Genomic DNA, 113614 nt, shown 5'->3' on the forward strand with positions numbered 1-113614 from the left:
ATCGGTGCACAATGAAAAGCGTTCCCCTCACGCACTTTCCGGACCCGATCCGTCATGACTCAACGCCTGAACTATTTCCAGGCCTCGCCCGAGGCCGCTCGCAAATACAGTGAATTCAGCCAGCTGCTGCATGCCAATCCCTTCCTGGCGGAAATCAGTCATCTGGTCACCCTGCGCGCTTCGCAGATCAACGGCTGCGCATTCTGCGTGGACATGCATGTAAAGGAAGCCAAGATCGCCGGCGAACGCGAACTGCGCCTGCATCACGTTGCGGTGTGGCGCGAATCGCCCCTGTTCACGGACAAGGAAAAAGCCATTCTGGAATGGACCGAGGCCCTGACGCGGCTGGCGCCCGATGGCGTGTCCGACGAACTCTTCCAGCGCGTGCGCGAGCACCTGTCGGAAAAGGAGCTCGCCGACCTGAGCTTCCTGGTCGTGGGCATCAACGGCTGGAACCGCCTGGGGGTCGCCTTCCGGTCCGTGCCCGGTTCGGCCGATGCCATGTATGGGCTGGACAAGGCCGGCCTGAAGTAAGCGCGGCCTCCGCCGCCGGGCAGGGTCCGCGCCTGCCTGCGTGCATGGGCCCGGACCCGGGTCCGGTGCCTGCTCAGGCGGGTTCCCGGACCGACTGCGATCGTTCCAGGGCCTGGGCCAGGTCGGCCTTGAGGTCGTCCACGTGCTCCACCCCGACCGACATGCGGATGAAGTTCGGCTCGATGCCGGCGGCCTGCATGTCGGCCTCGGTCATCGAGCTGGCCCACATGGACGCGGTGTGCACCGCCAGTGTCTCGACGCCGCCCAGGCTGACTGCCTGGGTGGCCAGCTTCAGCGAGGTCACGAAGCGCTGGGTGGCGGCGTAGCCGCCCTTGATCGAATAGGCCACCACGGCGCCGAAACCGCGCATCTGGCGGGCCGCCAGGTCATGCTGCGGGTGGCTTTCCAGGCCGGGGTAGAAGACCTGCTCGATCTCGGGGCGGGTTTCCAGCCACCGGGCCAGCGCCAGGGCATTGGCATTGATGCGCTCCATGCGCAGCGACAGCGTGCGCAGGCCGCGCAGCAGCAGCCAGGCGTCCATCGGCGACAGGACCGCGCCCAGGGTGACGTGCATCTTCCAGATGGTTTCGGCCAGCGCGTCGCTGCAGCAGATGGCGCCCGCCATCAGGTCGTGGTGGCCGCCCAGGTACTTGGTGGCGCTGTGCACCACGATGTCGATGCCCAGATCGTGCGGGCGCTGGTTCAGCGGCGAAGCGAAAGTGTTGTCGGCCACGGTCAGGATGCCGCGCTGCCGGGCGATGTCGGCCACCGCCGCCAGGTCCGTGATGGACAGGCTGGGGTTCACCGGCGTTTCCACCATGATCAGTTTCGTGTCGGGGCGCAGGACGGCGCGCAGGCTGTCCAGGTCCGTCTGGTCGAAGAAGCTGACGTGCACGCCGTAGCGGGTGAGCACTTCCGAGAACAGCTTGGACGTGCTCATGTAATGGCGTTGCTGGGCCACGACGTGGTCGCCAGCCTTCAGCAGCGCCAGGATGGTGGTGCAGATGGCGCCCATGCCCGATCCCGTCAGCAGCGCGCTTTCCGTGCCTTCCAGGCCCGCCAGGATGGCCTCGACACGCTTGTTCACCGGGTTGCCGTGGCGCGTGTAGAAGGTGGCCGGCCGCACGGTGGTGGCCATTTCCGAGAACTGTTCGGCGGTTTCGGCGCGGAAGGTGGCGCTGTAGTGGATCGGCGAGACCACGTCGGCTCCGTGGCCGCAGGCGGCATCGCCGTGCAGCACCAGGGTCTGTTCGCGCCAGGGCGCGTCTGGGGAATCGGGCCGGATGGAAGGCATGGGTCGGGCTCCTGCGCGAAAAAGGGGACAGGCGCCATCATACGCCCGGGGCGTTCCGGCGCGGATTGCGGGCGGCCCGGGCAGGCGCGGGGCCTAGAGGTACGGGCTGGCCAGCCAGATGATCCGGTTGCGCAGCCGTTTCAGGTAGGGCATGGCGTTCAGGGTTTCCAGGGTCACGCGCTCGGATTGCTCGATGGCCGCGTCGATGCGCCGCCCGATCCGGCCCGCCAGGTCCCGGTCGTAGATTTCCATGTCCAGCTCGAAATTCAGCCGCAGGCTGCGGGGGTCCAGGTTCGACGAGCCCACGTAGGTCCAGGCATCGTCGATGGTAAGCAGCTTGGAGTGATCGAAATTTCCCCGGTAGCGCCAGACGCGGCAGCCGCCATCCAGGACCTGGCTCAGCTGGGCGGTCATGGCGTAGTTCACCAGGCGCAGGTTGTTGCGGCCGGGGATCACGATGTCCACCTGGATGCCGCGCCGCGCCGCCGTGTTCAGCGCGCCGATCAGCACCTGGTCGGGCAGAAAGTAGGGCGACTGGATGCGCACGTGGCGCTGGGCCACGGCCAGCGCGCCCAGCAGGACGCGGTGCGTGGCCGCCATGAAGCGGTCGGGGCCGCTGCGGATGCAGCGCGCCGGGACCCGGGGCTGGGGCGCGAGCGGGCTGACCCGGACCCAGTCCTCGATGCGCAGGCGTTCGCCGGTGGCGAATTCCCAGTCGTTGGCGAAGACGGCGAACAGCTGGGTGGCCAGCGGACCCTCGATGCGGAAGTGCGTGTCGCGGTCGGCCCGCTTGCCCGCGAGCGATTCCATGAAGCTTTCGCGGATGTTCATGCCGCCCATGAAGCCCAGGTGGCCGTCGACGAACAGGATCTTGCGGTGGCTGCGCAGGTTGGCGTAGGCCGAGCGCAGTCCCAGCGGATTGGTCATGAAGCGGTCGGCCCGGATGCCGTTGCGTTCCAGCAGGCGCAGGATGGGAGGGTGGGAATAGCGCGCGCCGACGGCATCGATCAGGACCCGGATCTCGACGCCGCGCTCCTGGGCCTGCCGCAGGGCATCGGCAAAGCGCAGCCCGATGCGGTCGTGGTCGAAGATGTAGCTCTGCAGCGCGATGCAGTGGCGGGCCTCGTCGATCGCCTGCAGCATGGCCGGATAGGCCTGGTCGCCGCCATCGAGCAGGACGACGTGGTTGCCGCCCTGCAGGGGAAAGCGGCTGATCTGGTCGCACAGGACCCGCAGCGATGCGAACTGCGGTCCCGATACCGGCCCGACGTCGCCGAAGGTGGGGTATGCGCTGTTGACGTAGTCCTTGATCAGGCGGCTGCGCTGGGTGGACATCTGGTCGTGGCGGATGCGGTTGATGCCGGCGACCAGGTACAGGAAAGCGCCCACGAACGGCGACATCAGGATGACGCCGACCCAGGCGATCGCCGCGCGCACGTCGTTCTTCTGCATGGCGGCCTGGGCGGCGACCACCAGGCTGAAGGCCAGCGACAGCAGGGCCGCCAGGTGCGGCCAGTATTCGTGCAGGAACTCGGTGAGGACGCTCATGGGCTGGATGCGGGGCCGGAGCCGGCTGGCGGCGGGAGGGCATCGGGGGTATCCGCCGTGCCTGGGCGGCGGCGCAGGGATTCGAGCCAGTCCGGGTTGGGATGGCCGGCACCGGCGTATTGCTGATTGCGGGAATTCGAACGCCAGACGCCGCCGCCGATGCCGGGCACGGGTTCGGTGCGATACCAGTACCAGCGCCCGTCCGCGTCCTGCGCGGACCAGTTCCAGCCTTCGGGGGCCAGGGACCAGTCGGGAGCCTGGAGGACCGGGGGGGCTTCGGGAGGTGTCGTCATGCGGCGTTCCGGGACCGGGCCCGGGTGCGATGGCGGGCTGTCAGTCGGTGGTGATCAGATTCTGACGAATCTTGTCATACCCCAGGTTGAAAAGAAAGCCGTAGGGCAGGTAGAACAGCACGAAGCCGATGTCCAGCAACAGGGCCTGCCAGACCGAGATGTCCAGCCACCAGGCCACGAAGGGGATGGCGATTAGGATCAGGCCGCCCTCGAAGCCGAAAGCGTGCGCGACCCGGATGCCGTAGGTGCGGTCGAAGCCGATGCGCGCCTGCAGGCGGTCGAACAGCCAGTTGTAGAGCATGTTCCAGGCGACGGCGATCGTGGCGATGACTGCCGTGAGCACGCCCATGTCGAAGACGCTGCGCCCGGTGATCCAGGCGGCCAGGGGGGCGGAGATGCCAATGGCGAGGATTTCGAACGCCAGCGCGTGGAAGACGCGTTCGGACAACGGGCGGTCGTGGATATGCATGGAACTGCGATTCGCTGCGGCGGTGTCGTCACCGCGTGGATGCGATCGGGCGGGGTCGTCCCCGCCAGCCCGGGAATCCGGGAAGAAATGCCCCACGCCGCGCCGTGTAGCGCCCCGAAAGGCGCTTTCGGATCAGGCAGCCTAGCGGCAGAAACCTGGGGTGACCGATGGGGCTCGAACCCACGACAACCGGAATCACAATCCGGGACTCTACCAACTGAGCTACGGTCACCACTCAAAGAACGGGAATTCTAGCATGTCTGAAATCCTTTTGCAGGCGCCACCCCGGCCCTTGATCGCCACTGCGTTTTAGGTCATGTTATCGGCTACGGATTCGATTTCAGCGGTTCACCGGGGCCGTCCGGGAGTCGGCCCTTCGGCGGGGCCGGATCCGGGGGCGGCCGGACCTCTACCATAAGGAACGCTCATGGCACAGATCTTCGTCGTCCATCCCGAAAACCCGCAATCCAGGCTGCTCCAGCAGGCTGGCGACCTGCTGGCCCAGGGTGGGCTTGTGGCCGTTCCCACCGACTCCAGCTACGCCGTCGTGGCACGCCTGGACGACAAGGATGCCGCCGAGCGTCTGCGTCGGCTGCGCGGCCTGGACGAGCGCCACCACCTGACGCTGCTGTGCCGCGACCTGGCGGAAATCAGCCATTTCGCCAAGGTCGACAATCCCCAGTACCGGTTGCTGAAGCTGGCCACGCCGGGCCCCTGGACCTTCATCCTCGAAGCCACCAAGGAAGTTCCCCGCCGCGTCTCCCATCCCTCGCGCAAGACGATCGGCATCCGCGTGCCCGACCATCGCGTGGCGCTGGCCCTGATCGACGCGGCCGGCTCGCCGCTGCTGTCGACCACGCTGATCCCCCGGGATGAAACCCTGCCCCTGAACGATGCCCAGGAAATCGTCGCCCGCTACCAGCACGACCTGGCCGCCATCGTCGATGGCGGATCCTGCCCCTTCGAGCCCACCACCGTCATCGACCTGACGGCGGAAGCGCCCCAGGTCGTGCGGGTGGGGCGCGGCGACCCGGCCGAGCTGGGATTGTCGTGACTGCGCGCCGGGCCGCATCCGGCGGGCCCGGACGCACGCCCGTGCGGCGCTAGCGGTTATGCTTACGGGGTTTGCCGGCCGCCGGCCGGCGCTTCGCTCGCCCGAGATCCTGTGGACAATCTGATCCAGACCATCGCGGTCTACGCCCTGCCGGTCCTGTTCGCCATCACCTTGCACGAGGCCGCGCACGGTTACGTGGCGCGCTATTTCGGCGACCCCACGGCGGCGCAGGCCGGCCGCATCAGCCTCAATCCCTTGCGGCACATCGACCCGATGGGCACCATCGTCGTGCCGCTGGTGCTGCTGTTCGCCACCAAGCTCATGGGGGGCGGGCTGCTGTTCGGCTGGGCCAAGCCCGTGCCGGTCAACTGGAGCCGCCTGCGCCGGCCCAAGCGCGACATGCTCTGGGTGGCGCTGGCGGGGCCGGCCTCCAATCTTCTGATGGCCATCGGCTGGGTGCTGTTCCTGCGTGCCCTCCTGATGCTGGACCTGATCAGCGGCCCCCAGGATTTCTGGGCCCTGATGGCCAGCGCGGGGGTCCAGGTCAACCTGATCCTGATGGCGCTGAACCTGCTGCCGCTGCCGCCGCTGGACGGGGGGCGGATCGTCTTCAGCCTGCTGCCTCCGCGCCTGGCCTGGCGCTACGGCCGCATCGAGCCCTACGGGCTGGTGATCCTGGTCGTGCTGATGATGCTCGGCTGGCTCTGGCCCCTGATGCTGCCGCTCCTGAAACTGGGGCAGTGGGTCGTCGGTGGATTTTTGTAGATCGGCGGTCCGAATCCGGTAAACTTGGCTTTTTGTTTCGCCCGGGTGTTTTTCCCGGGCGTCTTGCGGAGGCATTCCTCATCATGGCCGGCTCGGATTCATCGACCCCAGTCTTTCAGGGCAGCATGGTTGCCCTGGTCACGCCCATGCACCCCGATGGGCAACTGGACCTGGAAGCCTTCCGAAAACTGATCGACTGGCACGTCGACCAGGGTACCGACGCCCTGGTGGTGGTCGGCACGTCCGGCGAATCCCCCACGGTCACCGTCCAGGAACAAGCCGAGCTCATCGAGCTGGCCGTGCGCCACGCCAACGGCCGCATTCCCGTGATCGCGGGCACGGGTGGCAATTCCACGGCCGAGGCCATCGAACTGCAGCGCCACGCCTATGCCGCAGGCGCGGCCGCCGGCCTGACCGTCGTGCCCTACTACAACAAGCCCACCCAGGAAGGCCTCTACCAGCATTTCCGCGCCATCGCCGAATCCGGCGACCTGCCCAGCATCCTGTACAACGTGCCGGGCCGCACGGTGGCCGACATGTCCAACGAGACCATCCTGCGGCTGGCCCAGGTGCCCGGCATCATCGGCGTCAAGGACGCCACCGGCAACATCGCCCGGGGCGCCCAGCTGATCGCGGCGGCGCCCGAAGGCTTCCAGGTCTTCAGCGGCGACGACCCGACCGCCGCGGCGCTCATCCTGCTGGGCGGCCGGGGCAATATCTCCGTCACCGCCAACGTCGCGCCGCGCCTGATGCACGAACTCTGCGCCGCCGCGCTGCGCGGCGACGTCCCCGAGACCCGTCGCCTGAACAACCTTCTGGCGACCCTGAACCGTGTGCTGTTCCTTGAAGCCAACCCCATCCCCGTCAAGTGGGCTGTGGCCGAAATGGGCCTGACCCAGCTGGGCTACCGCCTGCCGCTGACGCCTTTGTCCGACTCGTTACGCACCGTTGTGCGCCAAGCCCTGATTGAGGCAGGTTCCCTGTGATGATGAAACGCATGCCGCTTACCCGGACCAGCCTGGTGCTGGCGGGTCTGCTGTCCCTGTCTGCCTGCTCGACCATCGGTCAGCTCACCGGCCAGACCGAATCCATCGAATACAAGAGTACCGTCACGGGCGATCCGCTCTCGATCCCCCCCGACCTGACGCAGGCCAACAAGAACGCCCACTACGTGGCGCCCGAAGGCGTCGCCCGCCTGAGCGACTACCAGGCCAGCCAGGGTGTGCAGAGCGCGAATCCGGCCGACCGTGTGCTGCCCAGGGCGCCCGGCATCGAAGTCATGCGCGACGGCACGCTGCGCTGGCTGGTCGTCAGCGAGGCGGCCGAAAACCTGTACCCCAAGGTCATCGAATTCTGGGGCGAACAGGGCTTCACCATCCATTCCCAGAACCCGCAGGCGGGCCTGATCGAGACCGACTGGGCCGAAAACCGCGCCAAGATCCCCGAAGGCTGGCTGCGCAGCGCCCTGGGCAGCGTGCTGGACCAGGTCTTCGACAGCGGCGAGCGCGATCGCTTCACCACGCGCCTGGAACGCGTGAACGGCAAGACCGAGGTCTACATCAGCCACCAGCACATGGAAGAAACCCCCACGGGCGACGGCACCGCGTTCAAGTGGGTCTTCGGCAAGGAAGACCCGGGCCTGAACGCCGCCATGCTGGCCCGCCTGATGGTCTACCTGGGCACCGACCAGCAGCAGGCCGCGCAGCAGGTCAAGGCCGCCGAATCGGGCGCCGGCGCAGCCACCGACACCCAGCTGGCCCAGGACCAGACTTCCCTGACCGTGGGCGAAACCTTCGACCGTGCCTGGCGTCGCGTGGGCGTGGCCATCGATTCGGCCCGCTTCACCGTCGAGGATCGCAACCGCGAGCAGGGCGACTACTACATCCGCTACCTGGATACCGATTCGGGCGAAAAGATCGAGCAGCAGACCGCGTTCGGGCGGCTCTTCGGCACGCGCAATACTGCCGAGCCCCAGAAGCTGCGCATCCACCTGGCCCAGCAGGGCGGCAGCACGCAGGTCAGCGTGCGCGACGAGGCCGGCCAGCCCAAGACCGACGCCACGGCGCGCCGCATTCTGTCGGTGCTGGCGAAGAACCTGAAAGAGGCCCAGTAGGGCCATATGCCGGCGGCGCCGCGCCGCCGGCGCCCGCCGCCGGGCGAAACACCACTCAGGCCGCAGTCTGCTGCGGTTCGGCGGGCTGCCCGGCAGCCGCCGTGTGCAGTGTTTCGCCGAACCAGGCCAGGTCCATGCCCAGGGCGGCAGTCTCGCCGACGATGATCAGGGCGGGCGACCGGATGGCATGGCGGCGGGCTTCTTCCGCAACCGAGCCCAGCGTGGCGTGCAGCGTGCGCTGTTCCGGCCGCGAGCCATTTTCCACCAGCGCGCAGGGCAGGCCAGGCGCATGGCCTTCGGCCAGCAGACGGGCCCTGAGCTCGGGCAGACGCTCCACCCCCATGTAGTACACCCGGGTCCGGTCATCGGCGCCGTCCCGCATGGCGCCGGGTCGGCCTGGCCCCGATGCGTCCGCGCGGCGATGCGCGGTGGACAGGGTCAGGGATTGGGCATGGTCGCGGTGCGTCAGCGGGATGCCGGCGTAGGCGCCGCAGGCCAGGGCGGCCGTGATGCCGGGCACGACTTCGTAGGCGATGCCGTGGCGCTTCAGGTGCTGCAGTTCTTCGCCGCCGCGCCCGAAGACCATCGGGTCCCCGCCCTTCAGCCGCACCACGCAACGCCCCTGTCGGGCATGCGACACCATCAGTGCATGGATGCGGGCCTGCGTGGATTCATGTGGCCCGCCGGGTGCCTTGCCGACGTCGATCACCTGCGCATCGCGCCTTGCCATGGCCAGGATGGCGGGGCTGACCAGGCGGTCGGCCAGGATCACGTCTGCTTCGTTCAGGGCGCGCAGGCCGCGCAGGGTCAGCAGGCCCGGATCGCCCGGGCCTGCGCCGACCAGCAGCACCTTGCCTTCCGGGGGCGGGGTGCGGGTGGACAGGGCGCGTCCCAGCAGGGATTCCGCCTCGGCGGCGCGGCCGCGCCGCAGGGCACCCAGGACGGGGCCGTCCAGCAGCCAGTCATAGAAGGCCCGCCGCGCCCGCAATTGCGGCAGCGCCTGGCGGATGGCCGGGCGCTTGCGCTGCGCCAGCGCGGCCAGGGCGCCCAGGGCCGGATCGAACAGCGATTCGATGCGTTCGCGCAGCCTGCGGGCGATCACGGGTGCCGCGCCGCCCGAGGAAATGGCGATGGTGATCGGCGCCCGGTCCACGATGGCCGGCACCTGGACGCTGGACAGTTCGGGGTCGTCCACCACATTGCAGAACAGGCGCCGCATCCCGGCGGCGGCGGCCACGCGCCGGTTCTGCTCGCGATCGCTGGTGGCCGCGACGACCAGCCAGGCTTCGTCCAGCAGCGCGGGATCGAAGTCGCCCAGGCGCAGATCGATCTCGCCGGCCTGGGCGCGCGCCAGCACCTGGGGGTGGGCCGCCCGGGCGCTCACGACCACCCGGGCGCCCGCCGCGCGCAGCAGCACGATCTTGCGTTCCGCCACCAGCCCCGCGCCGACCACGACGGCGGTGCGGCCCTTCAGGTCGGCAAACAGCGGAAAGTGATTCATGCCGCGCTCGCCTTGCGATCGGGAACCGCGGTGTGCGGGTTGCGCGGATCCGCCTGGATCACGCCGGTGCGCACCAGGAAGTCGCCGAAACCTTCCTCCGCGACGCGTTCGCGCGCATATTGGCCGAACAAGGCGTCCAGGCTGGACAGGATTTCCGCCTCGGTGATGTTTTCCCGGTACAGGACGTTCAGGCGCTCGCCGATGAAGTCGGCCCCCAGGCGCAGGTCGTAGCGCCCCAGGGCGCGGCCCACCAGGGCGATCTCGCCCAGGTAGGGGCGGGAACAGCCGTTGGGGCAACCCGAGAGGCGCAGCAGGATCGGCGCGTCGCGCAGGCCGTGCGTGTCCAGCAGGGCTTCCAGCTTGGGCAGCAGGATGGGCGCGTAGCGCTCGCTTTCGGCCATGGCCAGCCCGCAGGTGGGCAGCGCGACGCAGGCGATGTGGTGGCGGCGGATGCCGCTCTGTTCCTTGTAGCCGTCCAGTCCGTATTCCCCGACCAGCGCGTCGATGGCGGCGCGGTCGGATTCGTCGACGTTGGCGATCACCAGATTCTGGTTGCACGTCAGGCGGAATTCGCCTTTCAGCACCTTGGCGATCTCGCGCATGCCGGTCTGCAGGCGCAGGCCGTCGCGGTCCCACAGGCGGCCGGAAGCGATGTACAGCCCCAGGTGCCAGCGGCCGTCCTCGCCGCGGGCCCAGCCATAGCGGTCGCCGTTGCGCTCGAAACGGTAGGGGCGCAGCGGTTCCAGGGGCGTGCCGCTGCGCAGGCCGACCTGTTCGCGGAACCAGTCCACGCCCAGTCGGTCCACAGTGTATTTCAGGCGCGCGTGCTGGCGTTCGCTGCGGTTGCCGTGGTCGCGCTGCAGGGTGACCACGGCTTCGGCCACGGCCACCACGTTCTCCGGCCGGGTGAAGCCGATCAGCGTGCCCAGCCGGGGATAGGTGGTCGGGTCGCCCGCCGTGGCGCCCATGCCGCCGCCCACGGCCACGTTGAAGCCCTGCAGTTGGCCGTTCTCGATGATGGCGACCAGCCCCAGGTCATTGGCGAAGACGTCGCAGTCGTTGGTCGGCGGAATGGCGATGCCGATCTTGAACTTGCGCGGCAGGTAGGCGGAGTCGTTGCCGTAGATGGGTTCCTCGTCGACGGCCTCGCCGACCTGTTCGCCGCCCAGCCAGATCTCGGCATAGGCGCTGGTGTGCGGCAGGAAATGGTCGGACAGGCGCTGCACCCATTCCTGCGTCAGTGCGTGCTGGCTCGACAGGTGCGGGTTGACCGAACTGATCACCTGGCGGTTCACGTCGCCGCAGGCGGCGATCGTGGTGGCCCGGGCGTCGTGGATGCCCTGCATGAAGGCGCGCAGGTTGCGTTTCAGGATGCCGTGCCACTGGAAGGTCTGACGCGTGGTGATGCGCAGGCCGCGCGTGGCGTATTTCTGTGCCAGTTCGTCCAGCGCCAGCCACTGGTCGGGGCTGATCACGCCGCCCGGCAGGCGCGCACGCACCATGAAGGCGTAGGCGGGTTCCAGCTTCTGCTTGCGCCGTTCGTCGCGGATGTCGCGGTCGTCCTGCATGTAGCTGCCGTGGAATTTCAGCAGCTTGGTGTCGGCTTCGGGAATGGCGCCGGTGACCGGATTGTCCAGTTCCCGGGCAATGGTGCCGCGCAGGAAGCGGCTGCCGGTCTTGATGTCTTCCAGGGGGGACAGGGGGGAAATGCTCATGTCGGGATTCGTGGTCGAAAGAGGGGGCGGCCCATCGGGCCGGGCCATGGAAATCGGGTCGGCCGGGCGCAAAACCCGGCCGGGCGATGCCGCATGCGGCGGCGGGTTCAGTAGACGTCGCGCGCGTAGCGGCCCTGCGCGGCCAGGTCGTCCAGCCACTGGCGGGCGCCTTCCTCGTCCAGGCCGCCATGGTCGCGGGCGATCTCGAGCAGGGCGGCATGCACGTCGCGGGCCATGCGGTCGGCGTCTCCGCAGACGTAGACGTGGGCGCCCGCCTGGATCCAGTCGTACACGTCGGCACCCTGGGCCAGCAGTTTGTGCTGGACGTAGATCTTTTCTGCCTGGTCGCGCGAGAACGCCAGGTCGATGCGGTCCAGGTGGCCGTCTTTCAGCGCCTGCTGCCATTCGACCTGGTAGAGGAAGTCGCTGGTGAAGTGCGGGTTGCCGAAGAACAGCCAGTTGCGGCCCGGGGCGTCCGCCTCGGCGCGCGCCTGGACGAAGGCGCGGAACGGCGCCACGCCGGTGCCGGCGCCGATCATGATGATGTCGCGGGCCGCATCGGCCGGCAGGCGAAAGCGCGAATTTTCCTCGATGAAGACTGGCACCGTGTCGCCTTCGGCCCGTTCCGCCAGGAAATGCGAGGCCACGCCCCAGCGGGATTCGCCCTCTGTCTCGAAGGCGAGATGGCTCAGCGTCAGGTGGACTTCGTCTTCGGCCACTGCCGCGCAGGACGCGATGGAATACAGGCGCGGCGTCAGCGGGCGCAAGGCCGCCACCAGCTCCGGCCCGGTCCAATGGGCCGGCCATTGGCGCAAGGCGTCGATCAACTGGTGCGTGCCCAGGTAGGACGCCAGCCGGTCGCGGGCGCCGGGCTCCAGCAGAGCTGTCAGGTCGTCCTGCTTCGCGCGCTCGGCCAGAGCCGCCAGGAAGGGGCGGGTCAGCACGGTCAGCTCACGGTAGCGGCCCAGCCATTCGCCCAGGGGGCGCGAAGTGCCCTGGTGCTCGACGGCATCGGCGGCGTTCAGGCCGGTGGCCGCCAGCACGCGGGCGACCAGGGTGTCGTCCTGCACGGGCCAGACACCCAGGGCATCGCCGGGTTCGTATTGCAGCTTGCTGCCGTCCAGCGACAGTTCGATGTGGCGGATGTCCTTGTCGCTGTCGCGGCCCGTGATGGGCTGGTTCAGCAGGACTTCGGCCTGGAAAGGGCGGTCGCGGGTGAATTTCTCGGCCTGGGGGCGCAGCGGCGTGACGGTGGCCTGGTGGGCCGCCGCGGGCGCGGCGGATTTCAGCGCCTCGCGCGCCTGTTCCAGGGCCCGGTCCTGCCAGGGGGTGGCGACCGTCTCGATGTCCAGGTCCGCCGTGCCCGGATCCTGCAGGCGTTGGGCGCCCAATTCGGCCAGGCGGGCGTCGATCTTTTGCGAAATGCCGCAGAACGAGGGGTAGCTGGAATCGCCCAGTCCCAGCACGGCATATTTCAGCCGGGGCAGCTTCGGCGCGCGCTTGCCCAGCAGAAATTCGACCCAGGCGATGGAATCGTCCGGCGGATCGCCGTCGCCCTGGGTGCTCATGACCACGTAGAGCAGCTGCTCGTCCTTCAGTTCCTTGGTCTTGTACTGGTCGGCCCGCACCAGGCGCGCCTCCAGGCCCTGGGCCAGCACTTTTTCGTACAGGCCGGTCGCGATGCGCTTGGCATTGCCCGTCTGGCTGCCGTAAAGAATGGTCAGCCGCTGGGCGGTGTCGGGCGCGGCGACGGCGGCCACGGTGAGCGGGGGCGCGGCTTCCCGCGCGGGCTGGCGCGCCTGGGCGACACCCGCGAAATAGCCGGATAGCCAGTGCAGGCTGGACGATTCCAGGTTGTCGGCCAGTTCGGCGATCAGGGCATGATGGGCTTCGGGCAGGTAGTTCGGCGCGAGCATGGCACGGTCTTGTCGAAATGAGGGAAGCGTCCATTCTGGGACGCTTCCTTCATGCCGTGAACGAACCGATGCTTATGTTTTTATGCGGATATAAGTAAATTGCCCGACATGATGGCGCAACCGGGCCGGTGTCCCGGCCCGCGGCGCGGCTTCAGTCTTCCCAGTGCAGCCAGCCTTCCGACAGCCATTCGTCGAGGACCGCCAGGGTCTCGGGGGGCAGTTGGCCGACCGTGCCGGCGTCCAGCATGCGCTGGTCGGCGAGCGCTTCCAGGCCGGGGTTGGCCGCCAGGGGCGCGACCTCGCCGTTGATGAAGACCTGCTGGCCGCAGTACATCAGCCGGGTGCAGCGGTCCAGCGTCAGGCGGCCCGAGGCGGGCACCCCGGCGCTCAGCGACAGAGGTTCGTCGGCCGGGTCGAACAGGGCGCTATCGGGCAGGGACGTCAGCCATTGCCCCAGGAACCGGGCCGCCACGGCACGGTCCAGGCGCACCTTGGACAGGGTGTCCAGCGTGGCCTGCACCAGCGAATCGGGCAGCGCGGCCGGCGTGCGCGTGGCGGGCTCGCCGGCATCGGTGTACAGCGCGGCCAGGTCGGGGCCCGGCAGGCAGGGGTGGCCGTACAGGCCCGGGTCGCCCAGGTGTTGCGCCGAGATCTGGTCGGCGGCTGCCTCGAGCAGGCCGCGGGCCAGGGTGGCCTGGCTGGGCACGCGAAAGCCGATGGACAGCGTCATGCAGTCATTGCCGATCGCCACCCCGTCGTGGCAGACGTGCGGGGGCAGGTACAGCATGTCGCCCGGTTCCAGGATGTCGTCCGCCTCCGGCTGGAAGTCGGCCAGGATCTTCAGCGGCAGCCCCGGCACCAGGGCCCGGTCGGCCTGCCGGCTGGTGCGCCAGCGGCGCCGCCCGTGGCCTTGCAGCAGGAACACGTCGTAGCTGTCGAAGTGGGGGCCGACGCCGCCGCCGTCGGTGGCGATGCTGATCATCAGGTCGTCGAGCCGGGCGTCGGAAATGAAACGGAACTGCCGCATCAGCGCAGCCGAGGCATCGTCGTGCAGATCCACGCTTTGCACCAGCAGCGTCCAGTTCGGCTGCGTGGCGGGCGGCAGCCGGCGGAACGGGCCGTGCTTCAGGGACCAGCCCCGCTCGCCATGGGTGATCAGGCGGGATTCGACTTCCTCGCGGCGGGCCAGCGTCTGCACGTCGCGGATCGTGACGGGCGGCTGAAAGCCGGGAATCGCCTGGCGCACCAGCAGGGGTTTCTTCTGCCAGTAGTCGCGCATGAATTCCCTGGGGGTCAGCCCGCCCAGCAGGGGCGTGGGCCGGTCGAGGTCGGGGATCGGAGTGTGCATGACGTGTGTCCTGTGGTGTGGGCCGGCGCCTGCGCGCAGCGGGGTGGTCCGGCCCGAGGCCCGGGCCGCCCCAGGTCAGAGAAAGTCGCGGCGCAGCTGGTAGATCAGTTCCAGCGCTTCGCGCGGGCTGAGGCTGTCGGGATCCAGCGCCTGCAGGGCGGCGCGCAGGGGCGCATCCGGGTCGCCGCCGGATTCTTCCTCGGCCTGCTGCACGAACAGCGCCAGCTGGGATTCCGACCGGTTGCGGGCTTCCAGTTCGGCCAGTTCCTTGCGCGCATGGCGGATCACCACCGGCGGAATGCCTGCGCGCTGGGCCACATGCAGGCCGTAGCTCTGGCTGGCCGGGCCGGGCCGGACTTCGTGCAGGAAGACCACGCCATCGGGGGCGTCGGCCGCCGCCAGGTGGACGTTGACCACGCCATGGGTCTTTTCCGGCAGTCGGGTCATCTCGAAATAGTGCGTGGCGAACAGCGTCATGGCGCGGTTGTGCGTCAACAGCCGGTGGGCGATCGCCCAGGCCAGCGCCAGGCCGTCGTAGGTGGACGTGCCTCGGCCGATCTCGTCCATCAGGACCAGGCTGCGCGGCGTGGCCGCGCCCAGGATCACCCCGGCCTCCATCATTTCCATCATGAAGGTCGAGCGCCCGCCCGCCAGATCGTCGGCGGCGCCGATGCGCGTGAAGATGCGGTCGAGCGGGCCGATGCGCGCCCGCGAGGCGGGCACGTAGCTGCCGGCCCGCGCCAGCAGCGCGATCAGCGCCACCTGGCGCATGTAGGTCGACTTGCCACCCATGTTCGGCCCCGTGATCAGCAGCATGCGGCGTTCTTCGTCCATGCGGCAGTCGTTCGGGGTGAAGGACTCGATGCTGTGTTCCACCACCGGGTGGCGGCCGGCCTCGATGTCCAGGCAGATGTCGTCGGTCAGCTCCGGTGCGACCCAGCCGTGGGCGCGCGCATGGTGGGCCAGTCCGGCCAGCGCATCGATGCGCGCCAGGGCTGCGGCGCTGCGCGCCAGGGCTGCGGCGTGCTCGGCGGCCTGAGCCAGGATCTGCTCGTACAGCAGCTTTTCGCGGGCCAGGCCGCGGTCCCGGGCCGAAAGAACCTTGTCTTCCCAGGCTTTCAGCTCGGGCGTGATGTAGCGTTCCACGTTCTTCAGCGTCTGGCGGCGGCGGTAGTCGTCGGGCACCTTGTCGGTCTGGCCGCGCGTGACCTCGATGAAGAAGCCGTGGACGCGGTTGTATTCCACGCGCAGGTTGGCGATGCCGGTGCGTTCCCGTTCGCGGGCCTCGACTTCCAGCAGGAAGGCGCCGTTGTCGCCCGCCAGCTGGCGCAGTTCGTCCAGTTCGGCGTCGTAGCCGGGTGCGATCACGCCGCCGTCGCGCACCATCGGGGCGGGCTCGGCGGCAATGCCACGGGCCAGCAACGCATGCAGCGCCGGATCCACCGGTACGTCTTTCAGGCAATCGGCCAGCAGCCCCCGGGCATCGAAAGCGGATGCGGTGGCCTGCGCCAGCGTGTCCAGGCCGGCCAGCGCTTCGCGCAGGCTGGCCAGCTCGCGCGGGCGGATTGTGCCCAGCGCCAGGCGGGTCGCCATGCGTTCCAGGTCAGGCAGCGGCCGCAATGCGTCCCGCAAGGCGCGCAGCGCGCCGTCGGCGTCCGGCGCCTGCAGGAACTGCGTGATCGCATCCTGGCGGGCGCGGGCCTGCGGATTGTCGCGCAGCGGCGCCTGCAGCCAGCGGCGCAGCTGGCGGCTGCCCATGGGCGTGCGGGCATGATCCAGCGTGCTGAACAGCGTCGGCCCGTCGCCGCCATTGAGCGTATCGGTGATTTCCAGGTTGCGCCGGGTGGCCGGATCCAGAACCACGTAGTCGCCGCCGGCATCCACCGACAGGCTGTGCACATGGTTCAGTGCCTGGGCTTGCGTGGAGCCGACGTAGCGCAACAATGCCCCAGCCGCGCGCATCGCCAGCGGCAGGTGATCCAGGCCGAAGGCCCCCACGTCGTTCACGCCGAAATGGCGCAGCAGCGTGTCGCGCGCGCCATCGGCCTCGAAGTGCCAGTCCGGCACCCGGCTGATCGCCGTTTCCAGGCCCGTGGCCTCGAGCGCCCGGGTGTCCGCCTGCTCCGCGCAGACCAGTTCGGCGGGCGCGATGCGGCCCAGTTCCGCATCCAGCAGCTCCGCCGTCGATTCGCAGGCCTTGAAGTCGCCGTTGGCCAGGTTCATCCAGGCCAGCCCCACGGTCTCGCGCCCGTGGCCGCGTCCCATGATCCAGGCCGCGATCCGGCGGTCGTCGTTGGCCGGCAGCAGCGCGTCGTCGGTCAGCGTGCCGGGCGTGACCACGCGCACGATCCTGCGTTCGACCGGCCCCTTGCTGGCGCCCGGATCGCCGATCTGCTCGCAGATGGCGATGGATTCACCCAGCGCCACCAACCGCGCCAGGTAGCTTTCCATGGCATGGTGCGGCACGCCCGCCATCGGGATCGGCGCCCCGTTGGATGTGCCGCGCTTGGTCAGCGTCAGGTTCAGCAGGCGTGCTCCCCGCTCTGCATCGTCGTAGAACATCTCGTAGAAGTCGCCCATGCGATAGAACAGCAGATGCGACCCGGCCTGGGCCTTCAGCTGAAGGTACTGCTGCATCATCGGCGTGTGACCGGAAAGATCGGAGGTGGACATGGCTGTGGTGCTGGCGGGGGGTGAAACGGGGAGGTACGTATTATCGGTCAATGAGGCGGGTAGTGTCTGTCGGACGGTGCCGACAGGAGGCTGTTACTACGCTTGTTCCTGTGTTACATAAAGATTCATGGATGACATCGCGGTCTCCGATCTGAAAACGATCCTGCATTCCAAGCGGGCGAATATCTATTACCTGGAACATTGCCGAGTGCTGGCCAATGGTGGTCGCGTCGAATACGTGACCGATGCAGGCAAGCGGTCACTGTACTGGAATATCCCGATCGCCAATACCACCAGCATTCTGCTGGGAACAGGTACTTCCATTACACAGGCGGCAATGCGGGCGTTGGCCAAGGCCGGCGTACTGGTGGGGTTTTGCGGTGGGGGTGGAACACCTCTGTTTTCCGCCATGCGAGGCGATGATGAACAGCAGTTTCGCCGCAACTGCATCGAAGCCCTGACGCGCAGTGAGTCGCTGGATTTCATGATCGATACGGTCAAGGAAATCGCCATGGCGGCTTCCGGCTCAGGGGTCATTCCGCCTTCGGATCAAGAAGGTGGTGCATGAATGTCCTGCTGGTTTCCCAGTGCAGCAAGCGTGCCCTGACGGAAACGCGGCGGATCCTGGATCAGTTCGCCGAACGGCGCGGGGATAGGACATGGCAGACCGCAATTACCCGGGCCGGGCTCGAGGAGGCCGTCCACGCTATTCCAGATAGCGTCGAAGAGCAGCCCGATTTGCCTTATGTGCAATTGCGCAGCGCTAGCACCGGGCAGCGGTTTTGCCTGTTCCTGGCTCTGGGAGACCCGCAGCCAGAGGCGGTATCCGGGGTATTCAATACCTACGGTTTGAGCAGTACGGCGACACTTCCCTGGTTCTGACCCTTTTCTACGAGGCCCTTGTGGGCCCCTTATGAATCAATGGGTTATTGACTGATCAAGAATTTGGGCAGTGTGGGCATGTTGGTTGAAGATCTTTAAAAAATCAGTAAGTTGAGTGTTTGTTTGTCTAGTTCGCTGCCGCGTAGGCAGCTGAGAAAAGCAGTAGGGTGCGGGCGTCGATCATGCGGCCGTTCGCTGCCGCGTAGGCAGCTGAGAAATACGCACGTTGGGATGCCGACCCACTGAAGCACGTTCGCTGCCGCGCAGGCAGTTGAGAAAATCGAAACGGGCGGCAATCCCTTCGCTCATGCAACAGAGAAACATCCCGTCGCCGCGCCGTGACGAATCCCCGAGGATGGATCACAATGCGCGGTTCATATCGTCTATTTCACAAACGCTTGCAAGGATCTCCGCCATGCCCGAGCCACACGCATCGCTGAAAGAACTCACTCTGCGGGGTGCGGTTCTGGGCGCCCTGATCACCCTGATATTCACCGCTTCCAATGTCTACCTGGGCCTGAAGGTGGGCCTGACCTTCGCCTCCTCGATCCCGGCGGCGGTGATTTCCATGGCGGTGCTGCGGGCCTTCCGCGATTCCAACATACTGGAAAACAATATCGTCCAGACGCAGGCGTCCGCGGCGGGCACCTTGTCCGCCGTGATCTTCGTGCTGCCGGCGCTGCTGATGATGGGGTACTGGACAGGCTTTCCCCTGTTGCAGACCGCCATGATCTGCGCCTGCGGCGGGATCCTGGGCGTGGTGTTCACCGTGCCGCTGCGGCGCGCGCTGGTGGTCAACAGCGATCTGCCGTATCCGGAAGGCGTGGCAGCGGCCGAGATCCTCAAGGTCGGGCAGCATCCTGGCGACGGCACGGGGGCCCGGCAGGCCGGTGGATTGCGTGACATCGTGGCCGGCGGTGTGCTGGCGGGCGGTTTCAGCTTGCTGACCGGCGGCCTGCGCGTGGCCGGCGACAGCGTGGGTTACTGGTTCAGCGTCGGGCGCGCTGTATTCCAGCTGCCCCTGGGTTTGTCCTTCGCACTGGTCGGCGCGGGGTATCTGGTCGGCATCGTCGGCGGCGTGGCGATGCTGCTGGGCGTGGTGCTGTCCTGGGGGGTCGCCGTCCCCTGGCTGACCTCGCTCGCACCCATGCCCGATGGTGCCAGCCTGGCGGATTTTGCCACCGGCATCTGGGTCTCCAAGGTGCGGCTGATCGGTGCCGGCATGATTGCCGTGGCCGCCGTCTGGACGTTGCTGACGCTGATCAAGCCCATGGTCGAGGGCATGCGGATTTCGCTGGCGGTGTTCAAGCGCGGGCGAAGCGGTGCGGGGATGGAGCGCACCGACGCCGACCTGCCGCCCGGGGTGCTGCTGAAGCTGACCCTGCTCATGATCCTGCTGCTGGGCGCGACTTTCCAGTCCTTCGTGGCCGACTCCGGCCTGCCTGTGCTGGCCGCCTGGACCCTGGTGGTGGCCGGCGTCGTGCTGGCCTTCGTGTTCGGCTTCCTGGTGGCTGCCGCCTGCGGCTACATGGCAGGCCTGGTGGGTTCGTCGGCCAGCCCGATCTCCGGCATCGCCGTGATCGCCATCCTGGCCTCGTCCATGATCTTCATCGGCATCGGCCAGGCGCAGGATCTGCTGGGCAAGCCTGAATCCGTGCGCTTCATGACGGCACTGGCGTTGTTCTGCACCTCGGTCGTCGTGGCCGTGGCGGCGATTTCCAATGACAATCTGCAGGACCTGAAAACGGGCTGGCTGGTGCATGCGACTCCGTGGCGGCAGCAGACGGCGCTGATCATCGGTTGCGTGATCGGCGCAGTCACGATTCCGCCGGTGCTGGAACTGCTCTACGAGGCCTATGGCTTCATCGGCAGCCTGCCGCGTCAGGGCATGGATCCTGCGCAGGCGCTGGCCGCGCCGCAGGCATCGCTCATGATCACCATCGCGCAGGGCCTGTTCAGCCATACGCTCGACTGGACATACATCCGCATCGGCGTGCTGGTGGGTGCGGCCCTGATCGTGCTCGACGCAGCCCTCGGCAGGTTCACCCGGTTTCGCGTGCCGCCGCTGGCCGTGGCCATGGGCGTCTACTTGCCGCCCACGGTGGCTACGGCACTGTTCGTGGGCGCCCTGATCTCATGGTTCGTCCGGCGCCGCGTCGATACCCGGGCGGTGCCCGACGGCGTGGAGCGCGAGCGGCTCGTCCAGGCAAGCGAGCGCACGGGCACGCTGTTCGCTTCGGGGCTGATCGTGGGCGAGAGCCTGGTGGGTGTGGTGCTGGCCATCCTGATCGTGGGATCCATGGCCTCCGGCGGCGGGGATGCCCCCCTGGCCGTGGCGGGCCCCGGGTTCGCGCCGGCCGCCACAGTCATCGGGCTGCTGGCCTTTGCCTTCATGTGCGTCGTGTTCGCACGGCGCGTGCTTGCGGCGGCACGGACGGCCGGAAAAGGCTGATGCGATCGGGCTGGTCCTGAGCCCGGGCGCCGCCCCGGACCTTGTACCATTACGCCAACGCAAAATACGGAGATTCACATGCAGATCGGCATGGTAGGTTTGGGGCGCATGGGCGCCGGGATGGCGCGCCGGCTGATGGGCAGGAACATCGGCTGCGTCGCCTACGATCCCCAGGCGGATGCCGTGGCCCGGCTGGCCGCGGATGGCGCCGTCGGGGCGGATTCCCTGGCCGACCTGGTCGACCGGCTTCCGCGCCCCAGGACCGTCTGGCTGATGGTGCCGGCGGGCCTGGTCGATGGCTTGCTGGACCAGATCGTGCCGTTGCTCGACGCGGACGATATCGTCATCGATGGCGGCAATTCCTGCTATCACGACGATATCCGGCGGGCGGATGCGCTGGCGGAACGGGGCATCCATTACCTGGATGTCGGCACTAGCGGGGGCGTGCACGGCCAGGCCAGGGGCTATTGCCTGATGATCGGTGGTGACGCCGCCGCGGTTGCGCGGCTGGACCCGGTCTTTGCGGCGCTGGCGCCGGGGCTTGATGCCGCTTCGCGCACGCCGGGCCGGCGGGCCGGCGGCACGGCGGAACAGGGCTACTTGCACTGCGGGCCGGCCGGGGCGGGACATTTCGTGAAGATGGTGCACAACGGCATCGAATACGGAATCATGCAGGCCTATGCCGAAGGCTTCAACCTGCTGCGTCATGCGAATGTGGGCAAGCGCGATCATGCGGCCGATGCCGAGACGGCACCGATGCGCGACCCGCGGCACTACCAGTACGACATGGACCTGCCTGAGATTGCCGAGCTCTGGCGACGGGGCAGCGTGATCGGGTCGTGGCTGCTGGACCTGACGGCGCAGGCGTTTCAGGCCGATCCGGGGCTGGACGGTTTCACGGGCCGGGTGTCCGATTCCGGCGAGGGACGCTGGACGCTGCATGCCGCTGTCGACGAAGGTGTGCCGGTGCCGGTGCTCGGCGCGGCGCTGTTCGAGCGGTTCCAGTCGCGCGGCAACGCGGAATTCGCCAATAAGGTCCTGTCGGCGATGCGCAAGGGCTTTGGCGGGCACCAGGAACCCGGAGCGGAAACCAACCACCCATCGTAAGCCTTTGTCCCGCCATCGGAATCGGGAAAAGCCCAGGGTTTGTCCATGGGTTTGTCCACAGATGAGGTGGATAATTCTGCGCGGCCGGCGCGTGTCATGCGCCGGTCATTTTTCCGCCTGCTGCGGCATCCCATTGATTTGAAAGCAGGAAATCAAGTCCCCCAGGACTTGTCCATGGGATTGTCCACAATCGAAGTGGATAAAGCCGTCATCCCCAGCCGGAACACGGTCAGGGAGTCCTTCACTTCGTCGGCCAGGCGCTCCTGCAGGCTGGTGGCGCTGGCGGACTGACGCACGAGCCGGGCATTGTGTTGCGTGACCGAATCGATCTGGGCCATGGCCTGGTGGATCTGCTCGATGCCGGCAGATTGCTCCACGGTGGCGGCGGTGATTTCGCTCATGATGCCCGAAACCTTCTGCACCGACCCGACGATTTCCCGCATGGTCCGGCCCGCCTGCCGCATGCGCGCCGCGCCGTCTTCGATGCGCAGGGTCGACTGCTCGATCAGCGCCCGGATTTCCCCCGCTGCGGCGGCGCTGCGCTGCGCCAGGGCTCGCACCTCCGAGGCCACCACCGCAAAGCCACGGCCTTCCTCGCCGGCGCGGGCCGCCTCGACGGCGGCGTTCAGGGCCAGGATGTTGGTCTGGAAGGCGATGCCGTCGATGACGCCGACGATCTCGCCGATCCGCTGGGCGCTGTCGGAAATGCCTCCCATGGTCTGAATCAGGTCGTCCATGGTGCGCCCGCCGTCCGTGGCCACGGATGATGCCTCTCCTGCCAGCTGGTTGGCCTGCCGGGCATTGTCCGCATTCTGGCGGGTGGTGCAGGCCAGTTGCTCGATGCTGGCCGCGGTCTGCTGCAGGGCAGCCGCCTGCTGTTCCGTGCGCGCGTTCAGGTCCTGGTTGCCGGCCGCGATTTCGCGCGAGCCGTGGATCATGCGGGCGGTGCGTTCCAGCACCATGGCGATCATCGTCCTCAGACTGTTCTGGGTGTCCCTCAGGCCCTGGAACAGTTGCCCGATTTCATCCCGGGTCCAGACCTCGATGGAGGCGGTCAGGTCTCCTGCGGCAATCCGGCGCAGCAGCTGGCCGCTGTCCAGCAGGGGGTTCAGGACCATGCGCAGCAGGACCTGGTAGACCAGCCAGGCCAGCAGGGCGGCTGCCAGGGCGAGCCCGATCAGGCCGCCGCGCAGGGCATCCGGCAGCGGCCCCGCCAGCGCAAGCACGAACGTGACGGCGAGCAGGGTGGGCAGGAACAGTCCCAGGACGCATAGCGCCAGGCGGACGCGCAGCGAGAGCGTCAGGAAGAAGTGCTTCATGTGTGTCTCCATCGCGCGGCGCCCTGGCCGGCGCGTTTCATGTGTGTTCTTCGGCGCTCGCTGCGGCGACGGGCGATGGGCCTGGGGGGGCGATGCGCCAGGCCACTATATCGATCCTCCGGGCGGGTGGACATTCCATGGAATCAATACCCATCATCACGCGGCATGAAGGAAGGCGCCGCGCCGGGCGATTTCCTACCGCTGCAGCTAAACCCTTGAGGCACAGGGGAAACCCGCGGATGCAGTGGGCTTATCCATGGATTTGTCCACAATCCGCGTGGATAAAACAGTCAGCGTGGGTCCGGAAAGACGAGCGCCGGGCGCCGGGACCGACGTAAAATCGCCTTCCCTTCGTTTCATTCCCGGAGATTCCCGCCATGGAACAGCTTCAGGCTTTCTGGTCCAGCATCCCCGACCCGAGCGGCATCGTGATCCACCTGGGCGTCACCCTGGCCATCCTGGTGGTCGGCTGGGCCGTATCCAATCTGCTGGGCCGCTGGATGCGCCATATCGCAGACCGTTCGCCCCGGATCGACCCGACCATCGTGCCCATGGTGCGCAGCGTCACCGTCTGGGCGGTGCGCATCGTGGTGCTGCTGGCCGTGCTGGCCCGCCTGGGCGTGCAGACCGCCAGCCTGGTCGCCATGCTGGGCGCTTCCGCCCTGGCCATCGGCCTGGCCTTGCAGGGCACGCTGCAGAATTTCGCGGCCGGCATCATGCTGCTGGTGCTGCGGCCGGTGCGTGCGGGCGAATTCGTCGCCATCGGCAGCCAGGGCTCGGGCACGGTGGACGAGATCGGCCTGTTCATGACGCGGTTCGTGCAGGCCGACGGCATCCAGATCCTGCTGCCCAACACGCTGGTCTGGGGCAGCCCGATCACCAACTACAGCCGCAACAAGACCCGCCGCCTGGACATGATGCTGGGGGTGCGCTACGACGACGACCTGGAATCCGCCCTGGCCACCCTGAAAGCGCTGGTGGATCGCCATGACGGCATCCTGGGCGATCCGGCGCCCCAGGTCATGGTGATGGAATACCGGGAAAGCACCATCATGGTGAACATCCGCGTATGGACGCCGGCGGAGAAATACTGGGACGTGTATTTCGACCTGCATCGCCGCGCGCCCCAGGAATTGCGCCAGGCGGGCCTGCGTTCGCCCATTCCCCTGCGCGAAGTCCAGTCGATTCCGGCCCCTGCGCCGGAAAACGGCGCCGCCAACGGCTGATTTCGAGCCTGGGTCCCGGCCGGTCCTTTCCTATTCCACCATCCGGTTCAGCCGTTCCGCGTCGAGCGGGTGCTGGCCGTTTTCGATGCGCTGGCCCAGGTCTTCAAGGGCCGAGCACAGGCGCTGGATGCGTGCATCCTGCTGTGCCGTGTGGTTGATCAGTTCGTGCAGCACCTTGACCAGCGGGTCGTCGTCCGCGCGGCTGACGCCGTAGGGGGCGAAATCTTCCTGCGAGGCCGTGCCGTCCGCGGAGGCGGATTCCTGCCGGCCGCGCTGCAGCAGTTCCTGCAGGGGCCGGGCCGCCCATTCGGATTGCGAGGGCGGGGCGCCTTCCTCGCAGGGCGACGGGGTGGCGCGCCTGGCCGCCGTGGCAGGCGTTGCATCCGGCTGCCGGGCACCGGCCCCGTCTCCGGCGTCCCGGGTCGCTGCCGTGCCCTGGGCATCGCCGGCTGCCGGTGCGGGCGCCGTGTGGTCTTCCGGCAGGATCACCCGCGCCGGATTGCCCACGGCGGTTGCGCCGGCGGGTACAGGCTTGATCACCACCGCGTTGGAGCCGATCCGCGCGTGGGCGCCCACGGTGAAGCCGCCCAGGATCTGGGCGCCCGCGCCCACGACCACGCCTTCCTCGAGCGTGGGGTGGCGCTTTTCCCCCTTGTACAGACGGGTGCCGCCCAGGGTGACGCCCTGGTAGATGGTGCAGTCGTCGCCGATCTCGGCGGTCTCGCCGATCACCACGCCGAAGCCGTGATCGATGAATACGCGCCGTCCGATGCGCGCGCCGGGGTGGATCTCGATGCCGGTGAGCAGGCGCCCCAGGTGGGATACGAAGCGCCCCGCCCAGTACCAGCCGCGCCGCCACAGGCCGTGCGCCAGGCGGTGGACCAGGATGGCATGCAGTCCGGGGTAACAGGTCAGGATTTCGATGCGGCTGCGGGCGGCCGGATCGCGTTCATGGATGCAGGCGATGTCTTCGCGTAGCTGGTCAAACATGTCGGTCGGGGCTCAAGGCGTGTTCATGTTCATCGGAGAGGCCGGTCGGGGCGGTCCGCGCGGCGCCGGCCGTGGCGTGCCCCGCGCTGCGGATCATGGCGGTGCACATGCCGCGCACCATGTCCACTTCGTCGGTGCTCAGCCGGTTTCGGGTCCACATCTGCCGCATGCGCGGCAACAGTTTCTTCGGATGCCGCGGATCGAGGAATCTCACGGCCACCAGGGCCTGCTCGAAGTGGTCGAGCATGGCCTGGACGCGTTCGCTGCTGGCCGGGTCCGTGCCCGGATCGTGCCGGGCATGGGTGTCGGGCAGGCGCGCCTCGCCGGCCAGCGGCAGCAGGGCGTAGCGCATTTCCCAGGCAGCGAGTTGCAGCGCCTGGGACACGTTCAGTGAACTGTACGCCGGATTGGCGGGAATGTGGCAGACCCGCTGGCACAGCGTGATGTCTTCGTTGGAAAGACCGGTGCGCTCCGTGCCCAGCACGATGGCGATGCGCGTGTCCGGCCGGGCCAGTTCGGTGGCCGATTGCGCGGCGGCCTCGCGGATGTCGCAGGGCGGGGGGCCCATGGCACGGGCCCGCGCCGTCAGGGCAAAGGCCAGGGTCGCCGGCCCCAGCGCATCGGCCAGGGTGGCGTGCGTGCGGGCCTGGTCCAGGATGTCGCCGGCCCCGCTTGCCAGCGCGATGGCCTCGGGCTGGCGCAGGATGTCCGGGTCGGCGGGGGCCACCAGATGCAGGTCGTGAAAGCCCATGGTCTTGATCGCGCGGGCCGCCGAGCCGACATTGCCGGGATGGGTCGGGTTGACCATGACGAAGCGCACCCGGGCAAAAATATCCGGGCCGCGGGCGGGCGTATCGGAGGAAACTGGCGGAGTCATTTAAAATAGAAGCTATTACCCGTGATCTTTGGAAACCTATGCACCCGATGCTCAACACCGCCATCAAGGCGGCACGCCGTGCCGGCGCCATCATCAACCGCGCCAGCCTCGACCTGGAACGCCTGAACGTGGCGCGCAAGGGGCCGAAGGACTACGTCACGGAAATCGATCGGGCCGCCGAGGAATCCATCATCGACATTTTACGCACAGCCTATCCCGACCACGGCATCCTGGCCGAGGAATCGGGCCGCCACCAGGCGGCGGGCGACCAGGTCGGCGCCGAATTCCAATGGGTGGTCGATCCGCTGGACGGCACCACGAACTTCATCCACGGCTTTGCGCACTATGCCGTGTCCATCGCGCTGATGCATCGCGGCCAGGCCGCGCATGCCGTGATCTACGATCCCACGCGCAATGAAATGTTCACCGCCAGCCGGGGCAGCGGCGCCTTCCTGAACGACCGCCGGGTGCGGGTGTCCACCTGCGTGCGCTACCACGATGCCCTGCTGGCTTCGCATATTCCCCAGTCCACGGCGCTGCCGGCGAACTCGCCCTTCGTTCCCCTGCTGGCCGAAAGCGCGGCGGCGCGGCGCACGGGTTCCACGGTCCTCGACCTGGCCTGGGTCGCCAGCGGCCGGCTGGACGGTTTCTGCGGCGTCGGGCTCAAGCCCTGGGATATGGCGGCCGGCAGCCTGCTGGTCCTCGAAGCCGGTGGCCTGATGGCCGATTTCCAGGGCGAACAGGGCTGGATGGAATCGGGCAATGTGCTGGCCGCGCCGCCCAAGATATTTGCGCAGATGATGGCGCATCTGCACGCCTGACGGGACAAGACTATGGAATGGTTGCTGGATCCGGCAGCCTGGGTGGGCCTGTTCACCCTGATCGTCCTGGAAATCGTCCTGGGCATCGACAACCTGGTATTCATCGCCATCCTGGTCGACAAGCTGCCGCCCAAGCAGCGTGACCGGGCCCGTGTCCTGGGCCTGAGCCTGGCGCTCATCATGCGCCTGTTCCTGCTGACGCTGATGTCCTGGCTGGTGAAGCTCACCGAGCCGCTGGTGCAACTGGGCGGCTTTTCATTTTCGGGCCGCGACCTGATCCTGATCACGGGCGGCTTCTTCCTGCTGTTCAAGGGCACGTTCGAACTGCACGACCGCATCGAAGGCCGCACCCAGCACGCTTCCGGTTCGCGCCTGCATGCCGGTTTCTGGGTGATCGTCACGCAGATCGTCATCCTGGATGCGGTGTTCTCCGTCGATTCGGTGATCACGGCGGTGGGCATGGTCGATCACCTGGTCATCATGATGGCGGCGGTCGTCATCGCCATGGCCATCATGCTGGTGGCATCCAAGCCGCTGACGGCCTTCGTCAACGCCCACCAGACCGTGGTGATCCTGTGCCTGGGCTTCCTGCTCACGATCGGCTTCTCGCTGGTGGCCGACGGCTTCAGCTTCCACGTCCCCAAGGGCTACCTGTACGCCGCCATCGTGTTCTCGGTGATGATCGAGACGCTCAATCAGTGGGCGCGGCGCAATGTACGCCGGGCCGAGATGCGCCGGCCGCTGCGCGAGCGCACCGCCGAGGCCGTCCTGCTGATGCTGGGCCGCAAGCCCCTGGACTATCCCGAGCCCGATGACGACGACCAGGATGCGCCCAAGCCGGTGCAGCCCTTTGGCGACGAGGAACGCAACATGGTCAGCGGCGTGCTGACCCTCAGCGACCGCAACGTGCATTCCGTGATGACGCCGCGCACCGACGTGTCCTGGATCAACCTGGACGCGCCGGCCGAAGACCTGCGCGCCCAGCTGATCCGCGAACCGCACAGCTTTTTCCCGGTGTGCCGCGGCACCCTGGACGAGGTCGTGGGCGTGGGCCGGGCCAAGGACCTGCTGCTCGATCTCCTGGAACACGGCGGCATCCGGGAAACCCGGCTGCGCGAGCCCATCATCGTGCACGAGACCATCCCCATCCTGCAGCTCATGGAAACGCTCAAGCGTTCGCACGGGCTGCTGGTCCTGGTGGCCGACGAATTCGGCTCGATCGTCGGCGTGGTGACGCCGATCGACATCTTCGAGGCCATCGCGGGCGAGTTTCCCGACGAGGACGAGGCGCCCGACATCATCGACCAGGGCGACGGCCGCTGGCGCGTCGATGGCGCCGCCGACCTGCACCACCTGGAACAAATCCTGCATACTGACGGCCTGGTGGACGAGCACGAGGAATATTCCACCATCGCGGGCTATCTGCTGAGCCGATTCGGGCGCCTGCCCGATGTCGGCGATCATTGCGAGCTGGTGCGCGGCTACGGCGGCTTCCGCTTTACCGTGGCCGCCCTGGAAGGCCGCCGCATTGCCGCCGTCCAGATCGACAGCCTCGATCCGTTCGACCCCGAGGCCGAAACCCAGGCCGATTGACGGGGCGCGGCCCGGGGCCGTCCCGCCGTTTCCTACAGGCGTTGCAGGCGGATGCCGGCCGCGTCGATCTCGATCCATCCGCCCCGATGGGGCGCGTCCTGGTCGAATTCCCAGTCGGGCAGCACGAAGCGCCGCGCCGCGCGTCCGTCCAGTTCCAGGTCGTGGATGGCGGGCCGGTGCGTATGGCCGTGGATCAGCGTGCTGCATCCGGCGGCGCGCAGGGCCTGGGCCACGGCGGCCGGGTTCACATCCATGATCGCCATGGATTTGGCCCGCCGGGCCAGCCGGCTGCGGGCGCGGGCACGGGCGGCGATCGCGCGCCGCAGGCCCAGCGGCAGGGCCAGGAACACATGCTGGACCCAGGGGGTGCGGACGATGCGGCGGAAGCGCTGGTAGGCCAGATCGTCGGTGCAGAATTCGTCGCCGTGGGCCAGCAGGATCGGCCCGGCGTCCGTGTCCAGGATGGCGGGCGCGTCCAGCAGCCGGGCGCCCAGCGCATCGGCCAGGGCGCGGCCCATCAGGAAATCACGGTTGCCGCGCGCCAGCCACAGGGGGATGGCACGGGCGGTGGCGGCCAGTTCGCCCAGGGCGGCGGCAAGCCAGGCGGGCGGATGGCGCAGGGCGTGGTCATCGCCGATCCAGGCGTCGAAGAGATCGCCGCACAGGACCAGGGCGTCGGCCTGCTGCCGGGCCCGGTCCAGGAAATCGTAGAAGGCGCGGGCCGTCTGCGGGACGGCCTCGCCCAGGTGGATGTCCGAGGCGACCCAGACGGCGCCCCGCAGGGCCAGTTTATTCAACCAGCGTGGCGCTTTCGATGACGACGTCTTCGACGGGCACGTCCTGGTGGAAGCCCTTGCTGCCGGTCTTGACCTTCTTGATTTCATCGACGACCTCGGTGCCTTCGATGACGCGGCCGAACACGGCGTAGCCCCAGCCGTTGGACGTGGGCGCGGTGAAATTCAGGAAGTCGTTGTCGGCCACGTTGATGAAGAACTGGGCCGTGGCCGAATGCGGATCGGCGGTGCGCGCCATGGCGAGCGTGTAGCGGTCGTTCTTCAGGCCGTTGTTGGCTTCGTTCTCGACGGCGGCGTGGGTCTGCTTCTGCTTCATGCCGGGCTCGAAGCCGCCGCCCTGGATCATGAAGTTGTTGATGACGCGGTGGAAGATGGTGCCGTCGTAGAAGCCTTCCTTCACGTAGGTCAGGAAGTTCTCGACCGTCTTGGGGGCTTTTTCGGCGTCCAGTTCGATCAGCAGATCGCCCTTGTTGGTGTGCATTCTGACGTGCGGATGAGTGCTCATGGCTGTGCTTTGGGTAGAGGGGTTGGAATCGGCCTGTGCGGCGGCGGCGCCGCCCGCCAGGACCAGGGCGCAGCCCAGGCTGCAGGCCCGCGCCCAGGGCAGGGCGCGGGAAAGGAATGACGAATGGGACATGGGAAGCGTCCGGGGCAAAAGGCCTATTGTGCCTTAGGCGCGGTGATTTTGTCGTCCGCGGGCGAGACGGCCGCGGCAGGCGAGGCGCCCGCGGCCCGGGCGCGGGCAAAGGATTCCTGCGCCAGGCGCATCTGCACGTGGCCCAGGTTTTCCAGGGCCGCGGCGAAGGACGGGTCCGACACCAGCGCCATGTCCAGCGCGTCGCGAGCCAATTGAAGCTGTCCGCGGCGGGCGTATTCGATCGCCAGCGCGTTCCAGGGTTCGGGCAGTTCGGGGTAGTCGGTGGTCATCTGGCGCCAGACGGCCATGGCATCGTCGTGGCGGCCCAGCGCCACCAGGGCGCGGCCCTGCTGGTAGCGCAACTGGACGTCGGTGCCGGGCGTGGCGATCTCGTCGCGCGCGGCCTGCTGCTTGGCGATGATGTCCAGGGCTTCGTCGGCGCGGCCCGCATCGATCAGTGCCGCCACGTGTTCCGCGATCTGGGCGGGCGTCAGCGGAATGGCCGTATTCACCGATGGTTCGGCCTTTTTCAGCAGGTCGGCAAAGGCCTGCCAGCCGCGCTCGGGCGGCGGCGCTTCGGTGAACTCCCCGGTCGCGGGGTCGTAGTTCAGGCTCGGCAAGCCCGTGTCGGTGCCGGCACCCGTGGATGCCGCGAAGGCCGGGCCCGCCGCCAGGCAGGCGCTCAGGGCCAGAACAGGAAGAAAAGGGCGGGTCACGTCTCGGGGCGCCTATGGATGGGGTTCTGGGATTGGACTAAGGGACGGTATACTTGTCAGTCCATTTTACATCCCCGCACGCTGCCCGCATGGTCCGGAGCGGCGGGTCTGCTCGTCTCATCCGGTCCGACATGCTCCATATCCACGACACCCTGACTCGCCAGAAAATCCCGTTGCGGACGGTGGAGCCGGGGGTGGTGCGCATGTATGTCTGCGGCATGACGGTCTACGATTTCTGCCACCTGGGCCATGCGCGGATGCTGGTCGGGTTCGACGTGGTGCAGCGCTGGCTGCGGGCGTCGGGCTACCGGGTGCGCTACGTGCGCAACATCACCGACATCGACGACAAGATCATCCGCCGCGCCGTCGAGCGCGGCGTCACGATCCGCGAACTCACGGAATTCTTCATCGACGCCATGCGCGCCGACGAGCGCGCACTCGGGGTCCAGCCGCCCGACGACGAGCCGCGCGCCACGGAACACGTGGCCGGCATGCTCGACATCATCCGTACGCTCGAATCCAGGGGCCTGGCCTACCAGGGCGCGGACGGCGACGTCAATTTTCCGGTGCGCAAGTTCCCGGGCTACGGCAAGCTGTCGGGCAAATCGCTCGACGACCTGCGCGCGGGCGAACGCGTCGCCGTTTCGGCCGGCAAGCAGGATCCGCTCGATTTCGTGCTGTGGAAATCCGCCAAGCCCGAAGAGCCCGCCGATACCCGCTGGGATTCCCCCTATGGCCCGGGGCGCCCGGGCTGGCACATCGAATGCTCGGCCATGAGCCATGCGCTGCTGGGCATGCCGCTGGACATCCATGGCGGCGGCCCGGACCTGAAATTTCCCCACCACGAAAACGAGATCGCCCAGAGCGAAGGCGCCTTTGGCGGCACGCTGGCCACCACCTGGATGCACTGCGGCCCGATGATGGTGGACGCCGAAAAGATGTCCAAGTCCCTGGGCAATTTCCGGCGCATCCGCGACACGGTGGCGCTGGATGCCGCCGACGACCGCGCGGATTACGCCGTCAACCCGCGCGAAGCCGAGATGCTGCGCTTCTTCCTGGTGCGCAGCCACTACCGCAGCGCCCAGAACTACGCGCCCGATAATCTCCAGGACGCCCAGAACGCGCTGGACCGGCTCTACCAGGCGCTCGCCAGCGTGCCGCCCGCGGATGTCATCGTGGATTGGGACGATCCGGCCGCCCAGGCCTTCCGCGCCGCCATGGACGACGACTTCAACACGGCGGGCGCCGTGGCCGTGCTGTTCGACCTGGCGGGGCGGGCCAACCGCGAAGCCAGCGCCCAGGCCAGCGGCCTGATGCGCGCCCTGGGCGGCATCCTGGGCATTTTGCAGACCGACCCCGACACCTACCTGAAATCGCCCACGCGGTTCCTGGCCGGCGGCACGCGGGCCGACACGCTGTCCCCCGATGCCATCGAAGCCCTGATCGCCGAGCGCACCCAGGCCAAGGCCGCGCGCGATTTCGCGCGGGCCGATGCCATCCGCGCGCAGCTGCGCGAGCAGGGCGTCGAGCTGGCCGACGTGGCCGGCGGCGCCACCCACTGGCGGCGGGTGTAGCCATGGACATGCAGCATTACGCTTCCGCCGCGCTGCGGCCCGTCTACTGGACCCAGGCCTGCGAGCATCTGATGCAGCGTGACCGCATCCTGCGCAAGCTGATCCCGGTCTACGGCCACGAATCCATCCAGGCGCGCCACAGCCCGTTCCAGACCCTGATCCGCATCATCGTCGGCCAGCAGATTTCCCTGGCCCTCGGGCGCAAGCTCTGGGCCGGGCTGGTCCAGGCCTGCGGCAACGACATGCAGCCCGGCTGCATCGCCCGGCTGTCCGAAACCGAACTGCGCGGGCTTGGCCTGTCGCTGCGCAAGGCACAATACTTGCGCGATGCGGCCGAGTTCTTTTCCCAGCCCGGCCGCCTGGATCCGGCCTGGTGGGAATCCCGCGACGATGCCGCCGTGATGGCGCTGCTGTGCGACATCCGCGGCGTGGGCCGCTGGACGGCGGAAATGTTCCTGATCTTCTTCCTTGGGCGGCCCGACGTCCTGCCGCTGGACGACACCGCGCTGCTCAAGGCCATTTCCCATCATTACTTCAGCGGCGAACCCGTATCGCGCTTCGAGGCCCGTGAAGTCTCCCAGGCCTGGGCGCCCTGGCGCACGGTCGCCAGCTGGTACCTGTGGCGCAGCATGGATGCTGCCGCCGTCGAGTACTGAAGTACTGACCGGATCCCGAAATTCCACCCTGGAAATCCTGCTCCCATGCGAAATACATTTCTTGAATTCGAACAGCCTCTGGCCGAGCTCGACCAAAAGATCGAAGAACTGCGCTACGTGCAGACCGATTCCGCCGTCGATATCTCCGAAGAGGTCAACCGCCTGCAGCAGAAGAGCCAGTCCCTGGCCAAGAGCATCTACGCCAAGCTCACCCCCTGGCAGACCGCGCTGGTGGCCCGCCACCCCCAGCGGCCCTACACCATGGACTACGTCCAGGCGCTGTTCACGGATTTCCATGAACTGCACGGCGATCGCATGTACGCCGACGACCAGTCCATCGTGGGCGGGCTGGCGCGCTTCAACGGCACGCCCTGCATGGTCATCGGCCATCAGAAGGGCCGCGACACCAAGGAACGCGCCCTGCGCAATTTCGGCATGCCGCTGCCCGAAGGCTACCGCAAGGCCCTGCGCCTGATGAAGCTGGCCGAGAAATTCCGCCTGCCGGTGTTCACCTTCGTCGACACCCCGGGCGCCTATCCCGGCGTCGGTGCCGAGGAACGCGGCCAATCCGAAGCCATCGGCCACAACCTGTACGCCATGGCCGGCCTCAGGGTGCCCATCATCGTCACCATCATCGGCGAAGGCGGTTCGGGCGGCGCGCTGGCGATCGCCGTGGGCGACACGGTGATGATGCTGCAATACGCCACCTATGCCGTCATCTCGCCCGAAGGCTGCGCTTCCATCCTGTGGCGCAGCGCCGACAAGGCTTCCGTCGCGGCCGAGGCGCTGGCCATCACCGCGCCGCGCCTGAAGGAACTGGGGCTGATCGACCGCGTGGTCAACGAGCCCGTGGGTGGCGCCCACCGCGATCCGGCCACCATGGCCCGCCAGCTCCAGCGCGCCCTGGCCGACGCCCTGCGCGAGCTGTCCGGCATGGAAGTGGACGAACTGCTGCGCCGCCGCCTGGAACGCGTCTCCGCGTATGGGCGCTTCCAGGAAGCCCGCTAGCCGCATGACGCGCGCCGGCGGGGCGGGGCGGCCGGACAAGGCCTCACCCCGCCATTCTCCGCGGCCCCGCGCCGCGTCCGGCGAACACCCCGATCCCTGGCTCCAGGCGCTGGATCCGGCCCTGCTGCGGGCAGTCGACGCCGCCCTGGCGGGGCAGCCCGCGGGCGCGGCCATCGGCGTGGCCCTGAGCGCCGGGGCCGACTCGGCCATGCTGGCCGCGCATGTGGCCGGCGTGGCCCGGCGGCGTGGCCTGCGCCTGCATTGCTTCCATATCCACCACGGCCTGCAGGCCGAAGCCGACGACTGGCAGGCCCGTGCACATCGGCTGGCAGATCTTCTGGATGCCGGCTGCCACAGCAGGCGGGTGGCCGTCGATGTCGACGGGCGGGGCATGGAAGCCGCCGCCCGGGACGCCCGCTACGCCGCCCTGGCCGAACTGGCTGTCCATGCCGGTGTCGGGCATGTGCTGCTGGCGCATCACCAGGACGACCAGGCGGAAACCGTGCTGCTGCGCCTGCTGCGCGGCACCGGGCCGTCGGGCCTGGCGGCCATGCGGCCCGTGACGGAGCGCAATGGCCTGGTTTGGATCCGGCCCTGGCTTGACCAGCCGCGGTCCGCCATCCTGGATTGCGCGCGGCGCTTCGAGACGCTGACCGGCTGGCGGCCGGCGGACGACCCCAGCAATGCCGACGGCCGCTATGCCCGTGGCGCCTTGCGCGCCCGGCTGGCGCCGGTGCTGGACGAGCGCTGGCCCGCCTGGCGCCGCAACCTCGCCCGCCATGCCGCCCAGGCCGGGGAACTGTCGGATTGGGTGGAAGCGGCCGCGCAGGACGACTGGCTGGGACTGGATCCTTCGCCCGACGGGCGGGACTTCTCGCTCGCCGCCTGGCGCGCGCTGCCGGCGCCGCGCCAGGTCCAGGTGCTGCGCCATTGGCTGGGTATCCTGGGCTTGCGCATGCCCACCGAAGCCCGCCTGCGGGCCTGGTTGCGCCAGCTGCGCGAAGTCCACGCGCTGGGTCATGATCGGAGCGTGCAACTGCGCCACGAAGGCGTCTGGATCGTGGTGCGGCGCGGCCGTGTCTGCTGCCTATGGAAAACCCGGGTAGAATAATTCGTTTTGCTGGTTCCCCGGGCTTCACTCTTCGTCAAGGCAACATGCTAATCGTCCAGAAATACGGCGGCACCTCGATGGGCTCCGTCGAACGCATTCAGAACGTCGCGCGGCGGGTCGCCAAATGGCACGCCGCCGGCCACCAGGTCGTCGTCGTGCCCTCGGCCATGGCGGGCGAAACCAATCGCCTGCTGGGCCTGGCCAAGGAAATCTCTCCTCAGCCCGATCTGCGCGAACTCGACATGCTGGCCGCCACCGGCGAGCAGGCCAGCAGCGCGCTGCTGGCCATCGCCCTGATGCGCCAGGGCGTGGCCGCCCGCAGCTACGCCGGCTGGCAGGTGCCGGTGCGCACCGACAGCGCCTACACCAAGGCGCGCATCCGCTCCATCGACGATACCCGCATCCGCACCGACCTCGATGCGGGCCGCGTGGTGATCGTCACCGGCTTCCAGGGCATCGACGACGAAGGACACATCACGACCCTGGGGCGGGGCGGCTCGGATACTTCGGCCGTGGCAGTCGCCGCCGCGATGGGCGCCGACGAATGCCTCATCTTCACGGATGTGGATGGCGTCTACACCACCGATCCGCGCGTCGTTCCCGAAGCCCGCCGCATGAACGTCATTTCCTTCGAGGAAATGCTGGAAATGGCTTCGCTCGGCTCCAAGGTCCTGCAGATCCGTTCCGTCGAATTCGCCGGCAAATACCAGGTGCCGCTGCGGGTCCTGTCCTCGCTGACCGATCCCATGATCCCGGTCGACGAGGAAATGCACTCGGGCACGCTCATCACTTTCGAGGAAGACCAGAAAATGGAAACCGCCGTTGTATCCGGCATCGCCTTCAGCCGCGACGAAGCCAAAGTCACCCTGCGCAACGTGCCCGATACCCCGGGCGTGGCCTATTCGATCCTGGGCCCCGTGGCCGCGGCCAACATCGACGTGGACATGATCCTGCAGAACATCTCCCAGCAGGGCATGACCGACTTCTCCTTCACGGTCAACCGCAACGACTTCGCGCGCACCCTGGATCTGCTGAAGAACCAGGTCGGCCCGGCCGTGGGCGCCGGCGAAGTCGTCTCCGACGACAAGGTCGCCAAGGTCTCCATCGTCGGCATCGGCATGCGCAGCCACGTCGGCGTGGCCAGCCTGATGTTCCGCACCCTGGCCGAAGAAGGCATCAACATCCAGATGATCAGCACCTCGGAAATCAAGACTTCCGTGCTGATCAACGACAAGTACATGGAACTGGCCGTGCGCGCCCTGCACAAGGCCTTCGAACTGGACCAGGAAGCCATCCAGGCCGAAGCCTGACGAGCGTGCCGGGACATGGGCCGTGCCTTGCCAGCGCGTGCCGTGTCCTGTGCTAGAATTCCGGTTTTGCTGGAGACGTGGCCGAGAGGTTGAAGGTACTCCCCTGCTAAGGGAGCATGCGGCTTATACCCGCATCGAGGGTTCGAATCCCTCCGTCTCCGCCAGCAAGATTCCGGCGCCTGCGCGCCGGGCTCCCGAAACCCGCCGAACCCCCGGTTCTGCGGGTTTTTCTTTGGCCGATCGGTTTTGCCCTGATCGCGTCTTCCAGCGAGCCCGGCATCAAGGCCGGGGCGCGGGCAAGAACTGGCGGCGGCCCGTGCCGGGCATGCGATCCGGCGAGGTGGGGATGTTCCTCATTAATTATACAGAATGGTATGTATAATTAACTGTCATCCAACCCAGGGGCTTCCATCATGGCGCGACCAGCCGGTGCCGTTTCAATCGCCCGTTCACGCATCCTGTCCTGCGCGTCGGACCTGTTCTATCGCAAGGGCATCACGCATGTGGGCGTCAACGAAATCATCGAGGCCAGCGGCGTGGCCCGGATGACGCTCTATCATCACTTCAAGTCCAAGAACGACATCATCAGCGCGGTGCTCGACCAGCGCAGGGAGCGGCGTCTCGAAGGCATCCGGGCCGCCATGCAGGAGGCCGGTACGCCGCGCGGTCGGATCCTGGCCGTGTTCGACTATCTTGATCGCATCGCCGGCGATCCCGGGTTTCGCGGTTGCGCGTTCATCAATGCGGCGGTCGAACTGGCCGACCCGGCGCATCCCGGCTTCGCGCTCGCCCTGCGGCACAAGCGGCGCATGATCGAGGAGTTCGAACGGATCGCGGCGCAGGCGGGGTGGCGCGAGCCCCGGCAGTTCGCTGTGCAATGCCAGCTGCTGTGGGACGGCGCCATCGCCGCCGCCCAGATCGGCTACAGCGACGCGCCTGTGCGGGCGGCCCGCGCCGCCCTCGAAACGCTGATCGATGCGGCCGAGTCCGGCACGGCACGGCGCTGCGGGGGGCAACCATGAGGCCGGCCGCCCTTGCCTGGGCGCTGTCCGGCGGGTCGGCGGTCGCCGTGGGCTTCGCGCGCTTCGGCTACGCGCTGATCCTGCCGGCGATGCGGGCGGACCTGCAGCTGAACTACGCGCAGGCGGGCTGGCTCAATACCGTGAACGCGCTCGGCTATCTGCTGGGCGCCGTGCTGACGATCCACTTTGTCGCGCGGCTGGGAAACCGGCGCCTGTTCATGGGGGGCATGGCGCTGACGACGTTTTCGGTGCTGGCCAGCGGACTGACGCATGATTTCTTCTGGCTGGGCGTCTTCCGGTTCGCGGCCGGATTCGGCGGAGCGGGTGCCTTCATCTGCGGGGGCGTGCTGGCGGGGGTGCTCGGCACGCGCGCCATCGTGATCTTCTTCAGCGGCGGCGGGCTGGGCATGCTGCTGACGGGCGCGGCATTGCCATGGCTTTTTGAATGGCAAGGGGCGGGCGCCTGGCCGGCGGCGTGGATCGCCATGGGAATCATCTGCCTGCCGTGTGCCATCGCCGCGATCCGCGCTGCTGCGGACATTGCGGAACCCTCGTCCGTGCGCGCCAGCGCCCGGTGGCCATGGCGGTTCTGCATGCCGATACTGAGCGCGTATTTCATTTTCGGGCTGGGCTACATCGCCTACATGACCTTCATGGTGGCCTGGGTGCGCCATCACACCGCCGACGCGACTCTCCTGGCCATGACCACTTCCGTGATGTGGGGGCTGCTGGGTGTGGCGACCTTGCTGGCTCCGGTGCTCTGGGCGCGGCTGTTCAACGGGCGCCGGGACGGCATGCCCATGGGGGCCGCCCTGTTCGTGCTGACGGCGGGCGCGGCGCTGCCCTTGGTCCTGCCCAACCTGGCGGGCATCTGGTTGTCCGCGATGCTGGTGGGCGGCAGCGTCTTCATGGTGCCTTCCGCGGTGACCGGCTTCGTCAAGGGCAATTTGGCGCGGCCGGCCTGGGGCAATGCCATGGCGGTCGCCACCAGCCTGTTCGCCATTGGCCAGACGATCGGCCCGGCCGCTTGCGGATGGATCAGCGATCGGGCTGGCTCGCTGTCCTTCGGGCTGGCCGTATCGGCCGCCATGCTGCTGCTGTCCGGTGTGCTGGCCATGTGGCAGAAACCGCTGGCCTGAGCCCGCGCGGGATCGGGCCGCCAGGGCCTCAGAACCTTGGGAACATCAGTTCCTTGTCGAACATCGGGTCGGGCCCCGGGTGGAATTTCGTCACCCGGTCGCCCTGCGGGCCCATGAAGACATACATCAGTGAATTCCAGACGTGGTCCTGCTTGTAGCGGTAGCTCCAGACGACCTGGCGCACGTTGGGCAGGCCTGCCGTGTCGATGATCGCCGGCGGGCCGAACTCGCAGCGCACCTGGTCCGCCGTCCATTCGCCCTGCTTCAGGATCTGGAAGTGCTCGTCGGTCAGGATGGGCTCGACGCCCTGGACCCGGCCCTGGGCATCCACCGTGGCGCCCCAGGCGTACTGGCCCAGGGGCTGCCGCGACCAGACCACGCGGTCGCGGCCCTGGCGGTCCACGCATTGCAGCGTGGGTGCGCCGAACTGCGCCGTCACCTGGGCCAGAGGCGTGCCGGGCGGGGTGGCGGCGATATTGGCGCAGCCCGCCAGCCAAAGGCCCGCGCCGGCTGCCAGGATGCTTCGGGCCAAAGGCCGCATGCGTGGGCAAGAAAACATGAAACGCCTCCATGTGCGGTTTTCATCCCCCGATCGGGCATCTTTGGCGGCGATCTCCTACAATCGGGAAAATCTGCCGGCGGACTCGGGAATCCGCCGGCGCGGCTGGCGGGACGAACACCGCCCATGCAGGGGGAGGAATATGCATTCTAGCTTCATGGATGCCGTGCGTGCGCGCAGCGATCAAGCCATTGCGTCGGGCGACTTGCAGCCTATCCTGGCCGAGCAGGTCGTGATCGAGGACCAGGGCCTGCCGTTCATCGTCCGCTGGGTGGCTGCCCTGGCCGCCAAGGACGCCGCCAGGGATGGCGCCAGCCGGCCGCAAGCCGCGCAAGGCCAGCCCACGATCCTGCCGGGCGGGCCGCGCGATCCCGATTTCAATCCTTTCCTGAAACCCGATCCGGCCTTGCTCGTCGGTCCGGTGGGGGAACACCACGTCGCCATCCTGAACAAGTTTCCCGTGTGTCTCCACCACCTGGTGCTGGCGCGCCGGGCATTTGCCGAGCAGCTCTCGCCGCTGGAGGAAATCGACTTCCAGGCACTGGCTTTCATCCTGTCGAAAGAAGGCGGCCTGGGGTTCTACAACGGCGGTGCCGCCGCGGGCGCCAGCCAGCGGCACAAGCACGTGCAGTGGATTCCCGATGCGCCCGGCAACGCGTCGCTGCGCGCCCTGGGGGCCGGCCTGCCGGCGGATCAGGCACAGGGTGCGATCGTCCGCCACCCCGCGCTCGACATGGCGCATTGCTTCGTGCGCGTGGATGCGGGGCTGGGCGCCGATGCAGGGGCCAGCGCCCGGGCGATGCTGATCGCGTTCGGCCAGGCCTGCGCTGCGCTCGACCTGCGGCCCGGCGCAGACGGCCTGCTGCCGCCCTGCAACATGCTGGTGGGCGATGGCTGGATGCTGGTGCTGCCGCGCAGCCAGGAACACTTCCAGGGTGTGTCCCTGAATGCCCTGTCTTTCGGCGGCACGATCTATGTGCGCGATCCCGCCCAGATCGGCGCCATCCGCGCCGCGGGTCCGCTGCGGGCGCTGGCCAGCGTGGGTGTGCCGGGGCAGGTCTACGCGAAAAACCAGTAGCACACCCCGATCGAGGCCAGCACGCCGGCCAGGTCCGCCAGCAGGGCGCAGCCCACGGCGTGGCGCGCGCGCTGGATGCCGACCGCCCCGAAATACACCGCCAGCACGTAGAAAGTCGTCTCGGTGCTGCCCTGTACCGTGGCGGCCAGCAGGGCGGGGAAGCTGTCCGGCCCGCTGTGCTGCATGGTTTCGATCATCAGCGCGCGCGCCGCGCTGCCGGAAAACGGCTTGACCAGGGCGGTGGGCAGCGCATCGACGAAGCGCGTGTCCAGCCCGCCCGTATGCACCAGCCAGCGGATGCCGTCCAGCAGCACGTCCAGCGCCCCCGAAGCGCGCAGCACGCCCACCGCGCACAGCATGGCCACCAGGTAGGGCAGCAGCCCCTTGCAGACGTCGAAGCCGTCCCTGGCGCCTTCGATGAAGCGCTCGTAGACCGGGATGCGTTTCCAGGCGCCGGCGGCGAGGAAGACGATCAGGATTCCGAACAGCACCAGATTGCCCAGCAGCGACGACAGGGCGGCCACGGCGGCCGCGCTCATCGATGCCAGCAGCGCCATGAATCCGCCCAGCAGCAGCGCGCCGCTGCCCAGCCAGGCCAGCACCACGGGGTCGTGCAGCCGCAGGCGCTGCATGAAGGCCACCGACAGCAGCCCCACCAGCGTCGAGGCCGACGTCGCCAGCAGGATCGGCAGGAACACCAGTGTCGGATCGGCCGCGCCCTGCTGTGCCCGGTACATGAAGATCGTCACCGGCAACAGCGTCAGCGACGACGAATTCAGCACCAGGAACAGGATCTGCGCATTGCTGGCTGCCTTGGGTTCCGGGTTCAGCGTCTGCAGCGCGTGCATGGCCCGCAGGCCGATCGGTGTGGCGGCGTTGTCCAGCCCCAGCGCATTGGCGGCGAAGTTCAGCGTGATCAGTCCCAGGGCCGGGTGCCCGGCCGGCACTTCCGGCATCAGGCGCCGGAACAGCGGCCCCAGCAGCCTGGCCAGCCCGGCCACCAGCCCGGCCGATTCCGCGATCTTCAGAAAGCCCATCCACAGCGTCAGCGTGCCGAACAGCAGCAGCATCAGCTTGACCGACAGGTCCGCCATGTCGAACAGGCTGGCGATCAGGCGGGCGAACACGTCCGCATCGCCCAGGACGAGCCACCGGAACAGCGCGGCCGCCGCCGCGATCAGGAAGAATCCGAGCCAGAGGATGTTCAGCATGCGGCTTCTGGGTTCACCAGCACGCGGCGATCCACGTCCTGGACCCGTGTGCGGCCGCAGAAGGCCATGGTCACGTCCAGCTCGTTGGCCATCAGTTCCAGGCAGCGCAGCACGCCGGCCTCGCCGTAGGCGGCCAGGGCATACAGGAACGCCCGGCCGATCAGCACGCCGCGCGCGCCCAGCGCCAGGGCGCGCAGCGTATCCTGGCCGCTGCGCACGCCGCCGTCCATCCAGACCTCGATGCGGTCGCCCACGGCCTGCGCGATGCCCGGCAGGGCGGCGATCGACGAAGGCGCGCCGTCCAGCTGGCGCCCGCCGTGGTTCGACACCACCAGCGCGTCCGCGCCCGCGTCCACCGCATGGCGGGCATCCTGTTCGTCCATGATGCCCTTCACGATCAGCTTGCCGCCCCAGCGCTCCTTGATCCAGGCCAGATCGTCCCAGTTCAGCGCGGCGTCGAATTGCTCCGCGGTCCAGGACGCCAGCGAGCGCATGTCCGCCACGCCCTTGGCATGCCCGACGATGTTGCCGAACGCGCGCCGGGGCGTGCGCAGCATTTCCAGGCACCACTGCGGCTTGAGCGCCAGGTTCGCCAGGTTGGCCAGCGTGGGGCGGGGCGGGGTGGACAGGCCGTTCTTGATGTCCTTGTGCCGCTGGCCCATCACCTGCAGGTCCAGCGTCACCATCAGGGCCGAGCAGCGCGCCGCGCGGGCGCGGTCGATCAGCCGCCCGATGAAATCCCGGTCGCGCATCACGTACAACTGGAACCAGAACGGCCGGCTGGTGCGGGCCGCCACGTCTTCGATCGAGCAGATGCTCATGGTCGACAGCGTGAACGGCACGCCGAAGCGCTCCGCCGCCCGGGCGGCCAGGATCTCGCCGTCGGCGCGCTGCATGCCCGTCAGCCCCGTCGGCGCCAGGGCCAGCGGCATGGCGACGTCCTCGCCCAGCAGGCGCGTCCGCAGGCTGCGCCGGGCGATGTCCACCGCCACCCGCTGCCGGAACTTCAGCGCCTGCAGATCGGATTCATTGGCGCGGTAGGTGGACTCGGTCCAGGACCCTGAATCCATGTAGTCGTAGAACATGCGCGGCACGCGGCGCCTTGCGACGCGGCGGAAATCCTCGACGCAGGTGATCTTGTTCAGGGCGGGCAAGGGGAATCTCCGGAGGACAGGGATTGCGGCGATGCAGGCGATGATACGCTGCGGGTGCAGGCATCGGAAGACAGATCCGGATACAACATCAGGGTAATCCCCGATCGGGGGTCGGGTCGGTCCGATCGTTGTTGTGAACTTGCAACGGCTTCCTGGGAAACTGGCCGTTTTGTCCCGCCCAACATGGCGTTTGTCCCGGATTTTTGATGCAATACCTACAACTTCCCATCGCGGAGTTGGAAGAGCAGCAGCAAGGATGTTGTTGGCCTGCTCTGATTCACACAAATCTACGGAGATTTCTTACATGAAAAAGACTCTGCTCGCTGCTGCTCTGCTGGCCGGCTTTGCCACCGCTGGCGTTGCTCAAGCAGAAACGTCCGTGACGCTGTACGGTATCCTGGATACCGGCTACGGCTACCAAAGCTACAAGTACGACCGTGGTGGTATTGACGCCACCTCCAAGTCTTCCGGTCTGCGCAGCGGCACCGTCAACGGTAACCGTTTCGGCCTGAAGGGCTCCGAAGACCTGGGCGACGGCCTGCGCGCCATCTTCCAACTGGAACAAGGTTTCGACCTGGGTAACGGTCAGGGTTCCTCCAGCCGCCAGTTCCACCGCCAAGCCTTCGTCGGTCTGTCCAGCGACAGCTGGGGTACCTTCACCATGGGTCGCCAGTACAGCGCCGGCGTTGAAGTCGGTAACCTGATCGTCAACGGCTGGAATCTCGGTGACGTGGATAAGGTATTCGGCGGCACGGGTTATGGCAACCGTATCGACAACTCCTTCAAGTACGTGACGCCTGATTTCGCGGGTTTCAAGTTCGTTGCTCTGTATGGCTCCGAAGGCTCTGATGCGATTGATCGTGTCAATGGCCAAGGCTGGGCTGCTGTCCCGTCCATTTGGGATGGTTCTGAGATTACCGACGCCGAACCGGCTTCCCGTGAGCGTACCTCCCGTACGTCCGTGGGTCTGATGTACGCCAATGGCCCGATCAGCGCTGGTGCCAGCTATGATCGTAGCGGCCAGACGAAGAACGAAAAGGCTATTACCAGCTGGAACCTCAATGCCGCCTATGACTTCGAGGTTGTGAAGCTGGGTCTGGCCTACGGTCAAGACCGCAATGGCAAGCTGGGTTGGGCCTCGGGTGTCGACGGTCTGGATAGTGCGCCGAGCGTTGCATTCACTGACTTCAAGTCGAACAACTACCACGTTGGTCTGAGCGCCCCCATCGGTGGCGGCACCCTGTACGCTGGCTGGAGCTACTCCACTTCCAACCTGGACGACAGCGACAAGCTGGGCGACGATGCTGGCAACATCAGCACCTATCAGATCAACTACTTCTACCCCCTGTCCAAGCGCACCGGTGTCTACACGTACGCTTCGTACGGCAAGAACCTGGGTTACGTGCGTGACCTGAAGGGTACCGAAGCCGGTATCGGCCTGAACCACAAGTTCTAATCGTTTCGCGTGGCTGGTCCACGCTGGCGATGCGGCCCGGTTCGCCGGGCCGTCACGAACTGCGGGGACTTCGGTCCCCGATGCAAAAAACCACCCCTCGGGGTGGTTTTTTGCATTCTGGGCCATGACGGATGAATGCCGCCTCTTGTGACACCCGATTATCAACAAAAATGGAAAAATGAATTAGCTTCAGCCCTGTTTATCCCAGTACAGCAAAAGCGCACACTGTTTCCATCAGAGCAGGACATGACTCGCCAAATGTGAAACCGGCGAATCCTGTTCTTTCACAAACACCTGTACTGAAGGAAACCATCATGAAAGTCGCCACTGCTGCCTCCATCGCCCTGCTGTCCCTGGGCCTTGCTTCTGCCGGCATCGCCCGGGCCGATCAGGCCAACTATCCGGAAATCGTGACGCCCAGCACGCAATCCCGTGCGGATATCGTCCAGGCGCTGCGCATGGCCCAATCCCAAGGCCTGGTCGTCGTGGGCGAGCAAACCAGCTATCCCGGATCGCAGGCCGGTGATCAGGCACTGACCCGCGCCCAGGTCCTGAACGAGCTGAACCAGGCCAAGAGCGCCGGCCTGCTGACCATCGGTGACAACGGCCAGTATCCCCGCACACTGTAATACCGTGGTCTCACGCTGGAAGACAGCGAGAGTCCATCTGGTCGAAAAGCCTGCCGCGCATTTGCGCGGCAGGCTTTTTTTGCAGAGTGCGCCTGCTTCGTCCTGCGCAGGAGTGCCCGCGCCGTCCTTCGGTCTGCACGAAGACACGTGCATTTTCAGGTGCTTGAAAGGCATCCCGTGATCTTCTGAAATTCTTGATCTCGAATATGTTTCCACCCCGGGTTTTCCCGGCGATCGGGCTTGTCGAAATGCTACAATCCCACAGTTTGATCTTCTGGAACAGGGGCTGCTCATGAATCTGGCACAGTACTTTCCCGTGCTGCTTTTCATCATCGTCGCCACGCTGATCGGCGCGGCCCTGCTGGGCGCGGGCCGTCTGCTGGGCAGGAACGTGCCAGACGCCGAAAAGCTCTCGGCCTACGAATGCGGTTTCGAGGCCTTCGGCGATTCGCGTATGAAGTTCGACGTGCGCTACTACCTGGTGGCCATCCTGTTCATCATGTTCGACCTGGAAATCGCCTTCCTCTTCCCCTGGGCCATGGCCAATGGCGTGGTGGGCATGGTGGGTTTCTGGACGGTCGCCATCTTCCTCGGCGTGCTGACGGTCGGCTTCATCTACGAATGGCGGCGCGGCGCGCTGGATTGGGAATAAACGGGGGTTCATCATGGCTATCGAAGGTGTCATGGACAAAGGCTTCATCACCACCAGCGCGGACAAGTTCCTGAACTGGGCAAAGACGGGCTCGCTGTGGCCCATGACGTTCGGCCTGGCCTGTTGCGCGGTCGAGATGATGCACGCCGGCGCGGCGCGCTACGACCTGGATCAGTTCGGCATCATTTTCCGCCCCAGCCCGCGCCAGTCCGACCTGATGATCGTGGCCGGCACGCTGTGCAACAAAATGGCCCCGGCCCTGCGCAAGGTCTACGACCAGATGCCCGAACCCCGCTGGGTGGTGTCCATGGGGTCCTGTGCCAATGGCGGCGGCTATTACCACTACTCCTACTCCGTCGTGCGCGGCTGCGACCGCATCGTGCCGGTGGACGTCTACGTGCCGGGCTGCCCGCCCACGGCCGAAGCTCTGGTCTACGGCTTGCTGCAGATGCAGAACAAGATCCGCCTGACCAACACCATCGCCCGCTAGGCACCGCCCGGCGCCGTCCAACACCGCTGATACAACGCTATGACACGGCTACAGACTTTAGACACGAATCTGCGCGCGGTCCTGGGGGCCTCGGCCGATCTGACCGAGGACCGGGGCGAACTGACGCTGCAGGTGCCCGCCGACGCCTGGGTGGAAACCTGCCGCGTGCTGCGCGACCACGCCAGTCTGCGCTTCGAAACCTGCATCGACCTCTGCGGGGTCGACTTTTCCGCCTGGAAGGCGCCCACCTACGACGCGTCCCATGCCCGGCATCCCCAGCGCTTCGCCGTGGTGATCCACCTGCTGTCGGTGACGCACAACTGGCGCCTGCGGGTGCGGGCATACACGCCCGACGACGACTTTCCGGTGATTGCCTCGCTGGTCGACATCTGGCCCGCGGTCAACTGGTACGAGCGCGAAGCCTTCGACCTTTTCGGCATCGTCTTCGAAGGCCATCCCGACCTGCGCCGCATCCTGACGGACTATGGCTTCATCGGCCATCCGTTCCGCAAGGATTTCCCGATTTTCGGCCACGTGGAAATGCGCTACGACCCCGAACAGAAGCGCGTCATTTATCAACCGGTCACGATCGAGCCGCGCGAGATCACCCCGCGCGTCGTGCGCGAGGATCACTACGGAATAGAGCGGTACTGATATGGCAGAGATCCAGAATTACAACCTGAACTTCGGCCCGCAGCACCCGGCCGCGCACGGGGTGTTGCGCCTGGTGCTCGAACTCGACGGCGAAGTCGTCCAGCGGGCCGACCCGCACATCGGACTGCTGCACCGGGCCACCGAAAAACTGGCCGAAACCCGCACGTTCCTGCAGACGCTGCCCTACATGGACCGTCTGGACTACGTGTCCATGATGTGCAACGAGCACGCCTACTGCATGGCCGTGGAAAAGCTGCTGGGTATCGAAATCCCGTTGCGCGCGCAGTACATCCGCGTCATGTTCGACGAGATCACGCGCATCCTGAACCACCTGATGTCGCTCGGTTCGCACGCGCTGGATGTGGGCGCCATGGCGGTGTTCCTGTACGCCTTCCGCGAACGCGAGGACCTGATGGACTGCTACGAGGCGGTTTCGGGCGCGCGCATGCACGCGGCCTACTACCGTCCGGGCGGTGTGTACCGCGACCTGCCCGACACCATGCCGCAGTACAAGGGCTCCAAGTACCGTTCCGACAAGGAACTGCGCGCCATGAACGAATCGCGTTCGGGTTCGCTGCTGGATTTCATCGAAGACTTCACCAACCGCTTCCCGGCCTGTGTCGACGAATACGAAGTCCTGCTGACGGACAATCGCATCTGGAAGCAGCGCCTGGTCGATGTCGGCGTGGTCTCGCCTGAACGCGCCCTGGCGCTGGGTTTCACGGGCCCCATGCTGCGCGGCTCCGGCGTCGAATGGGACCTGCGCAAGAAGCAGCCCTACGAAGTCTACGACCGCCTGGAATTCGACATTCCCGTGGGCAAGAACGGCGACTGCTACGACCGCTATCTGTGCCGCATCGCGGAAATGCGTGAATCCAACCGCATCATCCGCCAGTGCGTGGAATGGCTGCGCAACAACCCCGGCCCGGTCATCACCGACAACCACAAGGTCGCCCCGCCCAAGCGCGAACGCATGAAGACGGGCATGGAAGACCTGATCCACCACTTCAAGCTCTTCACCGAGGGCATGCACGTTCCCGAAGGCGAAGCCTACGCCGCCGTGGAACACCCCAAGGGCGAATTCGGCATCTACCTGGTGTCCGACGGGGCCAACAAGCCCTACCGCCTGAAGATCCGCGCGCCGGGCTTTGCCCACCTGCAATCGCTCGAGGAAATGTCCAAGGGCCACATGATCGCCGACGTGGTCACCATCATCGGGACCCAGGACATCGTGTTCGGCGAAATCGATCGCTAGCCGGACATCAAAGGGAATCTGATTATGCTGCTTTCCGAACAAGCCTACCGGGACATCGACCGGGAAATCGCCAAGTATCCGGCGGACCAGAAGCAGTCCGCCGTGATGGCGGCGCTGACGATCGCCCAGGGCGAGAAGGGCTGGGTGTCTCCGGACGTGATCCGCGACGTGGCCGCCTATCTGGGCATGCCGCCGGTCGCCGTCCAGGAAGTCGCGACCTTCTACAACATGTACAACACCAAGCCGGTGGGCCGCTACACGCTGACCATCTGCACCAATCTGCCCTGTGCGCTCCAGGGCGCCACGCAGGCGGCCGAACACCTCAAGCGCAAGCTGGGCATCGATTTCCACGAAACCACGCCGGACGGCCTGTTCACCCTGGTCGAGGGCGAATGCATGGGCGCGTGCGGCGACGCGCCGGTGATGCTGGCCAACGGCACGCACATGTGCTGCCGGATGCAGCCGGAAAAGATCGATGCCCTGATTGGTGAACTGAAGGAATCCGCATGAGCGCTCTGGACGTACTGCAGAAATTTTCCACGGACGCGCTGTCGCCCGACCTCGGAGGCGATCCCTCCCGCAGCATGATTTTCCACGGCCGCCACATCCAGCCGCAGATCCTGGCGGACCTGGACGGCAACAACTGGGGCATCCGCGACTACATGGCGCGCGGCGGCTACGAAGCCCTGAAGAAAGTCCTGTCGGGCATGACGGCCGACGACGTGATCGCCGAGCTCAAGGCCTCGAACCTGCGCGGCCGCGGCGGCGCGGGCTTCCCGACGGGCCTGAAATGGTCCTTCATGCCGCGCAACATTCCCGGCCAGAAATACGTCGTCTGCAATTCCGACGAAGGCGAGCCCGGTACCTTCAAGGACCGCGACATCCTGCGCTACAACCCGCACGCCGTGATCGAAGGCATGATCATCGGCGGCTTCGCGATGGGCGCGTCGGTGGGCTACAACTACATCCACGGCGAGATCTTCCAGATCCACCAGCGCTTCGAGCAGGCCCTGGAAGAAGCCCGCGAGGCAGGCTTCCTGGGTGAAAACATCCTGGGTTCGGGCTTCAGCTTCCAGCTGCACTCGCACCATGGCTTCGGCGCCTACATCTGCGGCGAGGAAACCGCGCTGCTGGAATCCCTGGAAGGCAAAAAGGGCCAGCCGCGCTTCAAGCCGCCGTTCCCGGCCAGCTTCGGCCTGTACGGCAAGCCCACCACGATCAACAACACCGAGACCTTCGCGGCCGTGCCGTGGGTGATCCGCATGGGCGCCCAGGCCTACGCCGATCTCGGCATCGAAAAGGCGGGCGGCACCAAGATCTTCTCGGTCTCGGGCGACGTCGAACGCCCCGGCAACTACGAAATCCCGCTGGGCACGCCGTTTTCCAAGCTGCTCGAACTGGCGGGCGGGGTGCGCGGCGGGCGCAAGCTCAAGGCCGTGATCCCCGGGGGGTCTTCGGCCCCGGTGCTGCCGGCCGACATCATGATGCAGACCAACATGGACTACGACTCGATCGCCAAGGCCGGCTCCATGCTGGGCTCGGGCGCGGTGATCGTCATGGACGAGACCCGCTGCATGGTCAAGTCGCTGATGCGCCTGTCGTATTTCTACTTCGAGGAATCCTGCGGCCAGTGCACGCCCTGCCGCGAGGGCACCGGCTGGCTGTACCGCATGATGAACCGCATGGAACACGGCCAGGGCACGATGGAAGACATCGAAACCCTGGACTCCGTGGCGCACAACATGATGGGGCGCACGATCTGCGCCCTGGCCGATGCGGCCGCCATGCCCGTGCGCAGCTTCATCAAGCATTTCCGCGACGAATTCGTGCACCACGTGGACCACAAGGACTGCGTGGTTGCCAAGTATCTGTAGGGTCAGGACACGCCATGGTAGAACTCACCATCGACGGGCTTAAGGTCGAAGCCGCAGAAGGCAGCATGGTCATCCAGGCTGCCCATGCGGCGGGCCTGTACATCCCCCATTTCTGCTATCACAAGAAGCTCAGCATTGCCGCCAACTGCCGCATGTGCCTGGTCGAGGTCGAAAAGGCCCCCAAGGCCCTGCCGGCCTGTGCCACGCCCGTCACCAACGGCATGGTGGTGCACACCCGCTCGCCCAAGGCCATCGACGCCCAGCGCGCGGTGATGGAATTCCTGCTGATCAATCACCCGCTGGATTGCCCGGTCTGCGACCAGGGCGGCGAATGCCAGCTGCAGGATCTGGCCGTGGGCTACGGCGAATCGGCCTCGCGCTACAAGGAACCCAAGCGCGTGGTCTTCCACAAGTCCATGGGGCCGCTGATCTCGGCCGAGCAGATGCAGCGCTGCATCCACTGCACCCGCTGCGTCCGCGTGGGCCAGGAAATCGGCGGTTACATGGAAATCGGCATGCTGAACCGGGGCGAGTTCTCCGAGATCACCACTTTCGTGGGCGAGGCCGTGGAATCCGAGCTGTCGGGCAACATGATCGACGTCTGCCCGGTGGGCGCGCTGCTGTCCAAGCCCTTCAGCATGAGCGCCCGCACCTGGGAACTGGCGCGCCGCCGCTCGGTCAGCCCGCACGACAGCGTGGGCGCCAACCTGGTGGTGCAGACCAAGATGGACCGCGTGCTGCGCGTGGTGCCCTTTGAAAACGAGCCGGTCAACGAATGCTGGATCAGTGACCGCGACCGCTTTTCCTACGCCGGCCTGTATGTCGAGGACCGCCTGCAGCACCCGATGGTGCGCGGCTGCGACGGCCAGTGGCACGAAGCCTCCTGGTCCGACGCGCTGCAGTCGGTGGTCACCGGCCTCAAGCAGGTGCGCGAGGATGGCGGCGGCGCCCAGATCGGCGCGCTGGCCACCGAAACCGCCACGCTCGAAGAACTGGCATTGCTGGCGCGCCTGACGCGCGCCCTGGGTTCGGACAACATCGACTTCCGCCTGCGCGGCGACGGTGCGGCCTTTGATGCCGTGCGCACGGGCGCGCCCTGGCTGGGCATGCCGATCGCCGACCTGAACGCCCTGGACCGCACCCTGGTGGTCGGCTCCTTCCTGCGCAAGGATCATCCGCTGCTGGCGCAGCGCCTGCGCCAGGCCGCCAAGCGGGGCATGCAGCTGTCCCTGGTGGACAGTGTCGCGGCCGACCCCCTGGTGCCGGTCACCGGCCGCATCACGGTCAAACCGTCGGCCCTGGCATCCGCCCTGGCCGAAATCGCCGTCGCCCTGGCCGAAATCAAATCCCAGCCCGTGCCCGAGGGCCTGTCCGGCGTCCAGCCGGGTGAATCCGCGCGCGCCATCGCCGCCAGCCTCGCCTCCGGCGAGCAGGTCGCGGTGCTGATGGGCAACCTGGCCCTGTCCGACGACCAGGCCGCGCAGCTGGCAGCCAACGCCCAGGCGATTGCCCAGCTGGCAGGTGGCCGCTTCGGCTTCCTGACTCCCGGCGGCAATACCGTGGGGGGTTACCTGGCGGGGGCCGTGCCGGCCAACGGCGGCCTGGATGCCCGCCGCATGCTGGGCGGCGAGCCGCTCAAGGCCTATCTGGTGCTGCATGCCGAACCGCGCCTGGACAGCGAGCTGGGCGAGCGCGCCGTGCGCGCGCTGCAGGGTTCCGCCATGGCGGTGGCCTTCACGGCCTTCCGTTCGGCGGCCGAGGACTGGGCCGACGTGATGCTGCCGATTGCGCCCTTCACCGAAACGTCCGGCACCTTCGTCAATGCCGAGGGCCGCGTGCAGAGCTTCAAGGGCGTGGCCGCCCCGGTGGGCGACACCCGCCCGGCCTGGAAGGTCCTGCGCGTCCTGGGCAACCTGATGGATCTGCAGGGATTCGACGACGAGACCTCGGAATCGGTGCGCGATACCGTGATGGTGGGCGGCCTGGATGGCCGCCTCTCCAACGAGATCCGCCTGGCGCCGGCCGCGCCGGCGCCGGCCGCCGGCCTGGAACGCGTGGCCGAGCTGCCCATCTACCGCACCGACGCGCTGGTGCGCCGTTCGCAGCCGCTGCAGGAGCACATCAATTCCGCGCCGCCGAGGGCGGCAATGAATGCCGCCACGCTGCAGGCGCAGGGCCTGGCGGCCGGGGACACCGTGCGCGTGTCCACGGCCCACGGCTCCGCCGAGCTGGAAGCCGTCCTGGACGATACGGTGGCCGACGGGGCCGTGCGCATCGCCGGGGCCTTTGAACAGACCGCCGCCCTGGGCATCGGCTCGGGCGCAATCCAGGTGGAGCGTTGCTAATGGACTGGCTGAACACCCTCAACGCCTTCGGCGCCGGCCTGATCGGCGAGACCCCCTGGCTGGTGGTCTGGACGCTGGTGAAGATCGTCGTCATCGCCGTGCCCATCATCCTGTGCGTGGCCTACCTGACGTACTGGGAACGCAAGATGATCGGCGCCATGCACGTGCGCCTGGGGCCCACCCGCGTGGGCTACCGCGGCCTGCTGCAGCCCTTCGCCGACGTGTTCAAGCTGCTGACCAAGGAACTGATCGTTCCGTCCAAGGCCAACCGCGTGCTGTACATCCTGGCCCCCGTGGTCACGCTGATGCCGGCGCTGGCGGCCTGGGCCGTGATCCCCTTCCAGCCGGAAGTGGTCCTGGCCGACGTCAATGCGGGCCTGCTGTTCATCCTGGCCATCACCTCGATCGAGGTCTACGGCATCATCATGGCCGGCTGGGCGTCGAACTCGAAGTACGCGCTGCTGGGGGCGCTGCGCGCTTCGGCGCAGATGGTGTCCTACGAACTGGGCATCGGCTTCGTCATGGTCACGGTGCTGCTGGTGTCGGGCACGCTCAACCTGTCGGGCATCGTCGAGGGCCAGGGCGTCGGCTATTTCGCCGGCATGGGCCTGAACTTCCTGTCCTGGAACTGGCTGCCGCTGCTGCCGCTGTTCGTGATCTACGTCGTGTCCTCGGTGGCCGAGACCAACCGCCACCCCTTCGACGTGGTGGAAGGCGAATCGGAAATCGTGGCGGGCCACATGGTGGAATATTCCGGCATGGGCTTCGCGCTGTTCTTCCTGGGCGAATACGCCAACATGATCCTGCTGTCCGCGATGGCTTCGATCATGTTCCTGGGCGGCTGGGCCGCGCCGCTGGACTTCGCGCCCTTCACCTGGGTGCCGGGCTGGCTGTGGCTGGGTCTGAAGACTTTCGTGGTGGTGTCCATGTTCATCTGGTTCCGCGCAACGTTCCCGCGCTACCGCTATGACCAGATCATGCGCCTGGGCTGGAAGGTCTTCATTCCCCTGACGGGGATCTGGCTGGTGGTGGTGGCGATCTGGATGCAGACGCCCTGGAACATCTGGCAGTAAGGGGTACGAGATGGAAGCGATCAAGGATTTCTTCGGCAGCCTGATGCTGAAGGAAATGCTCGAAGGCATGCGGCTGACGGGCAAATACTTCTTCAAGCGCAAGATCACGCTGCGCTACCCGATGGAGAAGACGCCGGCCTCGCCGCGGTTCCGCGGCCTGCATGCGCAGCGCCGCTACGCCAACGGCGAGGAACGCTGCATTGCCTGCAAGCTGTGCGAAGCCGTCTGCCCGGCCCTGGCCATCACGATCGAGTCGCACCAGCGTGAAGACGGCACGCGCCGCACCACGCGCTACGACATCGACCTGGCCAAGTGCATCTTCTGCGGCTTCTGCGAAGAAGCCTGTCCCACGGACGCCATCGTGGAAACGCACCTGCATGAATACCATGGCGAGAAGCGCGGCGACCTGTACTACACCAAGGACATGCTGCTGGCCGTGGGCGACCGCTACGAGTCGGAAATCGCGGCCCGCCGCGCCGCCGACGCGCCCTACCGTTGATGCCGGGATACCGACCATGAGTTTCGATACCGTTCTGTTCTACCTGCTGGCCATCGTGCTGGTCGTGGCGGCGTTCCGCGTCATCACGGCCACCAGCCCCGTGACCGGCGTGCTGCACCTGATCCTCACCTTCTTCACCGCGTCCATGATGTGGATGCTGATCCAGGCGGAATTCCTGGCGCTGGTGCTGGTGATCGTCTATGTCGGCGCCGTGATGGTGCTGTTCCTGTTCGTCGTCATGATGCTGGACATGCGCACCGAGGGCCTCAAGCAGGGCCTCAAGGTCTACCTGCCGCTGGGCCTGACCATCGGCGGGATCATGGTGCTGGAAATGGCTTTCGTGCTGCTGCGTTCCTGGGGCGACGCCCCGGCGCTGCCCGTGCCGGCCGATGATTTCGACAACACCCTGGCGCTGGGCACGGCGATGTACACCCAGTATGCCTACGCCGTCGAGATCGGCGGGGTGGTGCTGCTGGTGGGCATGATCTGCGCCATTGCGCTGACCCTGCGCAAGCGCGGCGACTACAAGCGGACCGATCCCGGCAAGCAGGTGCGCGTGCGCGCCGCCGACCGGGTGCGGCTGGTGAGCATGCCTGCGCAGGTCGAGACGGCCGATGCGCAATCCGAAGGAGCCCAAAAATGACCATAGGCCTGAGCCATTACCTGATCGTCGGGGCGATCCTGTTCGCCATGGGCGTGTTCGGCTTCTTCCTGAACCGCCGCAACCTGATCGTGCTGCTGATGTCGATCGAGCTGATCCTGCTGGCGGCCAACATGAACTTCGTCGCCTTTTCCATCGGGTCGGGCGACCCCGCCGGGCAGATCTTCGTGTTCTTCGTGCTGACCGTGGCCGCCGCCGAAGCCGCCATCGGGCTGGCGATCCTGGTGCTCCTGTTCCGTAATCTCAGCACCATCAACGTCGACAAGCTCGACCAGCTGAAGGGGTAGTCAAGCCATGTCCGCACAGAATCTGTATCTCTTGATCGCGCTGGCGCCGCTGGCCACCGCCGTGGTCGCCGGCCTCTTCGGCACGGGCTTCCTGGGGTCGTGGCTGGGGCGCCGCGGCTCCCACATGCTGACCATCCTGGGGGTGGCGGTTTCCTTTGCCGGCTCGCTGCTGGTCCTGCAGCAGGTGCTCGACGGCCAGACCTTCGAAGGCACGGTCTACACCTGGTCCCTGATCGGTTCGGTCAAGTTCGAGATCGGTTTCCTGATCGATCCGCTGACGGCGCTGATGATGGTGGTGGTGACCTCGGTGTCGCTGATGGTGCACGTCTACACCATCGGCTACATGTCCGATGATCCGGGCTACCAGCGCTTCTTCTCGTACATCTCGCTGTTCACGTTCTCCATGCTCATGCTGGTGATGTCGAACAACATGCTGCAGCTGTTCTTCGGCTGGGAAGCCGTGGGCCTGGTGTCCTACCTGCTGATCGGCTTCTACTACGGCCGCCCGTCCGCGGTGTTCGCCAACCTCAAGGCCTTCATGGTGAACCGGGTGGGCGACTTCGGCTTCGTGCTGGGGATCGGCCTGCTGTACGCCTACACCGGCAGCCTGAACTACGCGGAAGTCTTCGCCCAGGTCGAACGTCTTTCCGGCCTGCTGTTCCCGGGCACCGAGTGGCACCTGCTGACCGTGACCTGCCTGGCGCTGTTCGTGGGCGCCATGGGCAAGTCCGCCCAGGCGCCGCTGCACGTCTGGCTGCCCGATTCCATGGAAGGCCCGACGCCGATTTCCGCCCTGATCCACGCCGCCACGATGGTGACGGCCGGGATCTTCATGGTGGCCCGCTTTTCGCCCGTGTTCGAGATGTCGCCCACGGCGCTGTCCGTGATCATCGTGATCGGCGCCATCGGCGCGCTGTTCCTGGGCATCCTGGGCGTGGTGCAGAACGACATCAAGCGCGTGGTGGCCTATTCCACGCTGTCGCAGCTGGGCTACATGACGGTGGCGCTGGGCGCGTCGGCCTACCCGGTGGCCATCTTCCACCTGATGACGCACGCCTTCTTCAAGGCGCTGCTGTTCCTGGGCGCGGGCTCGGTGATCCTGGGCATGCACCATGACCAGGACATGCGCCACATGGGCGGCCTGCGCAAGTACATGCCGGTCACCTGGATCACCATGCTGATCGGCACGCTGGCCCTGGTGGGCACGCCGTTCTTCTCGGGCTTCTATTCCAAGGAACACATCATCGAGGCCGCTGGCGCCGCCAATGTCTGGGGGGCAAGTTTCGCCTACTACGCCACGCTGTGCGGCGTGTTCGTGACCTCGCTGTATTCCTTCCGCCTGTACTTCCTGGTCTTCCACGGCAAGGAACGCTTCGACACCGTGCATGGGCCGGCCCACGTCCACCACGACGAAGGCCGCACCCTGGCGGCCCATGGGCACGACGCGCACGGCGATCACGGCCACGACGATCATCATGGCGGCGGCCTGCCCAAGGAATCCCCCTGGGTGGTGACGCTGCCGCTGGCGCTGCTGGCGGTGATGTCGGTGGTCGCGGGGGTGTGGTTCATCGACCCGCTGCTGTTCGACGGCTACTTCGGCCAGGCCATCACGGTGGCGTCCCACCATCCGGCCATGGCCGAGCTGGCCCACGAATGGCACGGCTGGGTGGCCTTCGCGCTGCACGGCTTCACTTCGGTGCCGTTCCTGCTGCTGCTGGCCGGCTTCGTGGTCGCCTGGTACTGCTGGCTGGTGAACCCGTCGGTGCCCGCCGCGCTGGCGCGCAGCCTGGCGCCGGTCTACCGCCTGCTGGACAACAAGTACTACTTCGACTGGTTCAATGAGAACGTCATCGCCCGCTTTGCCCGCGCCCTGGGACGCGGCCTGTGGCAGGGCGGCGACCGTGGCCTGATCGACGGGCTGATCATCAACGGCAGTGCGCGCCTGGTGGGGGCTGCGGCTTCCGCGGCCCGCCTGCTGCAGTCCGGCTACATCTATCACTACGCCTTCGCCATGATCATCGGCATCATGGTGTTTCTCACTTTCTTCGTCTTGATGGTTCACTGATGGCTAGCGAAATGGCGTCCTCTACACTCCCCTGGCTGACCCTCTCGATCTTCGTCCCGATCTTCTTCGGGCTGCTGGTGCTGCTGATCGGCCGGGACGACAATCCGGGTCCGGCCCGGGTGTTGTCGCTGGTCGGCTCCATCGCCGGGCTGCTGGTGACCATCCCCCTGTACACCGGTTTCGATCCCGGCACGGCCGACATGCAGTTCGTCGAAAAGGCGCCGTGGATCGAGGCCTTCAACCTCAACTACCACCTGGGGATCGACGGCATCTCGGTGTGGTTCGTGCTGCTGACGGCCTTCATCACCATCATCGTGGTGCTGGCCGGCTGGGAAGTCATCAAGTCGCGCGTGGCCCAGTACATGGCCGCCTTCCTGATCCTGTCGGGCCTGATGGTCGGGGTGTTCTGCGCCCTGGACGGCATGCTGTTCTACGTGTTCTTCGAGGCGACCCTGATCCCGATGTACATCATCATCGGCGCCTGGGGCGGACCGAACCGCGTGTACGCCGCCTTCAAGTTCTTCCTCTACACCCTGATGGGTTCGCTGCTGACCCTGATCGCCTTCATCTACCTGTGGCACGCCTCGGGCGGGTCCTTCGATGTGGCGACCTGGCACAAGCTGCCCCTGAGCTACACCGAGCAGGTCTTCATCTTCGTGGCGCTGCTGGCCGCCTTCGCGGTCAAGGTGCCGATGTGGCCGGTGCACACCTGGCTGCCGGACGCCCACGTCGAGGCGCCCACGGGCGGCTCCATCGTGCTGGCGGCGATCATGCTGAAGCTGGGCGCCTACGGCTTCCTGCGTTTCTCGCTGCCGATCGCGCCCGACGCTTCGCACAGCCTGGCGGGCCTGATGATCGCACTGTCGCTGATCGCGGTGATCTACATCGGCCTGGTCGCCATCGTCCAGGACGACATGAAGAAGCTGGTGGCGTATTCGTCCGTGGCGCACATGGGCTTCGTCACCCTGGGCTTCTTCCTGTTCAACGTCACCGGCATGGAAGGCGCCATCATCCAGATGATCTCGCACGGCTTCGTGTCGGGCGCCATGTTCATGTGCATCGGCGTCATGTACGACCGCCTGCACACGCGCCGCATCGACGCCTATGGCGGGGTGGTGCACCGCATGCCGCGCTTCGTCACGTACTTCGTGCTGTTTTCCATGGCCAACGCGGGCCTGCCGGGCACCAGCGGCTTCATCGGCGAATTCACGGTGATCCTGGGCGCGGTGCAGTACGACTTCTGGATCGGCCTGCTGGCCGCCACGGCGCTGATCTGGGGCGCGGGCTATTCCCTGTGGATGGTCAAGCGCGTGGCCTTCGGGCCCGTGGCCAACGAGCAGGTCGACGGCATGTCCGATCTGTGCAGCCGCGAGTTCCTGATCCTGGGCCTGCTGGCCATCCTGACGCTGTTCATGGGCATCTATCCCAAGCCCTTCACGGACCTGATGCATCCTTCGGTGCAAGCCTTGCTGCAGCACGTGTCCATCTCGAAACTGTAGGCCGGAAACACTATGCATAATCTTTTCGACTTCGCGCTGGCGACTCCCGAGATCGTTCTGCTGGTGCTGACCGGGGCCGTGCTGCTGATCGACGCCTTCGGCAACGAGCCCACGCGGCGCATGACCTTCATGCTGACCATGGGCACGCTGCTGGTCGTCATCCTGGTGTCCTGGGGGCAGTGGGGCGAGGCCACGCAGGGCCGCACCTTCAGCAGCCTGTACGTGGCGGATTCGCTGGGCCATTTCCTGAAGATCCTGTCGGCGATCGCCATGGGCGTGACGCTGATCTACGGCCGCGCCTATGCCGAGAAGCGCGACATGGTGGCCCGCGGCGGCGAGCTGTATTCCCTGGCGTTGCTGACCCTGCTGGGCGGATTCGTCATGATCTCGGCCGGCAGCATGCTGACGGTGTACCTGGGCGTTGAACTGATGTCCTTCGCCCTGTATGGCCTGGTGGCGCTGCGCCGCGATCACCTGACCTCCACCGAGGCCGCGATGAAGTACTACGTGCTGGGCTGCCTGGCTTCCGGCATCTTGCTCTACGGCATGTCCATGATCTATGGCGCCACCGGCCAGCTGGGCCTCGCCGAGATCGCCCAGGTGATCCGCGACGGCGGCGCCGACCGCATGCCGCTGGTGTTCGGCGTGGTGTTCATCGTCTCGGGCCTGGCCTTCAAGATGACCGCCGCCCCCTTCCACATGTGGACGCCCGACGTCTACCAGGGAGCGCCGACCACGGTCACGCTGCTGGTGGGCTCGGCGCCCAAGTTCGCCGCCTTCGCCATCACGCTGCGCCTGCTGATCGAAGCCCTGCACGGCATCGCGGTGGACTGGCAGCCGATGCTGCTGATCCTGGCCGTGCTGTCGCTGGCCGTCGGCAACATCGTCGCCATCGCCCAGACCAACTTCAAGCGCATGCTGGCCTATTCCACCATCGGCCAGATGGGCTTCGTGTTCCTGGGGCTGCTGTCGGGCGTGTACGAAGGCCAGGCGGGCGCCAGTGCCGCAGCCTACGGTTCCTCGCTGTTCTACGTGGTCATCTACGTGCTGACCACGCTGTCCACCTTCGGCCTGATCCTGCTGCTGTCGCGCCAGGGTTTCGAGTGCGAGGAAATCTCCGACCTCAAGGGCCTGAACCGCCGCAATCCGCTGCTGGCCGGCGTGCTGCTGCTGTCCATGTTCTCGCTGGCGGGCATTCCGCCGCTGTCGGGCTTCTATGCCAAGCTGGTGGTGCTGCAGGCCGTGGTCGGCGCCGGCCATGTCTGGCTGGCCGTGTTCGCCGTGCTATGCTCGCTGATCGGCGCCTTCTACTACCTGCGCGTGGTCAAGGTGGCCTATTTCGACGAACCCCAGGACAGCGTCACGCTGGGCTCCGGCACGCTGGCCACGCGCGGCGTGATGTCCCTGAACGGTCTGCTGGTGATCGGCCTGGGGATCCTGCCGGGCGGCCTGATGTCCCTGTGCGTGGACGTCATCCGCCAGTCGCTGGCCTTCTGACCGGGCGCCTGACTTCATGTCCCTGACGGCGGCGGTCTGGACCGTCATCTTCTGCGCCCTGGTCATGGCCAACCTGCCGTTCCTGATGGAACGGCGGCTGGCGCCCTGGCCCTGGTCCTGGGGCGGCAATCTGCCCGGCCTGGTGCGCTGGAGCCTGGGCCTGGCCTTTCTGGCCGGGCTGGCCCTGTGGTCCTGGGGCACCCTGAAACTGCTCGGCGGCACCTACGTCGGCGGCGGAGCGGAACTGGGGCTGTTCCTGCTGAAACTGCTGGCGAGCCTGCTGCTGGCGGGGCTGCTCCTGGCGCTGCCGGGCCGTTCCGGCAACCCGCAGCCCGCCGCCGGCGGGTCCAAGTCGTTTTTCGATCGCCTGCTGGAGGTCCTGGTGGGCTACGTGCTGGTCGGCACGCTGGGCTTTGCCCTGGAACTGAACCTGGGCAATGCCTTTCCGCAGCGCTGGGAATTCTACGCAGTGACCCTGGCCCTGTTCCTGGTGCTGGGCTACCCGGGCTTCGTCTGGCGCTACATGCTGCGCCGCCGCTCACGCTGAGGCGGCCTTGCGGGCCGGCGGACATCCGGCCCGGCGCTTCTGCCGCCTGCTACGCCGCCTGACCCGGCACCCATAGCACGCCCGGGCCGATATCCCCCAGCGTGCGGCAGCCCGTCAGGGCCATCGCCACTTCCAGTTCCCCACGCAGCACCTGGACCAGGTGCGCCAGTGCCGGTGCGCCGCCCGCCGCCAGTGCGTGCAGGACGGGCCGGCCGATCAGCACACCCCGGGCGCCCAGCGCCAGCGCCTTGAGGATGTCCGTGCCGCGCCGGATGCCGCCATCCACCAGCAGGGGAATGCGGCCTGCCACGGCCTGCGCCACGGCGGGCAGGGCATCGCAGGTGGCGGGCAGGGTGTCCAGGCAGCGGCCGCCGTGATTGGAGACGATCAGGCCGTCGACGCCGTGTGCCAGCGCCAGGAGCGCGTCTTCCGGGTCCAGGATGCCCTTGAGCCACAGCGGCGTGCCGGCGGGCAGCCGGTCGCGCAGCCATGCCACGTCGTCCCAGGTAGGCGCGGACTCGAGCAATCCGCTGCCGAACAGCGGGCTGCCGCCCGGGGGCGCCGGCCGCGCGGCGGGCGGCGAAAGGCCGTCCAGGTGCACGGAGCGGATCGTATCGGGCACGCGGAAGCCGCTGCGCTGTTCGGCGTTGCGCACGCCGTTGACGGGTGCGTCCACCGTCAGGACCAGGGCGCGTGCGCCGGCCTGCAAGGCGCGGGTCGCCAGGGCCAGGGTGTCCTCGCGGCGGCGCTGGGCATACAGCTGGAACCAGAGCAGGGGCGGTTCCGGCAGCGCGGCCAGGGTCTCGATGGCGGTGCCGGATTGCGCGCTCAGGATGTAGGGCGTGCCGGTTGCGGCGGCGGCCAGGGACGTGGCGGTTTCGCCGTCGGGGTGGACCAGGCCATGCCAGGCTGTGGGCGCGATCAGGATCGGATGCGCCAGGGCCTGGCCGTTCAGTTCCAGGCGGGTATGGGCGCCGGCCAACGGCCGCAGTGCGCGGCCGCGCAGCTGCAGGGCCGGCCAGGCATCGATATTGGCGCGAGCCGTGCGCTCATCCGCGCCGCCGGATTCCAGCCAGGCCCAGATTGCCGGATCCAGGCGTGCGCGGGCCAGTTCGGCGTAATCCTGGGCGCAGAGCGGAGCGGTCATGGGCGGGGCATCAGTGTCGTGAGTGAAGCATGAAGGATGCCACAGAGTCGCTGACGGCGGGGCTCGAGGCCGTGCTCTGAATTCGAGGCGGGTGACGGTGCGAGGCGCGATGCGGACTGACGGTAAAATGGCCGCGCTGAATCCCGAGGACTTTCCACATGGCACACATCATCCTGCAGGCCCCGAGCCTGATGGCTGCGGACATCGAACGGCTTGCCGCCGTCGCCTGCGCAGGCGGAGTCCAGGAACTGGGCCCCACCGCCGTACGCCTGCTGGATGTGGATCCGGACAGCAGGGACGAGGCCCTGGCGCAGGCCGCTGCCGCCCGCATGGATGCGGCCTGGCTGGACACGGTGCATCGTCTCGGTGATTGCCGGGTGCTGGCCATGGACATGGATTCCACCCTGGTCAACATCGAGTGCATCGACGAGATCGCCGATGCGGTGGGACGCAAGGCCGAAGTCGCCGCCATCACCGAAGCCGCCATGCGCGGCGAGATCAGGGATTTTGCCGAAAGCCTGCGCCGTCGCGTGGCCCTGCTGCGCGGCGTGCCGGAAACCGCGCTGGAACAGGTTTTCGCCGAGCGCCTGCGGTTGAATCCGGGCGCCGAGCGCCTGATCGAAGTGGCGCGCGCCCATGGCCTGAAGACGATCCTGGTGTCCGGCGGATTCACCTTTTTCACCGAGCGGCTGCGCCGGGGGCTGGCGCTGGACGAGGCCCATGCGAATACCCTGGAAGTCGTGGACGGCGTGCTCACGGGCCGGGTGCTGGGCGACATCGTCGACGGCGCGGCCAAGGCGCGGCACGTGCGTGAACTGGCCGAATCCACGGGCGCGGCGCCGGAGCAGATCATCGTGCTGGGCGATGGATCGAACGACCTGCCGATGATGTCGCAGGCGTATTATTCCGTGGCCTACCGGGCCAAGCCCGTGGTGCGCGCCCAGGCCCGCTTCGCCCTGGACTACAGCCCGCTGGACGCGGTGCTGAACTGGTTCAGGCTACGGCATTAGGACCAGTCTTCCGAGATCAGGCGAGGAACGCGCTGGAATTCGCGGGTATTGTGTGTGATGAGCGTACATGCCTGCGAGAGCGCGTGTCCGGCGATGGCTGCGTCGTTGTGGCCAATCGGGATACCCTTTTCTTCCAGATACCGGCGGATTTGCGCGGTTTCATCGACGGCGGCGGCGTCCCAGGGCAGGATGGCGTCGAGCCGCTGCACGAAGGCGTCCACCATGGGAGTGATCCTGGGAGATGCCTTGGCGCTGCTGGCACAGAAACGCAGCTCCGCATAGGTGATTGCAGATACCACGATGCGATGCTGCAGCGTGCTGGCCTGTTCCAGTTGCCGCAGCACGGTTTCCGGGCGCTGGCGCATGATGTAGGAACAGATATTGGTATCCAGCATGTAGGTCGTGCGGTTCATCTGTCTTCACCGAAGGGGTCGTTCTCCTCGATGATATCCGGGCGGTGTGCCAGGAAGTCGCCGTCCGTCGCGGAAACATCCCGCAGCGAGGTCCAGGACGGCCGGCAGGGACGCAGCAGCAGCGCGTTGCCCTGCTGGATGATTTCCACTTCGGACACGCCCTGGAATTCCAGGTCGCGCGGGATTCGGACGGCCTGGTTCTTGTTGTTGCGGAAGATGGATGCGGTGCGCATGGTGACCCCCTGACTCGAAACCGTCTTCATCACATAGCATATGCCTGGCATATGTTATGGGTCAAGCAATCAGGTGCGACCCCATGACATGCCCTACAGCTCGGACCACATGCGCAGCAGGTTGTGATACACGCCGGTCAGTTGCGCGACGATTTCGGCGTCGGCGCCAGACTGGATCAGGCGCTGGATGGCGATGTCCTGGTCCAGCAGCAGGGCGCGGCGGCCGTCGTCGCGCACCAGGCTCTGGGTCCAGAAGAACGAGCCGTAGCGCACGCCCCGGGTGACGGGATCGACGCGGTGCAGGCTGGTGCCGGGGTAGACCACGGCGTGGCCGGCGGGCAGCTTGACACGCTGTTCGCCATAGGTGTCCTGGATGACCAATTCACCGCCTTCATATTCGTCCGGATTGCTGAAGAACACCGTGGTGGACACGTCGCTGCGGATGCGCGCGGGTTCTCCGGGCACCTGGAAGATCGCGTTGTCGATGTGGAAGCCGTAGTGCTCGCCGCCTTCGTAGCGGTTGAACCGGGGTGGCAGGATGCGCGCGGGAAGCGCGGCGGACATGAACAGGGGATTGCGGCCCAGGGCATCCACGATCAGTGCGCCGATCCGCGCGCCGGCCGGGTCGTCCAGCGCCAGCTGGCGGTTGGACTTGACGTGGGCCGCCACATGGCCGGCGGTCAGGCCGCCATCCGTCCAGCGGGCCGCTTCGAGTTCGGCGCGGCATTGCCGGACCACGTCGGGCGGCAGCAGATCGGGAATGGTGATGAGCATGGCGGAAGCGTGCCCCTTGAGGCGGATTAGGGCTTGCGGATGATGTCTTCGGGGATTCTACCCTGCCGCATTGCGCGGCACGCCCCCGGCGCGGCGGGGGCGTGCAAGAGGCCATCCTGGTTCTGGATCAGTACTTCAGGTTGGCGGTCAGGATGACCTGGCGGCCGGGTCCGAAGTCGGCGTGGTGATTGCCGTTGTTGTGGGCGTAGTACACCTTGTCGGTCAGGTTCAGGGCATTCAGCTGCAGGCTGAAGTGCTTGTTGACCTGGTAGGCAGCCATGGCGTCGAAGCGCCAGTAGGCGGGCATGTAGGTGCCGGAGGCGCCGCCGCCTGCCGTGCCCTGGCCCGAGCCGCCGTAGGTCTTGCCGACATAGTAGGCACCCGCGCCCACGGTGAGCGGCGGCAGAGCCTTGTAGGTGGTCCACAGGCTGAAGCTGTGCTTGGGCGTGTTGGTCAGGGGGTCGCCTTCGTTGACGTTGCTGTAGGCCCCCTTCACCAGCTTGCTGTCCAGGTACGCATAGCCGCCATAGACCGCCCACTTCGGCGTGATCTTGCCGTTGATGCCGAGTTCCAGGCCTCGCACGCGGGTCTTGCCTGCCTGGGCGAAAACACCCGGATCGACCTCGATCTGCGCATCGCGTCGTTCGTTATCGAAGATGGCGGCGGTCAGACCCAGCCGATCATCCAGCAGATTCCATTTGGTGCCCAGCTCGATGGTGCGGCTTTTTTCCGGTTTGAGATCCCCCACCTTGGTCGGATTGTTACGGCCCATCGACAGGCTGTCCTGATCGCCGCCTGACATCGAGGGCGGGGTGGATGCCGTCGCGTAGCTGACGTAGATGCTGCCGTTGGGGGCCGGTTTGTAGACCAGGCCCAACTGGTAGTTGAACATGTTCCAGGAACCTTCGGAGTAGTCGTCGCCGCTGGTTCCGGAAATCTTGTATCGGTCGTAGCGCAGGCCCGCATTGATCGAGAACTGCTCGTTCAATTCGATGCTGTCGAAGAAGTAGGCCGCCTGCGTGGTGGACTTGGCATCCAGGCTCAGCGGGCCGCGTGTGATGCTGCCCGACCAGGGATCGTTGGGATTGGGGTTGAAGAGGGGGGTGCAATCCATCTTGCCGGCAAATACTGCAGGGCAGGCCGAGCCGGTGGTGGTGCTGACGTTGTAGCTGGCGTTCTTCGTTGTCTCCCGGGACAATTCGATCCCGGTGTTGAAGCTGTGCTTCAGGCTGCCGGTTTCGAATGCGCCCGTCAGTTCGGTGACATTGGCCAGGGTGGTGCTTTTCTGCCAGCGGGATTTCAGGCCCCGCAGCAGCCAGTACTGGTTCGTGCCCGGGTCGTATTTCACCTGCCCGTCGCCCGGATTGGTCAGGACGTAATCGTTCAGGGTTTCGCCGTAGCGGGTGGCGTTGCGCACCGTCAGGCGATCGGTGATGTCGTGCTCGATCTCGATGGTGCCGATGTCCGCCTGCGTCTTGCGGTAGTCCCGGTCGTAGACGCCATAGAAGGTGTCGCGATCCACGTCCAGAATACCGTCGTCGGTCATGTAGGGGAAGTTGCGTGTCGCTGTCTGGCGGATCACCGGCACCCCGTAATCCGGCATCCCGTCGGTCTGGTAGTGGTAGTAGCTGATCGAGGCGCGCGTGGGCGTGCCCAGGCCGAAGGAAATCGTGGGGGCCACGCCCCAGTTCTTGTAGTCCACCGCGCTGCGGCCGGGCATGTCGCCCGACGCGCCCATGACGTTCAGGCGGAAGGCCGAGGTGTCGTTGAATTGCCAGTTGCCGTCGGCGGTGGCGCGGAAATATTTGTCGGTGCCGATGCCCAGGCTGGCGCTGGCGGCATCGCCCAGGTGGGCGTGCTTGCTGGTCAGGTTGATGCTGCCGCCGCCCGTGCCGCGGCCGCCCAGGGCGGAATCGGCGCCGCGGATGACTTCCACGCTCTCCAGGTTGAAGATCTCGCGCGTCTGGCCGCCGGCGTCGCGCACGCCGTCGACGTAGATGTTGCTGGCCGAGGATGCGCCGCGGATGAACGGCCGGTCGGCCAGCGGCTGGCCGCCTTCACCGGCGCCGAAGGTGATGCCCGGCGAGTTGCGCAGCACGTCTTCCAGCGAGGTGGCGTTGGTGTCCTGGATGATGGCCTGGGGAATGATCTGGACGGATTTGGGTGTGTCCAGCAGCGGTGCGGTGAACTTGGCCTGGGAGGCCTCGTCGGTCTTGTAGCTGTCGCCCCGATCGCCCTGGACCGTCACGGGGCTCAAGGTGGCGGGTTTGTCCGCGGTCTGCGCCTGGGCGCCTGTGGGCAGAAGGGTTCCCGGAGCGGCGAGTGCCAGGGCCAGGGACGAACCTAACAGGGTCCGGGAGGCGGAAGGGTGCGATGCCAAGAGCTTCTCCAGTGAAAAATTATAAGAACGTTAATAAGAATGAGTCGCATTTTATTTGAAAATGATCGAAATGTGAAGGAATCGTGGAGGGCGGGTGCGAGCGGGTCCGATCCCTATGCCTGGATGGCGCTCATTCCGCCAGCCTTTGCAGCAGCCCGCGCAGTTTCTGCACGCGGCCGGGCACGTCGACGGTGCCGCCGAAGGTGATCTTCAGGCGGTCGGGGCCGTGCAGCCGGACCTGGCGGTCCTGCTGGACCAGCTCGATGATGCGGATCGGATCGACATTGGGTTGGGCGGCGAACTGGATCGAGGCCTGGGTTTCGCCGGCGTCGATCTTGATCACGCCCAGCGGCTCGGCCAGCAGCCGCAGGCGGTGCAGCGACAGCAGGGTCTGGCCGGCCTCGGGCAGCTTGCCGTAGCGGTCGATCAGCTCTTCCTGCAGCAGGGCGAGCGTGTCTGCATCGGCGGCGTGCGCCAGGCGTTTGTACAGGCCCAGCCGGGCCTGGACATCGGTGCAGTAGTCCGACGGCAGTAGCGCCGGGGCATGCAGGTTGACCTCGCACTGGCTGCCGAACGGGGATTCCAGGTCGGGTTCTTCGCCCGATTTCAGGGCGCGCACGGCGGCGGCCAGCATGTCGTTGTACAGGCTGTAGCCGATTTCCTGGATGTTGCCGGACTGCGATTCGCCCAGCACTTCGCCGCTGCCGCGGATCTCCAGATCGTGCATGGCGAGGAAGAAGCCGGCGCCCAGTTCTTCCATGGACTGGATGGCCTCCAGGCGTTTCCTGGCGTTGGAAGTGATGGCGTCCTCGCCCGGGGTCAGCAGGTAGGCGTAGGCCTGGTGGTGGGATCGGCCCACCCGGCCGCGCAGCTGGTGCAGCTGCGCCAGGCCGAGCTTGTCGGCGCGATGGATGATGATGGTGTTGGCCGACGGCACATCGATGCCGGTCTCGATGATGGTGGTGCACAGCAGCACGTTGAAGCGCTGCTGGTAGAAGCCTTTCATGACTTCCTCGAGCTCGCGCTCGGCCATCTGTCCATGGGCGACGGCGATGCGGGCCTCGGGAACGAGCTCTTCCAGCCGTGCGCGGCGGTTGTGGATGGTCTCGACCTCGTTGTGCAGGAAATAGACCTGCCCGCCGCGCTTGAGTTCGCGCAGGATGGCCTCGCGGATCGTGCTGCCGTCCTCGCGCCGCACGAAGGTCTTGATCGCCAGGCGCTTCTGCGGGGCGGTGGCGATGACGGAAAAGTCGCGGATGCCTTCCAGGGACATGCCCAGGGTGCGGGGGATCGGCGTGGCGGTCAGGGTCAGCACGTCGACTTCGGCGCGCAGGGCCTTCAGGGCTTCCTTCTGGCGCACGCCGAAGCGGTGCTCTTCGTCGATGATGACCAGGCCCAGCTGCTTGTAGCGTACGTCCTTGGACAGGATCTTGTGCGTGCCGATGACGATGTCCACCGAGCCCTCGGCCAGGCCTTCGATGGCCTTGGCCGTTTCCTTGCCGGTACGGAAGCGCGAGAGCTCGGCGATGCGCACCGGCCAGTCGGCGAAGCGGGTGGCGAAGTTCTGGGCGTGCTGTTCGGCCAGCAGGGTGGTGGGGCACAGCAGCGCCACCTGGCGACCGTTCATCACGGCCAGGAATGCGGCGCGCAGGGCGACTTCGGTCTTGCCGAAGCCCACGTCGCCGCAGACCAGGCGGTCCATGGGGCGGCCGGAAGTCATGTCCTGGATCACCGCCGTGATGGCGGCGGCCTGGTCGGGCGTTTCCTCGAAGCCGAATCCTTCGGCGAAGGCCTGGTAGTCGCGGGTGGGGAACTTGAACCGCAGTCCTTCGCGGGCGGCCCGCTTGGCGTACAGGGCCAGCAGTTCGGCGGCCGTGTCGCGGGCCTGGCGGGCGGCCTTGCGGCGGGCTTTTTCCCATTGACCCGAGCCCAGGGGATGCAGCGGCGCCTGGTCGGGATCGGCCCCGCTGTAGCGGGCGATCAGGTGCAGCTGCGAGACCGGCACGTACAGCGTGGCGTCCCGGGCGTATTCCAGGTGCAGGAGTTCGATGGGGCCTTCGCCCAGGTCCATGCTGACCAGGCCGCGATAGCGGCCGATGCCGTGCTGCACGTGCACCACCGGATCGCCGATGTGCAGTTCGGCCAGGTCGCGCACCATGGCGTCGACGTCGCTGCTGCGCTCGTGGCGGCGGCGCGTGCGGGCCGGGCGGCCGGCCTGGGCGGGATACAGGTCGTTTTCCGTGAGCACCGCCAGCCCGGCGGGCGGCGCCAGGAAGCCCCCGGAGAGCGGGGCGACGACCAGGGAAAAATGGCCTTGGTGCTGCGGTTCGCCCTGCAGCCAGTCCTGCCAGGTGTCGAAGATGGCGTCGGGCTTCAGGCGGTAGTCGGCCAGCAGTTCGGCGATGGTCTCCCGGCGGCCCGCGGAATCCACGCACAGCGCCGTGCGCAATGCAGAGGTATCCAGGTGGCGGCGCAGGTCGGCCAGCGGATCGTCGGCGCGGCGGTTGACGGCGGCGGCCGGGCAGGAGGCGAAGTCCGGATGGATGCCCTCGTCGGTCAGGGCCAGGCGGGCCAGGTCGCGCAGGCGGGCGTGGAAAGCCTCGTCGTCCAGGAACAGGGCGTCGGGCGGCAGCACCGGGCGTTCGGGATCGGATTTCAGGAATTGCCAGCGGTTGTGCGCGTCCTGGGAGAACCGCGCGATGGCCGCCGCGGCGTCGCCCAGCGTGATCGCCATGGTGTCGGGCGGCAGGTAGTCGAACAGCGTGGCCGTCTGCTCGAAGAACAGCGGCAGGTAGTATTCGATGCCGGCGAACGCGATGCCGTTGCCGATGTCCTTGTAGGGCAGGGCGCGCGAGGGATCGCCTTCGAAGACTTCGCGAAAGCGCGCCCGGAAGCGGTTGCGCGCGGCCTCGTCCATGGGGAATTCGCGGCCGGGCAGCAGCTCGATCTCGCGCACCGGATACAGGCTGCGCTGGGTGTCGCCGTCGAAGCTGCGGATGGACTCGATTTCCCGGTCGAACAGGTCGATGCGGTAGGGCAGGGCCGAGCCCATGGGAAACAGGTCGATCAGGCCGCCGCGGATGCAGAATTCACCGGGCGCACCGACCTGGGTGACGTGGCTGTAGTTGGCCAGGGTCAGCTGGGTGCGCAGGCGGTCCTCGTCCAGGGTGTCGCCCTGGCGGAAGTGGAAGGTGTAGGCCGCCAGGAAGGCGGGCGGCGCCAGCCGGACCAGGGCGGTGGTGACGGGCACCACCAGGATGTCCACGGCGTCCTGGCTCAGGGCGTGCAGTGTGCGCAGGCGTTCGGAGATCAGGTCCTGGTGCGGGGAAAAGCCATCGTAGGGCAGGGTTTCCCAATCGGGCAGGAAACGCACGCGCAGGTCGGAATCGAACAGGGCGATTTCGTCGGCCAGGCGCCGGGCGGCCAGCGGATCGGCGCAGAAGGTGGCCAGGGTGTGCCGGGCCTCGCGGGCCAGGGTGGCCAGCAGCAATGCGTCGCCGGAACCCGGCGGGCGGGGCAGGGCATAGCGCTGGCCGGGCCTCAGGGCGGCCAGGGTCGGGCCGATCGAAGGCAGTGACAGGGGGGTGATCGATGAATCCATGCGGTGTTCGGGAGTTACGGCCGGCGCTTGCCGATCAGGCTTTTCTTGGTTTTCTCGAGTACCCGGCTGGCCTGGTCGCCGCGCCGCAGGGCCACGCCCAGGGCCAGCACGTCGATGATCGCCAGGTGCGCCAGCCGCGAGATCATGGGGCTGTAGAGCGCGGTGTCTTCCTGGGTGTCGGCGCGCAGGTGCAGCGTGGCCGCCTCGGCCAGGGGCGTGCCGGAGGCGGTGATGGCGATGATGGGGCAGCCGTTGGCCCGCGCCAGTCCGACCGCTTCGAGCAGCTCGCGCGAACGGCCGGAATGCGAGATGGCGGTCAGCACGTCGTCGGGGCCCAGCAGCGAAGCGGCCATGGCCTGGACGTGGCTGTCGGAATAGGCTGCGACCGGCAGGTCGAAGCGGAAGAACTTGTGCTGCGCATCGGCGGCGACGATGCCGGAGTTGCCCACGCCGTAGAACTCGATGCGGCGAGCCCGGGCCAGCAGGCCGATGGCCGATTCGACCGCTGCGGGATCGAGCCCGTCGCGCACGCGCAGCAGCGCCGAGACGGCGTTGTCGAAGACTTTGCCGGCAAGGCCGGCCACGCTTTCGTCGGGTTTCAGCGAGGAATGCACGTAGGGCACCCCGCCGGCCATCAGGCTGGCGGCCAGCCGGACCTTGAAGTCGGGCCATCCCGCCAGGCCCAGCGCGCGGCAGAAGCGGATGACCGTGGGCTCGCTGACTTCGGCTGCCCGGGCGATTTCGCCGATGGTCATGCGCGCGACATCGCCGGGATGGGCGATGGCCAGGCGCGCGACGCGAGCGGCGGCACGGCTCAGGCTGGGCAGGCGGGCGCGCAGCTCGGGCAGGATGGATGTATTCATGAGTGCATCAGTATAAAGGCGGGCGCCGGCGTCGTGCGTGGCGGCCCGTGAGTGCCGGAACCGATAAGTAGTGGAATTACATAATAACCATCAACAAGATTATTATTGCCTAAAAATGTAGTTCCACTAAAAAATAGGCCTATACTGTACGCGTGATCCGCCCATTTCCTCTGCCGGAGACAGCCGTGACCCTTCATCCCGTTGTCCAGTCCGTGACTGCGCGCATCCTGGCCCGCAGTGCCGCCACCCGCGAACGCTACCTGGCGCGCAGCCGTGCCGCCTATGGCAGAAAGACACAGCGCGCCGGGCTGGCATGCGCCAACCTGGCCCACGCCCTGGCGGCCGAGCCCGCGCAGGCCAAGGCGAGGCTGGCACAATCCGAACGGCCCAACCTGGCCATCGTGTCCGCCTACAACGACATGCTCTCGGCGCACCAGCCGCTGGGGCGGTATCCGGTCTGGATCAAGCAGGCCGCGTTTGCCGCCGGCGGCAGCGCACAGTTCGCCGGCGGGGTTCCCGCGATGTGCGACGGCATCACACAGGGCCAGGCGGGCATGGAGCTGAGCCTGTTTTCCCGCGACGTGATCGCCATGTCCACGGCGATCGCGCTCAGCCATCAGATGTTCGATGCGGCGGTCTGCCTCGGGGTATGCGACAAGATCGTCCCCGGCATGCTGATCGGCGCGCTTTCCTTCGGCCACCTGCCGGTGGTCTTCGTGCCGGCCGGACCGATGCCGTCGGGCATCTCGAACGAGGAAAAATCCCGGGTGCGGCAGCTGCACGCGCAGGGCGAAGTGGGCCGCGATGCCTTGCTGGCTTCGGAAATGGGGGCCTACCACGCGCCCGGCACCTGTACTTTCTACGGCACGGCCAATTCCAACCAGATGCTGATGGAAATCATGGGCCTGCATTTGCCCGGGGCCTCGTTCGTGCCGCCTGGCACGGCGCTGCGCGAGGCCCTGACGCGCGAAGCCGCGCGCCATGCGCTGGGACTGGCCGCGGGCGGCGGGCGCTTCACGCCGGTGGCCGAAATCGTCGACGAGCGCGCCCTGGTCAATGGCATGGTCGGCCTGCTGGCCACCGGCGGGTCCACGAACCACACCATGCACCTGGTGGCCGTTGCCCGCGCCGCCGGCATCGCCATCGACTGGGACGACTTTTCCGACCTGTCGTCCGTGGTGCCGCTGCTGGCGCGCGTCTATCCGAACGGCGGCGCCGATGTGAACCAGTTCCAGACGGCGGGCGGCATGGCTTTCCTGATCCGCAGCCTGCGCGAAGCCGGATTGCTGCACGAGGAAGTGAACACCATCATGGGCCGCGGGCTGGAAGCCTATACGCGTCAGCCGGTGCTGCGTGACGGCGCCTTGTCCTGGGAAGACGGCCCGCGCGTTTCGGCGGACGCGTCGGTGCTGCGCGCGGCGGATGCGCCCTTCAGTCCGGACGGCGGGCTCAAGCTGTTGCGCGGCAACCTGGGGCGCGCGGTGATCAAGGTGTCGGCCGTCGCGCCGGAGCATCGCGTGGTCGAGGCCCCCGCCAGGATCTTCGAGACACAGGCGGCGCTGCTCGAGGCTTTCGGCTGCGGCGAACTGGATCGGGACATGGTGGCGGTGCTGCGCTTCCAGGGGCCGCGTGCCAACGGCATGCCCGAACTGCATCAGCTGACGCCCGCATTGTCCGTGCTCCAGTCCAGGGGGTACCGGGTGGCGCTGGTCACCGACGGCAGGATGTCGGGCGCTTCGGGCAAGGTGCCTGCCGCGATCCACGTCACCCCCGAGGCCTGCGCGGGCGGACCGCTGGCGCGCCTGCGCGACGGGGATGTCGTGCGGCTGGACGCGGTCGCTGGAACGCTGGCGGTGCGGGGAGACGAGGACTGGCTGGCCCGCGAGCCGGCCGGCTTCGATCCCGGGGCATCCGCGCAGGGGATCGGCCGGGATCTTTTCGGCGTGGCGCGCGCCCATGCGGACGGGGCCGAGCAGGGCGCTTCTTTCTTCCAGTGGCCGCAATGGGAACAGCGCTGAGCCGCTGTCCGTCCGCTGGATACAATGAGGCATCCCGTTCGCGCGCGCCGCGCGAATCTTCCGACTCTTTCCATCCATGAGCAATCATCCGCCGCGCAGCACGATCGCCGACGTGGCCCGCCACGCCGGGGTTTCCAAGGCCACTGTGTCACGGTTCCTCAATCACCGCGAGACCCTGCTGTCGCCGGAAATCGCCCGGCGGGTCGAGGCCGCGATCGAGGCCCTGTCCTATACGCCCAGCCCGATGGCCCGGGCGCTCAAGCGCGGCCGTTCGCGGCTCATCGGCCTGGTGGTGGCCGACATCACGAATCCCTATTCCGTGGCCGTGCTCAGCGGAGCCGAGCAGGCCTGCCGCCAGGCGGGCTACCTGATGATGCTGTTCAACCTGGGCAACGAGCGCGAGCGCGAAAGCGTGGGGCTGCAGGTGTTGTCCACCTACCAGGTCGAAGGCTTCATCCTGAACACCATGGGACTGGAACAGGGGTCGGTGCTGACGCCGGCACTGCGCGGCCGGCCCGTGGTGCTGGTCGATCGCCTGCACCAGGGCCTGGAAGTCGATTTCGTGTCGCTGGACAACGTCCTGGTCGTCGATGCCTGCCTCGATCACCTGATGGCGGCGGGCTATCGGGATTTCCTGTTCGTCAGCGAACTGCTGGGCGCGGTCAGCTCCCGCATCGAGCGTATCCGCGCCTACGAAGAACGGCTTGCGGCCCTGGGGCCGCAAGTGGCGGGCCGCTGGATCGAGACGAGCCTGGATGATGCCGACGGCCTGGCGCGCGCCCTGCAGGATCTGCGCGCCGGGGCGCGCCGGCCCCCGGCGGTGATCGCGGGCAACGGGGTCGTCACCATGCGCATCGTGGCTGCGGTGGCGGCGCTGGGCTGGCGCCTGGGGCCGGACATCGGTCTGATCGGCATCGACGATACGCCCTGGGCGCCATATGTCGGGCCGGGCATCAGCGCGGTGGCGCAACCCACCGATGCCCTGGGCAGCCTGGCGGCCCGGTGCCTGATCGAGCGCATCGGCGGGCTGTCCGTGCCGCCGCGCAAGATCCGCCTGCCCGGGACGCTGATTCCCCGGGGGTCGACGCGCATGCTGCCGGGCCACTGACGGTCCCCGGCGGGCCGCCGGTCACCTGCAGGGTTAGCACCGATTTTCAAAATCGATGGGCTTCAGTACAATGAAACCGGTTTCATCGATGCGGACTTCTCTGCGGCCCCCATGAATTACACCTTTCAGTTCGGTCCGGTATTCCAGGCGTGGCCGCTGCTGCTGCATGGTACCTGGATGACGATCCAGCTGTCCGGCCTGGCGATGCTGTTCGGCCTGATGGTGGCCGTGCTGTGCGCCTGGGGCAAGACGTCCGGGCCGGCTCCGGTACGGGCGCTGATCCAGGTCTACATCGAACTCATCCGCAATACCCCGTTCCTGGTCCAGCTGTTCTTTTTCTTCTTTGCCTTGCCGGCGGTCGGCGTGCGCTGGTCGCCCTACACGGCGGCACTGGTCGCCATGACGGTCAACCTGGGCGCCTATGCCACGGAAATCGTGCGCGCCGGGATCGAGGCCATCCCCCGGGGCCAGATCGAGGCTGGCCTGGCCCTGAACCTGACGCGGGTGGAGATCTTCCGCTTCGTGGTGCTGAAGCCCGCGCTGCGCGCCATCTATCCGGCGCTCACCAGCCAGTTCATCCTGCTGATGCTGGCTTCCAGCGTGGTATCGGTGATCTCGGCCGACGATCTGACCTCGGTGGCCGCCACCCTGCAATCCGAGACCTTCCGCAGCTTCGAGATCTACATCGTCATCACGCTGATCTACCTGGCGCTGACGCTGTGCTTTTCCTACGTTTTCCGCCGGATCCACGACCGGTATCTCAGCTATCCGGACGGCCGCTCATGAGAACTTTCGGATCTTCCGATTTCTGGTACATCCTGCAGGCCGTCCAATGGACCGTGCTGCTGTCCATCATCGCCTTCATCGGCGGCGGGGTGGTGGGGCTGGCCGTGGCGCTGGCGCGCACGGGCTCCAGCCGCGCCGCCCGGGTGCTGGCCACGGGATTCATCAAGATATTCCAGGGTACGCCGCTGCTGCTGCAGCTGTTCCTGGTGTTCTTCGGCGCGCCGGTGATCGGCTTCGAAGTCGACCCCTGGACCGCGGCCGCCGTGGCGCTCACACTGAACGCGGGCTCCTTCCTGGGCGAGATCTGGCGCGGCTGTATCGAAGCAGTGCCGCGCGGCCAATGGGAAGCCGCCGCCGCGCTGGGGCTGAAATACCGCGACCGCCTGCGCGACGTGATCCTGCCGCAGGCGCTGAAGATCGCCGTGCCGCCCACGGTCGGCTACCTGGTGCAGGTCATCAAGGGCACGTCGCTGGCGGCCATCATCGGTTTCACCGAGCTGACCCGCGCGGGCCAGATCGTGAACAACGCCACGTTCGAGCCCATGGTGGTGTTTTCCATCGTGGCGGCCTTGTATTTCCTGCTGTGCTGGCCGCTGTCGCTGCTGGCGGGCAGGATGGAACGGCGTCTGGCGATTGCCCAGGCGCGCGGATAGGCGGACAAGGTTCCGGGGTGCGTCCGGCCCCATTTCAGCGTCAACAGGCCCCCGGGCCGACAACTTCACGGAGACGTACTATGTTCAAGAACCACACCTTGCGTGGCATGCTGGGCGGCGCCCTGCTGGCCGCCTGCACCACCCTGGCCCTGGGCATGGCGCCCGCGGCCTCGGCGGAAACCATCGACCAGGTCAAGCAAAAGGGCGAGCTGACGGTCGGCATGCTGGTTGATTTTCCGCCCTACGGCATCATGAACACCGAGAACCAGCCCGACGGCTACGACGCCGATGTGGCCAAGCTCCTGGCCAAGGACCTGGGCGTGAAGGTGAAGATCGTGCCGGTGACCGGCCCCAACCGCATCCCCTACCTGCTGACCGACAAGGTCGACGTGCTGGTGGCCTCGCTGGCGATCACGCCGGAACGCGCCAAGCAGGTGCAGTTCTCGCATCCGTATTCGGCCGCGCAGATCGTGGTGTTCGGTGGCAAGGACCTGAAGATCTCCGGCCCGGAAGGCCTGTCTGGCAAGCGCATCGGCGTGGCACGCGCCAGCACCCAGGACATCGCGGTCAGCAAGATCGCGCCGAAGGACGCCGACGTCCGCCGCTTCGACGACGACGCCTCGGCCATGCAGGCCCTGCTGTCGGGCCAGGTCGATGCGATCGGCTGCTCGACCACGGTGGCCGCGGGCATCGCCAAGCGTGCGCCGGACCGCTTCGACAGCAAGTTCGTGCTGCTGCAGCAGGAAATGGCGGTGGCCATGCGCCCGGGCCAGCCGGAAACGCTCAAGGCCGTCAATGAGCTGATCGACCGCAACATCCAGAACGGCGAATTCAGCAAGCTCTACCAGAAATGGCTGGGCACGCCGCTGCCCCAGCTGAAGCAATCCTGATCGACTCCCGACCCGCTCCCATGACTGCGACCCCGACCCGAAGCGCGCCTTCCGGCGCTCCGATCATCCAGATCGAAAAGATCAACAAATGGTATGGGCAGTTCCATGCCTTGACCGACGTCGACCTGACGGTGGCGCCTGGCGAGCGCATCGTGATCTGCGGACCTTCGGGTTCGGGCAAGTCCACCCTGATCCGCTGCATCAACGGCCTGGAGACCATCCGGGACGGGCGCATCGTGGTGGACGGCATCGCCCTGGACGCCGATGGGCGCGGGATCGACGCCGTGCGACAGGAAGTCGGCATGGTGTTCCAGCAGTTCAATCTGTTCCCGCACATGACGGTACTGCGCAACTGCATGCTGGCGCCGATGCGTTCGCGCGGGCTGAAGGCCGACCAGGCCGAGGCCCTGGCGATGGAATACCTGTCGCGCGTGCGGATTGCCGAGCAGGCGCACAAATATCCGAGCCAGCTTTCCGGAGGCCAGCAGCAGCGCGTGGCCATCGCCCGCGCCCTGTGCATGACCCCCAAGGTCATGCTGTTCGACGAACCCACGTCCGCGCTCGACCCGGAAATGGTCAAGGAAGTCCTGGACACCATGATCGGTCTGGCGCGCGACGGCATGACCATGCTGTGCGTGACCCACGAGATGGGGTTCGCGCGCAGCGTGGCCGACCGGGTGATCTTCATGGCTGACGGCCGCATCATCGAGCAGGCGCCGCCGGACCAGTTCTTCGAGGCGCCGCGTCACGAAAAGACGCGCAGCTTCCTCGGCCAGATCCTGAACCACTGAGGATCCGGCTTCCATGCATATTCCTGTTCCGGCGCGTGGCGCGCTGGTTTCACTCACGGCGTTCGGCGCGGACGAAGTCCGGCGCCACGGCCAGGCCTGGTTCGCGCACCTGGCAATGGCATCCGGCGCCGATGGCTTCGAAGTGCGCGGCGAGCTGCTGGGCGAGGACGCCGACGGCGAGCTCGATGCGCTGGCGGCACTGGCGTCCGCCAGCGGGCTGGCCCGTGTCTATTCCAGCCCGCACGGCATGTGGGACGGCACCGGCCGCCTCGATGAGGCGGCCGTTCGTGAAGGCCTGGACCGCGCGATCCGGCTGGGTGCCGGCTGGCTGAAGATGTCGATCGGTGCCTTCGCTCCGGGTGCGGCGGCCGGGCTGCCCTCCTTGCGGGCCCTGCTGGATGGCCACCCGGTCGAACTGCTGGTGGAGAACGACCAGACGGAATCGGCGGGCACCATCCCGGCACTGTCGGCCTTTTTCCGCTCGGCCGACGCGGCCGGCTTGCCGCTGGGCATGACTTTCGACATGGGCAACTGGCATTGGGTGGGCGAGTGTCCCTTGCGGGCGGCCGACGCGTTCGCCGCGCGGGTCCGCTACGTGCATTGCAAGGGGGTGCTGCGGCGGCCCGACCGCTGGGTGGCGGTGCCCCTGGAATCATCCGCCGCGCCCTGGCGCGCGGTGCTGCGGGCGCTGCCCGCCGCGCCCCGGGCCATCGAATATCCGCTGACCGGTGCCGATCTCGCCCGGGTCACGGGCCAGGCGCTGGATGCCCTGCGCCGACTGGAGCAATCTACCCATGACAATGCATGAACCGCTCGACGTCGTCACGCTGGGCGAGGCGATGGTGATGCTGGTGGCCGGGCAGCCCGGGCCGCTGGAGCGCGTGGAAACCTTTCACAAATGCACGGCGGGCGCCGAGACCAACGTGGCCATCGGGCTGGCCCGCCTGGGCCTGCGGGTGGGCTGGGGCAGCCGGCTGGGACAGGATTCCCTGGGGCGCTACCTGCTCGAGAGCCTGCGTGGAGAAGGCGTGGACTGCTCGCGCGTGGCCCTGGTGCCGGGCGAGCGGACCGGCTTGCTGTTCAAGAATCGTGTCACGGACGGCAGCGATCCCCTGGTCGAATACCACCGCGCGGGGTCGGCGGCCAGCCGCATGCGTCCGGACGATGTGGACCGGGACTGGCTGCTGTCTGCCCGGCACCTGCATGCCACCGGCGTGTTCGCGGCGGTGTCGGCCGACAGCTTCGAGGTATCGCGCCAGACCATGCGCCTGATGCGCGAAGCCGGCAGGACCGTGTCCTTCGACACTAACCTCAGGCCCTCGCTGTGGGCCTCGACCGAGGCCATGCGCGCCGGCATCAACGAGCTGGCCGGCCTGGCGGACTGGGTGCTGCCGGGGCTGGAAGAAGGCCGCCTGCTGACCGGCGAGCGCAAGCCCGAGGCGATCGCACGCTTCTATCTCGAGCGGGGGGCGGGGCTGGTGGTGGTCAAGCTTGGCCCCGACGGCGCGTATTACGATGACGGCGCGCGCAGCGGCCGCGTGCCGGCCCACCCCGTGGATCGTGTCGTCGATACGGTGGGCGCCGGCGATGGCTTTGCCGTGGGCGTGATCAGCGGCCTGCTCGAAGGCCTGCCCCTGGAACGCGCCGCGGTGCGCGGGGCCTGGATCGGTGCCCGCGCGGTGCAGGTGCCGGGCGATACCGAAGGCCTGCCCACGCGCACTTTGCTGCAGCTGGCCGGGCTGTAGCCGGCCGGATCGTCTTCACACGGAGTTTCCCCATGCCACGCCAGACCGTCCTCGTCTATCGCGACCTGCCCGAGCCCCAGCTGGAGCGGATCCGGGCCGAGCACGAGGTCATCCGGGCCGATCCCCGGCGCGAGGACCAGCGCGAGGCGTTCTTCCAGGCGCTGGGCCGGGTCCAGGGCATGATCGGTTCCAGCTTCCGGCTGGACGCGGCGATGCTGGACCGGGCGCCATCCCTGCGCGTGGTGTCCAGCATCTCGGTGGGCGTCGACGCCTATCCGCTGGCCGCGCTGCGCGAGCGCGGCATCGTGCTGTGCCATACCCCGGGCGTGCTGACGGAGTCGGTGGCGGATCTGCTGTTCGGCATGGTGCTGGCCACCAGCCGCCGGCTGTGCGACATGGCCGGCATGGTGCGCGAAGGCCGGTGGGTGCGCAATGTCGGTCCCGAAGAGTACGGCTGGGACGTGCACGGCAAGACCTTGGGCATCGTCGGCTATGGCCGCATCGGCCAGGCGCTGGCCCGCAGGGCGGCCCTGGGTTTCGGCATGCCGGTCGTCTATCATGCCCGCCGCCCGGTCGAGAGCGGCCTGCCGCCCGGCAAGGCGCGCGCCGCCGGACTGGACGAACTGCTCGAAGTTTCCGATTTCGTCGTGCTGGTCCTGCCGCTGACCGAAGCCACGCGCGGCCTGATCGGGCCGCAGGCCTTCGCACGGATGAAGCCTGGCGCGATCCTGATCAACGGCGCGCGCGGCCCCATCGTCCAGGAGCAGGCGCTGCTCGAGGTGCTGGAGAGCGGGCGTCTGCGGGCGGCCGGGCTGGACGTGTTCGACGTCGAGCCGCTGCCGCTGGATTCGCCGCTGCGCGGCCATCCGCGCATCCTCGCGTTGCCGCACATCGGCTCGGCCACGCATGAGACGCGGACCGCCATGGCGGCCATGGCGGTCGACAATCTCCTGCAGGTGCTGCGCGGCGAGGCGCCCCCGGCCGCCTATCCGCTGGCCTGATGCGGCGGTCTTGCTGATGCGGTGTTGCTGATGCGGCTCAGCCTGCGGCGAGCGCGCAGGCCTCTCGGGCGAGGGCAGTGATGGCATCCCATTGGCGGGCCTCGACGGCGGACGCGGGCGTCAGCCAGGATCCGCCCACGCAGCCGACGTTGGGCAGGGCCAGGTAGCGGGCCGCGTTGCCTGCGTGGATGCCTCCCGTGGGGCAGAAGATCAGGTCGGGCAGGGGGCCTTGCCATGCCTTGAGCAGGGCCTCGCCACCCACGGCTTCGGCCGGAAACAGCTTCTGCACCCGGAATCCCAGTTCGGCCGCGCGCATGGCCTCGGAAGCCGTGGCGACTCCCGGCAGGAACGGGATGCCGGTGGCCTGCGCGGCATGGGCCAGGTCGTCGGTCAGGCCGGGGCTGATGCCGAAGCGGGCGCCAGCCCGCAGGGCGTCGTCCAGCTGCTGCGGCGTGCGCACGGTGCCCGCGCCGACCACGGCCTCGGGAACCTGGTCCTGGATGGCGGCGATCGCGTCCAGCGCGGCAGCCGAGCGCAGCGTGATTTCCAGCGTGCGGATGCCGCCGGCGACCAGCGCGCGCGCCAGGTCCACGGCCGTGTCCGGATCCCGGATCACGATGACCGGCATGACGGGGCTGAGTTCGATCAGTTCAAGGGCATTCATGGGCATTCGGGCCTGGGGCCGTATGAGTGGATGTAGTCATTCTACATGCGAAAGAGAAATTGGCCCGTGTTTTTACGATTGCGATAATCCGACTACTTTTCGGGATGCATGGAATGCGAGGGCCGCAGTGCACGCTGGGCTAAAATCGCTTCCCATGAACGCATTCTTCCGCCTGCCCGGTGCGCCATGGGCTGCGATCCCGGACGGCACGGACGGGAGCCCTTCCCGATGAGCGCATCCCTGACCGCGCTGGTGCCGGCCGCCGGGGCCGGCGTGCGTGCCGGCAGCCCGGACGGGCTGCCGAAGCAGTACCGCGACCTGGGGGGCGAGCCCATGCTGCGCCATGCCGTGCGCGCGCTGCTTGCCGATTCCCGCATTGCCCAGGTACGAGTGGCCGTGGCCCCTGGCGATTCATGGGCGGATGCGGCCCTGGCCGGCTTGCCGCGCACGGTGCTGCGCCGCTGCGGTGGCCCCACGCGTGCCGAGACCGTGCGTGCCGCCCTGCGGGATGCGGACCTGGCCGCCGGGGCCTGGGTGCTGGTGCACGATGCCGCCCGGCCGGGGCTGCCGGCCGACGCCCTGGCGCGCCTGATCGATGCCTGCCTGGCGCAGGACAGGGGCGGGCTGCTGGCCTTGCCGGTGGCCGACACGGTCAAGCAGGCCGGGGAAGCGTCCTGCGGCCCCGCATGGGTGGATCGCACGCTGCCGCGTGATGGCCTGTGGCTGGCGCAGACGCCGCAGATGTTCCGGGCCGGGGAATTGCAGGCGGCGCTGGACGCGCGCGCCGGCGATCCCAGGGTGACCGACGAGGCCTCGGCGGTGGAGCTGGCCTGCCCGCCCGGCCGCGCCCCGTTGCTGGTGCGCGGCGCCCGGGCCAACGACAAGCTGACCTGGCCGGAAGATTTCGACTGGTTCGAGGGCCTGCTCGCGGCGCGCCGCGAGCCGCGTTCCCGCTGAACGGCACACACTGGAGCACGCATACCATCATGACGCCCTCTTTTCCTTTCCGCGTCGGCCAGGGCCACGATCTGCACGTTCTGGCGCAGGGACGGCCGCTGATCATAGGCGGCGTGCACATTCCCTATGAACGGGGGCTGGTCGGCCATTCGGATGCAGACGTGCTGCTGCACGCAGTGACCGACGCCGTGCTGGGGGCCGCCGGGCTGGGAGACATCGGCCGACATTTCTCGGACCGTGATCCGCGCTGGGCCGGGGCCGACAGCCGGCTTTTCCTGCGCGAGGCCGCCCGCCTGGCCCGCGAGGCAGGCTGGTTCGTCGTCAATGTGGACGCCACGGTGCATGCCCAGGCGCCGAAGATCGCGCCGCACGCGCCCGCCATGGTTGCCTGCATCGCCAGCGACCTGGGGATCGAGGCATCGGCGGTCAATGTCAAGGCCAAGACCAACGAGGGCCTGGGCTACCTGGGGCGGGGCGAGGGCATCGCGGCCAGCGCGGTGGCGCTGCTGGCGCGAGCCTAGGAACCTAGAGCGTGCTGCCGCCGATGGGGCGGTTGCATGCGCACAGACCGTCGGTCAGCAGCGCGTCCAGGACGCGCAGGGTTTCTTCGGGGCTGCGGCCCACGTTGAAATTGTTGACCGACACGTGCTGGATGATGTTGTCCGGATCGACGATGAAGGTGGCGCGCAGTGCGACGCCTTCGGACTTTTCGCGGATGCCCAGCGGATCGACCAGCGCACCCGCCGTATCGCTGAACTGGTAGTGGTTGAGCTTGCCCAGTTCTGGGCTGTCGCGCCGCCAGGCAAGCTTGACGTATTCGTTGTCTGTCGAGCCGCCCATGAGCACGGCGCCGCGCGCCTCGAATTCGTCGGCCAGCGCGTTGAAGCCGATGATCTCGGTGGGGCAGACCTGGGTGAAGTCCTTGGGGTAGAAATAGATCACCTTCCATTTCCCGGGGAAGGACGATTCCGTGATGTCCTCGAAGGCCGAGACGCCGTTTTCCTCGTGCTGGTTGAAGCCGGGCTTGACGCCGGTGACGCGGAAGGCCTCGAGCTTGTCGCCTATGGTTTTCATCGGGGCTCCTGAGTTGATGTGCGGCCATCGGGGCCGCTGCCCCATTCTACGCCATGGGCCAGGCTGCCGTGCCGGCCGCGGGCGCCCGCCGGGGCACGCGGATGCTCTGGATCAAGCTTTGCCCTGGGGCTTGGCCTTGGGGATTTCGATGCGCGCCAGCAGGCCGTGGGGTGTGTTGGGCGCCAGGGTGAATTTCCCGCCCACCTGGCCCAGCAGGCGCTCGACGATGGACAGGCCCAGGCCTGCGCCGCTGACGCCGGTGCGGGCCGATTCGCCGCGCGCGAAAGGCCGCAGCAGCCGCTGGATGTCGGTCTGTGGAATGCCCATGCCCTGGTCGCGCACTTCGATGGTCAGCTGGTTGCCGGTCTGGAAGGCGATCAGGCTGATGTGGGCGCGGTCGTCGCCGGCGCTGCGACCGTAGCGGCGGGCGTTCTCGATCAGGTTGCTGACAATGCGCTTGAGGTCGTTGGCGCTGATCCGCGCCTGCAGGTCCGGCTGGATGGATGCGCTCAGCTCGCCGCCCAGGGATTCGGTGTGGCTGCGTTCGCGTTCGAATAGGTCCTTCAGCACGCGGGATACGTCGATGCCGGCCTCGGGCACCTGCCCGGCCGGTCGCGCGTATTCCATCAACTGGCCGATGCTGTGGTTGATCTGGGCCAGATCTTCGTCGATGGCCTGGCGGGCCTCGTCGGTCATGTGGCTCATCTCGATTTCCAGCCGGATCCGCGCCAGGGGGGTGCGCAGGTCGTGGGAAATCCCCGCCAGCATGATTTCGCGGTCGGCCTCGTTCTGCCTCAGGTCGCGCGCCATGCGGTTGAAGGCGATGTTCATGTCGCGGATCTCGACCGGCCCCTTTTCCGGCAGGGGCGTGGGGGTCTCGCCGCGCGCGAGCTGCTGGGCCACCTTGGCCAGCTGGGCCAGGGGCTGGTTGATGAAACGCACGCTGATGGCCGCCCCCAGCAGCGCCAGCATCAGCGATGCCCCCACCCAGCCCAGCCATTCGCGGCCGGTGGTCAGGCGCAGCTGGTCGCGGTCGAAGACCAGCCAGTACAGGTCGTCGTTGATGTTGAAGCTGATCCAGATGCCGGGAACCTGGTTCACGGACCACATGATGGCGGTCTGGCTGCCCAGCCGGTTCCGGATCTCGCCGGATACGTTGTTCCAGTAGTCGGTCTGGGGCAGGGGCTCGAGCACGTCGGAGCGGTCGCGGGGCTGGACGCGCAGGCTTTCCTGGGTTGCCAGGTCCAGCAGCAGGGAAGGGCGCACGGGCGGCGGCGCGTAGACCAGGGCCGAGCGCGTGATGCTGACCGTGGTGGCGATCCGCTGCGCCAGCTGGGCGGCCCGGGGGCCTTCCTCGATGTTGAAGACGATCTGCAGCCATGCCCCGAGGCTGACCAGCATCAGGCAGGCAATCAGCAGGAAGGATCGGCTGAATAACCCCAGCCGCAGCCGGGGGCGGATGCCGTGCCGGAGCCGCCTCAGGAGAGTCATGGGAAGGTGATGGACGGTGGATGTGCGGGACATGCGCCCGCACGGGGTTTCTTATTGGCCGCCGTCTGGCACGAAGACGTAGCCCAGGCCCCAGACCGTCTGGATGAAGACCGGCTTGGAGGGGTTGGGTTCGATCAGCTTGCGCAGGCGCGAGATCTGCACGTCCAGGCTGCGGTCGAAGGCCTCGTATTCGCGCCCCCGTGCCAGTTCCATGAGCTTGTCGCGCGACAGCGGGACCTTGGGGTGGCGGGCGAAGACCTTGAGCACGGAGAATTCGCCGGTGGTGATCGGCACGGCTTCGCCGTTGCGCGTCAGGGTGCGCGTGGACAGGTTCAGCACATAAGGGCCGAATTCGACGGATTCGTTTTCCTGGCTGGGCGCGCCGGGGTGTTCTTCGGTGCCGCGGCGGCGCAGGATGGCGTTGACCCGGGCCAGCAGTTCGCGGGGGTTGAAGGGCTTGGTGAGGTAGTCGTCGGCGCCCATTTCCAGGCCGACGATGCGGTCGATTTCCTCGGCCTTGGCAGTCAGCATGATGATGGGGGTGTTGTCGTGGCTGCCGCGCAGGCGGCGGCAGATGGACAGGCCGTCCTCGCCGGGCAGCATCAGGTCCAGGACCAGGAGATCGAAATGTTCCCGCTGCCAGAGCTTGGCCATTTCCTTGGCGTCCTCGGCGACGTAGACATTGAAGCCCTGTTCGGACAGGTAACGGCGCAGCAGATCGCGCAGCCTGGGATCATCGTCTACGATGAGGATCTTGCGGGTGAGGGTCTGTGTTTGCGTGTTCATGCGGAAAATGTAACAGGGTCGGGAAAGGGGCACCAGCGCTTATCACAAGAAATTACACAATAAGCGTTTGGTCGTCGTTTCGAGCATAAGGCGGACCTGCCGGCGTCTCCTTTAAAATGGCCTAGCCATGGACGATTTTCACATTCTCGCGTTTGAAACATCAAGCACTTTGTGCGGCGTCGCGCTGCTGTCCCACGCGGACGGCCGGACGCGGCTGAGCACGGCCGCGCACGAAGGCCGCGGCGAGCATGCCGAGCGCATCCTGCCCATGGCACAGGGCCTTCTGGACCAGGCCGGCCTGGCGCGCCGCGACCTGTCCGCGATCGCCTTCGGCCAGGGACCTGGCGGGTTTACCGGCCTGCGCGTGGCCTGCGGGGTCGCCCAGGGCCTGGCCGTGGCGCTGGACATTCCCGTGCTGCCGGTCGATTCCCTGTGCGCCGTGGCGTTGCAGGGGGCTGGCGAGGATCCCGCCGGAGTCCACGTCGTGCTGCAGGATGCGCGCATGAACGAGGTCTACGCAGCCGCCTATCGCGCCTCCGGCGTGGATTGGGCCACGCTGCAGGCGCCGGCCCTGCTGGCACGCGCCGACGTGGCCGCCTGGGCCGCGTGCGAGTCGGCCGGCTGGGGCATGAGGGCAGGGGGCGGCTGGACGATGCATGGCGATGCGCTCGACGTCTTTCCCGGCCTGGCCCGCGAACTCGAGAGCCTGGGCGCGCAGCGCGCGCCCACGACATCGGACGGCGCACACGCCCAGGCCGGGACCATTGCCCGGCTGGCGGCGCAGGCCTGGCGGGAAGGGCGGGCGGTGGATGCCGCCCTTGCCTCGCCCGCCTATGTGCGCGACAAGGTCGCCTACACCACGGTAGAACGCGCCGGCGGGCTGGGGGGCAATCCCCTGGTCGATGCCGCCACCCTGACCCTGCACGACATGACGGCCACCGACGTCGACGAGGCCGCCGCCATCGAGGGCCGGGTCCAGTCCTTTCCCTGGACCCGCAAGAATTTCGCCGACGGCCTGGCCGCCGGCTACCGCGGCTGGGTCGTGCGCCGCATGGGGGCGATGCTGGGCTTTGCCCTGGTCATGGATGCGCCGGACATGGCGCACCTGCTGGTGATCGGGGTGCGCCCCGACGCCCAGCGCCAGGGCGTGGGCACACGGCTGCTGCGCCGCTGCATCGACCATTGCCGGCAGTCCGGGCTCCCGGCCCTGACACTGGAAGTCCGCCCCAGCAATGAACGCGCAATCGCTTTCTATCGCCGGCACGGCTTCGAGCAGGCCGGGTTGCGGCGGGGCTATTATCCGGCGGCCCGGGGCCGCGAGGACGCCTGGATCATGACCCTGAACCTTGCGGCGGACGCTGCATGAAACCGCGCGCGCTGCTGCGGCCGGGCCAGCTGGCCTGGCTGGCCGAGATCGGCCTGGACACCCATTGGCTTGCCGAACGCCCGGCGTCCGATGGCGCCTGCGTTTCACCAGCCGCCCGTGCGGAATCCGGCGATCCTGCCGGACCCGCCCCGGGGCTGGTTCGCGTGCGCGCGCCGGCCGGGCTCGTTGCGCCGCAAGCGCCGGCGCCGGCGCCGGGTGCCGGCGCTCCGGCGGATTGTCCCGACCTGCAGGCGCTCGGCCAGGCGGTGTCGGCCTGCAGCCGATGCGAGCGGCATGCGCATCGCGCCCTGGCGGTGTCCGGGAGCGGCACGGCCGGGCAGCCCTACTACCTGATCGTCGGCGAGCAGCCCGGGATCGAGGACGACGCCAGCGGGCAGCCGTTCCAGGGTGACCAGGGCCGCCTGCTGGCCGCCATGCTGGCGGCGGCGCGTCTGCCGCATGCCGACTCCGCCTACCTGACGTATGCCGTGAAATGCCGTGCCGTGGGCGGCCGGGAACCGCCGCCCGCCGACGTCGCGGCCTGCCTGCCCTGGCTGCGGCAGCAGATCGCCCTGCTGCAGCCGCGCTGGATCCTGGCGCTGGGCCGGGTGGCGGCACGGGCGGTGATCGGGTCGGACGCAGACCTGGATGAACTGCGCGGCGGCCCGCACCGGTACGTGCCCGACCAGGGCGAACCGATTCCGGTCTGGGTGACGCACCAGCCTTCGTCGCTGCTGGTGCGTTCCGCCTGGAAGGCGGAAGCCTGGCGCGACCTGGCGGGACTGGCACAGGCCGTGCGGGAAAGCCGCAAGGCCTAGCGCAGGGCCGTGCCGTGGCTGGTCTGGCCGATGAGCTGGCTCAGTTCGGGGTGCGCGCGGTGATTGAGACGGTTCCAGTGGATGAACACCAGCATCAGGCACGCCACCAGGATCCCGAACAGCGCGATGATCAGGTTGATGGACAGCCCCAGCCACAGCATCAGGCTGTACATGGCCAGCATCAGCAGGATGTTCAGCTGCTCGTTGAAGTTCTGCACGGCGATCGAGTGGCCGGCTGACAGCAGGACGTGGCCCCGGTGCTGCAGCAGGGCGTTCATGGGGACGACGAAGAACCCCGACAGGCCGCCGATCAGCAGCAGCAGGCAGTACACCGTCCAGGGCGTGTAGACGGCCGGCATCAGCAGGACCACCAGGCCCATGATCACGCCCACGGGCAGGACCGACAGCGTGCGGCGCAGCGGCACCCGGCCGGCGCAGATCGCGCCGATCACAGTGCCGAAGGCCGCCACGCCCATCAGCACGGACGCCTGGTCCAGGCGGTAGCCGAGGTGCTGCGCGCCCCATTCGATGACGATGAACTGCAGGGTCGCGCCCGCCCCCCAGAACAGCGTGGTGACCGCCAGGGAGATCTGGCCCAGCTTGTCGCTCCACAGGATGCGGACGTAGCGGGCGAAGTTGCGGATCAGGGCCGCGGGATGGGTCTGCTGGCGGGGGTAGAAGGCGTGGGTGTCGGGGATCAGCAGATTGCAGAGGGCGGCGGCGATGTAGACCAGGCAGATGATCAGGATGGCGCTCTGCGCGGAATTGCTGGCCAGGCGGCTGAGCCAGTCGAAGGACATCAGCCAGGCCGAAACCGCCGGACTGATGAGCAGCCCGCCCAGCACGGTGCCGATGATGACCGACAGCACGGTCAGGCCTTCGATCCAGCTGTTGCCCTTGACCAGCAGCTCGGGCGGCAGCATTTCGGTGACGATGCCGTATTTGGCGGGGGAGTAGGCGGCGGCGCCGATACCCACGATGGTGTAGGCCACGAAGATCAGGACCAGCTGGTGGTCGTGGCTGAACCCGAACGCGCCGTAGCTGAACATCAGCAGGCAGCCGCAGGTCTTGAGCGCATTGGTGGCGAACATGACCCGGCCCTTGGGAAAGGCGTCGGCGAAGGCGCCGACGAAGGCCGCCAGCACCACGTAGGCCAGGGCGAACCACCACTTCATCATGGGGGCCATCCAGTCGGGGCCGCTGAGATCCGCGATCAGGCCGATGGCGGCGATGAGCAGGGCGTTGTCCGCGACGGACGACAGCGCCTGCGCAGCCATGACCATGTAAAAGCCCTTGTTCAATCGCGGACCCCGAAGTGGTTGATGAAGGAACGGACGGCGTGCGCTCCGTTCGTAAAAAAGAGTTGCAGTATAGCGGGTTGTCGTCCCGGACCGGGGCCGCGAGCGGACTGCCGCCCGGGCTCGGTGCGTTATCATACGCTGTCATCCATGCGCCCCGATTTTTCGTCAACCAGAGCACCGTGCGCCTCACGCAGATCAAACTTGCCGGATTCAAGTCCTTCGTGGATCCGACCGTGATCCCCACGCCCAGCGAACTGGTCGGCGTGGTGGGCCCGAATGGCTGCGGCAAATCCAACATCATCGATGCCGTGCGCTGGGTCCTGGGCGAGACCAAGGCGTCCGAACTGCGCGGCTCTTCGATGCAGGACGTGATCTTCAACGGATCCAGCCAGCGCAAGCCGGCTGCGCGCGCCTCGGTCGAGCTGGTGTTCGACAACAGCCAGGGCCGTGCGGCGGGGCAGTGGTCCGCGTTCGCGGAAATCGCCGTGCGCCGGGTGCTCACCCGCGACGGCGCCAGCAGCTACTTCATCAACAACCAGCCGGTGCGCCGCCGCGACATCCACGACATCTTCCTGGGAACGGGCCTGGGTACGCGCGGCTACGCCATCATCGGCCAGGGCATGATCAACCGCCTGATCGAAGCCCGTCCGGAAGAACTGCGCGTCTACCTCGAGGAAGCCGCCGGGGTGTCGCGCTACAAGGAACGCCGCCGCGAAACCGAGAACCGCCTGAACGACACGCGCGAGAATCTGACCCGTCTCGAAGACATCCTGCGCGAGCTCGCCAGCCAGCTCGAAAAGCTGGAATCCCAGGCCCGGGTGGCGGCCGACTACCGGGCGCTGCAGGCCGAAGGCGAACTCAAGCAGCATGCGCTGTGGCTGCTGCGCGAGCAGGCCGCGCGCGAAAGCCGGCAGTCCCTGGCCGTGGAAACCGAAAAGGCCCAGGCCGAGCTCGAATCGGCGGTGGCCGGGCTGCGCGCCCTGGAATCCGATCTGGAAACCCGCCGGGCCGCGCACTTCGAGGCAAGCGAACGGGTCCACCAGGCGCAGGGCCGCCTCTTCGAGGCCGGTGCCCAGGTCAGCCGCCTCGAGGCGGAGATCCGGCACGTGGTCGACTCGCGCAATCGCCTGCAGGCCCGCCGCGCGCAGCTGCAGGCCCAGCAGCAGGAATGGGGCGACCAGCGCGCCCACAGCCAGGCCTCGATCGAAGATACCCAGGCGCAGATCGAAGAAGCCGAGGCCCGGGCCGAGCAGCTGGCCGAACTGGCGCAGCATGCCCAGGACGGCCTGCCCGAACTCGACGCCCGGCTGCGCGACCTGGCCACCCAGCGGGACGAATGGCGGCGCACCCTGGCCCGCACCGAACAGGAACTGGCCCTGGCGGCGCAATCCCAGCGGGACGCCGACAGCCAGTGGCGCACCCTCGACGACCGCCGCGCGGGCCTCGAAGAAGAGCGCGCCGCCCTGGGTGCTCCCGACCCGGCCGAACTGCAGCGCTGGGCGGGGGAATGCGCCGTCGCCCAGGAACGCCTCGAAGAAGCCCAGGCGCGCCTGCTGGAGCTCGAATCCCGCCTGCCCGACCTGGAAGCGGCCCGGGCCGAAGCGCTGCACGCCAGCCAGGAGGCCCGGCTGGATCTCGAGCGGCTCGACGCGCGCCGCCAGGCCCTGATCGCGCTCCAGGAAAAGATCCAGTCCGAAGACGCGCTCGAGCCCTGGCTGCAACGCCAGGAACTGGGTGGCCTGACACGCCTGTGGCAGCAGTTGCGGGTCGACGCGGGTTGGGAAACCGCCCTCGAGGCGGTGCTGCACGAACGCATGAATGCGCTGGGCCTGCGTACGCTGGACCACGTGCGTGCCTTCGCCCAGGATGCGCCGCCCGCGCGCCTGGCCTTCTACCAGGTGCCCGGCGATGCCGGGCAGCCTCCGGCCGGCCCCGATGCGCCCCGCCTGGTGGATCTCGTGCATGCGCGCGAACCCGGGCTGCGGCCCCTGCTGTCCGTGTGGCTGCGCGATGCATGGGTAGCCGACGACCTCGGCACCGCGCTTGCGCGGCGCGGCGAACTGCCGCCGGGCGGCGCCTGGGTGGTGCGCGACGGCCATCGGGTCGATGCCTGCAGCGTGCGTTTCTATGCCGCCGACTCGGAACAGGCCGGCCAGCTGGCGCGCCGCCAGCAGATCGACAACCTGGCCCTGGAAATCCGGGCCGCCCAACTGATCGCCGACCAGGCCCTGGACGCCCACGCCCAGGCCGACGCGGCCTGCCGCAACCTGACCCAGGCGCTGCAGCCCGCGCGCCAGCAGATCGCCGAGCGCATGCGGGCGCAGCACGATGCGCAGATCCGCCACCAGCAGCTCAGCCAGCAGGCGGCGCAGTCCGACGAGCAATCCCGCCGCCTGGAACGCGACCTGCGGGAACTCGCCGGTCAGCAAGAGGCGCTGGATGCCCGGCGGGCCGAGGCCGAGGCCCGCTTCGAATCCCTGGACCAGGTCCTGGCCGAGCAGCAGGAGCGTCTGGCCGAGCTGGACATGCAGGTCGAGGACCTGGCCCGGCAGGCAGAGCAGTCCCGGCAGCTGGGACGCGACCAGGAACGCGCCGCCCAGGAAGCCGAATATGCCGTGCGCACCCTGCGCCACCGGCTGGACGAACTGCGCCGCACCCTGCAGCTGGCCGAAGAGCAGGCACGCCGCTCCGGCGCCGACCTCGAATCCCTCCAGGGCGAGTTGTTCGAGCTGGACGAATCCGTGGCGCAGGCCGGCCTGCAGGATGCGCTCGAGGCCCGGGCCGCGTGCGAAGAGGCCCTGCGCGAGGCGCGGCTGGAACAAGACCGGGCGGCCGCCGCCCTGCGCGAGGCCGACGAGGGCAGGCTGACGCTGGAACGCGGACTGGACCCCTTGCGGGCGCGCATCACCGAATTGCAGCTCAAGGAACAGGCTTCGCGCCTGTCGGTCGAGCAGTTCGCCGAGCAGCTCGATGCGCGCCAGGTGGACCGGGATGCCTTGCGCCGCCACCTGGACGAGCAGCCGCCCCAGTGGCGCCGCCTGGACTGGCTGCAGTCCGAGGTCCAGCGCATCACGCGCAGCATCGAGTCGCTGGGCGCCGTGAACCTGGCGGCGCTGGACGAACTGACGGCGGCGCGGGAGCGCAAGGGCTTCCTGGACGCCCAGCACGCCGACCTGCTGGCGGCCATCGACACCCTGGAAAATGCGATCCGCCGCATCGATCGCGAGACCCGGGAACTGCTGTCTCAGACCTTCGAGACGGTCAACAAGCATTTCGGCGAGCTGTTTCCCCAATTGTTTGGCGGTGGCGAAGCCCGCCTGACCATGACCGGCGAAGAAATCCTGGATGCCGGCGTGCAGGTCATGGCCCAGCCGCCGGGCAAGCGCAACAGCACCATCCACCTGCTCTCGGGCGGTGAAAAGGCCCTGACGGCGACGGCGCTGGTGTTTGCCCTGTTCAAGCTCAACCCGGCGCCTTTCTGCCTGCTCGACGAGGTCGATGCCCCGCTGGACGACGCCAACACCGAACGGTACGCGAATCTGGTGCGCGGCATGAGCGACCAGACTCAGTTCCTGTTCATTTCACACAACAAAATCGCCATGCAGATGGCCCGGCAACTGGTCGGGGTGACCATGCAGGAGCAGGGCGTGTCGCGGATCGTGGCCGTGGACATGGACTCCGCGCTGCAATGGGCGGCCGAGGCGGCCTGATCTGGATGAAGAGGATTCTATGAGCGACTTGCAGATCTTGCTGATTTCGATCGGGGTGGCGCTGATCGTCGTCGTCCTGCTGTACAACACGTGGCAGGACTGGCGCGCGCGCCGCAGCATGCGCCAGTCGCTGCCAGAAGCCGGCCACGACGTGCTGATGCGCGATGCCGGACCCCGGCGCGAACCGGGGCTGTGGCAGGCGGGCCGGCCCGCGGCCGACGACGGTGCGGAACCCGATCCCGTCTGCGAGGCGGTCATCGACGTCGCCCTGGCCCATCCCGTGGCGGGCGAATCCCTGGCCGAGGCGCTGCGCTCCATCGGCCGCGTCGGCAAGAAGCCCGTGCGCGTGTTCGTGGAGCGCGAAGGCGGCGGCCATCGCACCGAGGCGCTGCCGGGCGAGTCCTACGTGTCGCTGCAGCTGGCGGTGGTGCTGGCCAACCGCAGCGGCCCGCTGACGGCCATCGAGTGGTCGAACCTCTGGACCCTGGCGCAGAACCTGGCCGAACGCTTCGAGGGGTTGATCGAGGCCCCGGACCAGGATGTGGTGCTGCGCCAGGCGGCCGAGCTGGACGCTCGCTGCGCCGCCATGGATGCCCAGGTGGGGCTGATCCTGCAGCTGGCCCGGCCGCGCCCCGTGCCCGAGATCATTCGATCGGCCGCCGAGGCGGGCTTCGTGCAGTCGCGCGGGCAGTGGGCCTGGATGGCGGAAAACGGCATGCCGCGCTTTGCCCTGCAGATCGAGGCCGCCGAAGGCGAGCCCGCGCACCGCGTCGACCTGGTCCTGGATGTGCCCAACAGCCTGCCCGACGACCAGGCCTTCAGCCGCATGGTGACCGTGGGACGTGACCTGGCCGCGCGCCTGGAGGCCCACGTGCTGGACGACCAGGGCCGCACCTTCCAGGACAGCTCCTCGCCCGCCATCGATCGGCAGATCAGCGCACTGTACGACCAGCTGGACCAGGCCGGTTTCCTGGCCGGCACGGAACGCGCGGCGCGGGTGTTCTCGTGACCGGACGTCCCGATACGGACGCGGCCGGCCCCGGCCGCGAAGCCGCCGACCGGCAGCGCCTGGAAACCCTGCGCTCGGAAATCGAGGGCCACAACCGCCGCTATTACATCGAAGACGCGCCGTCCATCTCGGATGCGCAGTACGACCGCCTGATGGCCGAACTGCAGGCCATCGAAAGCGACCATCCAGACTGGATCACGCCGGATTCTCCCACCCAGCGGGTCGGGGCGGCGCCGCTGGATCATTTCGCCACCGTGCGCCATGCCGTGCGCATGCTGTCGTTGGGCAATGCCTTCGAGGCCGAGGATATCGTTGCTTTCGACGAGCGGGTCGTGTCCACCCTGATCGGATCGGGCCTGCTGGCCGGGCCAGCGCCGGATGACGGTACGGATGCCGTCCAGGGCGCACTGCCCCTGGACGCGGAGCCCGCAGCGGCAACCTACGTCGCGGAATACAAATTCGACGGCCTGGCGGTCAATCTGCGCTACGAGGAAGGGCGTCTGGTCCAGGCAGCAACCCGGGGCGACGGCGCCCAGGGGGAAGACATCACCGCCAACATCCGCACCTTGCGCTCGGTGCCCCTGCGCCTGCAGGGCGATGCGCCCGCCGTGCTGGAAGTGCGCGGCGAGGTCCTGATGACGCGGGCGGACTTCTCTCGGCTGAACGAGGCCCAGACCGCCCGGGGCGAAAAGCCTTTCGTCAATCCCCGCAACGCGGCGGCCGGCAGTCTGCGCCAGCTGGATCCGCGTGTGACCGCGACCCGGCCGCTGCGCTTCTATGCCTATGGCTGGGGGCAGATCCAGGATGGCGCCGGCACCGATCTGCGGCCGCGTCCGACCCATTCCGGGATGCTGGACTGGCTGGCCGGTTTCGGCTTTGCCGTCAGCCCCGGCAGGGCGCTGTGCCGGGGGGCGGCGGAACTGCTGCGCTTCTACGAGAACGTGGGGGCTTCGCGTGCCGGCCTGCCCTACGAGATCGACGGGGTGGTCTACAAGGTCGACGACCTGCGCGCCCAGGATGTGCTGGGTTTCGTCGCGCGCGCACCGCGCTTCGCCATCGCGCACAAGTTTCCGGCCCAGGAAGAAACCACCCGGCTGCTCGGCATCGATGTCCAGGTGGGCCGTACCGGGGCGCTGACCCCGGTGGCCCGGCTGCAGCCGGTCTTCGTGGGCGGGGTGACCGTCACCAACGCGACGCTGCACAACGAGGACGAAATCCGCCGCAAGGACGTGCGCATCGGCGATACCGTGGTGGTGCGCCGTGCGGGCGACGTGATCCCCGAGGTCGTCGGCCCGGTGCTGTCGCTGCGTCCGGCCGATGCGCAGGTCTTCGACCTGCTGGCCGTCTGTCCCGTGTGTCCGGTGTGCGGCTCGGCGGTCGAGCGCCCGGAAGGCGAAGCCATCACGCGCTGCACCGGCGGGCTGTTCTGCCCCGCGCAGCGCAAGCAGACCCTGTGGCATGCCGCCAGCCGCAAGGCGCTGGACATCGACGGCCTGGGCGACAAACTGATCGAGCAATTGGTCGACAGCGGGCGCGTGCGCACCCTGGCCGACCTGTACGGCTTGCAGGAACTGGAGCTGTCCACCTATCCCCGCATGGGACGCAAGTCGGCGCAGAACCTCGTGGCCGCCATCGACCGAAGCCGCCGTCCGGCCTTGTCCCGCCTGCTGTACGCCTTGGGGATCCGCCACGTGGGCGAGACCACGGCGCGCGACGTGGCGCGGCATTTCGGCTCCATCGAGGCCATCATGGACGCGTCCGAGGAAGACCTGCTGCGGGTGCCGGATGTCGGTCCGGTGGTGGCGGCATCGATCCGGCGCTTTTTCGCCGAAGCGCACAACCGCGAGGTCATCGCCGCGCTCAGGGCCGCCGGGGTCGAACCCCAGGCCGATGCCGCGCCGGCGGGCGAGAAGCCCCTGGCGGGCAAGACCCTGGTGCTGACGGGCACCCTGCCGGCCTTGAGCCGCGACGAGGCCACGCGCCTGATCCTGGCCGCAGGCGGCAAGGTCAGCGGATCGGTGTCCCGCAAGACCGCCTGGGTGGTGGCCGGCGAGGAAGCCGGCGGCAAGCTTGCCAAGGCCCGGGAACTGGGCGTGTCCGTGATCGACGAGGCCGGGCTGAGGGCCTTGCTGGGCATCTGACCGCCGCGCGGCGGCCGCTTCGGGCCGCGCCAGGGGTGGCCCGCAAAAGAAACGGCCCCCCGGAAAGCGGGAGGCCGTCTGGACGGGTGGCGTGCCGGATGCTTACTTCGCGTCGGCGTTGTCCACGATCTTGGCGTCCTTCATCAGGCTCTTCTGGTAGTCGGCCAGGGCTTGCTGGCGCATCATTTCTTCCAGCTGGGGCTTGGCTTCCTCGAAGGACGGGAAGGCGATCGGGCGCACGTCCTCGACCTGGATCACGTGCCAGCCGAATTGCGTCTGCACGGGCTGGGCGCTGAGATCGCCCTTTTTCATGCTTTCCACGGCCTGGGCGAATTCGGGCACGTAGTTGCTGGTCGGGCCCCAACCCAGTTCGCCGCCGTTCTTGCCGCTGCCGGTGTCGATCGAATCCTTCTTGGCGGCGGCCTCGAACGTGGTCTTCTTCGCCTTGATCGCCTTGATCAGGTCCTTGGCCTTGGCCTCGTCCTTGACGAGGATGTGGCGCAGCTTGTATTCCTGCCGCGAGCCCTGCTCGGCCTTGATGTCGTTGTATTCCTTCTGCAGGTCGGCGTCGGTGACGGGATGGTCCTTCAGGTACTTGGCCATCAGGGCGCGGACCAGGATGCTCTGCGTGGCCAGCTCGGTTTCCTGCCGGACGGCCGGATCCTTCTGCAGCCCGGCCTTCTCGGCCGCCTGGACCGCCACCAGGCGGTTGATCATTTCCTGCTTGACCTGGGCACGCAGCTGCGGCGTATCCTGGGCGCCCTGGGCAACCAGCATGCTGACGAACTGGTCGAATTTTTCCTGGGGAATGCCTTGGCCATTGACGGAGGCGATGTCCTTGGCCCAGACCGGCAGCGTCAGGGAGCAGGCCAGGGCGACAGCAGCGATACGTTTCATGAAAGTCCTTCGATGGGAGGGGTGCCGGCCTCGATGGCCAGGGCGTGGATCGGATGAGGCATCAGATCCCGCACGCAATCATACACAAGGCGATGGCGTGCAAGGGTTCCGAGCCCCTGGAATTGCTTGGACACGATGCGGACGCGAAAGTGCCGCGCACCGCCCCGGGCGCCGGCATGCCCGGCGTGCAGGTGGGATTCGTCGACGAGCTCCATCTGCGCGGGTTCGAGCGCGGCCAGGCGTTCGGCCAGCAGGGCCTTCAGGTCGGTGTCGGCGGAGTTCATGGCGTCTTTCCGTGGCTGTCCGGGTCCGTCAGCGGGGCTCGCCGTCGGGCGCATCGGCTCCGGATGCGGCAGGCTCGGTCTGGATGTGACGGCCCAGCCACAGGGACTGCACCACCACGAACAGCAGCAGCAGGATCATCAGGCCGAAGACTTTGAAGTTGACCCACTGCGCTTCGGTGAAGCGGCCCGAAAAGGCCACGTACAGGTTGAGTGCGCCCGAGGCGACGAAGAATCCGGCCCAGCTGTCGTTCAGGCGGTTCCAGGCCCGTTCGGGCAGGGCGATCTTGTCGCCCATCAGGCGGCGCATCAGGTTGCGGCCAGCGAACAGGCGCGCGCCCATCAGGATGGCGGCAAACAGCCAGTACAGCACCGTGGGCTTCCACTTGATGAAGGTATCGTCGTGGAACAGCAGGGTCGCGCCGCCGAACACGACGATCACCGTCAGGTTGATCCAGTGCATGGGCTCGATCGCGCGCCCGGTCAGGCGCAGCCAGAGGATCTGCAGCACGGCCGCGGCCATGGCCGTTCCGGTGGCGACGTAGATGTCGGCGAAACGGAAGGCCAGGAAGAACAGGATCAGCGGGAAGAGGTCGAAGAGGAATTTTTTCATCGACGGGCCGTCTCCGGGGGCAGGGCGCTGTCGCGGGAATCGTTTTTCATTCAGTCATTCGGCCGGGATGAACTTCATGGACAGGGAATTGATGCAATAGCGCAACCCGGTCGGGGGCGGGCCATCGGGAAATACGTGGCCCAGGTGGGCGTCGCAGACGGCGCACAGGATCTCGGTGCGGATCATGCCGTGGCTGGTGTCGCGTTCTTCGCGCACGCGGTCGGGGGCCACGGGCTGGAAATAGCTGGGCCAGCCGCAGCCCGCATCGAATTTGGTGTCCGAGGCGAACAGCGGGGTGCCGCAGCAGACGCAGACGTAGGTGCCCGCCTGGGTGGTGTCCCAGTAGCGGCCCGTGAAGGGCCGCTCGGTGTGCTTCAGTCGCGTGACTGCGAATTCGTCGGGGGAAAGCTGCGCCCGCCATTCGGCGTCGGTGCGCGTGATCTTGTCCACGAGGAACCTGTCCGGAGTTTCACTTCAATCCTCCATCTTAATCGACTTTCGTCCGGCTGGCAGACCCCGTCCGGGGGGCGGGCGGACGCCGCGATGCGGTCTGGCCCGGGCTCGTGGCAGCAAATTGCGCCGGGCTGCGATAATATGACGCCCGTTCATGTGTTTATTGCCTCGACCCGCCGGGTTCAGGGCCATGAATTGCACGGTCAGTCAAAAACATTCGGAGACAAACATGACATTCCCGGTTTCCCTGCGACTCACCCTGGGCGCGGCCGCTCTGCTGGCAGCGCTGCCCCTTGCCGCCACGGCACAGATCAAGGTCGGCGTGACGGTGTCGTCCACCGGGCCGGCCGCATCCCTGGGCATTCCCGAGCGCGATACCGTGGCCTTGCTGCCCACGGAAATCGGCGGCCAGTCCGTGCAGTACATCGTGCTGGACGACGCCACCGACACCACCCAGGCGGTGAAGAACATCCGCAAGCTCACGGCCGACGACCACGTCGACGTGGTGCTGGGCACGTCCGTGACGCCCGCCTCGCTGGCCATGTCGGACGTGGCCGCCGAGACCGGCACGCCCATGATCAGCGTGGCCGCCAACGCCAAGCTCGTCGAGCCGGTGGACGGCCCGCGCAAGTGGGTCTACAAGACGCCGCAGAACGATGCGCTGATGGCGGCGGCCCTGGCCCACGCGATGGTCAAGCAGAACGTCAAGACCCTGGGCTTCATCGGCTTCAGCGACGCCTACGGCGATGGCTGGCTGCAGGAAATGAAGGCCGCCGCCGAAGCCAAGGGCATCAAGGTGGTGGCGGCGGAACGCTTCGCGCGGCCCGACACCAGCGTCACGGGCCAGGTGCTCAAGCTGCTGTCGGCCAAGCCCGACGGCATCCTGATCGCCGCTTCCGGCACGCCGGTGGCCCTGCCGCAACGCGAGCTGGTCGAGCGCGGCTACAAGGGCCACATCTACCAGACCCATGGCGCGGCCAACAACGACGTGCTGCGGGTCTGCGGCAAGGCCTGCGAAGGCATGATCCTGCCCGCCGGCCCGCTGCTGGTGGCGGCTCAGCTGCCCGACAGCAATCCGGTCAAGGCCAGCGCCCTGGTGTACGTCAAGGCCTACGAGGCCAAGTACGGCGCGGGCTCGACCAACACCTTCGGCGGCCACATGTGGGACGCCGGCCAGTTGATCAGCGATGCCATTCCCCGCGCCCTCAAGACCGGCGCCAAGCCCGGCACGCCCGAGTTCCGCTCGGCCCTGCGCGACGCGCTGGAACAGGTGAAGGAACTGCCGGCTTCCCAGGGCGTCTTCACCATGAGCCCGACCGACCACGCCGGCCTGGACGAACGCGGCCGCGTCATGGTGCAGGTCGTCGACGGCAAGTGGACCTACCAGCCGGACCTGTGATGCGGCGCGGCGTCGTCCTTTCCCGCTTGCGGGCCGGTCTTCGTCATGACCCGGATGCCGGCGCGCGCGCCGGCACGGAGGCGCCGTGGATCTGACCATTGCGCTGATCCTGCTGCAGGACGGCATTCTGAACGGCGCCATCTACGCCCTGCTGGGCCTGGCGCTGGTGCTGGTGTTCGTGGTAACGCGGGTGATCCTGATTCCCCAGGGGGAATTCGTCACCTTCGGCGCGCTGTCCCTGGCGTTCCTCGCCAATGGCCGGGTGCCGGGAACGGCGCATCTGCTCGTGCTGATGGGCGTGCTCGTGTGCCTGGCCGAGGCCGTGTCGTGCTGGCGGGCGCGCCAGTGGCGCGGCTACGGCCGCACCCTGGGCTGGGCGCTGGTCCTGCCGCTGGTGCTGGAGGCCCTGGCGCCGCTGGCCGCCGGCCCGGACGTTCCGCTGGTCCTGCGCGTGCTCTTCGCGCTGGCGCTGGTGGTGCCCATGGGTCCGATGATCTATCGCCTGGTGTACCAGCCGGTGGAGCAGGCCAGCGTGCTGGTGCTGCTGATCGTGTCGGTCGCCGTGCATTTCGCCCTGACCGGCCTGGGGCTGCTGTTCTTCGGCGCCGAAGGCTGGCGCACTCCGGCCCTGGTCGAGGGCACGGTGCAGATCGGCCCGGTGGCCTGGACGGCGCAGACCTTCGCGGTGCTGGCCACGTGCGCCGTGCTGATCGGCGGCTTGTGGCTGTTCTTCAGCCGCACCCTGTATGGCAGCGCCCTGCGGGCCACCGCCGTCAACCGGCGCGGCGCCCGGCTGGTGGGCATCAGCACGCGGGTGGCGGGCAGCCTGACCTTCACCCTGGCGGCCGCCATCGGCGCGCTGTCGGGCATGCTGATCGCCGCCATCACCACCATCTATTACGACACGGGCTTCCTGATCGGGCTGAAGGGTTTCGTGGCGGCCATTTTCGGCGGCCTGGTCAGCTATCCGGCCGCCGCGGCGGGGGCCCTGTTCGTGGGCGTCCTGGAAGCCTTTTCCTCTTTCTGGGCCAGTCCCTTCAAGGAAGCCATCGTCTTCACCCTGATCATCCCTGTGCTGCTGTGGCGCTCCTTCGGCAGTGTCCACCTGGACGAGGAGGACTGATGCGCCCGCGCCATGCCTTGATGATCCTGATCCCGATCCTGGCGCTGCTGCCGTGGATCCCGGGCGTGCCTGCCTTCTGGATCACCCAGATGAACTACATCGGGCTCTACAGCCTGGTGGTGCTGGGACTGGTGCTGCTGACCGGCGTCGGCGGCCTGACTTCCTTCGGCCAGTCCGCCTTCGTGGGCCTGGGGGCCTACACCACGGCCTGGCTGACCACGGCGGGCGGGATGTCCCCCTGGCTGGGCCTGCTTGCGGGCCTGCTGCTGACCTGCCTGGTGGCCTATGCGCTGGGTGCCATCACGCTGCGCCTGTCCGGCCATTACCTGCCCCTGTGCACCCTGGCCTGGTGCCTGGCGCTGTACTACCTGTACGGCAACCTGGATTTCCTGGGCCGCTACGACGGCATCGCGGGCATTCCGCCGCTGTCGCTGGGCGGCTGGTCCCTGGGGACCGGCCCGCGGATGTACCTGCTGATCTGGCTGTTCCTGCTGCTGGCCCTGTGGGCCACGCACAATCTGCTGGACTCGCGCGCGGGGCGGGCCATTCGCGCCCTGCGCAGCGGTTCCATGGCCGAATCCTTCGGGGTCGACCTGGCGCACTACAAGGTGGTCGTCTTCGTGTATGCCGCCTTGCTGGGCTGCGTCTCGGGCTGGCTGTACGCGCACATGCAGCGGGCCGTCAGCCCCAGCCCCTTCGGCCTGGGCTACGGCATCGAATACCTGTTCATGGCCGTGGTGGGCGGTTCGGGAAGCGTCTGGGGCGCGGTGGCGGGCGCAGCCGCCATCCTGATCGTCAAGGACCAGCTGCAGAACGTCCTGCCGGGCCTGGTGGGCACCACCGCCAACCTGGAAATGCTGGCGTTCGGCGTGCTGATGATCCTGGTGCTGCAATTCGCCCGCGACGGCCTGTGGCCCGTGTTCGCCCGGGTGTGGCGGCAACTGGGCGGCCGCGCCGAAACCGACGGCCATGACCCCGCGCGGCTGGCCGCTGCCCCCGAACTGCCGCGCCGTCCGGCGTCGAATGCCGGCGACCTGGTCCTGGAAGTGGACCGCGTGCGCAAGGAATTCGGCGGCCTGGTGGCGGTCAACGACATCAGCTTCCGCCTGCGGGCGGGCGAGATCATGGGGCTGATCGGCCCCAACGGGGCGGGCAAGAGCACGACCTTCAACCTGATCAGCGGCGTGGCGCCCCTGTCCGGCGGCGCGGTGCGGTTCCTGGGAGACCGCATCGACGGCCTGCCGGCCCGCGAGATCGCGCGCCGGGGGATGGCGCGCAGCTTCCAGCACGTGCAACTGCTGCCGGACATGAGCGTGCTGGAAAACGTCGCGCTGGGCGCCCATCTGCGCAGCCGCGCAGGTGTGATGGCCGCCGCGCTGCGCCTGGACCGGAATGCCGAGGCGTCCCTGCTGCGCGAGGCCGCGCGCCAGATCGAGCGGGTGGGCCTGGGCGATGTGATCGATCAGCCGGCCGGCAGCCTGCCGCTGGGCCGCCAGCGCATCGTGGAAATTGCGCGCGCGCTGTGCTGCGACCCCATCCTGCTGCTGCTCGACGAGCCGGCGGCTGGCCTGCGCTACCAGGAAAAGCAGGCGCTGGCGGCGGTGCTGGACCAGCTGCGCCGGGAAGGCATGAGCCTGCTGCTGGTCGAGCACGACATGGATTTCGTGATGAATCTCACCGATCACCTGCTGGTCATGGACTTCGGCACGATGCTGGCCGAAGGCGTCCCGGCCGACATCCAGCGCAATCCTGCCGTGCTGGAGGCCTATCTGGGCGGCCTGGACGACGACTGGGACGAGCCCGCGCACGGGCCGGTTCCTGCAGACCATTCCGACCCTGGCGAACCGGGCCGGCCTGCGGGCCGTGCGGCGGGCGCCGTGCAACCGGGAGGCGCATCATGAGCGACCGGAATCCGTCCTCGGCCGCTCCCATCCTGTCCGTCCGGGGGCTGTCGGCGCATTACGGCAAGGTGGCTGCCCTGGATCCCATCGACCTGACGGTGGGGCGCGGCGAGATCGTGACCGTCATCGGCGCCAACGGCGCCGGGAAGTCGACGCTGCTGGGCGCCATCATGGGGGCGCTCCCCCTGCGGGGGCACAGCCGGGGCTCGATCCTGTTCCAGGACAGCGAAGTGCAGGGCTGGGACATCGAACGCCGCGTCGGCCTGGGCCTGTCGCTGGTGCCCGAGCGCCGCGAGCTGTTCGCCAGCATGTCCGTGCGCGACAACCTGCTGCTGGGGGGCTTTCGCCTGTACCGTGCCGGCGTGCGGGGCTGGCGGGACACCCTGGACGAGGTCTACGCCTTGTTCCCGCGCCTGAAAGAGCGCTCCGGCCAGGCGGCGGGCACGCTGTCGGGCGGTGAACGCCAGATGCTGGCACTGGGCAGGGCCCTGATGGCGCGCCCGGCGTTGCTGATGCTCGACGAGCCCAGCCTGGGCCTGGCGCCCCGGGTGGTGCGCGAGATCTTCCAGACCATTGCGCAGCTGCGCAGCACGGGCGTGTCCATCCTGCTGGTGGAACAGAATGCCCGCGCCGCCCTGCACGTGGCCGATCGCGGCTATGTCCTGGAGACCGGCACCGTGATCCTGGATGGCGAAGCCCGCATGCTGGCCGGCCACCCCCGAGTCATCGAAAGCTATCTTGGACTTGCCGGGACGCAGAAGCATTCTTGATGCTTCCGCCGTCCCGGCAAGTCCGAGCGGCATGCAGGCCGCGAGGTGGGAGGCCTGGCTCAGCCGGTCTTTTGCCGCCAGGCCAGCCATTCGCCGATGATGCCCCGGCGGAAGGCCAGCACGCAGACGATGAAGATCAGGCCGATGACGATGGTGACCGATTCGCCCAGGACGCGGAACCATTCGATGCCTGTCTGCTGCATCAGGAATCGGCCGAATTCGCCGACCTTGTTTTCCAGCGCCACCACGATGATCGCGCCCAGCACCGGGCCGGTGAGCGTGCCCATGCCGCCGATCAGCGTCATCAGGATGACCGTGCCCGACATCTGCCACGTGGCATCCGACAGCGTGGCCGAGACGAACACCAGCGATTTGGTGGCTCCGGCCAGGCCGGCGAGCGTGGCCGAGAGCACGAAGGCCAGCAGCTTGAAGCGGTCCACGTCATAGCCGAGCGAAACCATCCGCGGCTCGTTCTCGCGGATGGCCTTCAGGACCTGGCCGAAGGGCGAATGCACGGTGCGCCAGATCAGGGCGTAGCCCAGCACGAAGATCAGCAGCACCACGTAGTACAGGTTGATGTCCTGGCTCAGGTCCAGGCCCAGGATGCTGCCGCGCGGAATGCCCTGCAGGCCGTCCTCGCCGCCGGTGAACGGGGCCTGCAGGAAATAGAAGAACTGCATCTGCGCCAGCGCCAGGGTGATCATGGCGAAATAGATGCCGCTGCGGCGGATGGACAGCAGCCCGAAGACCAGGCCCAGGACGCCCGCTGCCGCCGTGCCGAAGAGCAGCCCGCCCAGCGTGGGCCAGCCCCAGACGGTCAGCGACTGGCCGCAGGCGTAGGCTGCCAGCCCCAGGAAGGCGGCGTGTCCGAAGGACAGCAGCCCGGTGTAGCCCAGCAGCAGGTTGAAGGCGCAGGCGAACAGCGCATAGCACATGACCTTCATGATGAAGATCGGGTAGCCGCCCAGCGCGGGCAGCGCGGCCAGCAGGATCAGGGCGGCCAGATAGGCGATCAGTTGTCGATTCATGATTCTTTCCCGAACAGCCCGGCCGGGCGGGTCAGCAGTACGATCACCATGATGATGAACACCACAGTGCTGGAGGCTTCGGGCCAGAAGACCTTGGTGAAGCCTTCGATGATGCCCAGGCCCAGGCCGGTGACGATCGAGCCCAGGATCGAACCCATGCCGCCGATGACCACCACGGCGAAGACGACGATGATCAGGTTCGAGCCCATCAGCGGCGAGACCTGCAGGATGGGGGCGGCCAGCACGCCGGCAAAGCCCGCCAGCCCGACGCCGAAGCCGAAGGTGAGCGAGATCATCAGCGGCACGTTCACGCCGAATGCTTCGACCAGCTTGGGGTTTTCGGTGCCGGCGCGCAGCAGCGCGCCCAGGCGGGTCTTCTCGATGATGAACCAGGTCAGCAGGCAGGCCAGGATCGAGGCCACGACGACCCAGGCGCGATAGATGGGCAGGAACATGAAACCCAGGTTCACGCCGCCCTGCAGCAGGGCGGGCGTACTGTAGGGCTGGCCGGATACGCCGTAGAAGCTGCGGAACAGGCCTTCGATGAGCAGTGTCAGGCCAAAGGTGAGCAGCAGGCCGTAGAGCGGATCGAGCTTGTAGAGGCGGCGCAGCAGCAGGCGTTCGAGGACGATGCCGAACAAGCCCACGATCACGGGGGCCACGAACAGCATGATCCAGTAGTTCAGCCCCAGGTACTGCAGGCCCATCCAGGCGATGAAGGCCCCCAGCATGTAGAGCGCGCCGTGGGTGAAGTTGATGATGTTGAGCAGGCCGAAGATGACGGCCAGCCCCAGCGAGAGCACGGCGTAGAACGAGCCGTTGACCAGGCCGAGCAGGAGCTGGCCGAGCAGGGCCTGGATGGGAACACCGAAAAGTTGTGTCATAGGGCTGCGGCGGAATCGGGCGGAAGGGGTGTTGCGGATCGCGGATCCCCGCCCGTGGGCGGGGATCCGGAGTTCATGCGCCGCTTACTTGAGTGCGCAGGTAGAGGTCGATTCCGCGCCGAACACGGATTCGGCCGGCAGGGTGCGCACGATGTTGTAGTAGTCCCAGGCTGCCTTGGACTGGTCGGGTTTCTTCACCTGGGCCAGGTACATGTCGTGCATCATCAGGCCGTCCTTGCGGATGTGGCCGTTCTTGATGAACATGTCGTTGACCGTGACGCTCTTGAGCTGTTTCATGATGGCGTCGCCATCGTCCGTGCCGATGGCCTTGACGGCTTCCAGGTAGGTCTTGGCGGCCGAGTAGTCGCCCGCCTGCAGGAAGGACGGCGCCCGGTCGTGCTTCTCGAAGAAGCGCTTGGACCAGGCGCGCGATGCGTCGTCCTGGTTCCAGTACCAGGCGGTGGTCAGGTACAGGCCGGTGGTGTTTTCCAGACCCAGGGCGTGGACGTCGTTGATGAACACCAGCAGGCCGGCCAGCTTCATGGTGTTGGTGATGCCGAATTCCTTGGCGGCCTTGACGGAATTGATGAAGTCGCCGCCCGCGTTGGCCAGGCCCAGGACTTCGGCGCCGGAGCTTTGCGCCTGCAGCAGGAAGGAAGAGAAGTCCGTCGTGGCAAGCGGTGCGCGCACGGCGCCCAGGTTCTTGCCGCCGGATTTTTCCACGACCTTCATCGTGTCTTGTTCCAGCGAGTGGCCGAAGGCGTAGTCGGCGGTCAGGTAGAACCAGGATTTGCCGCCTTCACGCACCACGGCGGAACCCGTGCCGTTGGCCAGGGCGACCGTGTTGTATGCATAGTGGACGGTGTAGGGCGTGCATTGCGCGTTGGTCAGCGCGGAGGAGCCGGCGCCCACCACCATGAAGGGCTTCTTCTTTTCGGCCGCCACGGCCGCCATGGCCAGGGCGGTGGCGGAATTGGTGCCGCCGATCAGCATGTCGAGATGCTGCTGGTCGAACCATTCGCGGGCGCGGGCCGAGGCGATGTCGGCCTTGTTCTGGTGGTCGGCGGTCAGCAGTTCGATTTTCTTCCCGTTGATCTCGCCCCCCATGTCGGCGATCGCCATGCGGATGGCATCGGCGCCTGCATTACCGTCGATGTCGGCGTATACGCCGGACATGTCTGCGATGAAGCCGATGCGGATCACGTCGTCGGAAATCCCCGCGGCCTGGGCGGATAGGCCGAAGCCCAGGCCGGCTGCTGCCAGCGCGACGGATAGGGTACGCAGTTTCATGGGAAGTCTCCTGTATGTGCCGGTTGTGCCGGCGGATAGTTGGCAAAAGGATGGTGTGCCGGTCAGACGCCCAGCAGGCTGTCGAGCGTGGATTGTTTTTCCTGGAGCTGGCTGGCCGGGAATTCCTCCACGATCTGGCCGTGTTCCATGACGTAGAAATGATCGGCCAGCGGCGCGGCGAAGCGGAAGTTCTGCTCGACCATGACGATGGTGTAGCCCTTGTCCTTGAGCGCGCGGATCATGCGGTCGAGCGCCTGCACGATCACCGGCGCCAGGCCTTCGGAAATTTCGTCGAGCAGCAGCAGGTTGGCCCCGGTGCGCAGGATGCGCGCCACCGCCAGCATCTGCTGTTCGCCGCCCGACAGGCGTGTGCCCGGCGAGTGGCGGCGTTCGAGGAGGTTGGGGAACATGTCGTAGATTTCGGCCAGCGACATGCCCCCGCCCAGGGTGTCGCCCACGGTGGGCGGCAGCAGCAGGTTTTCCTCGCAGGACAGCGAGGCGAAGATGCCGCGTTCTTCCGGGCAGTAGCCGATGCCCAGGTGCGCGATGCGGTAGGTGGGCAGGTGGATCGATTCGGTGCCCTGGATGCGGATCGAGCCGGTGCGCCGGCTGGTCAGGCCCAGCAGCGCGCGCAGCGTGGTGGTGCGCCCGGCGCCGTTGCGCCCCAGCAGGGTGACGACCTGGCCGGGCTCGACGCGCATGTTCACGCCGTGCAGGACGTGCGATTCGCCGTACCAGGCATGCAGATCGGAGATTTCGAGTGCCAGGCTCATCGTGCCTCCTTGGCGCTGTGCTGTTCGTGCTTGAGACGGCCCGGTGCGCTCATGCGTGGGCTCCTTCGAGTTCGCCTTGCGTGGTGCCCATGTAGGCTTCCATCACATCGGGGTTGTTCGAGACGGCTGCGTAGTCGCCTTCGGCCAGCACGGCGCCGCGCGCCAGCACGGTGATGCGGTCGGCGATCGAGGAGACGACTTTCATGTTGTGCTCGACCATCAGGATGGTGCGCCCGGCGCTGACCTGCTTGATGAGCTGGGTGACGCGGTCGACGTCTTCATGGCCCATGCCCTGCGTGGGTTCGTCCAGCAGCATCAGGCTGGGTTCCATGGCCAGGGTGGTGGCGATTTCCAGGGCGCGCTTGCGGCCGTAGGGCAGGTTCACGGTCATCTGCGATGCGAAGTCGGCCAGGTCGACTTCGGCGAGCAGTTCCATGGCCCGGTCGTCCAGGTGGCGCAGGCTGCTGTCGCTGCGCCAGAAGTGGTAGGAAGTGCCGGTGGCGCGCTGCAGCGCGATGCGCACGTTGTCGATCACCGTGAGCTGCGGGAACACGGCAGAGATCTGGAAGGACCGGATGATGCCCTTGCGGGCGATTTCCGCCGGTTTGTCGCGGGTGATTTCCTGGCCGTCGAAGAAGATGTTCCCGTGGCTGGGCTCGAGGAACTTCGTGAGCAGGTTGAAGCAGGTGGTCTTGCCTGCGCCATTGGGGCCGATGAGCGCGTGGATGTGGCCGCGCTGGATCTTCAGATCCACGGAGTCCACGGCGGTGAAGCCCAGGAAGGTTTTCGAGAGTTTTCGGGTTTCGAGAATGATGTCGGGTTCTGTGCCCATGATGCCCTGTGTTCCATGTCGCAGTGCGGCGCCCGGTGGCGGTATGTTTCAAGTATGGAACGGTCCGGGGCGCGGCTCCATAGGGGTTTTACAGAGTTGTCGCTGCGGCAGCCGGATATTGCAGCGCAATAGATGCGGCCTGGCGGGCCGGGCCGCAGGCTGCGTGCGGGCTCAGGCGGGCCGGGTCTTGTCCGGATAGTCGCACAGGTCGGCGATCGGGCACTGGGGGCATTTCGGCTTGCGGGCCACGCAGACGTAGCGGCCGTGCAGGATCAGCCAATGATGGGCGTCCAGCAGATATTCCTTCGGGACCCGGCGCAGCAGCGCCTGCTCCACGGCCAGCACGGTCTTGCCCGGCGCGATCCCGGTGCGGTTGGAGACGCGGAAGATGTGCGTGTCCACGGCCATGGCGGGCTGGCGGAAGGCTGTGTTGAGCACCACGTTGGCGGTCTTGCGCCCGACGCCGGGCAGGGCTTCCAGGTCTTCGCGGCGGTCGGGCACCTGCCCGCCGTGCCGCTCCAGCAGCAGTTCGCAGGTCCGGATGACGTTGCGCGCCTTGGTCTTGTACAGGCCGATGGTGCGGATCGCCTCGGCCAGCCCCTGCTCGCCCAGGGCCAGCAGGCCTTCGGGCGTGCCGTGCTCGGGGAAGAAGCCGCGGGTGGCCAGGTTGACGGAACGGTCGGTCGCCTGGGCCGAGAGCATGACGGCCACCAGCAGCTGGAAGACGCTGCCGTATTCCAGTTCGGTCCGGGGATGGGGGTTGGCTTCGCGCAGGCGGCGGAAGCATTCTTCGATGGCGGCGCGTTTCATGAGCGTCGGGCGCGCGCCCGGGCCAGGGCCTGGGCGATGCGGTCCTGTTTGTCTTGGGGGGCGGGGGCGGCCAGGACGGGCTTGTTGGCCAGCGTGCGCGCCGCGGGACCGGCGGTTTCGTCGTGCCGCGCCTGCAGCCGGGCGTTGCGGGCCCGGTAGCGCCGGCGGGCGGCGTCGGCGTCGCCGGCGGTCCAGTCACGGTTGGCGGGAACCATGGTGATGCAGTCCACCGGGCAGGGCGCCACGCAGCGCTCGCAGCCGGTGCAGTCGGCTTCGATCACGGTGTGCATGCACTGGTTGGCGCCCAGGATGGCATCCACCGGACATGCCTGGATGCACAGGGTGCAGCCGATGCAGTGGGCCTCGTCGATGAGCGCCACCCGGAAGGGCTGGTGCGTGCCGCATTCGGGATCCAGCGGCAGCACCGGGCGGCCCAGCGTGCTGGCCAGGGCCTCGATGACGCGCGGGCCGCCGGGCGGGCAGCGATTGATGTCGGCCCGGCCTTCGGCCATGGCCTGGGCATAGGGGCGACAGCCGTCGTAGCCGCATTGCGTGCATTGGGTCTGCGGCAGCAGGGCGTCGAGGGTATCGGTCAGTGAGGGCACGTCAGGGTCGGATGCGGCCCCGTCAGGCATGGGCGCGGATGAACGCCGCTATTTTAGGACAGATCTGCTGACGCCAGCGGCGTCCCGAGAAGATGCCGTAGTGGCCGCAGTCGGCGGCGGTGTGGACTTCCCGCATGGAAGGAGACAGGTTGGCGCACAACTGGTGGGCGGCGTGCGTCTGACCCTCGCCGGAGATGTCGTCCAGTTCGCCTTCGATGGTCAGCAGGGCGGTCTTGCGGATCGCCGCGGGGTCGACCTGCTCGCCATCGATCGTCCACGTGCCGCGCGGCAGCCGGAATTCCTGGAAGACGATGCGGATGGTATCCAGGTAGAAGCGGGCCGGCATGTCCAGCACGGCGTTGTATTCGTCGTAGAAGCGGCGGTGGGCCTCGGCGTCGCTGTCGTCGCCGCGCAGCAGGTGCAGGTAGAAGTCGTAGTGGGACTTCAGGTGCCGGTCCGGGTTCATGGCGACGAAGCCGGCGTGCTGCAGGAATCCCGGATAGACCAGCCGCCCGGCGCCCGGATAGCGGGCGGGCACCCGGTGGATCAGGTTGTCCTCGAACCATTCGTAGGGCTTGGTCGTGGCCAGCCGGTTGACCTGGGTGGGCGACTTGCGCGTGTCGATGGGGCCGCCCATCATGACCATGCTGCGCGGCTGACAGGAGTCTCCGGCCGAGGCCAGCAGGGAAATCGCGGCCAGCACCGGTACGGTGGGCTGGCAGACCGAGATCACATGGGTATCGGGACCCAGGTGGCGCAGGAAAGTCTGGATGTAGCGGACATAGTCGTCCAGGCCGAACGTGCCTTCGGCGGCCGGCACCATGCGGGCGTCGACCCAGTCCGTGACGTAGACGTCGTGGCCGGGCAGCAGGGCGCGCACCGTATCGCGCAGCAGGGTGGCGTGGTGCCCGGACAGGGGGGCCACCAGCAGTACGCACGGATCCTGGCGGCGGGTTTCGCGGCGAAAGTGCACCAGGCGGCAGAAGGGCTGCGCCAGGGCGATGTCTTCGTGCACGGCGACTTCCCGGTTGCCGATCCGGGTGGCGGGCAGATTCCAGGCGGGTTTTTCGTAATCCTTGCCGACGCGGTGGGCCAGCTCGTAGGCGGCGGCGAATTGCCGCGACAGCGGGGTGTAGGCCAGCGGGCTGTAGGGATTCGAGAACAGTTGTGAACCGGTTTCAGTGAAAGCCGTGAAGGGGGCAAGGATCGAGCGCTGGAGCTCGTGCAGGTCGTACAGCATGGGGGTATGCGTTCCCGTCGGTCTGTCCCGGCGCGGATCGCGCGCCGGAGTATCGGTCATCCGGATCTAAAGTACCGGTAAACGTGACAGGGCGCTACCGGAATTTCCCGTATATGAACCATATACGGGTGGGATGTGGGGTTTTGCAGACGGCCGGGAAGCGGCGAGGCGGGACGGCGGTCCTTACGGGCGTTCCAGGTACTTGAGCTTGTCGGCGACGCCGTTCCAGTCGTCGGCGCCTTCCAGCGGGCTGATGGACCGGTTGATGGGCTTGAAGCTGGGAGACAGCTCGGCGTTCAGGGGGATGTAGTCGAGCTGGTCCTGCGGGACGTCTTCCTCGGCGAAGATGGCGTTGGCGGGGCATTCGGGCACACAGACGGCGCAGTCGATGCATTCCTCGGGGTCGATCACCAGGAAGTTCGGCCCCTCGCGGAAACAATCCACGGGACAGACATCGACGCAGTCGGTGTACTTGCACTTGATACAGTTTTCGGTGACGACGTGGGTCATGGGGCACTCCGGGCTTGCAATCAGGGGCCTTGAAATAGGCCAGTGAGGATTTTACCGAATTTATCCGGGAGAACCCGAAGAGCCCGTGCGGGGGAGGTGGAGAAATGCCCCAATTTGAACCCGCCCCATGCCCCCACACTGCTACAGCAGCAAAGCAGCCAGGGTGCCGCCCAGTTCGGCGCCGCGTGCCAGCCAGTCCTCGGGCACGACCTTGGGCGCCAGGATGGCCTCGGGCGTCTGGGCCCGCATGGGCACGATCAGGGTGGGGGCGACGGCCTTCAGGCGCCAGCCGGTGCAGATGCGCTCGAGCTGCCGCCGGGCGCCGTCGCCATCGGATCCGGCGGTGATCATGGCGGCGTAAGGCCGGCCGTTGATCCGGTCCAGCACGTGATAGTAGTTGCGGTCCAGGCATTCCTTCATGGCGCCGCTGAGCGCCGCCAGGTTTTCGGGCGCGGCGAAGATATAGCCGTCGGCGGCGAGCAGGTTTTCGGCCCGCACGGTGTCGGCAGGCCGCACCTGCAGGTCGAAGCGGTCGCCCGCCTCGAGTTCGTCGGCCACGGCCTGCGCGCCTGCGGCCGCAGCCTGGGCCATCTGCCGGGCGGCGCCGGTGCGGGAATGCCAGATGATCAGCAATTGGGTCGTCATGGGGGACTCGGGGGCAGTCCTGCGTGGACGGGCTCACTCAAGTAGTATAGAGGTTCAGCGTCTGAAGGCCCTGTCAAAGGGCCTGTTTCCCCCTGTCCGGCACCATGAGCGTCTCCCAGCAGCCCGTTTCCGCAGATCCTTTCGGTCCCGAGTGGTTCCAGGCCGCCAGCGGCGGGCTGGACGATGCAGGCGCGGCGGTCCTGCAGCAGGCGGCCGACTGGGTGCGCGAGCCCCTGCGCGGCGCCCGGGCCAGCACGGGCGAAGCCCTGGATGCGCATGCGGCCTCGGTGGCCCTGATCCTGCGCGGCCTGGATTCGGACGCCGCCACGCGCGCGGCGGCCCTGCTGGCCGTGCAGCCGGTCCCGGTGGGCGAAGTGTCGCGCGCCGATCCGTTGCGCAAGGCCTTCGGCCCCGAGATCACGACCCTGGTGCAGGGCGTGCGTGCCCTGTTGCGCCTGGGCACCGTCGCCGGCCGGGCCGGCGACGTGTCGGGCACCGACCAGAAGGAAATGCAGCGCAAGATGCTGCTGGCCATGGCGGCGGACCTGCGCATCGTGCTGATGCGGCTCGCCTCGCGGCTGCAGTCGCTGCGCTGGTACGCGGCCAGCCGCACGCCCTGCCCGCCGGAATTCGCCCGCGAGACCATGGCCCTGTACACGCCGCTGGCCAACCGCCTGGGGATCTGGCAGATCAAATGGGAAATGGAAGACCTGTCCTTCCGCTTCCTGGAGCCGGACACCTACAAGTCCATCGCCCGGCAGCTCGAAGAAAAGCGCGTCGAACGCGAGGCCTTCATCGAGGACGTCATGGCGCGTCTGCGGGCGGCGCTGGAAGAAGCCGGGATCCGGGCCGAGCTCAGCGGCCGGCCCAAGCACATCTACAGCATCTGGAACAAGATGCGCATCAAGCACCTGGAATTCCGCCAGTTGTTCGACCTGCGCGCCCTCCGGGTCATCGTCGAGGACGAGCGGGCCTGCTATGCCGCGCTGGCCCTCGTGCATGCGCTGTGGACGCCGGTGCCCGAGGAATTCGACGACTACATCGCCCGTCCCAAGCCCAACGGCTACCGTTCCCTGCACACCGTGGTGGCCGATGCCGAGGGCCGGGCCTTCGAAGTCCAGATCCGCACCCGCGACATGCACCATTTCGCCGAATACGGGATGGCGGCGCACTGGCGCTACAAGGAAGCGGGCGCCCGGGGCGGCCAGGTGGCCGCCGCCGGCGAATACGACCAGAAGATCGCCTGGATGCGCCAGCTGCTGTCCTGGAAGGACGAGGGCGGGGCTGCGCCTTCGCCCGAAGCGCAGCCGGATGCGCGCATCTACGTCATGACGCCCCAGGCGCGCGTGCTCGAACTGCCCGCCGGGTCGACGCCTGTGGATTTTGCCTACCTGCTGCACACCGACCTGGGCCATCGCTGCCGGGGCGCGCGGGTCGACGGCCAGATCGTGCCGCTGTCCACTCCCCTGCGCACGGGCCAGACCGTGGAGATCACCGCCGCCAAGTCCGGCGGCCCCTCGCGCGACTGGCTCAATCCCCAGCTCGGCTATCTGGCCAGTCCGCGCGCCCGGGCCAAGGTCAGGGCCTGGTTCAATGCCGTCGAGCTGCAGCAGCGCATCGCCCAGGGCCAGGCCATGGTCGAAAAGGAACTGCAGCGCCTGGGCCGCACCGCCATCAACCAGGAACACCTGGCCCAGCAGCTGGGTTTCGCCCGCGCCGACGATCTGTACGTGGCGGCGGCCAAGGAAGAATTCAGCCTGCGGCAGATCGATCACGTTCTGCGCGACCCCGAGCCCGCCCGCGAGCAGCCCGACGAGGCCCGCGTCTATGCCAGCGATGCCGGCAGCGTTGCCCGCACGGGCAAGAGCGGGGTGCTGGTGGTCGGGGTCGATTCCCTGATGACGCAGCTGGCGCGCTGCTGCCGGCCCGTGCCGCCCGACGACATCGAGGGCTTCGTCACGCGTGGCCGGGGGGTGTCGATACACCGCCGCGACTGCCCGTCCTGGGCGGCACTGGCGCAGCGTCATCCCGAACGCTGCATCGAGGTCACGTGGGGCAAGACCGGCGAGACCATGTATCCCGTGGACCTGAGCATCCATGCCCAGGACAGGCCCAACCTGCTGCGCGACCTGTCCGAGGTCTTCGCGCGGCTGCGGCTGCGGGTGGTGCGCGTCACGACCCACAGCCGCCGTTCGCTGGCGCACATGGTGTTCACCGTCGAGGTGCGCGACGGCGAGCAGATCCGCCAGGCGCTGGCTGCCGTCAACGAACTGCCCGGCGTCCAGGCAGGGCGGCAGTGATCCGGCCCGGGCGCCGGCACCCTCGGCCGCCGCAGGCCCCGGCCCGTACGGGGCTGTTAAAATGCCCGTTTGGCCCGTGCGTGCGCCTGGAAAACCCGGCGGCGCCTTTGATGCGAGACTGGACTTGAAACCCTATCATTTGCCGGATGCCCAGGGGCATTTCGGGAAGTTCGGCGGTTCATTCGTCGCCGAGACGCTCGTGCACGCCCTGGATGCGTTGCGCGAAGCCTATGCGCGCTATCGCGACGACCCCGATTTCCAGCGCGAATTCGCCTACGAGCTGGAGCACTTCGTCGGCCGGCCCAGTCCGGTCTACCACGCGCGGCGCTGGTCCGAACAACTGGGCGGCGCGCAGATCTGGTTCAAGCGCGAAGACCTGAACCACACCGGCGCCCACAAGGTCAACAACTGCATCGGCCAGGCCCTGCTCGCCAGGCGCATGGGCAAGCCGCGCGTGATCGCCGAGACCGGTGCGGGCCAGCACGGGGTGGCCACGGCCACCGTGGCGGCGCGCTACGGCATGGAATGCGTGGTCTACATGGGCAGCGAGGACGTCCGCCGACAAGCGTCCAACGTCTACCGCATGAA

Annotated in this window: 103 protein-coding genes, 2 tRNA genes and 2 pseudogenes (1 of these 107 only partly in view); 61 read left to right on the forward strand and 46 right to left on the reverse strand. The window is 67.6% G+C overall.

Annotation, left to right across the window (positions count from 1 at the left end; genetic code table 11):
* Positions 1–54 precede the first annotated feature (54 nt).
* Entirely contained in the window at positions 55–534 is a 480-nt protein-coding gene (locus ABD022_RS12515; RefSeq protein WP_325126304.1) for a carboxymuconolactone decarboxylase family protein, read from the forward strand.
* A 73-nt stretch (positions 535–607) separates the two neighbouring features.
* Here ABD022_RS12515 and ABD022_RS12520 read toward each other — a convergent pair whose 3' ends face one another.
* From ABD022_RS12520 to ABD022_RS12540, 5 genes are all read right to left on the reverse strand, one after another.
* Positions 608–1828: a trans-sulfuration enzyme family protein gene (locus ABD022_RS12520; RefSeq protein WP_343821552.1), complete on the reverse strand. Its 1221-nt coding sequence runs from the start codon at positions 1826–1828 to the stop codon at positions 608–610.
* A gap of 93 nt (positions 1829–1921) precedes the next feature.
* Positions 1922–3376 (reverse strand): cardiolipin synthase, encoded by a 1455-nt coding sequence (gene cls / locus ABD022_RS12525; protein ID WP_325126300.1) that lies wholly within the window; start codon positions 3374–3376, stop codon positions 1922–1924.
* Entirely contained in the window at positions 3373–3669 is a 297-nt protein-coding gene (locus tag ABD022_RS12530) for a hypothetical protein (protein WP_325126298.1), read from the reverse strand. The genes cls and ABD022_RS12530 overlap by 4 nt, the downstream gene beginning before the upstream one ends.
* A 40-nt stretch (positions 3670–3709) precedes the next feature.
* Positions 3710–4138: a multidrug/biocide efflux PACE transporter gene (locus tag ABD022_RS12535; protein ID WP_325126297.1), complete on the reverse strand. Its 429-nt coding sequence runs from the start codon at positions 4136–4138 to the stop codon at positions 3710–3712.
* Positions 4139–4294: 156 nt separating this feature from the next.
* Positions 4295–4370 (reverse strand) — tRNA-His (locus ABD022_RS12540).
* A gap of 195 nt (positions 4371–4565) precedes the next feature.
* On the opposite strand from ABD022_RS12540, the gene ABD022_RS12545 reads away from it, so the two are divergent.
* The 4 genes from ABD022_RS12545 to bamC all read left to right on the forward strand — a co-directional run bounded on the left by ABD022_RS12545 (position 4566) and on the right by bamC (position 8070).
* Entirely contained in the window at positions 4566–5192 is a 627-nt protein-coding gene (locus ABD022_RS12545; protein WP_325126295.1) for an L-threonylcarbamoyladenylate synthase, read from the forward strand.
* A 111-nt stretch (positions 5193–5303) separates the two neighbouring features.
* Positions 5304–5957 carry a site-2 protease family protein gene (locus ABD022_RS12550; RefSeq protein WP_325126293.1) on the forward strand — a complete coding sequence of 218 codons (654 nt, stop codon included), beginning with the start codon at positions 5304–5306 and terminating at the stop codon, positions 5955–5957.
* Between the two features lie 83 nt (positions 5958–6040).
* On the forward strand, positions 6041–6943 hold the full coding sequence (dapA, locus tag ABD022_RS12555) for a 4-hydroxy-tetrahydrodipicolinate synthase (protein ID WP_325126291.1): 903 nt from the start codon (positions 6041–6043) through the stop codon (positions 6941–6943).
* Positions 6944–6954: 11 nt separating this feature from the next.
* Positions 6955–8070, forward strand: a complete 1116-nt coding sequence (gene bamC / locus ABD022_RS12560) for an NlpB/DapX family lipoprotein (protein ID WP_414647468.1) — start codon at positions 6955–6957, stop codon at positions 8068–8070.
* Positions 8071–8125: 55 nt separating this feature from the next.
* Here the strand turns inward: bamC and cysG are convergent, their stop codons facing one another.
* From cysG to mutS, 5 genes are all read right to left on the reverse strand, one after another.
* Positions 8126–9571 carry a siroheme synthase CysG gene (cysG, locus tag ABD022_RS12565; RefSeq protein ID WP_343821556.1) on the reverse strand — a complete coding sequence of 482 codons (1446 nt, stop codon included), beginning with the start codon at positions 9569–9571 and terminating at the stop codon, positions 8126–8128.
* Positions 9568–11286 (reverse strand): assimilatory sulfite reductase (NADPH) hemoprotein subunit, encoded by a 1719-nt coding sequence (gene cysI, locus ABD022_RS12570; protein ID WP_325126287.1) that lies wholly within the window; start codon positions 11284–11286, stop codon positions 9568–9570. The genes cysG and cysI overlap by 4 nt, the downstream gene beginning before the upstream one ends.
* 107 nt (positions 11287–11393) lie before the next feature.
* Positions 11394–13202: an assimilatory sulfite reductase (NADPH) flavoprotein subunit gene (locus tag ABD022_RS12575; RefSeq protein WP_325126285.1), complete on the reverse strand. Its 1809-nt coding sequence runs from the start codon at positions 13200–13202 to the stop codon at positions 11394–11396.
* A 151-nt stretch (positions 13203–13353) separates the two neighbouring features.
* Positions 13354–14550: a cupin domain-containing protein gene (locus ABD022_RS12580; protein ID WP_343821559.1), complete on the reverse strand. Its 1197-nt coding sequence runs from the start codon at positions 14548–14550 to the stop codon at positions 13354–13356.
* 75 nt (positions 14551–14625) lie between these two features.
* Entirely contained in the window at positions 14626–17223 is a 2598-nt protein-coding gene (mutS, locus tag ABD022_RS12585; protein WP_325126282.1) for a DNA mismatch repair protein MutS, read from the reverse strand.
* 127 nt (positions 17224–17350) lie between these two features.
* On the opposite strand from mutS, the pseudogene cas1f reads away from it, so the two are divergent.
* From cas1f to gnd, 4 genes and pseudogenes are all read left to right on the forward strand, one after another.
* Positions 17351–17650: pseudogene (gene cas1f / locus ABD022_RS12590) on the forward strand (type I-F CRISPR-associated endonuclease Cas1f); the annotation flags it as partial.
* Between the two features lie 137 nt (positions 17651–17787).
* Positions 17788–18105 carry a type I-F CRISPR-associated endoribonuclease Cas6/Csy4 gene (cas6f, locus tag ABD022_RS12595; RefSeq protein ID WP_343821562.1) on the forward strand — a complete coding sequence of 106 codons (318 nt, stop codon included), beginning with the start codon at positions 17788–17790 and terminating at the stop codon, positions 18103–18105.
* A gap of 415 nt (positions 18106–18520) precedes the next feature.
* The gene (locus ABD022_RS12600; RefSeq protein ID WP_343821564.1) at positions 18521–20557 is read left to right on the forward strand and encodes an OPT family oligopeptide transporter; all 2037 of its coding nucleotides are present in this window, start codon (positions 18521–18523) and stop codon (positions 20555–20557) included.
* 78 nt (positions 20558–20635) lie between these two features.
* Positions 20636–21664 carry a phosphogluconate dehydrogenase (NAD(+)-dependent, decarboxylating) gene (gnd, locus tag ABD022_RS12605; RefSeq protein ID WP_325124321.1) on the forward strand — a complete coding sequence of 343 codons (1029 nt, stop codon included), beginning with the start codon at positions 20636–20638 and terminating at the stop codon, positions 21662–21664.
* Positions 21665–21816: 152 nt separating this feature from the next.
* On the opposite strand, the gene ABD022_RS12610 is transcribed toward gnd, so the two are convergent.
* Both ABD022_RS12610 and ABD022_RS14835 read right to left on the reverse strand, forming a co-directional pair.
* On the reverse strand, positions 21817–22635 hold the full coding sequence (locus ABD022_RS12610) for a methyl-accepting chemotaxis protein (protein WP_425545237.1): 819 nt from the start codon (positions 22633–22635) through the stop codon (positions 21817–21819).
* A gap of 15 nt (positions 22636–22650) precedes the next feature.
* Positions 22651–22995, reverse strand: a pseudogene (locus tag ABD022_RS14835) (HAMP domain-containing protein); the annotation flags it as partial.
* A 365-nt stretch (positions 22996–23360) separates the two neighbouring features.
* On the opposite strand from ABD022_RS14835, the gene ABD022_RS12615 reads away from it, so the two are divergent.
* A complete protein-coding gene (locus ABD022_RS12615; protein ID WP_325124319.1) occupies positions 23361–24209 on the forward strand; it encodes a mechanosensitive ion channel family protein in 849 nt (282 codons plus the stop codon).
* A gap of 30 nt (positions 24210–24239) precedes the next feature.
* Here ABD022_RS12615 and cysE read toward each other — a convergent pair whose 3' ends face one another.
* Entirely contained in the window at positions 24240–25199 is a 960-nt protein-coding gene (gene cysE, locus ABD022_RS12620) for a serine O-acetyltransferase (RefSeq protein ID WP_325124318.1), read from the reverse strand.
* A complete protein-coding gene (locus ABD022_RS12625) occupies positions 25192–26076 on the reverse strand; it encodes an RNA methyltransferase (protein WP_343821569.1) in 885 nt (294 codons plus the stop codon). Before ABD022_RS12625 ends, cysE begins: the two co-directional genes overlap by 8 nt.
* A gap of 38 nt (positions 26077–26114) precedes the next feature.
* Here ABD022_RS12625 and ABD022_RS12630 point away from each other — a divergent pair, with 38 nt between their 5' ends.
* Positions 26115–26897 (forward strand): inositol monophosphatase family protein, encoded by a 783-nt coding sequence (locus ABD022_RS12630; protein WP_343821571.1) that lies wholly within the window; start codon positions 26115–26117, stop codon positions 26895–26897.
* A 12-nt stretch (positions 26898–26909) separates the two neighbouring features.
* Positions 26910–28490, forward strand: a complete 1581-nt coding sequence (locus tag ABD022_RS12635; RefSeq protein ID WP_343821573.1) for a TerC family protein — start codon at positions 26910–26912, stop codon at positions 28488–28490.
* Between the two features lie 32 nt (positions 28491–28522).
* Here ABD022_RS12635 and ABD022_RS12640 read toward each other — a convergent pair whose 3' ends face one another.
* The 3 genes from ABD022_RS12640 to ABD022_RS12650 all read right to left on the reverse strand — a co-directional run bounded on the left by ABD022_RS12640 (position 28523) and on the right by ABD022_RS12650 (position 30637).
* Positions 28523–29287 carry a UDP-2,3-diacylglucosamine diphosphatase gene (locus tag ABD022_RS12640; protein ID WP_343821575.1) on the reverse strand — a complete coding sequence of 255 codons (765 nt, stop codon included), beginning with the start codon at positions 29285–29287 and terminating at the stop codon, positions 28523–28525.
* Positions 29280–29789, reverse strand: coding sequence for a peptidylprolyl isomerase (locus ABD022_RS12645; protein ID WP_325124326.1), 510 nt, complete (start codon positions 29787–29789; stop codon positions 29280–29282). Before ABD022_RS12645 ends, ABD022_RS12640 begins: the two co-directional genes overlap by 8 nt.
* 155 nt (positions 29790–29944) lie before the next feature.
* Positions 29945–30637 (reverse strand): tetratricopeptide repeat protein, encoded by a 693-nt coding sequence (locus tag ABD022_RS12650; protein WP_325124313.1) that lies wholly within the window; start codon positions 30635–30637, stop codon positions 29945–29947.
* A gap of 131 nt (positions 30638–30768) precedes the next feature.
* On the opposite strand from ABD022_RS12650, the gene cysS reads away from it, so the two are divergent.
* From cysS to ABD022_RS12690, 8 genes are all read left to right on the forward strand, one after another.
* Positions 30769–32211, forward strand: a complete 1443-nt coding sequence (cysS, locus tag ABD022_RS12655; protein WP_343821577.1) for a cysteine--tRNA ligase — start codon at positions 30769–30771, stop codon at positions 32209–32211.
* An 8-nt stretch (positions 32212–32219) separates the two neighbouring features.
* A complete protein-coding gene (locus ABD022_RS12660; protein ID WP_325124325.1) occupies positions 32220–32867 on the forward strand; it encodes a DNA-3-methyladenine glycosylase family protein in 648 nt (215 codons plus the stop codon).
* Between the two features lie 45 nt (positions 32868–32912).
* Complete coding sequence (locus ABD022_RS12665; protein WP_325124311.1) at positions 32913–33875, forward strand: acetyl-CoA carboxylase carboxyltransferase subunit alpha; 963 nt, start codon at positions 32913–32915, stop codon at positions 33873–33875.
* A 4-nt stretch (positions 33876–33879) separates the two neighbouring features.
* The gene (gene tilS / locus ABD022_RS12670; RefSeq protein ID WP_343821580.1) at positions 33880–34986 is read left to right on the forward strand and encodes a tRNA lysidine(34) synthetase TilS; all 1107 of its coding nucleotides are present in this window, start codon (positions 33880–33882) and stop codon (positions 34984–34986) included.
* A gap of 44 nt (positions 34987–35030) precedes the next feature.
* Positions 35031–36296: an aspartate kinase gene (locus ABD022_RS12675; RefSeq protein WP_325124309.1), complete on the forward strand. Its 1266-nt coding sequence runs from the start codon at positions 35031–35033 to the stop codon at positions 36294–36296.
* A gap of 71 nt (positions 36297–36367) precedes the next feature.
* Positions 36368–36460: transfer RNA gene (locus tag ABD022_RS12680), tRNA-Ser, on the forward strand.
* A gap of 249 nt (positions 36461–36709) precedes the next feature.
* Positions 36710–37318, forward strand: a complete 609-nt coding sequence (locus ABD022_RS12685; protein WP_325124308.1) for a TetR/AcrR family transcriptional regulator — start codon at positions 36710–36712, stop codon at positions 37316–37318.
* Positions 37315–38457, forward strand: coding sequence for a YbfB/YjiJ family MFS transporter (locus tag ABD022_RS12690; RefSeq protein ID WP_325124307.1), 1143 nt, complete (start codon positions 37315–37317; stop codon positions 38455–38457). The genes ABD022_RS12685 and ABD022_RS12690 overlap by 4 nt, the downstream gene beginning before the upstream one ends.
* Positions 38458–38485: 28 nt before the next feature.
* On the opposite strand, the gene ABD022_RS12695 is transcribed toward ABD022_RS12690, so the two are convergent.
* Positions 38486–38998: a hypothetical protein gene (locus tag ABD022_RS12695; RefSeq protein ID WP_325124324.1), complete on the reverse strand. Its 513-nt coding sequence runs from the start codon at positions 38996–38998 to the stop codon at positions 38486–38488.
* Between the two features lie 160 nt (positions 38999–39158).
* On the opposite strand from ABD022_RS12695, the gene ABD022_RS12700 reads away from it, so the two are divergent.
* Positions 39159–40094, forward strand: a complete 936-nt coding sequence (locus ABD022_RS12700; RefSeq protein WP_325124306.1) for an ATP adenylyltransferase family protein — start codon at positions 39159–39161, stop codon at positions 40092–40094.
* Here ABD022_RS12700 and ABD022_RS12705 read toward each other — a convergent pair.
* On the reverse strand, positions 40076–41305 hold the full coding sequence (locus ABD022_RS12705) for a nucleoside recognition domain-containing protein (RefSeq protein WP_343821583.1): 1230 nt from the start codon (positions 41303–41305) through the stop codon (positions 40076–40078). The genes ABD022_RS12700 and ABD022_RS12705 overlap by 19 nt on opposite strands.
* Positions 41299–42459, reverse strand: coding sequence for an alpha-hydroxy acid oxidase (locus ABD022_RS12710; RefSeq protein ID WP_343821585.1), 1161 nt, complete (start codon positions 42457–42459; stop codon positions 41299–41301). Before ABD022_RS12710 ends, ABD022_RS12705 begins: the two co-directional genes overlap by 7 nt.
* A gap of 304 nt (positions 42460–42763) precedes the next feature.
* Here ABD022_RS12710 and ABD022_RS12715 point away from each other — a divergent pair, with 304 nt between their 5' ends.
* From ABD022_RS12715 to ABD022_RS14840, 17 genes are all read left to right on the forward strand, one after another.
* Complete coding sequence (locus ABD022_RS12715) at positions 42764–43915, forward strand: porin (RefSeq protein WP_343821587.1); 1152 nt, start codon at positions 42764–42766, stop codon at positions 43913–43915.
* Between the two features lie 314 nt (positions 43916–44229).
* On the forward strand, positions 44230–44544 hold the full coding sequence (locus tag ABD022_RS12720; protein WP_325124302.1) for a DUF4148 domain-containing protein: 315 nt from the start codon (positions 44230–44232) through the stop codon (positions 44542–44544).
* Between the two features lie 292 nt (positions 44545–44836).
* On the forward strand, positions 44837–45196 hold the full coding sequence (locus tag ABD022_RS12725; RefSeq protein ID WP_343821589.1) for an NADH-quinone oxidoreductase subunit A: 360 nt from the start codon (positions 44837–44839) through the stop codon (positions 45194–45196).
* Between the two features lie 13 nt (positions 45197–45209).
* Positions 45210–45686: a NuoB/complex I 20 kDa subunit family protein gene (locus ABD022_RS12730; RefSeq protein ID WP_043680684.1), complete on the forward strand. Its 477-nt coding sequence runs from the start codon at positions 45210–45212 to the stop codon at positions 45684–45686.
* 39 nt (positions 45687–45725) lie between these two features.
* Positions 45726–46340: an NADH-quinone oxidoreductase subunit C gene (locus ABD022_RS12735; RefSeq protein WP_343821593.1), complete on the forward strand. Its 615-nt coding sequence runs from the start codon at positions 45726–45728 to the stop codon at positions 46338–46340.
* Between the two features lies 1 nt (position 46341).
* On the forward strand, positions 46342–47595 hold the full coding sequence (locus tag ABD022_RS12740; RefSeq protein WP_343821595.1) for an NADH-quinone oxidoreductase subunit D: 1254 nt from the start codon (positions 46342–46344) through the stop codon (positions 47593–47595).
* A 27-nt stretch (positions 47596–47622) separates the two neighbouring features.
* Positions 47623–48105 carry an NADH-quinone oxidoreductase subunit NuoE gene (nuoE, locus tag ABD022_RS12745; protein ID WP_325124323.1) on the forward strand — a complete coding sequence of 161 codons (483 nt, stop codon included), beginning with the start codon at positions 47623–47625 and terminating at the stop codon, positions 48103–48105.
* Entirely contained in the window at positions 48102–49469 is a 1368-nt protein-coding gene (gene nuoF / locus ABD022_RS12750; protein WP_325124298.1) for an NADH-quinone oxidoreductase subunit NuoF, read from the forward strand. The genes nuoE and nuoF overlap by 4 nt, the downstream gene beginning before the upstream one ends.
* Positions 49470–49483: 14 nt before the next feature.
* Complete coding sequence (nuoG, locus tag ABD022_RS12755; protein ID WP_325124297.1) at positions 49484–51814, forward strand: NADH-quinone oxidoreductase subunit NuoG; 2331 nt, start codon at positions 49484–49486, stop codon at positions 51812–51814.
* Positions 51814–52887 carry an NADH-quinone oxidoreductase subunit NuoH gene (gene nuoH, locus ABD022_RS12760; protein WP_325124296.1) on the forward strand — a complete coding sequence of 358 codons (1074 nt, stop codon included), beginning with the start codon at positions 51814–51816 and terminating at the stop codon, positions 52885–52887. Before nuoG ends, nuoH begins: the two co-directional genes overlap by 1 nt.
* Before the next feature lie 10 nt (positions 52888–52897).
* A complete protein-coding gene (nuoI, locus tag ABD022_RS12765) occupies positions 52898–53386 on the forward strand; it encodes an NADH-quinone oxidoreductase subunit NuoI (protein WP_269357307.1) in 489 nt (162 codons plus the stop codon).
* Between the two features lie 16 nt (positions 53387–53402).
* Complete coding sequence (locus ABD022_RS12770; protein WP_325124295.1) at positions 53403–54029, forward strand: NADH-quinone oxidoreductase subunit J; 627 nt, start codon at positions 53403–53405, stop codon at positions 54027–54029.
* The gene (gene nuoK / locus ABD022_RS12775) at positions 54026–54334 is read left to right on the forward strand and encodes an NADH-quinone oxidoreductase subunit NuoK (RefSeq protein WP_269357303.1); all 309 of its coding nucleotides are present in this window, start codon (positions 54026–54028) and stop codon (positions 54332–54334) included. The genes ABD022_RS12770 and nuoK overlap by 4 nt, the downstream gene beginning before the upstream one ends.
* Positions 54335–54341: 7 nt before the next feature.
* On the forward strand, positions 54342–56399 hold the full coding sequence (nuoL, locus tag ABD022_RS12780) for an NADH-quinone oxidoreductase subunit L (protein WP_343821599.1): 2058 nt from the start codon (positions 54342–54344) through the stop codon (positions 56397–56399).
* Between the two features lie 11 nt (positions 56400–56410).
* The gene (locus ABD022_RS12785) at positions 56411–57898 is read left to right on the forward strand and encodes an NADH-quinone oxidoreductase subunit M (RefSeq protein ID WP_343821601.1); all 1488 of its coding nucleotides are present in this window, start codon (positions 56411–56413) and stop codon (positions 57896–57898) included.
* Between the two features lie 12 nt (positions 57899–57910).
* Positions 57911–59395, forward strand: a complete 1485-nt coding sequence (nuoN, locus tag ABD022_RS12790; RefSeq protein ID WP_343821603.1) for an NADH-quinone oxidoreductase subunit NuoN — start codon at positions 57911–57913, stop codon at positions 59393–59395.
* Between the two features lie 292 nt (positions 59396–59687).
* A complete protein-coding gene (locus tag ABD022_RS14840) occupies positions 59688–59942 on the forward strand; it encodes a DUF2818 family protein (protein ID WP_414647405.1) in 255 nt (84 codons plus the stop codon).
* 49 nt (positions 59943–59991) lie between these two features.
* Here ABD022_RS14840 and ABD022_RS12800 read toward each other — a convergent pair whose 3' ends face one another.
* Positions 59992–61089: an alpha-hydroxy acid oxidase gene (locus ABD022_RS12800; protein ID WP_343821605.1), complete on the reverse strand. Its 1098-nt coding sequence runs from the start codon at positions 61087–61089 to the stop codon at positions 59992–59994.
* A 158-nt stretch (positions 61090–61247) separates the two neighbouring features.
* Between ABD022_RS12800 and serB the strand changes: the two genes are divergently transcribed.
* Entirely contained in the window at positions 61248–62099 is an 852-nt protein-coding gene (gene serB, locus ABD022_RS12805; protein ID WP_325124289.1) for a phosphoserine phosphatase SerB, read from the forward strand.
* Here the strand turns inward: serB and ABD022_RS12810 are convergent.
* The 6 genes from ABD022_RS12810 to ABD022_RS12835 form a co-directional block, all read right to left on the reverse strand.
* Positions 62096–62512 (reverse strand): type II toxin-antitoxin system VapC family toxin, encoded by a 417-nt coding sequence (locus ABD022_RS12810; protein ID WP_343821607.1) that lies wholly within the window; start codon positions 62510–62512, stop codon positions 62096–62098. The genes serB and ABD022_RS12810 overlap by 4 nt on opposite strands.
* Positions 62509–62745, reverse strand: coding sequence for a type II toxin-antitoxin system VapB family antitoxin (vapB, locus tag ABD022_RS12815; protein ID WP_343821609.1), 237 nt, complete (start codon positions 62743–62745; stop codon positions 62509–62511). The genes ABD022_RS12810 and vapB overlap by 4 nt, the downstream gene beginning before the upstream one ends.
* 93 nt (positions 62746–62838) lie before the next feature.
* Positions 62839–63519 (reverse strand): Fe2+-dependent dioxygenase, encoded by a 681-nt coding sequence (locus tag ABD022_RS12820; protein ID WP_343821611.1) that lies wholly within the window; start codon positions 63517–63519, stop codon positions 62839–62841.
* Positions 63520–63646: 127 nt separating this feature from the next.
* Complete coding sequence (locus ABD022_RS12825; RefSeq protein ID WP_343821613.1) at positions 63647–65899, reverse strand: TonB-dependent receptor; 2253 nt, start codon at positions 65897–65899, stop codon at positions 63647–63649.
* Positions 65900–66029: 130 nt separating this feature from the next.
* A complete protein-coding gene (gene mfd, locus ABD022_RS12830) occupies positions 66030–69500 on the reverse strand; it encodes a transcription-repair coupling factor (protein ID WP_343821614.1) in 3471 nt (1156 codons plus the stop codon).
* A gap of 14 nt (positions 69501–69514) precedes the next feature.
* Positions 69515–70363, reverse strand: a complete 849-nt coding sequence (locus ABD022_RS12835; RefSeq protein ID WP_343821616.1) for an SIS domain-containing protein — start codon at positions 70361–70363, stop codon at positions 69515–69517.
* A gap of 185 nt (positions 70364–70548) precedes the next feature.
* Between ABD022_RS12835 and edd the strand changes: the two genes are divergently transcribed.
* The 9 genes from edd to ABD022_RS12880 all read left to right on the forward strand — a co-directional run bounded on the left by edd (position 70549) and on the right by ABD022_RS12880 (position 79355).
* Positions 70549–72381, forward strand: coding sequence for a phosphogluconate dehydratase (gene edd / locus ABD022_RS12840; RefSeq protein WP_343821617.1), 1833 nt, complete (start codon positions 70549–70551; stop codon positions 72379–72381).
* A 55-nt stretch (positions 72382–72436) separates the two neighbouring features.
* Complete coding sequence (locus ABD022_RS12845) at positions 72437–73489, forward strand: LacI family DNA-binding transcriptional regulator (protein WP_343821805.1); 1053 nt, start codon at positions 72437–72439, stop codon at positions 73487–73489.
* Between the two features lie 111 nt (positions 73490–73600).
* Entirely contained in the window at positions 73601–74275 is a 675-nt protein-coding gene (locus ABD022_RS12850) for an amino acid ABC transporter permease (RefSeq protein ID WP_325127046.1), read from the forward strand.
* The gene (locus tag ABD022_RS12855) at positions 74272–74928 is read left to right on the forward strand and encodes an amino acid ABC transporter permease (RefSeq protein ID WP_325127048.1); all 657 of its coding nucleotides are present in this window, start codon (positions 74272–74274) and stop codon (positions 74926–74928) included. The genes ABD022_RS12850 and ABD022_RS12855 overlap by 4 nt, the downstream gene beginning before the upstream one ends.
* An 80-nt stretch (positions 74929–75008) precedes the next feature.
* The gene (locus ABD022_RS12860; protein WP_425545226.1) at positions 75009–75818 is read left to right on the forward strand and encodes a transporter substrate-binding domain-containing protein; all 810 of its coding nucleotides are present in this window, start codon (positions 75009–75011) and stop codon (positions 75816–75818) included.
* A 20-nt stretch (positions 75819–75838) separates the two neighbouring features.
* Entirely contained in the window at positions 75839–76609 is a 771-nt protein-coding gene (locus tag ABD022_RS12865; RefSeq protein WP_325127050.1) for an amino acid ABC transporter ATP-binding protein, read from the forward strand.
* 13 nt (positions 76610–76622) lie between these two features.
* Positions 76623–77417 carry a sugar phosphate isomerase/epimerase family protein gene (locus ABD022_RS12870; protein WP_343821620.1) on the forward strand — a complete coding sequence of 265 codons (795 nt, stop codon included), beginning with the start codon at positions 76623–76625 and terminating at the stop codon, positions 77415–77417.
* A complete protein-coding gene (locus tag ABD022_RS12875; RefSeq protein WP_343821810.1) occupies positions 77410–78354 on the forward strand; it encodes a sugar kinase in 945 nt (314 codons plus the stop codon). Before ABD022_RS12870 ends, ABD022_RS12875 begins: the two co-directional genes overlap by 8 nt.
* 32 nt (positions 78355–78386) lie before the next feature.
* Positions 78387–79355 carry a 2-hydroxyacid dehydrogenase gene (locus tag ABD022_RS12880; RefSeq protein ID WP_325127055.1) on the forward strand — a complete coding sequence of 323 codons (969 nt, stop codon included), beginning with the start codon at positions 78387–78389 and terminating at the stop codon, positions 79353–79355.
* Positions 79356–79392: 37 nt separating this feature from the next.
* On the opposite strand, the gene eda is transcribed toward ABD022_RS12880, so the two are convergent.
* Positions 79393–80019, reverse strand: coding sequence for a bifunctional 4-hydroxy-2-oxoglutarate aldolase/2-dehydro-3-deoxy-phosphogluconate aldolase (gene eda, locus ABD022_RS12885; protein WP_325127056.1), 627 nt, complete (start codon positions 80017–80019; stop codon positions 79393–79395).
* Positions 80020–80247: 228 nt separating this feature from the next.
* Between eda and ispD the strand changes: the two genes are divergently transcribed.
* Positions 80248–80976: a 2-C-methyl-D-erythritol 4-phosphate cytidylyltransferase gene (gene ispD / locus ABD022_RS12890; RefSeq protein ID WP_343821622.1), complete on the forward strand. Its 729-nt coding sequence runs from the start codon at positions 80248–80250 to the stop codon at positions 80974–80976.
* 29 nt (positions 80977–81005) lie between these two features.
* Positions 81006–81497 carry a 2-C-methyl-D-erythritol 2,4-cyclodiphosphate synthase gene (ispF, locus tag ABD022_RS12895; protein ID WP_325127060.1) on the forward strand — a complete coding sequence of 164 codons (492 nt, stop codon included), beginning with the start codon at positions 81006–81008 and terminating at the stop codon, positions 81495–81497.
* A 4-nt stretch (positions 81498–81501) separates the two neighbouring features.
* On the opposite strand, the gene ABD022_RS12900 is transcribed toward ispF, so the two are convergent.
* The 3 genes from ABD022_RS12900 to ompR all read right to left on the reverse strand — a co-directional run bounded on the left by ABD022_RS12900 (position 81502) and on the right by ompR (position 84327).
* Positions 81502–82050: a peroxiredoxin gene (locus ABD022_RS12900; RefSeq protein WP_325127062.1), complete on the reverse strand. Its 549-nt coding sequence runs from the start codon at positions 82048–82050 to the stop codon at positions 81502–81504.
* Between the two features lie 111 nt (positions 82051–82161).
* A complete protein-coding gene (locus tag ABD022_RS12905) occupies positions 82162–83574 on the reverse strand; it encodes an ATP-binding protein (protein WP_486303427.1) in 1413 nt (470 codons plus the stop codon).
* Positions 83575–83592: 18 nt separating this feature from the next.
* Positions 83593–84327 carry an osmolarity response regulator transcription factor OmpR gene (gene ompR, locus ABD022_RS12910; protein WP_043680797.1) on the reverse strand — a complete coding sequence of 245 codons (735 nt, stop codon included), beginning with the start codon at positions 84325–84327 and terminating at the stop codon, positions 83593–83595.
* A gap of 127 nt (positions 84328–84454) precedes the next feature.
* On the opposite strand from ompR, the gene tsaB reads away from it, so the two are divergent.
* On the forward strand, positions 84455–85693 hold the full coding sequence (gene tsaB, locus ABD022_RS12915) for a tRNA (adenosine(37)-N6)-threonylcarbamoyltransferase complex dimerization subunit type 1 TsaB (RefSeq protein WP_325127066.1): 1239 nt from the start codon (positions 84455–84457) through the stop codon (positions 85691–85693).
* Positions 85690–86511, forward strand: coding sequence for a uracil-DNA glycosylase (locus tag ABD022_RS12920; RefSeq protein WP_343821625.1), 822 nt, complete (start codon positions 85690–85692; stop codon positions 86509–86511). Before tsaB ends, ABD022_RS12920 begins: the two co-directional genes overlap by 4 nt.
* On the opposite strand, the gene lplT is transcribed toward ABD022_RS12920, so the two are convergent.
* The gene (gene lplT, locus ABD022_RS12925; protein ID WP_343821627.1) at positions 86508–87812 is read right to left on the reverse strand and encodes a lysophospholipid transporter LplT; all 1305 of its coding nucleotides are present in this window, start codon (positions 87810–87812) and stop codon (positions 86508–86510) included. The genes ABD022_RS12920 and lplT overlap by 4 nt on opposite strands.
* A 179-nt stretch (positions 87813–87991) precedes the next feature.
* Between lplT and smc the strand changes: the two genes are divergently transcribed.
* The 3 genes from smc to ligA are packed head-to-tail and all read left to right on the forward strand — an operon-like array spanning position 87992 to position 94672.
* Positions 87992–91522, forward strand: a complete 3531-nt coding sequence (gene smc, locus ABD022_RS12930) for a chromosome segregation protein SMC (RefSeq protein ID WP_343821628.1) — start codon at positions 87992–87994, stop codon at positions 91520–91522.
* Positions 91523–91541: 19 nt separating this feature from the next.
* Entirely contained in the window at positions 91542–92531 is a 990-nt protein-coding gene (locus tag ABD022_RS12935; protein ID WP_325127073.1) for a cell division protein ZipA C-terminal FtsZ-binding domain-containing protein, read from the forward strand.
* Positions 92532–92590: 59 nt separating this feature from the next.
* Positions 92591–94672 carry an NAD-dependent DNA ligase LigA gene (gene ligA / locus ABD022_RS12940; protein ID WP_425545238.1) on the forward strand — a complete coding sequence of 694 codons (2082 nt, stop codon included), beginning with the start codon at positions 92591–92593 and terminating at the stop codon, positions 94670–94672.
* 102 nt (positions 94673–94774) lie between these two features.
* Here the strand turns inward: ligA and ABD022_RS12945 are convergent, their stop codons facing one another.
* From ABD022_RS12945 to msrB, 4 genes are read right to left on the reverse strand one after another with little or no spacing between them, the layout of a single operon-like run.
* Complete coding sequence (locus ABD022_RS12945) at positions 94775–95569, reverse strand: peptidylprolyl isomerase (protein ID WP_325127077.1); 795 nt, start codon at positions 95567–95569, stop codon at positions 94775–94777.
* Positions 95566–95853, reverse strand: a complete 288-nt coding sequence (locus ABD022_RS12950) for a BolA family protein (protein WP_343821632.1) — start codon at positions 95851–95853, stop codon at positions 95566–95568. The genes ABD022_RS12945 and ABD022_RS12950 overlap by 4 nt, the downstream gene beginning before the upstream one ends.
* A 28-nt stretch (positions 95854–95881) precedes the next feature.
* Positions 95882–96463 carry a septation protein A gene (locus tag ABD022_RS12955; RefSeq protein ID WP_325127081.1) on the reverse strand — a complete coding sequence of 194 codons (582 nt, stop codon included), beginning with the start codon at positions 96461–96463 and terminating at the stop codon, positions 95882–95884.
* 54 nt (positions 96464–96517) lie between these two features.
* The gene (msrB, locus tag ABD022_RS12960; RefSeq protein ID WP_325127083.1) at positions 96518–96913 is read right to left on the reverse strand and encodes a peptide-methionine (R)-S-oxide reductase MsrB; all 396 of its coding nucleotides are present in this window, start codon (positions 96911–96913) and stop codon (positions 96518–96520) included.
* Positions 96914–97145: 232 nt separating this feature from the next.
* On the opposite strand from msrB, the gene ABD022_RS12965 reads away from it, so the two are divergent.
* The 4 genes from ABD022_RS12965 (at position 97146) to ABD022_RS12980 (ending at position 102109) form a co-directional block, all read left to right on the forward strand.
* On the forward strand, positions 97146–98315 hold the full coding sequence (locus tag ABD022_RS12965; protein WP_325127085.1) for an ABC transporter substrate-binding protein: 1170 nt from the start codon (positions 97146–97148) through the stop codon (positions 98313–98315).
* An 85-nt stretch (positions 98316–98400) separates the two neighbouring features.
* Positions 98401–99438 (forward strand): branched-chain amino acid ABC transporter permease, encoded by a 1038-nt coding sequence (locus ABD022_RS12970; RefSeq protein WP_343821635.1) that lies wholly within the window; start codon positions 98401–98403, stop codon positions 99436–99438.
* Positions 99438–101339, forward strand: coding sequence for a branched-chain amino acid ABC transporter ATP-binding protein/permease (locus ABD022_RS12975; protein WP_325127089.1), 1902 nt, complete (start codon positions 99438–99440; stop codon positions 101337–101339). The genes ABD022_RS12970 and ABD022_RS12975 overlap by 1 nt, the downstream gene beginning before the upstream one ends.
* Positions 101336–102109 carry an ABC transporter ATP-binding protein gene (locus ABD022_RS12980; RefSeq protein ID WP_325127091.1) on the forward strand — a complete coding sequence of 258 codons (774 nt, stop codon included), beginning with the start codon at positions 101336–101338 and terminating at the stop codon, positions 102107–102109. The genes ABD022_RS12975 and ABD022_RS12980 overlap by 4 nt, the downstream gene beginning before the upstream one ends.
* A 59-nt stretch (positions 102110–102168) precedes the next feature.
* Here ABD022_RS12980 and ABD022_RS12985 read toward each other — a convergent pair whose 3' ends face one another.
* The 10 genes from ABD022_RS12985 to ABD022_RS13030 form a co-directional block, all read right to left on the reverse strand.
* Positions 102169–103137, reverse strand: coding sequence for a branched-chain amino acid ABC transporter permease (locus ABD022_RS12985; protein ID WP_325127093.1), 969 nt, complete (start codon positions 103135–103137; stop codon positions 102169–102171).
* Entirely contained in the window at positions 103134–104021 is an 888-nt protein-coding gene (locus ABD022_RS12990) for a branched-chain amino acid ABC transporter permease (protein ID WP_325127095.1), read from the reverse strand. Before ABD022_RS12990 ends, ABD022_RS12985 begins: the two co-directional genes overlap by 4 nt.
* Before the next feature lie 84 nt (positions 104022–104105).
* Entirely contained in the window at positions 104106–105311 is a 1206-nt protein-coding gene (locus ABD022_RS12995; RefSeq protein ID WP_325127098.1) for an ABC transporter substrate-binding protein, read from the reverse strand.
* A gap of 62 nt (positions 105312–105373) precedes the next feature.
* The gene (locus ABD022_RS13000) at positions 105374–106084 is read right to left on the reverse strand and encodes an ABC transporter ATP-binding protein (RefSeq protein ID WP_325127100.1); all 711 of its coding nucleotides are present in this window, start codon (positions 106082–106084) and stop codon (positions 105374–105376) included.
* A 49-nt stretch (positions 106085–106133) separates the two neighbouring features.
* Complete coding sequence (locus ABD022_RS13005) at positions 106134–106916, reverse strand: ABC transporter ATP-binding protein (RefSeq protein WP_325127102.1); 783 nt, start codon at positions 106914–106916, stop codon at positions 106134–106136.
* Between the two features lie 171 nt (positions 106917–107087).
* Positions 107088–107726 carry an endonuclease III gene (nth, locus tag ABD022_RS13010; RefSeq protein ID WP_325127104.1) on the reverse strand — a complete coding sequence of 213 codons (639 nt, stop codon included), beginning with the start codon at positions 107724–107726 and terminating at the stop codon, positions 107088–107090.
* Entirely contained in the window at positions 107723–108361 is a 639-nt protein-coding gene (locus ABD022_RS13015; RefSeq protein WP_325127106.1) for an RnfABCDGE type electron transport complex subunit B, read from the reverse strand. The genes nth and ABD022_RS13015 overlap by 4 nt, the downstream gene beginning before the upstream one ends.
* Positions 108354–109571, reverse strand: coding sequence for a polyhydroxyalkanoate depolymerase (locus tag ABD022_RS13020; RefSeq protein ID WP_325127108.1), 1218 nt, complete (start codon positions 109569–109571; stop codon positions 108354–108356). The genes ABD022_RS13015 and ABD022_RS13020 overlap by 8 nt, the downstream gene beginning before the upstream one ends.
* Before the next feature lie 183 nt (positions 109572–109754).
* Positions 109755–110081, reverse strand: coding sequence for a ferredoxin FdxA (fdxA, locus tag ABD022_RS13025; RefSeq protein ID WP_325127110.1), 327 nt, complete (start codon positions 110079–110081; stop codon positions 109755–109757).
* Positions 110082–110222: 141 nt separating this feature from the next.
* Positions 110223–110726 carry an NAD(P)H-dependent oxidoreductase gene (locus ABD022_RS13030; RefSeq protein WP_325127112.1) on the reverse strand — a complete coding sequence of 168 codons (504 nt, stop codon included), beginning with the start codon at positions 110724–110726 and terminating at the stop codon, positions 110223–110225.
* Between the two features lie 104 nt (positions 110727–110830).
* On the opposite strand from ABD022_RS13030, the gene ABD022_RS13035 reads away from it, so the two are divergent.
* Together ABD022_RS13035 and trpB are read left to right on the forward strand one after the other, a co-directional pair.
* A complete protein-coding gene (locus tag ABD022_RS13035) occupies positions 110831–113026 on the forward strand; it encodes a RelA/SpoT family protein (protein ID WP_325127114.1) in 2196 nt (731 codons plus the stop codon).
* 124 nt (positions 113027–113150) lie between these two features.
* On the forward strand, positions 113151–113614 hold the beginning of the coding sequence (trpB, locus tag ABD022_RS13040) for a tryptophan synthase subunit beta (protein WP_325127116.1). 736 nt of this gene lie beyond the right edge of the window; only the first 464 of its 1200 coding nucleotides appear in the window; its start codon is at positions 113151–113153; its stop codon lies beyond the right edge, outside the window.

Origin of the sequence: Castellaniella daejeonensis, assembly GCF_039523555.1 — a bacterium.
Taxonomy (GTDB): domain Bacteria; phylum Pseudomonadota; class Gammaproteobacteria; order Burkholderiales; family Burkholderiaceae_B; genus Castellaniella; species Castellaniella daejeonensis.

Coding starts and splice junctions, on each gene's coding strand:
- ABD022_RS12575 (WP_325126285.1), bottom strand. CDS start 13,202: ATGCTCGCGCCGAACTACCTGCCCGAAGCCCATCATGCCCTGATCGCC.
- ABD022_RS12730 (WP_043680684.1), top strand. CDS start 45,210: ATGGCTATCGAAGGTGTCATGGACAAAGGCTTCATCACCACCAGCGCG.
- nuoK (WP_269357303.1), top strand. CDS start 54,026: ATGACCATAGGCCTGAGCCATTACCTGATCGTCGGGGCGATCCTGTTC.
- ABD022_RS12695 (WP_325124324.1), bottom strand. CDS start 38,998: ATGCGGCCTTTGGCCCGAAGCATCCTGGCAGCCGGCGCGGGCCTTTGG.
- gnd (WP_325124321.1), top strand. CDS start 20,636: ATGCAGATCGGCATGGTAGGTTTGGGGCGCATGGGCGCCGGGATGGCG.
- ABD022_RS12985 (WP_325127093.1), bottom strand. CDS start 103,137: ATGAATCGACAACTGATCGCCTATCTGGCCGCCCTGATCCTGCTGGCC.
- ABD022_RS12705 (WP_343821583.1), bottom strand. CDS start 41,305: ATGCTGAACATCCTCTGGCTCGGATTCTTCCTGATCGCGGCGGCGGCC.
- nuoF (WP_325124298.1), top strand. CDS start 48,102: ATGAGCGCTCTGGACGTACTGCAGAAATTTTCCACGGACGCGCTGTCG.
- ompR (WP_043680797.1), bottom strand. CDS start 84,327: ATGAACACGCAAACACAGACCCTCACCCGCAAGATCCTCATCGTAGAC.
- ABD022_RS12860 (WP_425545226.1), top strand. CDS start 75,009: ATGTTCAAGAACCACACCTTGCGTGGCATGCTGGGCGGCGCCCTGCTG.
- ispF (WP_325127060.1), top strand. CDS start 81,006: ATGACGCCCTCTTTTCCTTTCCGCGTCGGCCAGGGCCACGATCTGCAC.
- ABD022_RS13015 (WP_325127106.1), bottom strand. CDS start 108,361: ATGCCTGACGGGGCCGCATCCGACCCTGACGTGCCCTCACTGACCGAT.
- ABD022_RS13020 (WP_325127108.1), bottom strand. CDS start 109,571: ATGCTGTACGACCTGCACGAGCTCCAGCGCTCGATCCTTGCCCCCTTC.
- ABD022_RS12875 (WP_343821810.1), top strand. CDS start 77,410: ATGCATGAACCGCTCGACGTCGTCACGCTGGGCGAGGCGATGGTGATG.
- dapA (WP_325126291.1), top strand. CDS start 6,041: ATGGCCGGCTCGGATTCATCGACCCCAGTCTTTCAGGGCAGCATGGTT.
- ABD022_RS12675 (WP_325124309.1), top strand. CDS start 35,031: ATGCTAATCGTCCAGAAATACGGCGGCACCTCGATGGGCTCCGTCGAA.
- cysI (WP_325126287.1), bottom strand. CDS start 11,286: ATGAGCATTTCCCCCCTGTCCCCCCTGGAAGACATCAAGACCGGCAGC.
- ABD022_RS12635 (WP_343821573.1), top strand. CDS start 26,910: ATGGAATGGTTGCTGGATCCGGCAGCCTGGGTGGGCCTGTTCACCCTG.
- nuoI (WP_269357307.1), top strand. CDS start 52,898: ATGGAAGCGATCAAGGATTTCTTCGGCAGCCTGATGCTGAAGGAAATG.
- fdxA (WP_325127110.1), bottom strand. CDS start 110,081: ATGACCCACGTCGTCACCGAAAACTGTATCAAGTGCAAGTACACCGAC.
- tsaB (WP_325127066.1), top strand. CDS start 84,455: ATGGACGATTTTCACATTCTCGCGTTTGAAACATCAAGCACTTTGTGC.
- ABD022_RS12715 (WP_343821587.1), top strand. CDS start 42,764: ATGAAAAAGACTCTGCTCGCTGCTGCTCTGCTGGCCGGCTTTGCCACC.
- ABD022_RS12660 (WP_325124325.1), top strand. CDS start 32,220: ATGCAGCATTACGCTTCCGCCGCGCTGCGGCCCGTCTACTGGACCCAG.
- cysS (WP_343821577.1), top strand. CDS start 30,769: ATGCTCCATATCCACGACACCCTGACTCGCCAGAAAATCCCGTTGCGG.
- ABD022_RS12835 (WP_343821616.1), bottom strand. CDS start 70,363: ATGAATACATCCATCCTGCCCGAGCTGCGCGCCCGCCTGCCCAGCCTG.
- ABD022_RS12625 (WP_343821569.1), bottom strand. CDS start 26,076: ATGACTCCGCCAGTTTCCTCCGATACGCCCGCCCGCGGCCCGGATATT.
- ABD022_RS12955 (WP_325127081.1), bottom strand. CDS start 96,463: ATGAAAAAATTCCTCTTCGACCTCTTCCCGCTGATCCTGTTCTTCCTG.
- ABD022_RS12920 (WP_343821625.1), top strand. CDS start 85,690: ATGAAACCGCGCGCGCTGCTGCGGCCGGGCCAGCTGGCCTGGCTGGCC.
- ABD022_RS12905 (WP_486303427.1), bottom strand. CDS start 83,574: ATGTCCCGCACATCCACCGTCCATCACCTTCCCATGACTCTCCTGAGG.
- ABD022_RS12980 (WP_325127091.1), top strand. CDS start 101,336: ATGAGCGACCGGAATCCGTCCTCGGCCGCTCCCATCCTGTCCGTCCGG.
- ABD022_RS12965 (WP_325127085.1), top strand. CDS start 97,146: ATGACATTCCCGGTTTCCCTGCGACTCACCCTGGGCGCGGCCGCTCTG.
- mutS (WP_325126282.1), bottom strand. CDS start 17,223: ATGTCCACCTCCGATCTTTCCGGTCACACGCCGATGATGCAGCAGTAC.
- ABD022_RS12580 (WP_343821559.1), bottom strand. CDS start 14,550: ATGCACACTCCGATCCCCGACCTCGACCGGCCCACGCCCCTGCTGGGC.
- ABD022_RS12990 (WP_325127095.1), bottom strand. CDS start 104,021: ATGACACAACTTTTCGGTGTTCCCATCCAGGCCCTGCTCGGCCAGCTC.
- ABD022_RS12800 (WP_343821605.1), bottom strand. CDS start 61,089: ATGACCGCTCCGCTCTGCGCCCAGGATTACGCCGAACTGGCCCGCGCA.
- ABD022_RS12610 (WP_425545237.1), bottom strand. CDS start 22,635: ATGATCGCCATGGTGCTGGAACGCACCGCCCGCATGATCCACGGCTCG.
- ABD022_RS12665 (WP_325124311.1), top strand. CDS start 32,913: ATGCGAAATACATTTCTTGAATTCGAACAGCCTCTGGCCGAGCTCGAC.
- ABD022_RS12690 (WP_325124307.1), top strand. CDS start 37,315: ATGAGGCCGGCCGCCCTTGCCTGGGCGCTGTCCGGCGGGTCGGCGGTC.
- ABD022_RS12535 (WP_325126297.1), bottom strand. CDS start 4,138: ATGCATATCCACGACCGCCCGTTGTCCGAACGCGTCTTCCACGCGCTG.
- ABD022_RS13005 (WP_325127102.1), bottom strand. CDS start 106,916: ATGGGCACAGAACCCGACATCATTCTCGAAACCCGAAAACTCTCGAAA.
- ABD022_RS12945 (WP_325127077.1), bottom strand. CDS start 95,569: ATGAAACGTATCGCTGCTGTCGCCCTGGCCTGCTCCCTGACGCTGCCG.
- ABD022_RS12770 (WP_325124295.1), top strand. CDS start 53,403: ATGAGTTTCGATACCGTTCTGTTCTACCTGCTGGCCATCGTGCTGGTC.
- ABD022_RS12855 (WP_325127048.1), top strand. CDS start 74,272: ATGAGAACTTTCGGATCTTCCGATTTCTGGTACATCCTGCAGGCCGTC.
- ABD022_RS12950 (WP_343821632.1), bottom strand. CDS start 95,853: ATGAACTCCGCCGACACCGACCTGAAGGCCCTGCTGGCCGAACGCCTG.
- ABD022_RS12900 (WP_325127062.1), bottom strand. CDS start 82,050: ATGAAAACCATAGGCGACAAGCTCGAGGCCTTCCGCGTCACCGGCGTC.
- ispD (WP_343821622.1), top strand. CDS start 80,248: ATGAGCGCATCCCTGACCGCGCTGGTGCCGGCCGCCGGGGCCGGCGTG.
- ABD022_RS12630 (WP_343821571.1), top strand. CDS start 26,115: ATGCACCCGATGCTCAACACCGCCATCAAGGCGGCACGCCGTGCCGGC.
- tilS (WP_343821580.1), top strand. CDS start 33,880: ATGACGCGCGCCGGCGGGGCGGGGCGGCCGGACAAGGCCTCACCCCGC.
- ABD022_RS12520 (WP_343821552.1), bottom strand. CDS start 1,828: ATGCCTTCCATCCGGCCCGATTCCCCAGACGCGCCCTGGCGCGAACAG.
- ABD022_RS12645 (WP_325124326.1), bottom strand. CDS start 29,789: ATGAGCACTCATCCGCACGTCAGAATGCACACCAACAAGGGCGATCTG.
- nuoH (WP_325124296.1), top strand. CDS start 51,814: ATGGACTGGCTGAACACCCTCAACGCCTTCGGCGCCGGCCTGATCGGC.
- cysG (WP_343821556.1), bottom strand. CDS start 9,571: ATGAATCACTTTCCGCTGTTTGCCGACCTGAAGGGCCGCACCGCCGTC.
- ABD022_RS12720 (WP_325124302.1), top strand. CDS start 44,230: ATGAAAGTCGCCACTGCTGCCTCCATCGCCCTGCTGTCCCTGGGCCTT.
- ABD022_RS12740 (WP_343821595.1), top strand. CDS start 46,342: ATGGCAGAGATCCAGAATTACAACCTGAACTTCGGCCCGCAGCACCCG.
- ABD022_RS13035 (WP_325127114.1), top strand. CDS start 110,831: ATGAGCGTCTCCCAGCAGCCCGTTTCCGCAGATCCTTTCGGTCCCGAG.
- ABD022_RS12515 (WP_325126304.1), top strand. CDS start 55: ATGACTCAACGCCTGAACTATTTCCAGGCCTCGCCCGAGGCCGCTCGC.
- ABD022_RS12615 (WP_325124319.1), top strand. CDS start 23,361: ATGGAACAGCTTCAGGCTTTCTGGTCCAGCATCCCCGACCCGAGCGGC.
- ABD022_RS12995 (WP_325127098.1), bottom strand. CDS start 105,311: ATGAAACTGCGTACCCTATCCGTCGCGCTGGCAGCAGCCGGCCTGGGC.
- serB (WP_325124289.1), top strand. CDS start 61,248: ATGGCACACATCATCCTGCAGGCCCCGAGCCTGATGGCTGCGGACATC.
- ABD022_RS12725 (WP_343821589.1), top strand. CDS start 44,837: ATGAATCTGGCACAGTACTTTCCCGTGCTGCTTTTCATCATCGTCGCC.
- mfd (WP_343821614.1), bottom strand. CDS start 69,500: ATGGATTCATCGATCACCCCCCTGTCACTGCCTTCGATCGGCCCGACC.
- ABD022_RS12785 (WP_343821601.1), top strand. CDS start 56,411: ATGGCGTCCTCTACACTCCCCTGGCTGACCCTCTCGATCTTCGTCCCG.
- ABD022_RS13030 (WP_325127112.1), bottom strand. CDS start 110,726: ATGACGACCCAATTGCTGATCATCTGGCATTCCCGCACCGGCGCCGCC.
- bamC (WP_414647468.1), top strand. CDS start 6,955: ATGCCGCTTACCCGGACCAGCCTGGTGCTGGCGGGTCTGCTGTCCCTG.
- ABD022_RS12870 (WP_343821620.1), top strand. CDS start 76,623: ATGCATATTCCTGTTCCGGCGCGTGGCGCGCTGGTTTCACTCACGGCG.
- cas6f (WP_343821562.1), top strand. CDS start 17,788: ATGAATGTCCTGCTGGTTTCCCAGTGCAGCAAGCGTGCCCTGACGGAA.
- vapB (WP_343821609.1), bottom strand. CDS start 62,745: ATGCGCACCGCATCCATCTTCCGCAACAACAAGAACCAGGCCGTCCGA.
- ABD022_RS12850 (WP_325127046.1), top strand. CDS start 73,601: ATGAATTACACCTTTCAGTTCGGTCCGGTATTCCAGGCGTGGCCGCTG.
- nuoG (WP_325124297.1), top strand. CDS start 49,484: ATGGTAGAACTCACCATCGACGGGCTTAAGGTCGAAGCCGCAGAAGGC.
- ABD022_RS12810 (WP_343821607.1), bottom strand. CDS start 62,512: ATGAACCGCACGACCTACATGCTGGATACCAATATCTGTTCCTACATC.
- ABD022_RS12865 (WP_325127050.1), top strand. CDS start 75,839: ATGACTGCGACCCCGACCCGAAGCGCGCCTTCCGGCGCTCCGATCATC.
- eda (WP_325127056.1), bottom strand. CDS start 80,019: ATGAATGCCCTTGAACTGATCGAACTCAGCCCCGTCATGCCGGTCATC.
- nth (WP_325127104.1), bottom strand. CDS start 107,726: ATGAAACGCGCCGCCATCGAAGAATGCTTCCGCCGCCTGCGCGAAGCC.
- ABD022_RS12735 (WP_343821593.1), top strand. CDS start 45,726: ATGACACGGCTACAGACTTTAGACACGAATCTGCGCGCGGTCCTGGGG.
- ABD022_RS12530 (WP_325126298.1), bottom strand. CDS start 3,669: ATGACGACACCTCCCGAAGCCCCCCCGGTCCTCCAGGCTCCCGACTGG.
- nuoL (WP_343821599.1), top strand. CDS start 54,342: ATGTCCGCACAGAATCTGTATCTCTTGATCGCGCTGGCGCCGCTGGCC.
- ABD022_RS12685 (WP_325124308.1), top strand. CDS start 36,710: ATGGCGCGACCAGCCGGTGCCGTTTCAATCGCCCGTTCACGCATCCTG.
- cysE (WP_325124318.1), bottom strand. CDS start 25,199: ATGTTTGACCAGCTACGCGAAGACATCGCCTGCATCCATGAACGCGAT.
- ABD022_RS12975 (WP_325127089.1), top strand. CDS start 99,438: ATGCGCCCGCGCCATGCCTTGATGATCCTGATCCCGATCCTGGCGCTG.
- ABD022_RS12700 (WP_325124306.1), top strand. CDS start 39,159: ATGCATTCTAGCTTCATGGATGCCGTGCGTGCGCGCAGCGATCAAGCC.
- ABD022_RS12545 (WP_325126295.1), top strand. CDS start 4,566: ATGGCACAGATCTTCGTCGTCCATCCCGAAAACCCGCAATCCAGGCTG.
- ABD022_RS12935 (WP_325127073.1), top strand. CDS start 91,542: ATGAGCGACTTGCAGATCTTGCTGATTTCGATCGGGGTGGCGCTGATC.
- ABD022_RS13000 (WP_325127100.1), bottom strand. CDS start 106,084: ATGAGCCTGGCACTCGAAATCTCCGATCTGCATGCCTGGTACGGCGAA.
- ABD022_RS12820 (WP_343821611.1), bottom strand. CDS start 63,519: ATGCTCATCACCATTCCCGATCTGCTGCCGCCCGACGTGGTCCGGCAA.
- ABD022_RS12880 (WP_325127055.1), top strand. CDS start 78,387: ATGCCACGCCAGACCGTCCTCGTCTATCGCGACCTGCCCGAGCCCCAG.
- nuoN (WP_343821603.1), top strand. CDS start 57,911: ATGCATAATCTTTTCGACTTCGCGCTGGCGACTCCCGAGATCGTTCTG.
- ABD022_RS12600 (WP_343821564.1), top strand. CDS start 18,521: ATGCCCGAGCCACACGCATCGCTGAAAGAACTCACTCTGCGGGGTGCG.
- cls (WP_325126300.1), bottom strand. CDS start 3,376: ATGAGCGTCCTCACCGAGTTCCTGCACGAATACTGGCCGCACCTGGCG.